At 43.2% G+C, this 115,343-nt stretch carries 115 protein-coding genes and 1 other annotated feature (2 of these 116 running past the window's edge); of the genes, 17 read left to right on the forward strand and 98 right to left on the reverse strand.

Features of this window, described 5'->3' with window-relative positions; all coding sequences use genetic code 11:
* Together arcC and pdaA are read left to right on the forward strand one after the other, a co-directional pair.
* Window positions 1-341 carry the final stretch of a carbamate kinase gene (gene arcC, locus FAY33_RS03870; protein ID WP_143319424.1) on the forward strand. 595 nt of this gene lie to the left of the window's left edge, so the window shows 341 of its 936 coding nt (coding positions 596-936); its start codon lies off the left edge, out of view; its stop codon occupies window positions 339-341.
* 134 nt (window positions 342-475) lie between these two features.
* Complete coding sequence (gene pdaA, locus FAY33_RS03875) at window positions 476-1,339, forward strand: delta-lactam-biosynthetic de-N-acetylase (protein ID WP_143319425.1); 864 nt, start codon at window positions 476-478, stop codon at window positions 1,337-1,339.
* A 40-nt stretch (window positions 1,340-1,379) separates the two neighbouring features.
* Here pdaA and FAY33_RS03880 read toward each other — a convergent pair whose 3' ends face one another.
* Window positions 1,380-2,678, reverse strand: a complete 1,299-nt coding sequence (locus FAY33_RS03880) for an SLC13 family permease (protein WP_143319426.1) — start codon at window positions 2,676-2,678, stop codon at window positions 1,380-1,382.
* Between the two features lie 36 nt (window positions 2,679-2,714).
* A complete protein-coding gene (locus FAY33_RS03885; RefSeq protein ID WP_143319427.1) occupies window positions 2,715-4,040 on the reverse strand; it encodes an enolase C-terminal domain-like protein in 1,326 nt (441 codons plus the stop codon).
* Between the two features lie 158 nt (window positions 4,041-4,198).
* Between FAY33_RS03885 and FAY33_RS03890 the strand changes: the two genes are divergently transcribed.
* Window positions 4,199-5,104, forward strand: a complete 906-nt coding sequence (locus FAY33_RS03890) for a LysR family transcriptional regulator (protein WP_143319428.1) — start codon at window positions 4,199-4,201, stop codon at window positions 5,102-5,104.
* Window positions 5,105-5,109: 5 nt separating this feature from the next.
* Here FAY33_RS03890 and FAY33_RS03895 read toward each other — a convergent pair whose 3' ends face one another.
* From FAY33_RS03895 to FAY33_RS03970, 16 genes are all read right to left on the reverse strand, one after another.
* Window positions 5,110-5,865, reverse strand: coding sequence for an amino acid ABC transporter ATP-binding protein (locus FAY33_RS03895; RefSeq protein ID WP_143319429.1), 756 nt, complete (start codon window positions 5,863-5,865; stop codon window positions 5,110-5,112).
* On the reverse strand, window positions 5,858-6,568 hold the full coding sequence (locus FAY33_RS03900; RefSeq protein ID WP_143319430.1) for an amino acid ABC transporter permease: 711 nt from the start codon (window positions 6,566-6,568) through the stop codon (window positions 5,858-5,860). Before FAY33_RS03900 ends, FAY33_RS03895 begins: the two co-directional genes overlap by 8 nt.
* A complete protein-coding gene (locus FAY33_RS03905) occupies window positions 6,565-7,266 on the reverse strand; it encodes an amino acid ABC transporter permease (protein ID WP_143319431.1) in 702 nt (233 codons plus the stop codon). The genes FAY33_RS03900 and FAY33_RS03905 overlap by 4 nt, the downstream gene beginning before the upstream one ends.
* Before the next feature lie 5 nt (window positions 7,267-7,271).
* A complete protein-coding gene (locus FAY33_RS03910) occupies window positions 7,272-8,099 on the reverse strand; it encodes a transporter substrate-binding domain-containing protein (RefSeq protein WP_185967473.1) in 828 nt (275 codons plus the stop codon).
* 18 nt (window positions 8,100-8,117) lie between these two features.
* The gene (locus FAY33_RS03915) at window positions 8,118-8,546 is read right to left on the reverse strand and encodes a NifB/NifX family molybdenum-iron cluster-binding protein (RefSeq protein ID WP_143319433.1); all 429 of its coding nucleotides are present in this window, start codon (window positions 8,544-8,546) and stop codon (window positions 8,118-8,120) included.
* A 26-nt stretch (window positions 8,547-8,572) separates the two neighbouring features.
* Window positions 8,573-9,871 carry a nitrogenase component 1 gene (locus FAY33_RS03920; RefSeq protein ID WP_143319434.1) on the reverse strand — a complete coding sequence of 433 codons (1,299 nt, stop codon included), beginning with the start codon at window positions 9,869-9,871 and terminating at the stop codon, window positions 8,573-8,575.
* Window positions 9,871-11,334, reverse strand: a complete 1,464-nt coding sequence (locus FAY33_RS03925) for a nitrogenase component 1 (RefSeq protein WP_143319435.1) — start codon at window positions 11,332-11,334, stop codon at window positions 9,871-9,873. The genes FAY33_RS03920 and FAY33_RS03925 overlap by 1 nt, the downstream gene beginning before the upstream one ends.
* A gap of 20 nt (window positions 11,335-11,354) precedes the next feature.
* On the reverse strand, window positions 11,355-12,344 hold the full coding sequence (locus FAY33_RS03930) for a PLP-dependent cysteine synthase family protein (protein WP_143319436.1): 990 nt from the start codon (window positions 12,342-12,344) through the stop codon (window positions 11,355-11,357).
* A 32-nt stretch (window positions 12,345-12,376) separates the two neighbouring features.
* Window positions 12,377-13,225 (reverse strand): nitrogenase iron protein, encoded by an 849-nt coding sequence (nifH, locus tag FAY33_RS03935; RefSeq protein ID WP_143319437.1) that lies wholly within the window; start codon window positions 13,223-13,225, stop codon window positions 12,377-12,379.
* A gap of 23 nt (window positions 13,226-13,248) precedes the next feature.
* A complete protein-coding gene (locus tag FAY33_RS03940; protein WP_143319438.1) occupies window positions 13,249-14,535 on the reverse strand; it encodes a nitrogenase component 1 in 1,287 nt (428 codons plus the stop codon).
* A 1-nt stretch (window position 14,536) separates the two neighbouring features.
* Complete coding sequence (locus FAY33_RS03945; protein WP_207705992.1) at window positions 14,537-16,009, reverse strand: nitrogenase component 1; 1,473 nt, start codon at window positions 16,007-16,009, stop codon at window positions 14,537-14,539.
* A complete protein-coding gene (locus tag FAY33_RS03950) occupies window positions 15,999-16,358 on the reverse strand; it encodes a NifB/NifX family molybdenum-iron cluster-binding protein (protein WP_143319439.1) in 360 nt (119 codons plus the stop codon). The genes FAY33_RS03945 and FAY33_RS03950 overlap by 11 nt, the downstream gene beginning before the upstream one ends.
* A gap of 17 nt (window positions 16,359-16,375) precedes the next feature.
* Window positions 16,376-17,248 (reverse strand): radical SAM protein, encoded by an 873-nt coding sequence (locus tag FAY33_RS03955; RefSeq protein WP_143319440.1) that lies wholly within the window; start codon window positions 17,246-17,248, stop codon window positions 16,376-16,378.
* A 90-nt stretch (window positions 17,249-17,338) separates the two neighbouring features.
* Window positions 17,339-17,494: a YezD family protein gene (locus tag FAY33_RS19860; protein WP_243126575.1), complete on the reverse strand. Its 156-nt coding sequence runs from the start codon at window positions 17,492-17,494 to the stop codon at window positions 17,339-17,341.
* A gap of 422 nt (window positions 17,495-17,916) precedes the next feature.
* A complete protein-coding gene (gene sulP / locus FAY33_RS03965) occupies window positions 17,917-19,554 on the reverse strand; it encodes a sulfate permease (protein ID WP_143319441.1) in 1,638 nt (545 codons plus the stop codon).
* Window positions 19,555-19,651: 97 nt separating this feature from the next.
* Complete coding sequence (locus FAY33_RS03970; protein ID WP_143319442.1) at window positions 19,652-21,376, reverse strand: restriction endonuclease FokI C-terminal domain-containing protein; 1,725 nt, start codon at window positions 21,374-21,376, stop codon at window positions 19,652-19,654.
* 134 nt (window positions 21,377-21,510) lie between these two features.
* Between FAY33_RS03970 and FAY33_RS03975 the strand changes: the two genes are divergently transcribed.
* On the forward strand, window positions 21,511-22,656 hold the full coding sequence (locus FAY33_RS03975; RefSeq protein WP_143319443.1) for an acyltransferase: 1,146 nt from the start codon (window positions 21,511-21,513) through the stop codon (window positions 22,654-22,656).
* Here the strand turns inward: FAY33_RS03975 and FAY33_RS03980 are convergent.
* The 24 genes from FAY33_RS03980 to FAY33_RS04095 form a co-directional block, all read right to left on the reverse strand.
* Window positions 22,653-23,804, reverse strand: coding sequence for a DUF4317 domain-containing protein (locus FAY33_RS03980; RefSeq protein WP_143319444.1), 1,152 nt, complete (start codon window positions 23,802-23,804; stop codon window positions 22,653-22,655). The two genes, FAY33_RS03975 and FAY33_RS03980, sit on opposite strands and share 4 nt — an antisense overlap.
* Window positions 23,805-23,913: 109 nt before the next feature.
* Complete coding sequence (locus FAY33_RS03985) at window positions 23,914-24,288, reverse strand: desulfoferrodoxin family protein (protein WP_143319445.1); 375 nt, start codon at window positions 24,286-24,288, stop codon at window positions 23,914-23,916.
* A 136-nt stretch (window positions 24,289-24,424) separates the two neighbouring features.
* Window positions 24,425-26,170, reverse strand: a complete 1,746-nt coding sequence (locus FAY33_RS03990; protein ID WP_143319446.1) for an ABC transporter ATP-binding protein — start codon at window positions 26,168-26,170, stop codon at window positions 24,425-24,427.
* On the reverse strand, window positions 26,163-27,977 hold the full coding sequence (locus FAY33_RS03995) for an ABC transporter ATP-binding protein (RefSeq protein WP_347562650.1): 1,815 nt from the start codon (window positions 27,975-27,977) through the stop codon (window positions 26,163-26,165). The genes FAY33_RS03990 and FAY33_RS03995 overlap by 8 nt, the downstream gene beginning before the upstream one ends.
* 46 nt (window positions 27,978-28,023) lie before the next feature.
* Window positions 28,024-28,641 carry a TetR/AcrR family transcriptional regulator gene (locus tag FAY33_RS04000; RefSeq protein ID WP_143319447.1) on the reverse strand — a complete coding sequence of 206 codons (618 nt, stop codon included), beginning with the start codon at window positions 28,639-28,641 and terminating at the stop codon, window positions 28,024-28,026.
* A gap of 115 nt (window positions 28,642-28,756) precedes the next feature.
* A complete protein-coding gene (locus FAY33_RS04005) occupies window positions 28,757-29,635 on the reverse strand; it encodes a cysteine ABC transporter substrate-binding protein (protein WP_143319448.1) in 879 nt (292 codons plus the stop codon).
* Between the two features lie 17 nt (window positions 29,636-29,652).
* On the reverse strand, window positions 29,653-30,405 hold the full coding sequence (locus FAY33_RS04010; protein ID WP_143319449.1) for an amino acid ABC transporter ATP-binding protein: 753 nt from the start codon (window positions 30,403-30,405) through the stop codon (window positions 29,653-29,655).
* 5 nt (window positions 30,406-30,410) lie between these two features.
* The gene (locus FAY33_RS04015) at window positions 30,411-31,088 is read right to left on the reverse strand and encodes an amino acid ABC transporter permease (protein ID WP_143319450.1); all 678 of its coding nucleotides are present in this window, start codon (window positions 31,086-31,088) and stop codon (window positions 30,411-30,413) included.
* Window positions 31,048-31,728 (reverse strand): amino acid ABC transporter permease, encoded by a 681-nt coding sequence (locus FAY33_RS04020; protein WP_143319451.1) that lies wholly within the window; start codon window positions 31,726-31,728, stop codon window positions 31,048-31,050. Before FAY33_RS04020 ends, FAY33_RS04015 begins: the two co-directional genes overlap by 41 nt.
* 327 nt (window positions 31,729-32,055) lie before the next feature.
* Entirely contained in the window at window positions 32,056-34,014 is a 1,959-nt protein-coding gene (locus tag FAY33_RS04025; protein WP_143319452.1) for a methyl-accepting chemotaxis protein, read from the reverse strand.
* Between the two features lie 211 nt (window positions 34,015-34,225).
* A complete protein-coding gene (locus FAY33_RS04030; protein ID WP_143319453.1) occupies window positions 34,226-36,250 on the reverse strand; it encodes a methyl-accepting chemotaxis protein in 2,025 nt (674 codons plus the stop codon).
* Between the two features lie 250 nt (window positions 36,251-36,500).
* Window positions 36,501-37,064: an NAD(P)H-dependent oxidoreductase gene (locus FAY33_RS04035; protein WP_143319454.1), complete on the reverse strand. Its 564-nt coding sequence runs from the start codon at window positions 37,062-37,064 to the stop codon at window positions 36,501-36,503.
* Between the two features lie 150 nt (window positions 37,065-37,214).
* The gene (gene cysK, locus FAY33_RS04040; protein WP_143319455.1) at window positions 37,215-38,147 is read right to left on the reverse strand and encodes a cysteine synthase A; all 933 of its coding nucleotides are present in this window, start codon (window positions 38,145-38,147) and stop codon (window positions 37,215-37,217) included.
* Window positions 38,148-38,326: 179 nt separating this feature from the next.
* Window positions 38,327-39,076, reverse strand: a complete 750-nt coding sequence (locus FAY33_RS19250) for a CAP domain-containing protein (protein ID WP_243126549.1) — start codon at window positions 39,074-39,076, stop codon at window positions 38,327-38,329.
* Window positions 39,077-39,449: 373 nt separating this feature from the next.
* Window positions 39,450-39,881 carry an Rrf2 family transcriptional regulator gene (locus tag FAY33_RS04050; protein WP_143319457.1) on the reverse strand — a complete coding sequence of 144 codons (432 nt, stop codon included), beginning with the start codon at window positions 39,879-39,881 and terminating at the stop codon, window positions 39,450-39,452.
* A gap of 79 nt (window positions 39,882-39,960) precedes the next feature.
* Window positions 39,961-41,139 carry an ATP-binding protein gene (locus FAY33_RS04055; RefSeq protein ID WP_143319458.1) on the reverse strand — a complete coding sequence of 393 codons (1,179 nt, stop codon included), beginning with the start codon at window positions 41,137-41,139 and terminating at the stop codon, window positions 39,961-39,963.
* Window positions 41,129-41,920 carry a tRNA threonylcarbamoyladenosine dehydratase gene (locus FAY33_RS04060; RefSeq protein WP_143319459.1) on the reverse strand — a complete coding sequence of 264 codons (792 nt, stop codon included), beginning with the start codon at window positions 41,918-41,920 and terminating at the stop codon, window positions 41,129-41,131. The genes FAY33_RS04055 and FAY33_RS04060 overlap by 11 nt, the downstream gene beginning before the upstream one ends.
* Window positions 41,921-42,020: 100 nt before the next feature.
* On the reverse strand, window positions 42,021-42,365 hold the full coding sequence (locus FAY33_RS04065; RefSeq protein ID WP_143319460.1) for a metal-sensing transcriptional repressor: 345 nt from the start codon (window positions 42,363-42,365) through the stop codon (window positions 42,021-42,023).
* Window positions 42,366-42,485: 120 nt separating this feature from the next.
* Window positions 42,486-42,893, reverse strand: a complete 408-nt coding sequence (locus tag FAY33_RS04070) for a hemerythrin domain-containing protein (protein WP_143319461.1) — start codon at window positions 42,891-42,893, stop codon at window positions 42,486-42,488.
* Window positions 42,894-42,943: 50 nt separating this feature from the next.
* The gene (locus tag FAY33_RS04075; protein ID WP_143319462.1) at window positions 42,944-43,492 is read right to left on the reverse strand and encodes a hemerythrin domain-containing protein; all 549 of its coding nucleotides are present in this window, start codon (window positions 43,490-43,492) and stop codon (window positions 42,944-42,946) included.
* Window positions 43,493-43,496: 4 nt separating this feature from the next.
* Window positions 43,497-44,102, reverse strand: a complete 606-nt coding sequence (locus FAY33_RS04080) for a hypothetical protein (protein ID WP_143319463.1) — start codon at window positions 44,100-44,102, stop codon at window positions 43,497-43,499.
* A gap of 26 nt (window positions 44,103-44,128) precedes the next feature.
* Entirely contained in the window at window positions 44,129-44,314 is a 186-nt protein-coding gene (locus FAY33_RS04085; protein ID WP_143319464.1) for a DUF1858 domain-containing protein, read from the reverse strand.
* 41 nt (window positions 44,315-44,355) lie between these two features.
* Complete coding sequence (locus tag FAY33_RS04090) at window positions 44,356-44,883, reverse strand: hypothetical protein (protein WP_143319465.1); 528 nt, start codon at window positions 44,881-44,883, stop codon at window positions 44,356-44,358.
* A 42-nt stretch (window positions 44,884-44,925) separates the two neighbouring features.
* The gene (locus FAY33_RS04095) at window positions 44,926-45,261 is read right to left on the reverse strand and encodes a cupin domain-containing protein (protein ID WP_143319466.1); all 336 of its coding nucleotides are present in this window, start codon (window positions 45,259-45,261) and stop codon (window positions 44,926-44,928) included.
* Window positions 45,262-45,374: 113 nt separating this feature from the next.
* Between FAY33_RS04095 and FAY33_RS04100 the strand changes: the two genes are divergently transcribed.
* Window positions 45,375-46,052, forward strand: a complete 678-nt coding sequence (locus tag FAY33_RS04100; protein WP_143319467.1) for a Crp/Fnr family transcriptional regulator — start codon at window positions 45,375-45,377, stop codon at window positions 46,050-46,052.
* Between the two features lie 81 nt (window positions 46,053-46,133).
* Here FAY33_RS04100 and FAY33_RS04105 read toward each other — a convergent pair whose 3' ends face one another.
* From FAY33_RS04105 to FAY33_RS04125, 5 genes are all read right to left on the reverse strand, one after another.
* The gene (locus FAY33_RS04105) at window positions 46,134-47,522 is read right to left on the reverse strand and encodes a HAMP domain-containing sensor histidine kinase (protein WP_143319468.1); all 1,389 of its coding nucleotides are present in this window, start codon (window positions 47,520-47,522) and stop codon (window positions 46,134-46,136) included.
* Window positions 47,523-47,526: 4 nt separating this feature from the next.
* A complete protein-coding gene (locus FAY33_RS04110; protein WP_143319469.1) occupies window positions 47,527-48,225 on the reverse strand; it encodes a response regulator transcription factor in 699 nt (232 codons plus the stop codon).
* A gap of 70 nt (window positions 48,226-48,295) precedes the next feature.
* A complete protein-coding gene (gene copZ, locus FAY33_RS04115; protein ID WP_143319470.1) occupies window positions 48,296-48,505 on the reverse strand; it encodes a copper chaperone CopZ in 210 nt (69 codons plus the stop codon).
* 24 nt (window positions 48,506-48,529) lie between these two features.
* Window positions 48,530-49,249 (reverse strand): hypothetical protein, encoded by a 720-nt coding sequence (locus FAY33_RS04120; RefSeq protein ID WP_143319471.1) that lies wholly within the window; start codon window positions 49,247-49,249, stop codon window positions 48,530-48,532.
* A gap of 6 nt (window positions 49,250-49,255) precedes the next feature.
* Window positions 49,256-51,736, reverse strand: coding sequence for a heavy metal translocating P-type ATPase (locus tag FAY33_RS04125; protein WP_347562651.1), 2,481 nt, complete (start codon window positions 51,734-51,736; stop codon window positions 49,256-49,258).
* Between the two features lie 145 nt (window positions 51,737-51,881).
* Between FAY33_RS04125 and FAY33_RS04130 the strand changes: the two genes are divergently transcribed.
* A complete protein-coding gene (locus tag FAY33_RS04130; protein ID WP_143319472.1) occupies window positions 51,882-52,241 on the forward strand; it encodes a helix-turn-helix domain-containing protein in 360 nt (119 codons plus the stop codon).
* Window positions 52,242-52,326: 85 nt separating this feature from the next.
* Here FAY33_RS04130 and FAY33_RS04135 read toward each other — a convergent pair whose 3' ends face one another.
* The gene (locus tag FAY33_RS04135) at window positions 52,327-53,061 is read right to left on the reverse strand and encodes a hypothetical protein (RefSeq protein WP_185967474.1); all 735 of its coding nucleotides are present in this window, start codon (window positions 53,059-53,061) and stop codon (window positions 52,327-52,329) included.
* Between the two features lie 216 nt (window positions 53,062-53,277).
* On the opposite strand from FAY33_RS04135, the gene FAY33_RS04140 reads away from it, so the two are divergent.
* Complete coding sequence (locus FAY33_RS04140) at window positions 53,278-54,630, forward strand: APC family permease (protein ID WP_143319474.1); 1,353 nt, start codon at window positions 53,278-53,280, stop codon at window positions 54,628-54,630.
* Between the two features lie 64 nt (window positions 54,631-54,694).
* On the opposite strand, the gene FAY33_RS04145 is transcribed toward FAY33_RS04140, so the two are convergent.
* The 5 genes from FAY33_RS04145 to FAY33_RS04165 form a co-directional block, all read right to left on the reverse strand.
* Complete coding sequence (locus tag FAY33_RS04145) at window positions 54,695-56,098, reverse strand: FAD-linked oxidase C-terminal domain-containing protein (protein ID WP_143319475.1); 1,404 nt, start codon at window positions 56,096-56,098, stop codon at window positions 54,695-54,697.
* A gap of 65 nt (window positions 56,099-56,163) precedes the next feature.
* The gene (locus tag FAY33_RS04150) at window positions 56,164-57,360 is read right to left on the reverse strand and encodes an electron transfer flavoprotein subunit alpha/FixB family protein (protein ID WP_143319476.1); all 1,197 of its coding nucleotides are present in this window, start codon (window positions 57,358-57,360) and stop codon (window positions 56,164-56,166) included.
* A gap of 13 nt (window positions 57,361-57,373) precedes the next feature.
* Window positions 57,374-58,162 carry an electron transfer flavoprotein subunit beta/FixA family protein gene (locus FAY33_RS04155; protein ID WP_143319477.1) on the reverse strand — a complete coding sequence of 263 codons (789 nt, stop codon included), beginning with the start codon at window positions 58,160-58,162 and terminating at the stop codon, window positions 57,374-57,376.
* A gap of 247 nt (window positions 58,163-58,409) precedes the next feature.
* Window positions 58,410-59,126, reverse strand: a complete 717-nt coding sequence (locus FAY33_RS04160) for a FadR/GntR family transcriptional regulator (RefSeq protein WP_143319478.1) — start codon at window positions 59,124-59,126, stop codon at window positions 58,410-58,412.
* A gap of 16 nt (window positions 59,127-59,142) precedes the next feature.
* The gene (locus tag FAY33_RS04165) at window positions 59,143-59,361 is read right to left on the reverse strand and encodes a DUF6485 family protein (RefSeq protein WP_143319479.1); all 219 of its coding nucleotides are present in this window, start codon (window positions 59,359-59,361) and stop codon (window positions 59,143-59,145) included.
* A 219-nt stretch (window positions 59,362-59,580) separates the two neighbouring features.
* On the opposite strand from FAY33_RS04165, the gene FAY33_RS04170 reads away from it, so the two are divergent.
* On the forward strand, window positions 59,581-60,081 hold the full coding sequence (locus tag FAY33_RS04170) for a hypothetical protein (RefSeq protein ID WP_143319480.1): 501 nt from the start codon (window positions 59,581-59,583) through the stop codon (window positions 60,079-60,081).
* Between the two features lie 133 nt (window positions 60,082-60,214).
* On the opposite strand, the gene FAY33_RS04175 is transcribed toward FAY33_RS04170, so the two are convergent.
* From FAY33_RS04175 to FAY33_RS04195, 5 genes are all read right to left on the reverse strand, one after another.
* Window positions 60,215-60,784 (reverse strand): UbiX family flavin prenyltransferase, encoded by a 570-nt coding sequence (locus tag FAY33_RS04175; protein ID WP_143319481.1) that lies wholly within the window; start codon window positions 60,782-60,784, stop codon window positions 60,215-60,217.
* Window positions 60,785-60,879: 95 nt separating this feature from the next.
* The gene (locus FAY33_RS04180; protein WP_143319482.1) at window positions 60,880-61,392 is read right to left on the reverse strand and encodes a DUF2318 domain-containing protein; all 513 of its coding nucleotides are present in this window, start codon (window positions 61,390-61,392) and stop codon (window positions 60,880-60,882) included.
* A gap of 159 nt (window positions 61,393-61,551) precedes the next feature.
* Window positions 61,552-63,414 (reverse strand): sulfite exporter TauE/SafE family protein, encoded by a 1,863-nt coding sequence (locus FAY33_RS04185; RefSeq protein ID WP_143319483.1) that lies wholly within the window; start codon window positions 63,412-63,414, stop codon window positions 61,552-61,554.
* 114 nt (window positions 63,415-63,528) lie between these two features.
* On the reverse strand, window positions 63,529-64,077 hold the full coding sequence (locus FAY33_RS04190; RefSeq protein ID WP_143319484.1) for a shikimate kinase: 549 nt from the start codon (window positions 64,075-64,077) through the stop codon (window positions 63,529-63,531).
* Between the two features lie 17 nt (window positions 64,078-64,094).
* The gene (locus FAY33_RS04195) at window positions 64,095-64,442 is read right to left on the reverse strand and encodes a helix-turn-helix domain-containing protein (RefSeq protein ID WP_143319485.1); all 348 of its coding nucleotides are present in this window, start codon (window positions 64,440-64,442) and stop codon (window positions 64,095-64,097) included.
* Window positions 64,443-64,560: 118 nt separating this feature from the next.
* Here FAY33_RS04195 and FAY33_RS04200 point away from each other — a divergent pair, with 118 nt between their 5' ends.
* Window positions 64,561-64,956, forward strand: coding sequence for a pyridoxamine 5'-phosphate oxidase family protein (locus FAY33_RS04200; RefSeq protein WP_143319486.1), 396 nt, complete (start codon window positions 64,561-64,563; stop codon window positions 64,954-64,956).
* 65 nt (window positions 64,957-65,021) lie between these two features.
* Here FAY33_RS04200 and FAY33_RS04205 read toward each other — a convergent pair whose 3' ends face one another.
* From FAY33_RS04205 to aroE, 5 genes are all read right to left on the reverse strand, one after another.
* Window positions 65,022-66,236 (reverse strand): DUF438 domain-containing protein, encoded by a 1,215-nt coding sequence (locus FAY33_RS04205; protein WP_143319487.1) that lies wholly within the window; start codon window positions 66,234-66,236, stop codon window positions 65,022-65,024.
* A 65-nt stretch (window positions 66,237-66,301) separates the two neighbouring features.
* Entirely contained in the window at window positions 66,302-66,490 is a 189-nt protein-coding gene (locus FAY33_RS04210) for a ferredoxin (RefSeq protein WP_143319488.1), read from the reverse strand.
* 318 nt (window positions 66,491-66,808) lie between these two features.
* Window positions 66,809-67,909, reverse strand: coding sequence for a glycerol dehydrogenase (locus FAY33_RS04215; RefSeq protein WP_143319489.1), 1,101 nt, complete (start codon window positions 67,907-67,909; stop codon window positions 66,809-66,811).
* Window positions 67,910-68,014: 105 nt separating this feature from the next.
* Window positions 68,015-69,433 (reverse strand): 6-phospho-beta-glucosidase, encoded by a 1,419-nt coding sequence (locus tag FAY33_RS04220; protein WP_143319490.1) that lies wholly within the window; start codon window positions 69,431-69,433, stop codon window positions 68,015-68,017.
* An 18-nt stretch (window positions 69,434-69,451) separates the two neighbouring features.
* Window positions 69,452-70,321, reverse strand: a complete 870-nt coding sequence (gene aroE / locus FAY33_RS04225; protein ID WP_143319491.1) for a shikimate dehydrogenase — start codon at window positions 70,319-70,321, stop codon at window positions 69,452-69,454.
* Between the two features lie 145 nt (window positions 70,322-70,466).
* Here aroE and FAY33_RS04230 point away from each other — a divergent pair, with 145 nt between their 5' ends.
* Window positions 70,467-71,432, forward strand: coding sequence for an aromatic acid exporter family protein (locus FAY33_RS04230; RefSeq protein ID WP_143319492.1), 966 nt, complete (start codon window positions 70,467-70,469; stop codon window positions 71,430-71,432).
* A gap of 16 nt (window positions 71,433-71,448) precedes the next feature.
* On the opposite strand, the gene FAY33_RS04235 is transcribed toward FAY33_RS04230, so the two are convergent.
* The gene (locus FAY33_RS04235) at window positions 71,449-72,018 is read right to left on the reverse strand and encodes an N-acetylmuramoyl-L-alanine amidase (protein ID WP_143319493.1); all 570 of its coding nucleotides are present in this window, start codon (window positions 72,016-72,018) and stop codon (window positions 71,449-71,451) included.
* Between the two features lie 160 nt (window positions 72,019-72,178).
* On the opposite strand from FAY33_RS04235, the gene FAY33_RS19255 reads away from it, so the two are divergent.
* On the forward strand, window positions 72,179-72,352 hold the full coding sequence (locus tag FAY33_RS19255) for a hypothetical protein (protein WP_185967475.1): 174 nt from the start codon (window positions 72,179-72,181) through the stop codon (window positions 72,350-72,352).
* On the opposite strand, the gene FAY33_RS04240 is transcribed toward FAY33_RS19255, so the two are convergent.
* The 3 genes from FAY33_RS04240 to msrB all read right to left on the reverse strand — a co-directional run bounded on the left by FAY33_RS04240 (window position 72,337) and on the right by msrB (window position 76,330).
* A complete protein-coding gene (locus FAY33_RS04240; protein WP_143319494.1) occupies window positions 72,337-73,554 on the reverse strand; it encodes an aminotransferase class I/II-fold pyridoxal phosphate-dependent enzyme in 1,218 nt (405 codons plus the stop codon). The genes FAY33_RS19255 and FAY33_RS04240 overlap by 16 nt on opposite strands.
* Before the next feature lie 62 nt (window positions 73,555-73,616).
* Window positions 73,617-73,871 (reverse strand) — a binding site (T-box leader).
* A 72-nt stretch (window positions 73,872-73,943) separates the two neighbouring features.
* A complete protein-coding gene (locus FAY33_RS04245; RefSeq protein ID WP_143319495.1) occupies window positions 73,944-75,320 on the reverse strand; it encodes a hypothetical protein in 1,377 nt (458 codons plus the stop codon).
* Window positions 75,321-75,379: 59 nt separating this feature from the next.
* The gene (msrB, locus tag FAY33_RS04250) at window positions 75,380-76,330 is read right to left on the reverse strand and encodes a peptide-methionine (R)-S-oxide reductase MsrB (protein WP_143319496.1); all 951 of its coding nucleotides are present in this window, start codon (window positions 76,328-76,330) and stop codon (window positions 75,380-75,382) included.
* Between the two features lie 163 nt (window positions 76,331-76,493).
* Between msrB and FAY33_RS04255 the strand changes: the two genes are divergently transcribed.
* The gene (locus tag FAY33_RS04255; RefSeq protein WP_143319497.1) at window positions 76,494-77,378 is read left to right on the forward strand and encodes a DUF2935 domain-containing protein; all 885 of its coding nucleotides are present in this window, start codon (window positions 76,494-76,496) and stop codon (window positions 77,376-77,378) included.
* A 181-nt stretch (window positions 77,379-77,559) separates the two neighbouring features.
* Here the strand turns inward: FAY33_RS04255 and FAY33_RS04260 are convergent, their stop codons facing one another.
* The 6 genes from FAY33_RS04260 to FAY33_RS04285 all read right to left on the reverse strand — a co-directional run bounded on the left by FAY33_RS04260 (window position 77,560) and on the right by FAY33_RS04285 (window position 81,497).
* The gene (locus FAY33_RS04260) at window positions 77,560-77,763 is read right to left on the reverse strand and encodes a hypothetical protein (RefSeq protein ID WP_143319498.1); all 204 of its coding nucleotides are present in this window, start codon (window positions 77,761-77,763) and stop codon (window positions 77,560-77,562) included.
* A gap of 2 nt (window positions 77,764-77,765) precedes the next feature.
* Entirely contained in the window at window positions 77,766-78,026 is a 261-nt protein-coding gene (locus tag FAY33_RS04265) for a TfoX/Sxy family protein (protein WP_143319499.1), read from the reverse strand.
* Between the two features lies 1 nt (window position 78,027).
* The gene (locus FAY33_RS04270; RefSeq protein ID WP_143319500.1) at window positions 78,028-78,282 is read right to left on the reverse strand and encodes a zinc ribbon domain-containing protein; all 255 of its coding nucleotides are present in this window, start codon (window positions 78,280-78,282) and stop codon (window positions 78,028-78,030) included.
* A 15-nt stretch (window positions 78,283-78,297) separates the two neighbouring features.
* Entirely contained in the window at window positions 78,298-78,873 is a 576-nt protein-coding gene (locus tag FAY33_RS04275) for a TetR/AcrR family transcriptional regulator (protein WP_143319501.1), read from the reverse strand.
* Window positions 78,874-79,130: 257 nt separating this feature from the next.
* Window positions 79,131-80,843 (reverse strand): GMC family oxidoreductase N-terminal domain-containing protein, encoded by a 1,713-nt coding sequence (locus FAY33_RS04280; protein WP_143319502.1) that lies wholly within the window; start codon window positions 80,841-80,843, stop codon window positions 79,131-79,133.
* A gap of 30 nt (window positions 80,844-80,873) precedes the next feature.
* On the reverse strand, window positions 80,874-81,497 hold the full coding sequence (locus FAY33_RS04285; RefSeq protein ID WP_143319503.1) for a hypothetical protein: 624 nt from the start codon (window positions 81,495-81,497) through the stop codon (window positions 80,874-80,876).
* A 324-nt stretch (window positions 81,498-81,821) separates the two neighbouring features.
* Here FAY33_RS04285 and FAY33_RS04290 point away from each other — a divergent pair, with 324 nt between their 5' ends.
* From FAY33_RS04290 to FAY33_RS04305, 4 genes are all read left to right on the forward strand, one after another.
* Window positions 81,822-84,488 carry a cation-translocating P-type ATPase gene (locus FAY33_RS04290; protein ID WP_143319504.1) on the forward strand — a complete coding sequence of 889 codons (2,667 nt, stop codon included), beginning with the start codon at window positions 81,822-81,824 and terminating at the stop codon, window positions 84,486-84,488.
* Window positions 84,489-84,604: 116 nt separating this feature from the next.
* The gene (locus tag FAY33_RS04295) at window positions 84,605-84,877 is read left to right on the forward strand and encodes a GNAT family N-acetyltransferase (RefSeq protein ID WP_143319505.1); all 273 of its coding nucleotides are present in this window, start codon (window positions 84,605-84,607) and stop codon (window positions 84,875-84,877) included.
* Window positions 84,874-86,043, forward strand: coding sequence for a M50 family metallopeptidase (locus FAY33_RS04300; protein WP_143319506.1), 1,170 nt, complete (start codon window positions 84,874-84,876; stop codon window positions 86,041-86,043). The genes FAY33_RS04295 and FAY33_RS04300 overlap by 4 nt, the downstream gene beginning before the upstream one ends.
* A 300-nt stretch (window positions 86,044-86,343) precedes the next feature.
* Window positions 86,344-88,026 carry a pectate lyase gene (locus tag FAY33_RS04305; protein ID WP_243126551.1) on the forward strand — a complete coding sequence of 561 codons (1,683 nt, stop codon included), beginning with the start codon at window positions 86,344-86,346 and terminating at the stop codon, window positions 88,024-88,026.
* A gap of 73 nt (window positions 88,027-88,099) precedes the next feature.
* Here the strand turns inward: FAY33_RS04305 and FAY33_RS04310 are convergent, their stop codons facing one another.
* The 19 genes from FAY33_RS04310 to FAY33_RS04400 all read right to left on the reverse strand — a co-directional run bounded on the left by FAY33_RS04310 (window position 88,100) and on the right by FAY33_RS04400 (window position 108,978).
* Window positions 88,100-89,893 carry a collagen-binding domain-containing protein gene (locus FAY33_RS04310; protein ID WP_143319507.1) on the reverse strand — a complete coding sequence of 598 codons (1,794 nt, stop codon included), beginning with the start codon at window positions 89,891-89,893 and terminating at the stop codon, window positions 88,100-88,102.
* Window positions 89,894-90,039: 146 nt separating this feature from the next.
* Window positions 90,040-91,443, reverse strand: a complete 1,404-nt coding sequence (locus FAY33_RS04315) for an FAD-binding oxidoreductase (protein WP_143319508.1) — start codon at window positions 91,441-91,443, stop codon at window positions 90,040-90,042.
* 2 nt (window positions 91,444-91,445) lie between these two features.
* Entirely contained in the window at window positions 91,446-92,639 is a 1,194-nt protein-coding gene (locus tag FAY33_RS04320; protein ID WP_143319509.1) for an electron transfer flavoprotein subunit alpha/FixB family protein, read from the reverse strand.
* An 11-nt stretch (window positions 92,640-92,650) separates the two neighbouring features.
* Window positions 92,651-93,439 carry an electron transfer flavoprotein subunit beta/FixA family protein gene (locus FAY33_RS04325; RefSeq protein ID WP_143319510.1) on the reverse strand — a complete coding sequence of 263 codons (789 nt, stop codon included), beginning with the start codon at window positions 93,437-93,439 and terminating at the stop codon, window positions 92,651-92,653.
* A gap of 15 nt (window positions 93,440-93,454) precedes the next feature.
* On the reverse strand, window positions 93,455-94,996 hold the full coding sequence (locus FAY33_RS04330; protein WP_143319511.1) for an L-lactate permease: 1,542 nt from the start codon (window positions 94,994-94,996) through the stop codon (window positions 93,455-93,457).
* Window positions 94,997-95,029: 33 nt separating this feature from the next.
* Window positions 95,030-96,013, reverse strand: coding sequence for an electron transfer flavoprotein subunit alpha/FixB family protein (locus tag FAY33_RS04335; protein ID WP_143319512.1), 984 nt, complete (start codon window positions 96,011-96,013; stop codon window positions 95,030-95,032).
* A gap of 12 nt (window positions 96,014-96,025) precedes the next feature.
* Window positions 96,026-96,802 carry an electron transfer flavoprotein subunit beta/FixA family protein gene (locus FAY33_RS04340; RefSeq protein WP_143319513.1) on the reverse strand — a complete coding sequence of 259 codons (777 nt, stop codon included), beginning with the start codon at window positions 96,800-96,802 and terminating at the stop codon, window positions 96,026-96,028.
* Window positions 96,803-96,817: 15 nt separating this feature from the next.
* Window positions 96,818-97,954 (reverse strand): acyl-CoA dehydrogenase family protein, encoded by a 1,137-nt coding sequence (locus FAY33_RS04345; RefSeq protein ID WP_143319514.1) that lies wholly within the window; start codon window positions 97,952-97,954, stop codon window positions 96,818-96,820.
* Between the two features lie 34 nt (window positions 97,955-97,988).
* Window positions 97,989-99,416 carry an FAD-binding oxidoreductase gene (locus tag FAY33_RS04350; RefSeq protein WP_143319515.1) on the reverse strand — a complete coding sequence of 476 codons (1,428 nt, stop codon included), beginning with the start codon at window positions 99,414-99,416 and terminating at the stop codon, window positions 97,989-97,991.
* 23 nt (window positions 99,417-99,439) lie between these two features.
* On the reverse strand, window positions 99,440-100,735 hold the full coding sequence (larA, locus tag FAY33_RS04355; RefSeq protein WP_143319516.1) for a nickel-dependent lactate racemase: 1,296 nt from the start codon (window positions 100,733-100,735) through the stop codon (window positions 99,440-99,442).
* 19 nt (window positions 100,736-100,754) lie between these two features.
* Window positions 100,755-101,594 carry a 3-hydroxyacyl-CoA dehydrogenase NAD-binding domain-containing protein gene (locus FAY33_RS04360; protein ID WP_143319517.1) on the reverse strand — a complete coding sequence of 280 codons (840 nt, stop codon included), beginning with the start codon at window positions 101,592-101,594 and terminating at the stop codon, window positions 100,755-100,757.
* Window positions 101,595-101,619: 25 nt separating this feature from the next.
* The gene (locus FAY33_RS04365; RefSeq protein WP_143319518.1) at window positions 101,620-102,396 is read right to left on the reverse strand and encodes an enoyl-CoA hydratase-related protein; all 777 of its coding nucleotides are present in this window, start codon (window positions 102,394-102,396) and stop codon (window positions 101,620-101,622) included.
* Between the two features lie 38 nt (window positions 102,397-102,434).
* The gene (locus FAY33_RS04370) at window positions 102,435-103,616 is read right to left on the reverse strand and encodes an acetyl-CoA C-acetyltransferase (protein WP_143319607.1); all 1,182 of its coding nucleotides are present in this window, start codon (window positions 103,614-103,616) and stop codon (window positions 102,435-102,437) included.
* A 14-nt stretch (window positions 103,617-103,630) separates the two neighbouring features.
* A complete protein-coding gene (locus tag FAY33_RS04375) occupies window positions 103,631-105,043 on the reverse strand; it encodes an AMP-binding protein (protein ID WP_143319519.1) in 1,413 nt (470 codons plus the stop codon).
* A 1-nt stretch (window position 105,044) separates the two neighbouring features.
* Window positions 105,045-106,235 (reverse strand): acyl-CoA reductase, encoded by a 1,191-nt coding sequence (locus FAY33_RS04380; RefSeq protein ID WP_243126577.1) that lies wholly within the window; start codon window positions 106,233-106,235, stop codon window positions 105,045-105,047.
* On the reverse strand, window positions 106,225-107,301 hold the full coding sequence (locus FAY33_RS04385) for an acyl-protein synthetase (RefSeq protein WP_207705993.1): 1,077 nt from the start codon (window positions 107,299-107,301) through the stop codon (window positions 106,225-106,227). Before FAY33_RS04385 ends, FAY33_RS04380 begins: the two co-directional genes overlap by 11 nt.
* Window positions 107,302-107,317: 16 nt before the next feature.
* On the reverse strand, window positions 107,318-107,554 hold the full coding sequence (locus FAY33_RS04390) for an acyl carrier protein (RefSeq protein WP_143319521.1): 237 nt from the start codon (window positions 107,552-107,554) through the stop codon (window positions 107,318-107,320).
* Window positions 107,555-107,559: 5 nt separating this feature from the next.
* Window positions 107,560-108,042, reverse strand: coding sequence for a MaoC/PaaZ C-terminal domain-containing protein (locus FAY33_RS04395; protein ID WP_243126579.1), 483 nt, complete (start codon window positions 108,040-108,042; stop codon window positions 107,560-107,562).
* Window positions 108,043-108,045: 3 nt separating this feature from the next.
* Window positions 108,046-108,978, reverse strand: a complete 933-nt coding sequence (locus FAY33_RS04400) for a LysR family transcriptional regulator (protein WP_207705994.1) — start codon at window positions 108,976-108,978, stop codon at window positions 108,046-108,048.
* 42 nt (window positions 108,979-109,020) lie between these two features.
* On the opposite strand from FAY33_RS04400, the gene FAY33_RS04405 reads away from it, so the two are divergent.
* Window positions 109,021-109,308 carry a NifU family protein gene (locus FAY33_RS04405; protein WP_143319524.1) on the forward strand — a complete coding sequence of 96 codons (288 nt, stop codon included), beginning with the start codon at window positions 109,021-109,023 and terminating at the stop codon, window positions 109,306-109,308.
* A 57-nt stretch (window positions 109,309-109,365) separates the two neighbouring features.
* Here the strand turns inward: FAY33_RS04405 and FAY33_RS04410 are convergent, their stop codons facing one another.
* The 6 genes from FAY33_RS04410 to FAY33_RS04435 form a co-directional block, all read right to left on the reverse strand.
* Entirely contained in the window at window positions 109,366-109,698 is a 333-nt protein-coding gene (locus FAY33_RS04410) for a hypothetical protein (RefSeq protein ID WP_243126553.1), read from the reverse strand.
* Window positions 109,699-109,725: 27 nt separating this feature from the next.
* Complete coding sequence (locus tag FAY33_RS04415; protein WP_143319525.1) at window positions 109,726-111,033, reverse strand: acetyl-CoA hydrolase/transferase C-terminal domain-containing protein; 1,308 nt, start codon at window positions 111,031-111,033, stop codon at window positions 109,726-109,728.
* Window positions 111,034-111,037: 4 nt separating this feature from the next.
* Window positions 111,038-112,354 (reverse strand): acetyl-CoA hydrolase/transferase C-terminal domain-containing protein, encoded by a 1,317-nt coding sequence (locus FAY33_RS04420; RefSeq protein ID WP_143319526.1) that lies wholly within the window; start codon window positions 112,352-112,354, stop codon window positions 111,038-111,040.
* A 26-nt stretch (window positions 112,355-112,380) separates the two neighbouring features.
* On the reverse strand, window positions 112,381-113,829 hold the full coding sequence (locus FAY33_RS04425) for a 4-hydroxyphenylacetate 3-hydroxylase family protein (protein ID WP_143319527.1): 1,449 nt from the start codon (window positions 113,827-113,829) through the stop codon (window positions 112,381-112,383).
* A gap of 68 nt (window positions 113,830-113,897) precedes the next feature.
* On the reverse strand, window positions 113,898-115,013 hold the full coding sequence (locus FAY33_RS04430) for a 4-hydroxybutyrate dehydrogenase (protein WP_143319528.1): 1,116 nt from the start codon (window positions 115,011-115,013) through the stop codon (window positions 113,898-113,900).
* A gap of 11 nt (window positions 115,014-115,024) precedes the next feature.
* On the reverse strand, window positions 115,025-115,343 hold the 3' end of the coding sequence (locus FAY33_RS04435) for an aldehyde dehydrogenase family protein (RefSeq protein WP_143319529.1). 1,040 nt of this gene lie beyond the right edge of the window; the window shows 319 of its 1,359 coding nt (coding positions 1,041-1,359); the start codon falls outside the window, past its right edge; it ends in the stop codon at window positions 115,025-115,027.

Raw genomic sequence — 115,343 nt, forward strand, 5'->3', positions numbered from 1 at the left:
GCTACGTGCTCAAAGGCGCCAGCGCTGTCATTGAAAAAGACCGGGCTGCAGGACTTCTGGCAAAAGAAATTGATGCAGATGTGCTCATGATCTTAACCAGTGTTGACAACGTAGAATTAAATTATGGAAAACCGGAGGAGAAGCCCATTGCCCACATGAATATAAAAGAGGCAGGCGCTTATATCCAGGACGGACAGTTTGAATCCTCTTCCATGCTTCCAAAGATCGAAGCTTCTGTGGATTTTATTGAACACGGAAGAAACAGAAAAGCAATTATCACCTCCATGGAAAAAGCAAGGCAGAGCCTGGAGGGAAAAGCAGGAACCATTATCAGCGAGTAATCATTACAGGTTTGCCATGGACGGATTAATTTCTCCTGGCAAGCCCTTTTTTTGCCCTTTTACAATCGGACCGAATAAGGACAGGCTAAACATTCATATATTAAAACAAACATACATAACGGAGCTTAATAACTATGAAATTTTTCCCCAACGGAAAAATAGCAGAAAAGATCCGGGGAATTCACGTTCCTCCCGAATCAGGGAAACGGGCTGCAAAAATTTTTCTCCTCTTCCTCTGCGCATTTCTTGCTGGACGGTTAGGTGCCATGTTTACAGATAGTCATAACAAAGCAGTGACAACAGCAGCCGATGGAAACTGGGGACTGAGTTTCCAGCAGGAAGGCCAGCCTCCCGTTGCCAATGCCACTATGGATTACCTGAAACAGTTCGACTCTTATTATGCCCAGAAAACCCCTGATAAAGTTCTGTACCTGACCTTTGACGCCGGATTTGAAAACGGCAATACACCTGCAATCTTAGATGCACTGAAAAAACACAATGCACCTGCAACTTTTTTTGTGGTAGGCAATTACATTGAGACTGCACCGGATCTGGTGAAACGTATGGCGGCGGAAGGACACACCGTTGGAAATCACACCTTCCATCATCCGGATATGTCTAAAATGGGCTCAAAGGAAGCATTTGAAAAGGAATTAAAGGATTTGGAAACTCTTTATGAACAGACTACCGGACAGCCCATGAAGAAATATTACCGCCCACCTCAGGGAAAATACAGCGAAAGCAATTTGCAGATGGCAAAAGACATGGGATATAAGACGTTTTTCTGGAGTCTTGCCTATGTGGACTGGTACCAGGATAAACAGCCTTCCAAAGAAGAAGCATTTAAAAAACTATTAGGCAGAATCCATCCGGGAGCCATCGTATTATTACATAGCACTTCCACCACCAATGCCCAGATTCTTGACGAACTGTTAACTAAATGGGAAGAAATGGGGTATCAGTTCCACTCCCTTGACGAACTTGTTGCAAAACAATAGAGAAACAGCCATTCCTTTATTTTGGAATGGCTGTTTTCTTTTATCGGAATACGCCAAGAATAAGACCTGCAGCAATCCATAGAATATTTAAAATCCATAAAGGCTTAAAAGAAAACTTCACATAATCTGCCAGTTTTTCATCTGCCAGATCACATGCCAGATAAAGCTGGGGCTGTGCCACTGGTGATACCATAGCACCCATGTTCATTAATAAGGTGAGTACCACCACATCATTGGGAATTCCATAATTTGCACTGATACCTGCTACTATCGGAATAAAAGCATACTGCCAGATATCATTGGTAAAAATTAACATCATCGGCATACTGAGCACTGCAATAATCAGATACATCCAAGGTCCAAGAGCAGATGGAATAACACTAACCAGAAAGCTTACCATGGCATCCATCATTCCGCTTTCTGACAGAACGCCTACAACAACACCAGAAAGAAATACCGCACACGCTACAGGGTACATCTGCTTTCCGTAGGATTTAAGCAGTTCTCCCTGTTGTTTTAAATCCGGATAATTTACTGCAAGGGCAATTACAAGACCAATGGCAAATACAAAATAATTTTCACATGGTGCAAAAGCAAGTGCAAGAATAATTCCAAGTGTTAAAAGCAGATTAAAAAGAAACAGCTTTGGTCTTGCCAGTTCCGTATATTCCATTTCTGTATCTTTTTTTTCTCCGGCAATACTTGCTAATGCACCTTTTTTCACCTGTATCTTCGCCATGATAACAGCAGCGCCAATACATAATATTATGTAAATAATCATCAGCGGAAGCATCTTTGCAAATATATAATTATTGGGATTATCAATTCCAGCAAGTAAAGTAGATGCCCGCAGGTTTCTAGGATTCCATGGTGTTACAAACAAGGCACACATGGAGGCGGAACACAGAAACATGAGTAATTTAGGATCCACTTTTAATTTTTTATAAAGCGGAAGCATCATTGGTATGGTAATCAGATAAGTTGCCGTAACACTCCCATCTATTTCTGCAATAAGAGATACAAATACGGTAATAACACATATGGTGACCACACTGAGTTTTGTATGCTTTAACAGAATTTCTACAATCCGGTTAAACATACCCGCATCTGATACCACAGAAAAATATGGAAGGGAAAAGAATACAATCAGCAAAAGCCCCTTCGTCTTATCTAGCCCTACCTCCACATACTGGCTTACCTCTTCCACGCTGGCACCAATAAGAAATGCTGCTGCTATTGGTATGATGGTAAATGCAAAAATTGGACTGACCTTTTTCTTTAACAGCAGTGTTGTAATTAAAATCATGGTTAAAAAGCCAACAATCGCAGTAAAATTCATAATAACCCTCCTCCTTGATTCTTTGTTTCTACCCCATTAACGAATCATACATGGCCTTTTTGATTCAAATTTCCAGCCTGGGATCAGATACTGCATTCCCACGGAATCATCTCTTCCCCCCAGACAATGCTTTTTATACCGTTCATTGGCTTTTAAAACCTGGTCCATATCCACCTCAATTCCAAGTCCCGGTTTTCTCGGCACCTCTATACAGCCATCTTTAATGACCAAAGGTTCTTTGGTCAGCCGTTCCAGTCCCTCCTGCCAGATCCAGTGGGTATCCAAAGCATTATAATTTCCAGGCGCGGCTGCACCAACCTGCGTAAACATGGCAAGAGAAATGTCAAAGTGATTATTGGAATGGGACCCCCAGGTATATCCAAAATCATGACACATCTGTGCGACTCTTACAGATCCGTTCATGGTCCAGAAATGAGGATCAGCCAAGATAATATCCACTGCCTGAGACTCCAGCGCATGCCCCACTTCTCTCCAGTCTGTGGCAATCATATTGGTGGCAGTAGGAAAACCAGTTCTTCTGCGGAATTCACTCATAATCTCTCTTCCCGAATAAACCCCTTCCCTGCCGCAGGGATCTTCGCAGTAGGTCAGAATTCCTTCCATTCCCTTTACATACTCAACTGCCTGTAAAAGAGTCCAGCCTCCATTGGGATCTAAGTCAATGCGGGCATCGGGAAAGGCTTTTTTCAGTTCCCGGACCACTTCCATTTCCTCATTTCCTTCCAATACTCCACCCTTTAATTTAAAATCAAGAAATCCGTACTTTTCATGAACTGCCTTTGCCATTGCCACAATCTTATCTGCTGACAACGCTTCTTCATGCCGTAACCGGTACCATTCACACTTTGAATCCTTCTCCCGTTCATAAGGAAGATCGGTTTTGTCTGGATCTCCCACAAAGAACAGATATCCCAGCATCCGCACCCGATCCCGCTGCTTTCCCTCTCCCAGCAGACTGCAGACCGGAACATTTAAATTCTTCCCAAGCAAATCCAGACATGGTGCTTCAATTGCTGTTAATACATGAACTCCAGTCCGCTGATCAAAGGTCTGATTGCCACGGACATCGGTATCTCCCTTTGATTCTAACACATGTTTAATCTTTAACAGGGTATTCTTATATTCCGCAACCCGGGTGCCTTCTACCATGGGAATACACTCATAAAGAGTGTTGGTTATCTTTTCTCCTCCTGGAACCTCTCCTACTCCCGTATTTCCGTCATCCGCATGTAAAACAACTACATTTCTGGTAAAGTAGGGGGCATGAGCCCCGCTTAAATTTAATTCCATGCAGTCTTTTCCTGCGACCGGATAAACTTCCATTTTCGTAATCACTGACATCTGATTCCCTCCATACGTCTTATTTTCCTTAGTTATTTTCAATATAACACTTGATTTTCTAACGCTTTTATTGTACAAAATATATATAAATAAGTCTAATTACTTATGATTCTTATATGACTAAGAAAAACTTAGTATAAGAGAAGGGGGATTTTTAGATGGATTTACGTCAAATAGAATATATTGTGAAAATAGCAGATGAGCGCAGCATCACACGGGCTGCCGAACAGCTTTACATTTCCCAATCCGGTTTAAACCAGCAGCTTTTAAAACTGGAAAAGGAACTGGGACAGCCTCTGTTTCACCGCAGTAAATATGACATGCGGCTAACAGAGGCTGGAAAAATATATGTTGAATGCGGGAGAAAAATCATACAGCAGAAGAAAGAAGCCTACGATAAGATTTATGACATTGCAGGCAATAACCAGGGAACTCTGCGCATCGGTCTGACACCAGAACGAGGCACCACCATGCTGATACATATTTACTCTGCTTTTCATAAAGCCTTCCCAGGTATTGTGATTGAACCGACTGAAATTCCTGTAAAAAAACAACTGTCCATGCTTACAAAAGATTATCTGGATCTGGGCTTTTCCACTTTGACAGAAACAGATAAAGTACCAAACATTGAATTTATTCATGTGAAAGATGAAACCATACTCCTTGGAATTCCAAGGGTGCATCCTCTTGCCAGGTATGCAAACCCTCCATACGAACCTTATGCCACCATGGACCTGTCTTTGCTTAAAAACGAGAGTTTTGTTTTGATGTGGAAAAATTCCACCATGCGTACCATCATTGACCCATTGTTTCGGAAAGCCGGATTTACTCCTAAGATCTTATTTGAGACAGCCAGCAACCGTACCTTATATACAATGGTAAAAACCAACATTGGCTGTACTCTGATTCCTGAATCCTATGCTTTGGAGCAGCAGGATGTGGCTTATTTCCGTCTTCCAGAAAATCCACATTGGGAAATAACCATTGCATACCATAAAGGGCATTATATTTCAAGACCTACCCAGTGTTTTATGGAACTGATTAAAAAATATTGGTGCGGGTAACAGGTCTAAATGGAATAACTGGGTTCCAGAGATATGATTCTGGATAAAAACTGTCTGGTACGTTCTTCTTTGGGATTGGAAAAAATGTCTTTCGGTTTTCCTTCCTCTACCACAACGCCGCCATCCATAAAAATGACTTTATCCGCCACATCCTGGGCAAAGGACATCTCATGAGTCACTACGATCATGGTGATTCCTTTTCCTGCTACTTTTTTTATGATTTCAAGCGTCTCCCCCACCAGTTCGGGATCCAGTGCGGAGGTTGGTTCGTCAAACAATATGACTTCCGGATTTAATACAAAGGCCCTGGCGATTCCCACCCTCTGCTGCTGTCCGCCGGATAGCTGACAGGGGTAATAATCATACCGGTCCGATAACCCGACCCAGTTTAATGCCTCTTCTCCCCGTTTTCTTGCTTCCGCTTTTGGTACATGCCTAGCTGTTACCAGTCCCTCCATGACATTTTCTATGGCTGTTTTATTGGCGAAGAGATTATAATTCTGAAATACAAAGGCTGTTTTTCTCCTGATACCCAGAATTTCCTTTTTGGAGGCTTTCTTTAGATCCACCTGGGACTCTCCAATGGTAAGTCTGCCGCTGTCCGCATTCTCAAGAAAATTGATGCAGCGAAGCAGGGTGGTTTTCCCGGAACCGCTGGGCCCTAAGATGACCACAACCTGACCGTCCTCCACTTTGACCGAAACATCTTTTAACACCTGATGTCTGCCAAAATCCTTTTTGATATTTTTAACTTCAATCATACAGATTCCTCCTGAATTTTCCGGTATACTGCCTTAATCTCTGGGCCAGGTATTCAATCACTATGGTAAATACCCAGTATATAATCGCTGCTGCCACATACCCCTCAAAAAAGGAATAGGTTCTGGAACTGGGAATGGTGGCACCTGCTACAATTTCCACAATGCCGATGGCCATAACCACAGAAGACCCTTTGATCAGACCTACCACATTGTTGATCAGCATGGGAATGGCCACCGGAACCATCTGAGGAAGAATGATTCTTTTTATGGTCTGGATCTTTGTCAGCCCTACGGAATATCCCGCCTCGTTCTGGCCATTATCAATAGAAAGTAACGCTCCCCGGACCGCTTCTGATATGGAACAGACTGCCATCAGGCTCAAAGCAAAGATGCCCACCCAGATATTATCCACATCTGAAATGCTTTTCTTTAGATGGAGCAGGCTTGCCAGATCGTTGAATTTAAGCATAAAGACCAGATTGTAAATCATAAGGGCGACCACAATTGGGACTCCCTGATAAACGGTAACAAACACGGCCAGAAGCTTGCAGATCACAGGTACCTTATACACACGCACCAAGGCAATCATCGTTCCCAGAATCAGCCCAAATGCCAATGGAATAAAAACAAGTCTCACCGTATTGGGCAGATATTTAAGTCCATATATAAGACTTTCATTAAAATGAGCCAGGTTAAAATTCATCCCATTTCCTCTTTTCCATAATTCATTTTGCTATTTAGCCGATAGAACAAAAGCCGGACTGCCAGACTGATGATTACATAGATGATGACCACAAACACGTAGGCTTCCAGAACATGTTTTGTGGCAGTTCCGATGGTTTTAGCTCTCCCCATGATATCTGTAACCCCGATAAGAAAAACAAGAGAGGAGTTTTGAAATAAACCAACCAGATCCGATCCAAAAGGCGGCATGGCGGTCTTGACCATCTGAGGAAGAATGATTCTTCGAAATGTCTGGAATTCCGTCAGCCCGGCACTTAAGCCTGCCTCCGTCTGCCCATAGGGAATGGAGGTGATGGCACTGTAGAAGATGGCGGAGAGAAATGCACCCTGGTTGAGCAAAAAGGTCACATACGCAAAACTAACAGCACTCCATTCCCTGTTTAAATTGGTTCCAAAAACCGGATCCAAAAGAGCGGGAATTCCATAATACACCAGCATCAGCTGAACCAGCATGGGAGTTCCTCTCATAAAGGATACATAGACTTTAACAAGCGGATACAATACCGGTATTTTCTTTATCTGAACCAGTACGATTAAAATCCCAAGAAGTACTCCAAAAATGGTTGCGTAGATCACAATGGAAAAGGTGACGCATAGATACGGAAGAATTTTCGGAATGTTTTCAAAAAACCGATCCCAGACAAACAGCTTCTCCATATGAATTACTCACTTTCTGTATAATCACCGCCGATGACATCCACTGAAATCTGTGCCAGTTTTCCATTTTCCTTCAGCTGTTTTAAGGCTCCATCCACAGCCTCCTGTAATTTGGTATTGTCTTTTGCAAATACAAAGTAGGTGGAGGAGGTCTGAATTGGTTCACCGGCTATTTTAATGGCTTCTTTTCCGTTTCCATAATTCTTATTCAGCTTTTGGGTATCCCGGGAGGTCATAATGGTGGCGTCCCATACTCCGTTTAAAAGGCCGGTTACCGTTTCTTCATCGGTGGAATTATTCACATAATCAATTTTGATGGGATTATCCGCATGCTCCTTATTATAGTTTTCCAGAATATAAACGGAATTGGACCCGGAGGAACTTTTTACCTTTTTTCCTTTCAGATCATCAAGTGTCTTTATATCATCTCTGTCCCCAGCAACCGTAAGGTAGGTGATATACGTGGTATAGGGTTCTTTTCCAAACAGGTATTTTTCGTCCCGCTCCTTGTTCCATTCATATTGATGGGCTCCGATATCGATTTTCCCTGCGTCAAGTGAAATGAGTACATTGGCAAAATCAGAGGTCTTGAATTCAAATTCATATTCCGGAAGCAGTTCATCCACTGCCTTTAATACTTCATACTCATACCCGGCAAGGTTTCCTTTGTCATCCAGATAGCAATAAGGCTCATACGCATTTCCAGTTCCAACCACCACCTTTGTTGCTCCGCTTCCTGCCGCTGCCTCTTTTTTCCCGCATCCGGTTAAAATAATTCCCCCATAAGCCGCCAATAATGCGGCTAAAACCAGTCGCCTGATCCCTTTTTTCATGTTTTTTCTCCTCATCCTTTATATCACCGATCCATTGGCGATTCCCCTAAGTGAATGATGATGATCCACCCGGTAAAAATATAACACGATTTTATGTATAGCTTCCTCAATCTCCCCATCCACATCAAAAGAGCTGATTGCTTTCCGGTCCAGCTGCTTTTGTATGGGATTTCCGGTCTTTTTGCAAAGCAGGCACCTGCAGTCGGATATTAAGTCCACTCTGGGGTTATGAGGGCCGCTGCCGTGACAGCCGCCTCCTTTGCATTCCCCTTTATCTCCACAGGAGGAACGTTCTCCCTCTTGCAGTGTTTCAGAAATTTCCCTTCTCTCTATCAGTCCAAATTCTCCATTTTCCCAGACCTCATAGATCAAAAATTCCGATGCTGCCCCAAAATTTAAATCAATCGTTCTCTGGTCCGAAGATGCAACTGCTATTTTATATGACATGGTATTCCCTCCATGAAACAGATTTCTTAATTGAACCTTGTTTTCGCAACGGAGTAAATATCTTCGATCAGCTTTAACCCTCCGTCATAACCTGCATAGTAACTGTTCATGATCAAACGCTCATTGACCGGCCAGGAAACATTTAAAAAATGGCCGTCGGTCTGCTTTGCCACTTCCTTTTCCCAGTACCCTCCAAGGATCAGAGGGTATCCATGATAGTCGTGATCCTTGATCTCATTATGAATCTTGTATCCATCGGTTTCAAAACTGACTTCTGCCTCAATTCCAAAATTCAGATCTTTAAAGTAAGAACGGATGGCTTCCCGGTGTTCTCTCGGCGTATCGTCCACAATAAACTGCTTTGCCGGAAAAAGTCCCAGATCATTGACCAGGAATTTGGTAATTCCAAGGGCATAATGCGCATCCGATACTACGGTAAACTGCTTTGACATAACCCGGGTTTCCAAAAACAGATCTGCATAACGCTCTATGTAATAGTAGTAATAAGCCTCTTCCTCTGTAATGATTTTTTCCACCTTTTCTTTTGGCACTCCAGCATATTCTCCCACTGTGCGAAGGAATTTACTGGTTTCAAATGCACCAATGGGCAGTGTGGGGTAATGAAGGTAGGGGATTTTCAGCTTCTGTTCCATTTTCTTCATATTGCCAAGCCCTACCCAGGGAGAGATCAAAAGATTAAATTCAGCTGCCGGAATCTTTTTCACATTGGCAATCCCCCGGTTATACCCAAAAATAATGTTTGGAATCAGTCCCAGTTTTTCAATCAGCTTTTCAAGCTCCTTAAAATTTCCATGCCAGAACTCATCCTGATAAGGCACATCTGCCCAGATGTTCACCAGATTTTTTACACGGATATCTGATTTTTCCAGCAGCTGATCTATGATTGCGTCTACCACCTGTTCATGCCCTTTGTAGTTATTTCCCTTAAAGCCTGCCGTGGAGGCATAGATTACCGGCTTTCTTGCATCCTTAAAGCCATCTACCACTTCCTCCGTATTATCTCCCACGATTTCAGGTATGCACCCGGTCAAAACCACATATAAATCCGCATCAATTACATCCAAAGAATGCCTGATGGTGGATTCCAGCTTTTTCACCCCGCCAAATACCACATCCCTTTCATTAATGCTGGTACAGGGATAAATATTGGGAGAAAAATAGCCGGAACTTCCAGAGGAATTGGAAAGCTTTTGGGCACATCCCGGGCCGGAATGCAGCACCGGAATGGCACGGTCGATTGCCTGAACGGTCTGCATGGCACTCATTGCACATTTGTATCTTTGTTTGTCTAATATTTTTGCCATTAACTGATCGCCTCCTCTAAGAAACTTCCTACCTCCTGCTTATACCACCAGTCGGTATAGGGAAGCTTCACTCTTTTTGCCAGATTCTGTTCAAAGCTCCGGTTGCGTACCGTATCCAGGACTGTATGAGCGAATTCAAGGGTGTGCTTATAGCCGAATATCATATATTCATCGGCTACATAAACGGCTGGTATTCCCTGTTTAATTGCCCATACCGTAGAGCCTGGGTGTCTGGAAAGATATAAATCGGGCTGGTATTTATTTAAAATATTCATTACCTCAAAATTCTGCTGATCTGCCACGCTGGCTTCAAAGTTAATGTCATTGTCAAGGAGGTAACTCATGGCTGGGGGAACTTCTCCATTTTCATATTTCTTATCGTAATGCCAGGCAAGCGCCCAAACCACTTCAATGCCCAGTTCATCTAAGACTCTGGTCACCTCAAAGGTGTAGCCAGGTCCCATGCCAAGAACTGCTTTTAACCCTTTCAATTCCTTCTTTACTTCTTCGATCTGCGGTATGTAGATCTTTCTCTGTTCCTCGATATAGCGTTCCACCTGAGAGCACTTTCCTGCCACTCTTCCGATTTCCCGAAGCCAGGTCTCAAAACCGGTGATTCCAAGAGGGTTTATGGTTCGGATATAAGGCACTCCATAGGTTTCTTCCAAGCCATTGCCAAGGTAGTTTCCCAAGGTTCCGCAGATACAGGTAGTTGCAACGGATTCTGATAAATGTTCCAGTTCCTCTATGGTGGCGTTTGCATAGAGAAAAATAGGATCTAAGTCAAAGTTTTTAAAGATCTCTATGATTTCACTTCTGGCGCTTTCATAGAAATTCTTAAAATTAATGGTATTCCTCTTCTCCTTTGGCGGCTTTACGATTCCGCTGAGCACGGCGTGGTCGGAAATATCAAAGCCAGTGGCCCATATCCGGGATTTAAACCCTTCGCAGTGAACCGGAATGACCGGTACGTCGATCTGGTCCTTCACCTCATCCACCACACTGTCAATGTCTTCACCAATGATTCCGGTGGCACAGGAGCTGCTGACAAAGATGGTCTTTGGGTGATATCGTCTGTTCACCTCCAAAATAATATCGGTCAGTGCATCTGTGGAACCAAAGATGGTATCGTTCTCATTCATATCCGTACCGATATAGACCGATTTGTTCACAACACCTCGTTTGGCAGCGACCTGATTGGTAACGATGTACTGAGAGCTGGCAGTGGCAGAACAACCGGAGGGTCCGTGATGGATGACTGCCACATCCCGTATGCCTCCCAGCTGGCTTAAGGCACAGCCGGAAAGACAGGTGCTGGACTGGGAAAAACACCGTCCGCAGCCCTTTAAGGTTCCGCATTTGCTCTGGCTTGCAAGATCGTGCAAATCTCCTACATATCCAGTTATGGAACCAAGACGATTCTCTCTGGTTGCCAGATTAGAACTTGATAAATTAATCCCCATTTTTAACCTCCAAATCTCCTTTAAGCTTCTTCAAACAGTTTTGTTGATAAGTACCGAAGGCCGGTATCCGCCAGCACAACCACAATGTTCTTTCCTTTATTCTCCGGTCTCTTTGCAATCTGGCCTGCCGCATAAATGGCCGCTCCGGAAGAAGTTCCTACAAGGATTCCATCTGATTTTGCAACTTCTCTTGCCGCTTCATATGCCTGACTGGTTTCTACCTCGATTTTTTCATCGTATATACCCAAATCCATGGTAAGCGGAATCCGTTCAATGGGCACTCCTTCAAAGGGATGAACACCTGTGATATCCGGCGGAAGGGGATCTGTCTCATTAGGCAGAGAGCCCGGTCCCGGCTGTATGGCCACGATCTTTATATTTTCATTTTTACTCTTTAAATACTTTCCGGCTCCCGATACGGTTCCTCCGGTTCCTACACAGGCAACCAGGATATCCACAGTCCCTTCCGTATCTTCCCAAATTTCCGGTCCGGTGGTCCTCTCATGAATCGCAGGATTTGAGGCGTTTTCAATCTGGTTCACAAAGAAGATGTTCTCTTCTTTTGACAAAACATGCTTCTCCAGCGCTTTTATGGCTGCCACAAAATCTCCTCCCGTTTCATCGAGTACTTTTTTCACCTCCGGCACCTGGGGCAGCTTTATAACTTCTCCTCCAAACGCCCGGATATTTTTAAAACGTTCTTCGCTGACATTCTCCTGAATATATACCCGAAACGGATATCCCTTTGTTGCGGCAATCGCTGCAAGACCTATTCCCGTATTTCCGCTGGTGGTTTCCACAATGGTATACCCGGGCTTTAACAGTCCTTTTTTTTCTGCGTCTTCAATCATTGCACTGGCAATCCGGTCTTTTACGCTTTGATTGGGATTAAAATATTCCAGCTTTGCTATAATTCTCGCTTCCAGACCATGCTTCTTTCCATAGTTTTCAAGCGCAAGCAAGGGTGTCTTACCGATTAATTCGGTAATTGATTGATGTATTCCTGCCATCTGCATTCCTCCTTAAACTGGTATCCAGTTGATTAAATCTTATAATCATCATTGATATTCATAAGTCCAAACTCCAGAAGAATCTCTTCCAGTCTATCCTGTTCCATGGGCGTGGGAATGGCAAAATCCTTGTTGTCAATCACTGCCTGAGCCAGATTGCGGTACTCTGTTGCCTGGCTGGAATCCGGCCTATATTCGATCACAGTCTTACGGTTGATCTCCGCATGCTGTACGATATTGTCTCTGGGTACAAAATAAAGGAGTTTGGTTCCCAGTTCTTTTGAAAAGGCACGAAGCAGATCCAGTTCCCGGTCCACATTCCTGCTGTTGCAGATGATTCCGCCCAGTCTTACTCCGCCTGATTTCGCATATCGTTTGACGCCTTTTGCAATGTTATTTGCCGCATACAGCGCCATCATCTCCCCGCTTGCTACAATGTATATTTCTTTTGCTTTTCCTTCTCTTATGGGCATGGCAAACCCACCGCAGACAACATCGCCAAGTACGTCATAGAACACGTAATCCAGATCCTCTGTATATGCGCCCAGATTTTCAAGGAGTCCAATGGAGGTAATAATTCCCCTGCCGGCACAGCCTACTCCAGGTTCCGGGCCGCCGGATTCCACACAACGGGTTCCTCCGTATCCCTCTTTTAAAATACGGTCAAGTTCCACCCCGTCGCCTTCTTCCCGCAATGTATCAAGAACGGTTTTCTGTGCCAATCCTCCTAATAAAAGCCTTGTGGAATCGGCTTTCGGATCGCATCCCACAACCATTACTTTTTTCCCTTTTTCCACCAGTCCTGCTGTCAGATTCTGTGTGGTGGTGGACTTTCCGATTCCTCCTTTCCCATATATGGCAATCTGTCTGATCTCTCCCATTGTTGTGACCTCTCTTTCTTTCCCTATAAATTGTCGTATAAATCTTCTATTAATGTCAGGCTTCCTCTGTATCCGGCATAGGCTCTGTTAAATATCAGCCGGTCTTTGATGGGAAAAGCGGCTGCGATAAACTGTACCTCTTTTAACGAGCTGATCTCTTCCTCATTGCTGCTGCCGATGATGAGTGTCAAATCTTCCTCTTCCATAAGTGTTTTGTTAATCTCATACTGATCTGCACTGAATACTACCTTCGGCGGTTTTGCATATTCCAAATTGGTAAGCTCGGATATAATCCGTTCCTTGTCTTCCTTCCTGAATATGGGCTCGGAAATCACCACCAGAACCGGTGTAAAACTGTAATCATTGGCCAAATACCGGGTGATTCCAATTGCCGTACTGGCATCTGCCACCACTCCGAATTTCTTCCAGCTTAAAGTGCCGATTGCCTGGGCCAGATAGTGATACACATAATCATCTTCCTCCCCGATGACCTGATTGACCCGTTTGTCATCCAGCTTCAGCGCATCCGCCACCGTAAGAAGAAAACGTCTCGTATCACTGGCCCCGATAGGGAGTCCAGGATAACGGATGGAAGGCACACCGAATTTTTCTTCGAACTTTCGTGCCGGCCCTTTGAATATCCATGGGTGAATGATGATATTCAGTGCGGCACTGGAAGCGTTCCTGATGGTTTCGATGCTCTGGTGCCCGGTGAAAAATGTATTGACGCGAAGACCAAGCTTTTTAAGAAGTCTGGCGATTTCCTCCAGATTACCGCTCCAGAAAGGATCGTGGTAAGGAATGATGCCGAACAGATTGACAAGATTTTCATCTGTCTGATCCGATTTTTCAATCACCTGATCGATCATGGTGTTCCAGATCACCTCGTATCCCAAATTGCTGTCTCCTGCAAATCCAGGAATATCAATGGGATATACACAAAAACCCTTTTCTTTAAATTCCTCTGTTACACTCTCAATATCATCTCCGATAATACCGGCGGTACAGCCCGTGAGGACAAAGTAGGCATCTGCGTCAATGATGTCAATGGCTCCCTGAATGGTAGTTTGAAGCTTTTTGGTTCCTCCGAATACCACTTCCCGCTCCAGCATGTTGGTGGACGGAATGGAGACACTGCTTACAAAACAGGAATTTTTATTTCCTGACTGCCCCTGATCCGAAGCTGTGGATTGCATACAGCATCCAGGACCCGCATGGTAAATGGGGCATACCCGGTCAATGGCTCCCAATACGGAATTGATTCCGGCCAGCACACATCCTCCTCTTGGATTTTCTATTACTTCAGACATTTCATTCACCTCCGATTATGTACTTAAATGCATCTTCCTGATACCAGCTGTCTCTGTAGGGAAGCTTGATATGCTGGGAGAGTTTGACGTTAAATCCCGGATTCTCCAGCTGATCGGCGATTTTATTTCCAAGGAACAAAAGTCCGTCATACCCCATGGTGGGCCGTTTCATATCCAGAACATGAGTGGTTGGAATCCCCAGCTTTGCGGCCCATTCCGGGACTCCGATAAACACATCCGGCTTTAGCTTCTTTACCAGATTCACCTGTTCAAAGGGTTGCATGTTGGCAATATCAATCACATAATCCGAATGAATGGTATTTAAATATTCAATATCCACCTGTGCATCCTCGTCATAAGTCGGAGTCTCAAGACCTACCAGCTTCATGCCAAAATCGTCAATCAGGGCTGCGGCTGCAAAGGAACGTCCTGTTCCACCGCAGATAAATACCCGTTTTCCTATGAGCCGTTTTTTTATGGATTCCACCAGTGGAAGGATCCGTTCATGTTCCCTTTGAATGATTTCCTCCGCTTCTTTCTCCTTTCCCACCACACCGGCGATTCCCCGAAACCAGATATCCGTATTGCGAACCCCGATAGGCATCACCGTATGGGAGTAGGGAATGTCGTAATCTTCATAAAGGGTTTTCATGAATTCGTCTGCAAACACTTTACAGATGGAAGTGGAGGCCTGGGCGGCAGGAATCTCTTTTATTTTTTCCAGAGTACTGTAAAAAGGAATATAATTTACATTCAGTCCCAGAAGGGAAAGCATACGTTCCATCTCCACCTGATCCGCATAACTGATGGAAACGGGTGCGAACAAGTTGATCAGCCCCTCCCTTTTTTCCAGCCGTTCCTGCTTTAATATGTATTTGTTAATGGATATAAAGGCGGCGTCAAAACCGGAAGCACAAATTTTTGATTTAAAGCCTTCGCAGTGTATGGGGATAACAAGAGCGTCCGTATCCTGTTGAATATCTTTTACAATTGCGTCAATGTCATCTCCAATAATTCCGGAGGCGCAGGAGGCAAATACAAAAATAAGTCTGGGGTGATACCGTTCCACCGCTTCTTCCACCGCTTTTTTAAGCTTGCTTTCACCACCGAAAATAACGTTGTTCTGATCCAGATTGGATACGATGATCCGGGGGTTTTTAATATGCTTTACCCCTCTGTGGGCCTGCCCGACCCGGTACTGATCCACTGCCAGTGACGTACAGCCTACACAGCCCTGGGGCGAATGGGCGATGAAAACCGAGTCTTCCAGCGACATAAGCGCTGCCATACTGTTGATCTGCTGGCACTGCAGCCCCTGTGCAAAACTCCGGTCTGCCTTCTTTAAACAACCATTTTTAAAATCCTCCTCTGCCAAAGCCCCGGTGGATCCCAGATCGTTATACCGGTTTTGCCGGCTTTCCCTGATTCCCGAATAAGTTTCGCTCATGATACTCATTCCTCTCCTATCTGTCATTCAATAATTTCTCCACTTCCACATATGAAAGAAGTCTTTTTACGGAATCCTCAATAAATCCCGGCAATTCAAAGGCCAAGGTACTGTTTCCTGCCAGAGCCGCCCTTGCGCCTTCTCCGATCTTGCTGACCAGAACATAATCGCAGTCTTTTAAAATATCTGCCAGCGCGAGAAGCTTATCATTGTCATGCTCCTGTCCCTGGCATACGGGGATTGTCTGCCGGCTTTCCCCGTATCGGAATGTCATATCTTCACTGTCCGCCTCCACAATATAGAAGACATCCGCTCTTCCAAAATGCAGATTTATCACTTTCCCGTCTGATGATGCAATTCCGATTTTATATTTCATAACAATCTCCCTTTTCCTTATCCATGAGAAAAGGTATCACTGCCTGCCACTCTTCTCTCATAGATCATATCTCCATAATCTTTTCCTCCAAGAAGCCCTACTGCATCTGCACGGCAATGCTGGCAATGTCTGAATACATCAATATGTTTTCCTGCTGCTGTCCTGGCTTCATCAATTTCTGCGCACACCGGAGCGGCTTCACCGGAAAGGTCGGACTGCGGAATCAGCGGTATGATGTTATAAATACTGGCACCTGCTTCCTTTACCGCTTTTGCAATTGCTTCAATATGCCCCCCGTTGATGCTGGGAACCAGAACGGAGTTGACCTTTACCGTAATGCCTGCATCTGCAATTTTACGAATCCCTTTCAGTTGATTTTCAATTAAAATTGCAGCGCCCTCCATGCCTATGTACACATTCTCATGATAAACAATAAAGCGGTTCAGCTTTGCTTCAATCTCAGGATCAACTGCATTGACGGTGACTGTTACAGACTCCACCCCAATCTCTATGATTTCCTCCGCCCGTTCATTGAGAAGAAGACCATTGGTGCTCATACATTTGATTAACTGAGGGTAATGCTCCTTTATGAGGCGGAAGGTCTCAAGTGCATAGTCCGTCGCCAGCGTATCGCCCGGACCTGCAATTCCTGCAACCGTGATTTCCGGGCAAAGCTTTAATGCTTTTTCCAAAACCTTGAGTGCCTCCTCCGGTGTGAGCACCTTGGAAGTGACTCCAGGCCGATCCTCGTGATCATTGATCTTTCTGTCACAGAACTTGCAGGATATGTTGCAGCCGGGGCTGACCGGAAGGTGAATTCTGCCTGTGTTGTTACGATTTCCCCCAAAACAGGGGTGGGAGTTTTGAAGTTTTTGATATGTATTTGCCATTTTTCTCTCACTTTCTTAAATTTGGATAACAAAAAAGACAACCATCGCCTGATATGCTCTTATCGCCTATCAGAACCTCCGGTTGTCCAGTCAGTCCTTTAATCTGATTTTTTCTATTTTTTCGATCTGTACGATCCTGCCATCCTGAATGGTGATGGTGATGGAACCATACTTTACATCTTTTGCCATCTCATCAATGAGCCTGATGTATTCATTCTCAGGTTGGGAAGCATTGGAATAAGATATATGAATCACCTTCTCTCACATTAAGATTCATTCTCAAACTGATTATCTGTAAAAATAACCGTTTTCATTCTAAGGTGGTTCCCTAATGCCATGTATATGGTTCTGGTGTATCCCTGAATGGATTCAGGCAATTCATACACAGTCATCAATACGCTTTATTCATACACATGCACACAGTTCCACAACAACCGTTTATCTGATCCGTATGGATACATAAAATCTCTCTGGTTACACAGACTGTGTTTTTCATATGTAATTCTTCCTTTCCCTATTAGCATACTAATTTAATATGTTTATATGTATAGTATTATAGTATCATCTTTTTTCGTTGTCAATATTTATTTTCATTTTATTGATTATTTTTTACAATACAAAAAAGGCTGACGCAGGATTCCCTTCGCATCAGCCTATTTTGTTTCGCTTTATAACCCTTCTGCATGAATCAATGCTTCATCAATACAGTCTGCAATATTCTCTCTCCCGATGATATCTGCAAATCCTGCCTTTTCCATAATGGACATCGGCTGTTCATTCACGTGGGATAAAACCAGAGTAACCTTTTTCTTATTGAGGCTATGATAAAGTTGCTGAAGCGTTCTCAGCGCGGTGGCATCCATCGCCGGCACACTGCGCATCCGGAGAATGAGCACTCTTTTTCCTTCTTCCAGAACAACCTTGGATATCTTATGCGCCGCTCCGAAAAATAAAGGACCATCGACCTCAAACACAGCCACATGTTTTGGAACAGGCTTTAGGTCAAGAGCACTTTCTTCTCCTTCTTCATGATCCTCTAAATACTTCCAGCCGCTCACATCCGTCACATCAGCCATTCGTTTCATGAAAAGCAGGCAGGCTAATGCCAGCCCAACGCCAATGGCAACTACAAGATCAAATACCACGGTCAGACCAAAGGTAATCAGAAGAACAAACCAGTCACTTTTTGGTGCGGTTTTTACAATTGATACAAATTCCCGCCATTCGCTCATATTATAAGCAACCATAAAGAGAATGGCTGCAATCGCAGGCATGGGGATTAATGCTGCATAAGGCATGAGAAGAATCAGAACCAAAAATAAAAGCACTGCATGAACCATACCGGAAACAGGGGTTTTTCCGCCATTTTTAATGTTGGCAGCGGTTCGGGCAATCGCTCCCGTCGCTGGAATTCCTCCAAATAATGCGGAACATGTATTTCCCACACCCTGAGCAACCAGTTCCATATTAGAATTATGCCTGGTTCCTGCCATTCCATCTGCAACCACACAGGAGAGCAAAGATTCTACGGCGGCAAGCACAGCGATGGTCATTGCATCTGGAAATACATTCTTCATCATGTCAATAGAAAAGACCGGAAGGTGAAACACTGGAGGTTTGGGAGATATGGTGTAGAGATCTCCAATTGTGTTCACAGGCAGATCCAGTATCTTCACAGCCAGAGCCGTTACGATAACCGCAATGAGAGACGGCGGAATCTTTTTGAAAAATTTCGGCCAGATAATGAGAATCAGAAGTGCTGTCATACCCACAACAAAAGCCATGGGATTCAAGGTTCCAAAACTGTGGAAGACTTCTTTTAACTTGTCCATTGTCTCTACCGGTGACTCCTGAAATGTAAGCCCAAGGAAATCCTTAATCTGACCGATTAATATGGTCACTGCAATTCCGGTGGTAAAGCCGGTGGTAAGCGTGTAAGGAATAAAACGAATCAGACTGCCCAGACGAAGCAGTCCCATAATGATTAAAATCACTCCTGCCATGATTGTAGCCATCGCCAGCCCGTCCATGCCGTTTCTTATGACAATTCCTGCCACAATGGAGGCAAAAGCCGCTGTTGGTCCTGCAATCTGTACTTTACTGCCTCCCAGAAAGGAAATCACAAAACCTGCTACAATTGCAGTATAAAGTCCCTGTTCCGGAGTAACTCCCGAAGCCAGCGCAAGAGCGATGGAAAGGGGAAGGGCAATGATTGCCACGATGATCCCGGATATGAGATCTTTCACAAACTGGTCTTTGGTGTAATGCTTCATTGATAAAAAAAACTGGGGTACCATATCTTTCATTTTTTCCGATCCTTTGTATAATATAAAATTTTCATAAACATGTAACAATATAATCAGCCTGGGCATAGAATGCAAGCGTTTTTTACATGTTTCTTAATTAGAACAATCCCTCTGGTAAACCCGGACAGGAAATCTCATCGTTGCAATCAAACAAAAGGAAGAAGTCTTCGTACTTTAATCTTCCGGATTTCAACTCTTCCGCAAGCAAAAGGAGAGTCACAGAACTGACTGCCGCCCCTTTCAATCCATTTCGGACGGATATCAGATTGAGCCTGTCCCGGAATCCTCCGATAAATGCGCCTGAAAGAAATGCAAACCGGAAATGAGTGACGGATTCATCAAAAATCTCCCACCACCGGTTGGGATTTAACAAATCGCTTCTTTCCCTGTTCTCTTCCAGGTAGCGGTTCATCTCATCCGCCTGTTTAATCGGGAGGGAGTACCCCTTTCCATATGCCTTATTGTCAATAATCAGTCCTTTGTCTCCGTAGAACACACAGACATCAGGCTTTCTGGTGTCCCCAAGTCTGGCACCCTGAAAGGAAAGCTCTTTTGTCAAAAGTTCCGCGGTCTGAATCTCGTAATCCCGGTCAGAGTTCCCGTCAAATCCCAGATCAACTAAAATCAGATACCTGTGATCAATCCTTGTAAGCCGGCTTCTTAGATAATCCTTATAGACAGAAACTTCCGACTTGACAGGAATTGCAAACTCTTGCTGGTCCGGCAGTTCCAGACCATGAATCTCATCCATGATCCGGTAAGTGTCCCCGGTCTTTTTCACCTGCAATCCAATATTTTCGAAACTCCGGATATCATCGAGAATTGTCTCCGGCTCTTCATAAAGCCCTTTCCGGATTAGATATTCCCTGATCTGATAGAGACTGCGGTAACTGCCTTCCAGATGCTTGATAATATGGGTTCTTCTGTTTCTTAGATAATCCCGGTCCGCCGCTTTTGTTGCCAGCATGTCCCACATGACCCGCTTAGATATCTTAAAAGCTCTGGAAACACCTGTAATATGCTTGATCACCGTTCTGCCCCTGAGCGTAAGCTTATAGGACTGGGGAATTACCGCGTCTGATATGGTTTTTGGTTCCCGGATAATCCAGCCTGTCTGTAAAAGCCAGCTGCATATGGTGCGGACATATTTGTCACTGGTGCCCTCCGTATCCTGCAATAGTTTTGTTCGCTCTTCCTTTGTATCCGCCTCCATAAGCCCTTGTAAAATCATAGACTGGGGAATGGAGGTGAAACCGGCTTCTCCTATAAATCCAAGCCTTGCCCCGATTTCAAACTTCGTTAAATGCCCTTCCTTTTCCAGAAGAGACAAGACTCTGCAAACAGGGGGATAAGATAACAATGCAGTTTTGAGCACCTCTGCTTCTTCCTGGCTTCCTTCTTCTGAACCGGCATAGAGACTGCCCAGTTCGGAAAGAGAACAGACATCGTCTCTCCTGTCATAATTGAGAAATCCCACACTCACTGCCCAGCGTAAAAAGGAATCGGCAGGCCAGTCACTCTGGTATTCCTTCCTCTGCCCGGGAAGAACCGCCTGAATAATTCCGGAACAAGGTGCATTGCTTCTGCTGTAACCGGCAGGAGTTCCCTTTCCTTTCAGGTGGGTATAGGGAATACAGACAGGTTTTGCCTCCAGCTCTTTGATGAACGTATCTCTTCCATCTTTTTCCAATATCAGTCTGGGAATCTTGTCTGTGCGAAGGATTCGATTAATGGGAGATCCTGGTACAAAAACGGATACCACATTTTTCAAATTCTTCAGGGTATATGCCTCCTGTACCCAGCCAAATGTTCTGTCTGCCACGTTTTTTCTTCCCTTTCTTTTTTTTAGTATAGCATACATTGGAGGTTTCGCAAAATGATTTGCTTTGTTCTCTTTGTTCTCCTGTGATATAATAACAAAGATCGGGAACCTCCAGGAGAAAGGAACAAAGGATAATGGGAAAACTACAGCTTATGATTCTGTTTTTTATTGCTTTTTCCCTCTGCCTTCACATAAAAAAAGGGCGGGGAGACAAGGCGTATTTGAAAAAACTTATTATGGGAAATGTCAACAGCAAAAACAGAATTGTCTATCTGGATTATATCCGGCTCATTGCAACTCTTTTCGTTTTGCTGGTTCATTGTCTGGATGGAACAGGCACCATCTCCCCAACAGATCGAACTGCATTCATCGTCCGTCAGTCACTGATCAGCATTTTATTTGTCTGCAACACCCTGTTCATTATGAACAGCGGTGCTTTGATTCTCAATCAGACAGCAGACTCCCTTAAAACGTTTTACTATAAACGCTTTTTTCATGTTGCCATCCCTTTTTTCTGTTACTACGGTATTTATATTCTTTTAGCTTCCCGGTATTTTACTTCCGGTTTCTTTAAAGGACTTCTTCACGCAGCCAGAGATATGGCGGCTGGTCCCATCGACTGGACCCCTCATCTGTGGGTGATCTATGTGATTTTGTCTCTGTATATTCTTGCGCCCTTTTTTTCTATTTTGCTGAAACATCTGTCCCCTGCCATGCTCCATGGACTTGCAGTACTCATTCTGCTCTTCCAGTGTGTTGCCGTTTACCTGCCTGTCTTTGGTCTGCCTGTTAATGTTCAGCTCATGATAAGCCCCTGGCTGGGTGTATTTTTGCTTGGATATTACTTTTCCCATCCGGTGTCATTATCCAGGCGACGCCTGTACGGAATCCTTGGTCTGGTTTCACTGGCAGGAACTGTGCTTTGCGTGGCTTACCGCCAGGACTATAGCGCCATCCTGCTGGCAGAAGGAGCGCCCATGATGATTCTTATTGCAGGAGCCATCTTCCTGCTGCTTCGTTCCATAGAAACGATTCTTCCAAAGCCTAAAACCCTGATGAGGATTGTTGTCCGTTACAGTTATTCCATCCTGCTGGTCCACTGGGCAGTCCTTTATTTTGTCCGTGAACCCATGGGAATGGGACAAAATCCATGGCTGGCTTTTGTTCTGGTTCTGGTATTTTCAACGGCTGCTGCCATCTTATTCGACCAGACTGTGGTTTTTTGTATCCAAAGTCTGGTTAAAATTCCTGCCCGGCTTCTTCGAAACAAGAACACTTAATCTTCTTCCGGCTGTTCTGCTGCAATGGGGCGGACCGTGATTCCATTGATCTCCACATGCTCGCTGATTCCGATCACAATACAGGGACGGCCGTCGATCATCCGGTTTTCCACCAGATAAGTCTTATCAGGAGCCACTTTAATACTTACATCGGTAGTCTTTATCTCAAAGCTTCTGGTATTGACCACATTGGAAGCGATAAATTCCGGGCCTTTTCCTTCCTCGCCAGCATCAAATCTCTGTTCAAACTCTTCCAGCTTCTCCTGACTTGCACCGTTATTTTCAAGCAGCTTTTTCATCTGATACTTGTCCAGAGTAAATGGTGCCGGTTCATCCTTTGTATCTTCCAAAATTTCATGAATGCTCTCATGAATATTCTTTACCGTCTCAAAATCACAATTCTCCCCTAAGGTTTCTTCCACAATTGCCTGAAAGGTCTCTTTCTGATCTTTGGCGGTCAAAGGAATCACACAGCCTAATAATTCATCAATCAGACGTTCTGGTATCTGCTCCGGATTCTTTGAATAGTACAGCAGTCCATGAATATCCGTATTGCGGTCTGTAAATGCAGGAAAGAGAAAACCGGTATCAGGGGCTTCCACAATCCAGTCCCTGCTTCTGTTTTCAATCACATTGGCTTCTGAGTTATAGCAAAGTCCCGCTTTGGAAAGCTTGACCGGACAGATGCAGCACTGAATAAATTCATAGACAAAATCAGAAGCATCGTACATCTCCAGTCCATCTGAAGATTTTGCCGGAATATCATAGGCACAATGAATGAGGATTATGTAATAGTTTTCACCGTAATCATAACTTGCAATTACTTTGTCATAGAACTCTTCTAAAAGCCCATCATCTTTTAACTGGCTGTCCCGAAGTTTTAAAAGGAAGTTCTGGGTCCCTCCCTCCTCTTCCGTCTGGAGAGGGAATTCCATGTTCACCAGATTTTTACCGACGGAACCGGAAAGTCCTCCTTTAAATATGGTAAAATACTTAAACGCTTCTTCCTCCGGCAAAGATAAAAATGCTTCTTTTAATTCTGTTCTTTTATTTTTTTCCGCATCTACATAGCAGCCGCAGATTCTGCTGATTGCACAGTTTGCCGGGGTGAACAGCTTCTTGATTTCATTGGTTTCCTTTTTGTTCATATATGCGATCTCTCCTGTCTGAATGGGAGGCAAAAAGCCTTAGTACCCAAAACCTGCCTCTCAAAAAAAGCCCACAGACCATGGGTCAGTGAGCTTTTCACTCGTTTCGTTATTTTTCTGCTTTCCATAAACCATGAAGGTTACAGTATTCATATGCTGCGATCACCTCATCGCCTTCTGTCAAGACAAATTGAGCAACTGGTTTCTCTCCTGGACTTAATGTCTTTTGCTGGCTGCCCTGTCTGGTCTCTAATACAATAAAACTGATGAAATGTTCAGGAAGCATGGGATGTTCTACGGAACCTACCGTAACTTTCACATTCTGTCCATCAATCTCAATAACTGGAACATGTTTTTCTGTTGCCGCATCTGTGGTATTGGCTTTTAACTCCTGCATCTTATCTCCACAGCAGGTGATGGTGCCGCCTCTTTTTTCAACTACAGCTACAATGTTTCCGCAATGATTACACTTTAAAAACTCCATGTGAATATCCTCCTCTATATGTACTGGCTCCCTAAAATCAACAAAGCCAGTATACCATAATTTTGACACTTTTACAATATATGCCATGGTGCAAAAATCAGACCTTTATTCCCTTTTATAAGCCCCTGAAATGCAGTTACGGCAAAGTCCAGTTCTGACTCTGATTCTGTAACTCCACCATATGGCGGTAAATGCCGTCATTTTCATAAAGAGCGGAAGGGCTTCCCTGTTCTGCTACCAGTCCATCCTTTAATACCACAATCCAGTCCGCCTTTGCAACCGTTCTCATGCGGTGAGCAATAATCAGTACCGTCTTATTCTTCACCAGACTTGAGATGGCTGCCTGCACCATGGATTCATTCTCCACATCGAGGGAAGCGGTCGCTTCATCCAGTAAGATAACAGGTGCATCCTTTAAAAGTGCTCTTGCAATGGATAACCGCTGCCGTTCCCCTCCGGAAAGCACCGAACCATTTTCACCGATTCTGGTTTGAAACCCATCAGGAAGGCGGTTAATAAAATCCATACACCGGGCAGCTTTTGCAGCTTCCATTACTTCCTGATCCGTGGCATCTTTTCTTCCAAGGCGGATATTCTCCATAATGGTATTATTAAACAGCACTACATCCTGGAAAACAACAGCGAAATTCTCAAGTAGCCGCTCCGGGTCCACCTTAGACACATCAACGCCTCCAATGGTAATTCTTCCCTTATCCCCATCCCAGAAACGGGCGGCAAGTTTTGCAGCGGTGCTCTTTCCTCCCCCGGAAGGGCCAACAAGTGCAGTTACTTTTCCCTGTTTTGCCACAAATGACACATCCTTTAAGACCGGTTCCCCGTGATCATAGGAAAATCCCACATGGCTAAACTCTACGTCATACCCATCATAGGTGACCTGCTCTTCCCCCTTCTGAATGGGCTGTTCTTCAATGTTCTTCATGCGCTCCACCCGGAGTACGGTGGAAAATACTGCCGACAGATTCATAAGACAACCGCTTAAAGGACCATAGATTCGGGTTGCCGCAATCATAAAGATTAAGAAAACCATAAAATCTATTTTATTTTGTGATAACAGCACTGCACCGCAAAGAACGGTACTTGCCATTCCTATCTTTAAAATCATCTGGGACGCAGTCACAAGCATTCCATTGATTACCTCAATCCTGGCAGTAATATTTTCGATGTCTACTAATTTGCTGCTGAGCGCATATAGATAGCTTTCCCGTTGGTTATTTGCTTTAATATCCTGAATATTTTCAATACATTCCTGAATCCCGTCTGAAGCCGCCAGAATCTTTTTTCTCTGCTTTTCCTCCATCCGGTCAATCACTGGTCTGACTCCTGCAGAGAGAAGAAATGCAGCCGGAACCACCCACAGTATGGAGATTCCCATCTTCCAGTTGAGAGATAGCAAACCAATCCCAATCAGGCAGGTAGAAAGAACAGCACCAATCAGTTCCGGGATAAAATGAGACAGCGCCGTTTCCATCCAGGCACAGTCCCCCATAATGGTAGTTGTCAGATCAGCAAGATCCCTTTTTCCAAAGAAGGACAGCGGAATCTTACGCAGCTTCTCCGCCAGTTGAATTCTCAGATTAGCACTTTCTTCATAAGAGGAAAGAAAAGTGGCATTGTATTGGCGGTATTCAAAAATAAAAATAAGAATAAGGAACAAAATACTAAATCCTATATAGGCCGGAAGTCCCATACCCGATCCTTCTCTCCCCAAATAAGGAGAAAGGATCTGTTCCAGATACAGTGCAAGAAGCCCCATGGGCAGCATAATTCCTATGTTCGTCAGCCCGCAGGCAACCACTGCTTTTTGTAAATCTTTTGCCCCCTGATCGCTTAATGCAAAAATTCTCTTCAAGTAACTAGTCATGCTTTTCACCAACTTTCCAGGAAACTGATCTCTTGTAATCTTCCCACATTGCCGCATATAGTCCATGATTTTGGACCAGCTCATCATGGGTACCGCTTTCTTTGATCTCACCATGATTCATTACCAGAATCTTATCCGCTCCGGCAACCGTTGACAGGCGGTGTGCAATCATGAGAACGGTCTTTCCCTTTACCAGGATTTCAAAGGCTTTCTGAATCTGGTGTTCGTTATCCGGATCTGCAAATGCAGTTGCCTCATCAAGCACGATTATGGGAGAATCTTTTAAAATCGCCCTTGCCAGTGCAATTCTCTGGCATTCCCCTCCAGATAAGTAAACCCCGTTTGTGCCTACTACGGTGTGAATTCCTTCCGGAAATTTCTCTATAATATCCTCACAGCACGCAGCTTTTAATGCGTTACCAACTTCTATTTCGGTTGCTTCGGGTCTTGCTGCTCTTACATTGTCCAAAAGGCTGGCTTTAAACAGCCGGCTATCCTGAAATACAAAGCTGACCTGACGCATTAATTCTTCGGTTCCAATCTCTCTTACATCTACGCCGCCAACCAGTATAGCTCCCTCATCCACGTCATAAAATCTGGAGATTAAATTGGCTACGGTTGTCTTTCCGCCACCCGATGGACCCACAATTGCAAAAGTTTTTCCTTCCGGAATACAGAAAGAAACGTTAGAAACTGCAGGTTTCTTATTCTTTTCATAAGAAAACGTTACTCCTTTTAGTTCTACGGAACTGTTATCTGGAACTTTTTTATGCTCCGGCTCTGTAAAAGGCTTCTGATTCATGATTTCCATAATTCTTGCCAACGCTTCCTTTGCCTGTAACGTATTTTCACTGGTCCACATAATCTTATCCATCATGGACACACAGACAGGAGTAAAAAGCACATAAAAGATGAAATCAAGAATTATGTTCATACCAGAAGCTCCTGTTGCTGCATTTCCTATAAGTAAAATTCCTGCCGGAATTAAAAAAGCAAAGATTCCGTTAATGCTCATAGTGTAACCACACATGGGAATCCGAAGGGACAAGGCATACTTGACTGCCCAGTCTCTGTAACGGAGAATGGACCCATGAAAATTTTTAAAGGAAAAAATACTCTGCTGAAATGTTTTTACAACCGGAATCCCCCTTATATACTCTACCGCCTCATTATTCATATCCTCAAGTGCATCCTGGTACTGTCTCATAGACTCTGCCATTCCCGGTCCCATCATACGGAACAAAAAAATCACTCCAACTGCCATAGGCAAAAGACTGATCAGACCAAAACGCCAGTCAAAGAAGAACAAAAGAAACAACACCGCAACCGGTGTCACCAGTGCCCCGGAAAGATCCGGAAGCTGATGGGCAAGAAATGTCTCTGTCTGTCCTGCTCCGTCATCAATGATTCTCCGTATCTTTCCGCTTCCCAATCCCTTGATATACCCAACTGGAAGTTTTGCCAGGTGGTATAGGGCAACGGTTTTCAAATTCCTTGCCGTGCGGAATGCGGATAAATGGGTGCAAAGTAAGGCAACAAGGTAAATTGCCATAGAAAGAACCGAGGTTCCTACTGCCATAATTCCATACCAGACCAGTTTCTCTGTCTGGTTTCCAGCCGTCCATACAAGAAGGGCTTCTTTTACTGCCAGCCACATAAAAATATAAGGCAGCAGTCCCACAACTGCACTGACTCCTGATAAGATACAGCCAATTACAGTCATATGCCTGTAATTTCCTGCAAAAGTCATCAGTGTGACCTTTTTGTTATCCGGCAGCACTTTCATAATTTTTCTTTTTTCGTTCACCTTTTTCCTCCTCTATGTTGATAATCCGCTTTTCTGTTACCTTTTCTTAGATCCCCATGATCTTTTTCCAGCCCGCATGCTGGAACTGTCCTAATACCAGGGAGTAAGAGACTGCCTTTTCCCTTGGAACCTGATGTTCCACAAACTCCCATAGCTGTCTTAAAAAAGAACGGGAAATAATGTGAATAAGGGTCTCATCAACATCCATCACTTCATGCCCCAGTCCCTTCATGGCATTAATAAACTCCCAACTGGACTGCTCCTCTATCTCTGTTAACTGATTCAGAAAATCGTCACAGTACCCGGGACCGCTTTTCAAAAACAGAAGCTGGAACAGATCAAACCGGTCGTAAACATAATCAACCATTTCCGGAACCGACTCATCGGTAATCCATTCCAGTGCTTCTGCCTGTTTTTCGGGAGAAAGTTCTGCAAATTCTGAATGAACCCTCCGGTACATATCCAGAAGTCCGTCAGCCGCATCACCCACCAGGGCATCAAATAACGCCTCCTTCCCTGGAAAATATCCGTAGATGGCTCCCGTAGTCACAGAAGCTTCTTTTGCAATTCTCCGCAGAGAAGCTCCCTCATAGCCATATTTCATAAACTCATTCTTTCCCGCATCTAAAATAGCCTGTCGGGTCCCATTGACCTGTGTGTTCATATTCTCTCCTCATAATTATAACAGCGTTATATAACACTGTTATAATAAGACAAAAAAAGCAGGACGTCAACACGTCCTGCCAATGATTTTTTCTCAATTATTCTCTTTTTCTGGATTATTCTACTTTTCCGCCTTCTACAACCAGATTCTCCGGATGAATCTCGTCTCCATAAACAGGTTTTAAAGTCTCTTCAAAATCTTTATGGAAGAACTGTTCTTCCCCAAGTGTCTCGATCTCTGTATTAATCCATTCCAGCAGTTCTGTATTGCCCTTCTGAACAGCCGGTGCGATGGTATCTGTGTTACCAATGGATTCAATTCCAACAGTAAAGCCTTTGTTCTGAAGTGCCCATGCAAGAACTTCGGTATTATCTGTAGAGAACGCATCCCCTCTTCCGTCTAACAGTGCATCATATGCCTCCTGGTACTCGTCAAACTTTAACAGCTTGATCTCTGGGTGTTCTTTGGAGAAATAAGTCTCTGCTGTGGTTCCCTTTACCACGATTAATGTCTTGCCATTTAAATCTGCCGGATCTGTAATCAGTTTGTCATCAGGAGAAACAACTCCAAGTGCCACTTTCATATAAGGCAGTGCAAAATCCACCTGCTCTTTTCTGTCATCTGTTACTGTGAAGTTTGCTAAAATCACATCAACTTTTGCAGATTTTAAGTATTCCACACGGCTGGCTGCTTCTACATATACAAACTCTACTTTATCTTCGCTGCCTAATAAATCCTTTGCAAGACGTTTTGCAAAATAAATATCATATCCCTGAACTTCTCCGTTGGAATCTACATAACCAAATGGATTCTTGTCGCTGAATACACCGATTTTAATAGTTCCTGATTCCTTAATCTCGGAAAGAGTTCTTGCTGTCGCTGTTGCTCCCTGTTTTGGGCCTTCAGCCTGATCCTTTGCTGGAGAACCGCAGCCTGTAAGCAGACCTGCTGCCATGGAAATCCCTAATAATGCACCTAATAACTTCTTTTTCATAATAATGCCTCCTTTATTTAGATCGCTTCATAATGAAACGTATTTAAAAACTGTTTTGCTCGGTCAGTCTTAGGAGAAGAGAAGAACTCCTCCGGCTGGCTTTCTTCTACCACCAGCCCCTGATCCATGAACAGGACCCGGTCGGATACCGCTTTGGCAAATTCCATCTCATGGGTTACAATCACCATGGTCATTCCATCCTTTGCCAGTTCCAGCACTACCTGTAAAACCTCTCTTACCATCTCCGGGTCTAATGCCGCTGTGATCTCATCAAGCAGTAAAATCTCCGGATGCATGATTAAGGCTCTTACAATGGCTACCCTCTGCTTCTGACCGCCAGAGAGCTGTCTTGGATATGCATCCCGCTTATCCAGCAGACCAACCCTTTCTAATAACTGTTCCGCCTCTTTTATAACTTCCTGTTTTTCTCTTTTCTGAACCTTACAGGGTGCTAAAAGAATATTGCCTAATATGGTCATATGGGGAAACAGATCATAACTCTGGAAGACCATACCGATCTTCTGTCTGATTTCATAAGCATCTTTTCTATCTCGCTCAATCACCTGGTCTTTAAACCGTATGGTTCCGGAATCAATAGGCTCCAGCATATTAAGACATCGTAAAAAGGTACTTTTTCCACAACCGGAGGGACCAACAATAACAACAACTTCGCCTTTTTCCAATGTGAACGAAATATCTTTTAAAACCAAATGCCCGTTTTCATAGGATTTCTTTAAATTTTCTGTTTTTAGAATGATTTCCTGCTTCATTTTTCTCAATCCTTTAATTTTTTATCTAGCAGAGCGGCTGCTCTGGAAAACGGAAAACAGATTGCAAAATACAAGATAAATATAACCCCATATACCCAAAGGGCAGCATCCGGAACCGTATATCTGGATGCATCAATCACCTGTTTTCCCACCTTAACAACTTCAATGACACCAATAAGCACAACCAGAGAGGTTGTTTTAATCATTCTCGTTAAAAGGTTCATCACCGAGGGAAGAAGTCTCCGCACAGTCTGGGGAATGATAATATACCGGTACACCTGTATCTTTGTCATTCCCAGCCCGAAACCGCTTTGATACTGGTGGACCGGAATGGATTGAAGCGCACTTCGTACCAGATCCCCCATCTCTGCAGTTCCCCAGAAAGTGAAGACAATGACAGCGGCGGCTGAGCCGGAAAGATTCACATTCCAATGCTTGGCAACACCAAAATACACCAAAAACAACAGTACCAGCTGAGGCATAATCCGGACTACCTCCAGATAGATGCGGCAGATGAAACGAATGGGTTTTTTGGGACTTGTCATGACCATTCCCATAAGGAGTCCTAATAGAATGGATAAGACCATGGAAATCACTGCAATCCGGAGAGACACCCACAGTCCCCCAAGAAGCCGGAGAAAGTTATTTCCCTGGAACAGCACTTGAATTCCCAAATTCTGCATAACGGACCCTCCTTTCTATCCAGGAACAAAGCAACGAAATAGGAAGCAAAATAATCAAATATGCAGTTACCAGCATAAAGAGGGCTTCATCTGTCTTATAATAAATTCCAATCAGATCCTTTGCCACAAACATTAAATCCGCCAACGCTACAGCGCTGAATACGGAAGTTTCTTTGATAAGAAAAATGATATTGGCGCAAAATACAGGCACCGAAGTTCCGATTGCCTGAGGCAGTATAATATGCCAGAACACCTGCCCATTGGTAAGACCCAGACTCAGTCCGGTTTCTGACTGAATGGAAGGCACCTGGTCAATTCCCGTCCGGAAAGCTTCTGCCATATAGCTTCCTCCCAAAAATGCCAGACCTGTTATGGCACAGCCTTCTGAGCTTAAAACAATTCCAAGCTTGGGAAGACCAAAATACAAAAAAAACAACTGGATCAGCAGCGGGGTGTTCCTTGATATCTCTATGTAAACACTTACCACATGCTTGAGTACCGGAACTTTAAATACTTTAATCAGACTGCATAAAAGTCCGATTACGGTTGAAAGCACAATTCCAAATAAAGAGATGCGAAGTGTAATGCCTGCTGCTTCCACATAAAGCGGCGCATTCTCACGAATAAATTCAAAATCCATGATTTCTTCCCCTCTCCCCTTCCTTAACATTCTGACTCATAAAACCATTCCTCCCTCGGTATTCATAGAAAAGAAGCAGGTAAACGAACATACCTGCTTCTTCCATTGATTCTCTCTATTACAAGATAAAGTCTGGATCTCAGATATTAGAACGCGTACATAAATAAGCTGTATTTCTTCCATGGAAGCATCTACAGCAGCAACAGCACTTCATGATAAGATTCATGTCTTGCATGCAGCTCGTCTTCATATCTTTAATCTCCCTATTCATACTAATTATATATGTTTACTATACTGTGACCTCATTCATTTGTCAATGCTTTTTTATCAAACTCCCTGTTCCTCTCCAGACTCTTCCATGTGAAATTCCATGATCAGATCTTTTAAATTCTGCATCTGATTTAATAAATCTTCGCTGGTTGCCGCACTTTCCTCCGCTGTAGCTGAGTTTGCCTGAGTGACCATGGATATCTTTTCCATTCCCTGTTCCACTTCCTCCACACTGCGGGACTGGCTTTCCAGAGAGCTGGAAATTTTTGACACAAGATCATTGATGGAATTGGTCTGCGCTACAATCGTCTGGAATACGGCTGCTGTCTGTTCCGTATTCTGCTTGCCCTGTGCTACAGATTCTATGGTACTGTGAATTAAATCTGTGGTCTGTTTTGCTGCATCTGCACTCTTTGATGCCAACTGGCGCACTTCATCTGCAACGACTGAGAATCCTTTTCCGGCATCTCCTGCACGTGCCGCTTCTACTGCCGCATTCAGTGCCAGGATGTTAGTCTGGAATGCAATATCATCAATTATTTTCACAATGCTCTGAATCTTCTTGGAGAACTCATCAATGCTTGCCATGGATTCAAGCAGACGCTCCATCTCTTCATTGCCCCGCCGGGTCTCCAAAAGCGCTGCTTCTGTCATATCTTTCATGGAAAGAGAATGATCCGCATTCTCCTTAATGTATCCGGAAACCTTATCAAGGGAACTGGTTAAAGCTTCTGTTGTTGATGCCTGCTCAGAGGAATTCTCTGCCAGATTCCGTCCGGTTACAGCCACTTGTTCGGAACTTAAACGGACCTGATCTGTGGATTGGGCAATATGAAGCAGTGTGCCGTTTAATGATGCAAGTATCTGTTCTAAAGCCGTCTGGATCGGAAGAAAATCTCCCTTATACTCTACAGAACTCTTTACAGACAGATCCTTTGATGCAACTTTGCTCAGCACCCTGGAAATGTCGGAAATATAAGTCCGCAGCCCATAGATGGTATTCTCCAGAGCCATGATAAGCCGGGCACCCTCATCTTTTCCTTTCGTCTGCTGAATCTCGCCAAGAATATCCCCCTCTGCCAGCCGTTCAATCCGCCTGGTAGCCGTTATAATCGGCTGTGTAACCCTGAGAGCAAATATACGGGTCACACCAATCGCTGCCGCCAGAAGCAATATTCCTGTCACAGCACACATGGCAATGGTAAATCTCACGGCACTTTCAATCTGAGTCAGAGGCGTTGTAACTGCAACGGACCAGCCTTCCGGTCCGGCAAGGGGAGTAAATCCCACCAGACGCCGGTGTCCATTGTAAAAACTGAATCCCGTTCCTGTCTCCCCAGTCATCATCCTCTGGAATATCCTGGCTGTAGGAGCATAAGAAGAATTCTCTTTTGCAAGCTTCACATAATCTTTGGGATTAGAAACGTTCTCCGGATCCGGATGAATCACGGTAATTCCATTTCCATTCACCACAAAGGCATAACCGCTTTCCCCAATCTTAATCTTTGTCAGATCATCGCTGATGGTCTGATAAGGCAAAACTCCATATAACACGTTACCAGTACTGCCAATAGGAGCACCTACATAAAAGGCAAGCTGCTTGTCCCGGTTTAAAAATGGATCTGAAATACTGGCTTTGCCGCTTTTTGCTGTCTGAAAGAATGTAAGATCTGCGATCTGATCTCCCCTGTCATTCCCTCCCTGGGCATCCGCTACGGTTATGTAAGCAAAACCTGATGCAGTGGCTTGTTCCTGCAGCAGCAAAGACCGCTCAGACGGTGTTGTTTTGTTGGTAAGGAAACTCCCTGATGCCGTAATACTCAATTGGTTCCGGTAAATGTTGAGAACAGAATCTATTCCCTGTTGATATGCCGCAGCAAGATAAGAGGAATTCTTTTTTGATTCCTTCATAGAGCTGTTATAATAAAGAATGGAAGAAATTGTTGTTAAGAAAATCACAGTAAATCCCAACAGCAATGAGACAAATAGTAATAATTTGTTTTTCAAATATTTCATGGCTCTGCGCCTCCTGATTATAATCACTGAGAATTTGTATATTATACCATATATGGGTAAAACCGACAACTCTTCTTTTCTATAATTCGACAATTTTCTCCTGTGTATTTGTGCCTGTTGACAAAAAAATTATATTACAAAAGAAAAGCACCTGTTTTTTTATCACAGGTGCTTTTCTTGATCTTCTCATGATTTCCTTATGGCTGCTCCATTACTTTTTTTCTTCCTTTAAAGTGAATCTGCCGGCTTCTTCCTGTAAGGTCTGTGCCTGAGCTGCAAGTTCCTCACTGGAGGCAGAACTTTCTTCTGCTGTGGCAGCATTGGTCTGAACCACAGAAGAAACCTGGAACAGCCCCTGATTAATCTGTTCTATGGATTGTGCCTGTTCATAAGAGGCTGCTTCAATCCTGCGGATAGACTGTTCTGCCAGCCTTGCCTTTTCTGTTACATCTTTTAAAATCTGGTCTGCTTCTATTGCCAGTTTTTCCCCATTAGAAACAGTCTCCACCGAATGTCCAATCAGCTCTGCTGTCTGCTTGGCAGCCTCTGCAGACTTTGCCGCGAGATTACGCACTTCGTCGGCTACAACTGCAAAACCTTTTCCCACATCTCCTGCCCGGGCTGCCTCAATTGCCGCATTCAATGCAAGAATATTAGTCTGAAAAGCAATATCTTCAATTACCTTTGTAATGGAAGATATCTTCTCAGAGGACTGGCTGATCTCCCCCATCGCCTGGTTTAAGTTCTTCATATGACTGTTACTTTCTTTGATTCCTGCATCTGCCTGTGCCACATATTCGGTCGCCTTCTTTACATTGGCAACATTCTCTTCTGCCTGTTGTGTAACTCCCGTAACTGCAGCGTTCAGTTCTTCGATTGTAGATGCCTGTTCTGTAGCTCCCGATGCCAGTGCCTGAGCTGCACTGGATACCTGGTCCGCCCCACCTGCAACCTGGTCAGAAGCATCTTTTATATTGGAAAAAACAGAATTTAAGTTCCATATAATCTTGTCCAGAGCCACTTTTATGGCTGTAAAGTCCCCTTTATACTGCCTGGCAGTCTCCACTGTACAGTTTCCCTGCTCCAGACTGCTAAGAACCAGCGTTATCTCTTCAATATATTCTTTCAGCCCTTCCACTGTAATGGTAAAGGCTCTTGACAGATTACCAATCTCATCACCGGACTGAACCTGAGGCACCTGGGAATGTAAATCTCCTTCGGAAAGATCCTCGATTCTCTTCACCAGGGCAATGATGGGATTCACAATAGGATTGGCTATCCGGAAAGCAACAAACACCGAAAACAGAACAAAGATGAACATAAGCAGCAAGGTTACTCCTACAGAAGTATAAAAACTTCCCAGCATCTCAGAGGTTTTGGCAGTCACTGCAATGGACCAGCCATCAGTATCCGGAATGCTCATATAGCTGACAACCTGCTTTGCTCCCTTATATAAAACTGTTTCTGTTCCGGTCTTCCCCTCCGTCATATTCTTTATCATCGCTGCCAAATGGGCAAAGGATGAATCCTCTTTTGCCTTTTCTATATAATTCAGTTCCTTGGTTACGCTGGAGGAATCCGGATGAGCAAGATACTTTCCATCTTTGTCCACAACGAAACCATATCCGGATGCACCGATTGCCACATCTTCAATCAACTCAGTAAATGTATCACTGTCCAGCTTTGCATAAACAATGCCTTCTCCTTTACCGCTGTTAACTGGTGTGGCTACAACCATAATAATTTTATTATCAATAGAACTGGCAAATGTAGAACTGAGATAGGTCTTACCGGACATGGATTCCTTAAAATAATCTCTCTGGCTTATCTGCGCCCCTGTAGTGGTTGATCCATTGGAATCAGCAACCGCCACCTCCATAAATCCATTCTTTTGAGCCAGATCTGCCATAATCCTGTTCCGGTCTTCCAGCGGTCTGGATGGATCAGTGATAAATTCATTCTGAGCCAGCAGCTCAATCTTACTATAGTATCCGTCTATCGCATTCCTGATTGCCAGACAATAAGCGTTCCTGTTCTCAATCAACCGGGTTTCCATATGAGTCCCTGCATCATTGTAGAGAACAATGCCATTGGCAATTCCATAGAATACAGAAATCAGAACTGCCAGACCAATAATTTTTCCCAGGAGTGTTTTTTTAATTGATTGTTCTCCCTTATGTAGTTTCAGGCTGTATAAAAATCCCGATGTGCTTCCTTGCTTTTTTTGCTTTTTCACTTCTGTATGCCCCCATTATTCTTCCAAAATGGAGCATAAGCATGCAGGGGTTGACTTTGTAAAGTAGAATACGGGATCACGCTTATACTCCATATATGGATAATACTTTTTTAATATAGCATTAAACCTGGAACAAGTCAACATGGTCAGGAAAATTATTTTTATCTGCACAAAACTGCCATGAAACAAAAAATACCACAGTCTCAATAAAGAAACTGTGGTATGACAGGCGTTTTCTTTTCTGTTCTGATTAAGAAGCAGAAACTCGGTTCACCCACTGGGAGAACGCTTCCATATATTCTTTCAGATGACCAAGCTTTCTCTCATTTACAAATGTACCCTTTTCATCAACGTAATCTGCTACATCGCTGATATACGCTTCTGGCTGCTGCATCATGAAAACATTTAAGAAAGCCATAGGCTGGCGCAGATGGTGATTGGCTCCGAACGCTCCAAGACCTCCTGGTGTCACACTGATAATGCCGCCCGCTTTGGAATCCCATACATTGCTTCCATAAGGTCTTGAAGCAACATCAATTGCATTTTTTAAAACAGCAGGAACCGAACGGTTATATTCCGGTGTAATAAAAATAACTCCATCCAGTTCTTTAATTTCATTTCTGAATCTGGTCCATGATTCAGGAGCATTCCCGTCATCGTCATAATCCTGATTAAACATAGGTAAATCACCGATCTCAATCACACGCAGGGATAAATCCTGGGGAGCCACTGAGATAACTGCATTTGCAACGGAACGGCAGAAAGAATCTCTTCGAAGGCTGCCAACAATAACACCAATTTGCTTTGTACTCATAATAACATCTCCTATTCTTCATTTTCTATTTATTTAAAACACTGAATATAAAACCGGATACACAACCTTTTACTGCTAAAGGTGTTGTAACCATTATAAGAATTCTATTCTAATCTTGTCAAGTATCCTGTTTGATCGTAGGCAGATACATTAGTCGGTAAAGAGGTTCGTGGACAAATACCGGTCACCCGTATCCGGCAAAAGAACCACAATGGTCTTGCCTTCATATTCCGGTCTTTTTGCAAGCTCAATGGCAGCCCATACGGCAGCACCGGAAGAGATTCCTACCAGGACTCCTTCCATCTTACTGATCTTTTTACCGGTTTCGAAAGCATCTGCATCCTGAACAGAAATTACCTCATCATAAATCTTCGTATTCAGCACATTGGGCACAAAACCGGCTCCCAGTCCCTGAATCTTATGAGGTCCTGCCGTTCCCCTGGATAATACAGGAGAAGACGCAGGCTCTACTGCCACTATTTTAATATCCGGATTTTTAGATTTTAAATACTCTCCTGTTCCCGTCACAGTTCCGCCTGTTCCAACACCAGCTACAAACACGTCCACATTCCCATCCGTGTCTTCGTAAATCTCCGGACCAGTGGTTTCTCTGTGAACTTTTGGATTGGAAGCATTGTTAAACTGGCTTGGAATAAAACTGCCCGGAATCTCTTTCGATAATTCCTCTGCCTTTGCGATAGCACCTTTCATGCCCTTCGCCCCTTCTGTAAGAACCAGTTCTGCTCCATATGCCTTCATTAGGGTTCTACGCTCTAAAGACATGGTCTCCGGCATCACAATCATGACCCGGTATCCTCTGGCTGCTGCCACGGAAGAAAGCCCTATACCAGTATTTCCCGATGTAGGCTCAATAATCACAGAATCCGGTTTCAATATTCCTGCCGCTTCTGCGTCATCAATCATCGCTTTGGCAATTCTGTCTTTCACAGATCCTGCCGGATTGAAATACTCAAGTTTGCCTAAAATCCTGGCTTTTAACCCCATTGCTTTTTCTATATTTGATAATTCAAGAAGAGGTGTTCTTCCAATAAGCTGATCGGCTGATGTATATATTTTTCCCATATGTTTATCTCCTTTTCCAGACTTCATTCGGTCTTGCATGTGGTACTTTAATATTACTTTGTAAAACATACTTTGTCAACGGGTTAATATGCACACACCATTTCTACAATGCAGAAAATCCCGGATTCACTGCCTGTGCACTGAACCGGGATTAAGCTTTTATAAATTTTATATGTATATTAATATGTGAATAACTGTACCCAGTACTGTGTTCCGCTGCCGTTCTGAGTGTTGCCTACTCCGATATGTGTAAAGTTTCTGTTCATGATGTTTGCACGGTGTCCGGCACTGTTCATCCAGGCATTTACCACTTCCTGAGGACTTCTCTGACCCCAGGCAATGTTCTCTCCTGCTCCCCGGTAATTCACTCCCTGCTCTTTTAAAGCACTTGAAAATGAACTTCCGTTTGGACGTGTATGGTCAAACTGGGTCTGAATTTCATTAGCTCTTACAGTTGCAGCCTTTTCAACACTTGGATCAATGGTAAGAGGGGACAGACCTTCTTTGGCTCTCTCTGTATTTACCAGATCAACCACCTGCTGTGTATAGGTCTTATTCGAAGTGTCGGTTCCGGTATTGTTATTGTCGTTGTTATTATTATTACCGTTGTTGTTATTGCCATTGTTATTATTGTTGCCGTTGTTATTATTGTTATTGCCCTTATTATTACCATTATTGTAATAATTATTGCCGCCCTGGTTTTTACAGTTGTTTAAAAACTGGTTCAGATCAGAAATATTTGCAAAATTACCATTTACACCATACTGCTTCATTTTTGCTAATAAATCATCAGGGTTACCATATCCGCTGATTGTTACTACATTTCCGCCGAAGGACGGGGTATTGCACCTTACTGCTGCATTTGCCGTTAAGGGAATCATACTTGTTAAAGTCAGTGTCATTAAGCCCAGTGCTGTTAATTTTCTCAATTCATTTTCCTCCTTGGAATTATTACGTTAATGTTAATTTTGTGTTTCTTTTGTATTTCTTTTTTGTTACATTTATATGATAGCACCCTTATTCCCATTTTACCAGTGGAAAGAAATGGAATTTTCCTTTTCAGTCAAATTCTTCTAAGTTTCTGGTAAAAACAAGGCTTGCTTCTGTAATTTAACATTTTCTTACCGTAATTCTCCAAAAAACAAACAATTAATTAAAACTATACCACTAAATACCAGTCAGGACGCATCCATTTTCTTACATTGTTCTCAAAACCGGGAAATTATCCTGGAAATACATTTGTAACATAAAAACAGGACCGGCTAATATCATCCGATCCTGTTTTGCTTTCACATTCCCATTTTATATGATGTAATTGTCAGCGTAACCACTTTTTTGAACCAGATCAGCAATGGTGATCCCGTCAAAGTAATCATTAATCAGTTTGTTTAAACCTTCCCACATCTCAAGTGTCTGGCACTGGGATGCCCGGTTGCAGCTATTGTTTTCTCCTTCGACACAGACAACAGGAGCAAGAGATCCTTCTGTCAGCCGTAAAATACTGCCCACGGTATAGAGTTCGGGAGCTTTCGCCAGCTTATACCCGCCTCCTTTTCCCCTAAGGGAATTTAACAGACCGTTCTTACTGAGAATGGAAACAATGGATTCCAGATACTTCTCTGAAATCTCCTGTCTCTCTGCAATGTCCATCAAAGTAATATATTCCCCATTATTGTGTTCTGCAAGGTCTATCATTAGTCTGATCGCATAGCGTCCTTTGGTTGAAATTTTCATAAGACATAACCTCCATAATCATACTTTACCACAAGGTTAGTATGTATATCAAGGGTAAATTACAGGAACTTCCTGCTAATTACCTGTTTAAATCATATTCATCAAGAAAATGATGAGTAATCCCATCCTTTTTATACGCGATGACCGTATTTAAATTTACATTTTCTACACTTTTAAATAAATTTCCTTCAATATAAGGGTTGACCTCTTTTAGCTGTTTTATCAGATCTTTTATCTCTACCCGCTTTGATCCGGTGCTGCCATCGGTTCTGCAGGTGGTACAGGTATCGGTAAACCGGCAGGCACACTGAATAAAACGAAGCTGGTTATAATCTCTCCACGCCTTAATATCATCTTCCCGGATCAGATACATGGGACGAATCAGTTCCATACCTTCAAAGTTGGTGCTGTGAAGCTTTGGCATCATGGTCTGAATCTGTCCTCCGTACATCATTCCCATCAAAATGGTCTCAATCACATCGTCATAATGATGTCCAAGCGCAATCTTATTACAGCCAAGTTCTTTTGCCTTACTGTACAAATACCCTCTCCGCATTCTGGCACACAAATAGCAGGGAGACTTTTCCACGTCATAAACCGCATCAAAAATCTCCGTCTCAAATACGGTAATTGGAATGTTAAGAAGTCTGGCATTGCTCTCAATGACCTGCCGGTTCATCTCATTGTAACCAGGGTCCATGACAAGAAAGACCAGTTCAAAGGGAAACTTGTTGTGCCGTCTCAGTTCCTGAAACAGCTTCGCCATGAGCATGGAATCCTTTCCGCCTGAAATACAGACCGCAATCTTATCATTTTCCTTTACGAGCTGGTATTGGTTGACCGCCTTTGCAAAACGGCTGAAAATATTCTTATGGAATTTCTTACGAAGGCTTTTTTCAATCTCAGCAAGCCGCTGGTCATTGCCCGCTTTCTTCTCTTCTTCCATGGAATGAATCAGCCATGCTCCATAACCGCCTTCCAGACTGTATGCAGAAAATCCCTGCTCTGTCAGGTATCTGGCCGCATCCACGCTGACAATCCCTTTTAAACAGTATAAAACCACAGTCTGGCCTTCTGCGGGAGTATAATCTCCTTTTAATATGGAATCCATATCTACCCGGATAGCACCTGGAATGAATCCGTGGTTATAAGAAGTCTGATCCCTGACATCAATGAGTACATACTGAGTCTTGTCCAACTGGTTCAGCCGATCCAGGGACAGGATTACATCGTTGTTCTCTGTATTCTCATAAGGCATGGGATGTCCTCCTGTTAAGACCGTTGTCTTCCCTCGCCAGATCTTTAATTACCTCTCCTGCAATAATAAGTCCTGCCACAGAAGGAACGAATGCCACACTGCCGGGAATATCCCTTCGTTCTGTACACTTATGCTTTGCCCCTGGCGGACAGATACAGTTGGTCCTGCAGCTAATTGACATATCCTCAATCGGCCTTGTAGGCTTTTCCTTGGAATACACCACTTTCAGCTTTTTGACCCCTCTTTTTTTCAGTTCTCTTCTCATCACTTTTGCAAGAGGACACATGGTCGTCTTATAAATATCGGCAACTTCAAAACTGGCAGGGTCCAGCTTATTACCTGCTCCCATACAACTGATAACAGGAACACCGGCTTCTTTTGCCCTCATGATCAGTTCCAGTTTTGCCGTTACGGTATCTACCGCATCTACCACATAATCATATTCTTTAAAATCAAAATCACCGGCATTCTCCGGCAGATAAAAGCACTTGTGCATCTCCACCTGTGCATCCGGGTTAATCTCTAAAATTCTGTCTCTCATGACTTCTACTTTATATTTACCCACTGTCTTTCTTGTGGCGATGATCTGGCGGTTAATGTTGGTTAAACATACCTTATCGTCATCAACAAGCACAAAGGAGTGGATTCCGCTTCTTACCAGCGCCTCCACCACATATCCGCCAACTCCCCCAATACCAAAGACAGCAACTTTTGCCCCCATCAATTGACCCATGGCGTCTTCACCAAGAAGAAGTTGGGTTCTTGAAAACTGATTCAACAATTGATTTACCTCTTTCTTAAAATATTATATCTTTTTAGCAGGAATAAAAAACACACTTCGAATAATTATACTTCGAAATACAAATTTGGGCAATTGGTTTTTATTTCATAAAACGGTCAATCGCCCGGTTCAAGTCTTCAATTGCCTTCTTATCGCCGGATTCAACCGCATCCACAATACAATTTTCAATGTGATCCTTTATAATAACCTTGCCCGTGTTGTTAAGAGCTGATATGACGGCTGACAATTGTATCAGCACTTCGCTGCAGTCCCTTCCGTCATCTACCATCCGCTTTACCGATTCCAAGTGTCCGATGGCACGGGACAGCCGGTTTAACACAACCTTTGTATTCTTATGTGTATGGGCATGTCCATCTCCATGACGATGGGAAAGTTCTGTGCCATCTGCCGATATATGGGTATGATATCCTTCTTCTTTCTTCATATTCTTCCCTCACTCCTGTCCTTTTTCTATTGTACTCTACTTCTTGTTTTTACACAAGAACAGGTAGGAAGAAACGGAAAAAAAGCCCCTGCAAAGGGACTTTCCTTCATGTCAACACCTTTATTTCACCTGACGGTACAGCCCGCTTTCTTCTTTTTGCATGCGGGTTTCAATACTGCGGATGATTACCTCTATTCTCCCATGAAAGGTGCCTTTCTCAGACAAAATCTTTCCTTTGGTATTGTACTTTTCCTTAAATTCCGTAAATACAGTCATTAAGCCACCCATTTCTTTCTGGTAATCATTTGCCATTGTCGTAAGTTTTATATCACCAGACCGACGAAAAAAGGGGTAAAGGTATTGGTCTTCCGAAGACAGATGAATCTTTAGCTTTCCAGCCAGACTGTTGATATGAAAAGCAAGATCAGATGCCTCCTGCTCCAGTTCTGGTTTTCTTAAAAGCAGTTTCAACTGCTCCAGTTCTTCTTTGATTCTTTCGTGCTGTTCCATATAATGTTTCAGTTCCATATTCCCGGCTTCCTTCTTTCGTATGATCCTGGGATGTATCTAAGATCCTGTTATTTTACCTTTTCCTGTAACCAGGACAGATAATGATCCTGAACCCCTTGTTCTGTTGCCTGCCGTTCAAAAGATTCGGTTTCCGCATTCACTGCCTTTTTATGGTCTTCGGTTAAGGCACGCTCTGCAAAGGTATATACAACTTCATCTTCTTTCTCAATATGACGCTTTAACAAAGCACCATATCCAACTCCGTTGGCAATAATATCCAGCTTATGATCATCAATGGGATCTTTTTCATATTCTTCTACTGCCTTTTCCAGATCAGAAAGATATAATCTGCCAAGATCATGTTCCACAAGCATGCCGTTTCGGATCAGCTTTTCTGCTACAGGTCCCATATTATCAAGCATAAACTGAAACAGAATCTTTTCTTCTTTGCCATGATGATGTTTATCCGCATAATTTCTTCCGAATTCCACACATTCCCTCAAAAGCTTTCCATCTACAGGTTCTCCGTTTAAAATACCGGAACAGATCTTTCTTAAAAAAGCGGTAAATGTCAGTATATTTTCATGCTCTTTCATTAACAGTTCAATTCCGAACATACGCTCATCTCCTTATTTCGTATACCTGATCCTCAATCTGATTAAATTCTATTCCGGAACCATCAAGCATTCCCTTAATCATTGATTCACGTAAGGTATTATAGTGATTCACGTCTCCGTGAATGATGGACCAGTAAGCTTCATGAATATCCTGCGCCTGTCTGTATACAAGCCGTTCTTCTGTATTCTCAATTACTTCATTCACATGATCGCAAGGCATTCCGTTTAACAGCTTACTGTCTAAAAATTCAAAAGCCGCCTTGGCTGTGGTAATATTTTCAATTGAATTTTCTTTTCCAAGCTGATAGACAGCTTCTTCCATAAGATCAAGACTGCCGGGATCAGACTCCAAAAGACTTGTCACCACATAGGCAAGCCGATTCTCCACCAGACTTACCCGTTCCTGAAGCCAGCCGTGAATGTTGCCGGTATCCACAAGATCCTCTAAATTACCTTCCGGCAATGTGCCATACCTGCTGTCAGTCTTCTGTCTTAATCCTTCTCCAATGCCTTTTTCCTGTGCCAAATCAAGAATCACATCAACCATGGCATCCTGAAATTTAATTTTATTATATAACCAAACGTGAATGGGTCCTAAAAACGCGCTCATGCTGTTCCTCTTTTCTGTTGTTTTTATTACTGATTTAACTGCTCAAGAATTCCTGTCACATCAATTCCATGTACCATACATGCCTCTTCTAAGGATTCCATCTGAGAAGACGGACAGCCAAGGCAGTGCATACCACTTGCCATTAAAATCTCTGCGTATGCAGGGTTTATTCTTAAAATCTCTCCAATATACATTTCTTTCGTTATCATCATTCATTCTCCTTTTCTTTGTTTGCCGTTACTATGTTTTCCTATTATAAAGCTGGTGCTTTCTCAGTATCTGCCTTATGATACAGCTCCATGCACTTTAAATACAATTCGTCTGCTTCCTCACAAACCGGGGCAAGCTGTGACGGGGTTAAGTCAAAACTGATGATGGACAGAGCCTTGTAAAAAAAGTAATTCAAGTCCTCATCTTCATAGCCAAGGTTCATGGCATGATATACATAGGCTGCCATACTTCTGGCTCCAGACAAAATCTTTGACTTTAAGGAACGAATCTCCTCATCCGCCTCCCAGATCTCCCGCATATCAAAATCAGAAGTGTTCCCGCAGACGGAGAGACAGGAACTGCAGCCTGGCGCAACCCGACTTTTTTCTTCCTGTACCTTTTTGATCATTTGATGGATAGACTCCTCATCGAAATTTTCATTGGGTATGGTGGTAAATAATCCTTCCACAATTACTTTTGTGGTGGTTGGAAGTTTGGGATGAGTACTGCAGGTCCTTGCAAGGCCAATCAGCACTCCCGTCAGTTCATCCTGTAACTTTTTGCTGGTCATCTTTTTCGAACCTTTCTTTACTTTTTAATGATTCCGACCCCATTAAAAAGCCACAACCAATAACATCTTAAAACATTCTTCTGCGTATACTGCATGTGGTTTTTTCGCAGGCATAACAAGGGTCTCTCCTTTATTTAAAAGGTATTCTTTTCCGTCTACGGTAAATTTCCCTTTCCCTTCCAGGACAGATACCATGGCATCGCCATTGGATTCGTGGGTACTGATCTCTTCTCCCTTATCAAAGGCAAAAAGAGTGATGCTTACATAACTGTTCTGAGAAAGAGTTTTACTTACAATCTGCCCTTCCTGAACACTGACTAAATCAGATAATGTCACTACTTCTTCATGAGCGATATTTTTTAATATTTTCTCTGCCATCTGTCTTCCTCCTTATCTTTCCCTTGCTTTTGTATGTTGATTATAATATAATATTTACATCAATTCAGTTGTTATTACAACATTTTCAAAAATAATTAAAAGGGGTGGAACCAATGAAGGAGTATCTTCCAATTTTAAAAAAATCAAATTTGTTTCAAGGGGTAACGCCTGAAGAAATCGAATCCATGTTAAAATGCCTGTCCGCCCATATGAAACATTATAAAAAAGATGAATTTGTCATTCGAAGCGGTGATTACATTCGTTCAGTAGGAATGCTTGTTTCTGGTGCCGCACTGATTATACAGGAAGATTTCTGGGGAAAGAGAAGCATTATATCCGAAGTTCTTCCTGGCAATCTCTTTGCTGAAACCTATGCCTGTATCTCCTCTCTTCCGATTGAGATGAGCGTAATATGCGATTCAGAATGTGACGTGATCTTTTTGGATTTTAACAAGATCATGACCGTATGCAGCTCCGCCTGTTCCTTTCACACCCGGCTGATCCAGAACTTTTTATCTTCCATTGCCAGAAAAAACATGGTTTTAACAAAAAAGATGCAGCATATGTCTAAAAAAACCATCCGGGAAAAACTTCTGTCTTATTTGTCCGCAGAATCTTTAAAAAGTAATTCTTCCACTTTTTATATTCCATTTAACAGACAGCAGCTTGCTGATTACCTTTCCATTGACCGGAGCGCTCTTTCTAATGAATTAAGCAAATTACAGGTGGAAGGAATCCTTACATATAATAAAAGCAAGTTTACTTTGATTGATAACGTTCCCAATCATTAGGATATGCAGATGAAAGCAATGAACGTTCAGACACGCTACAGACCAAAGAAAGAGGCAGGGGATTCGCTCCCGCCTCTTTTTTTAATGGTCTCCTTTCGGAATCTTAACCGTAAAACAGCTTCCCTTATCTCCTCCGCTTTTGGCTTCTACCGTTCCTCCATGGGCCGTTACAATGGATTTGACAATGGCAAGTCCGATTCCCGCACCGCCGGTCTTACGGTCTCTGGATTTATCAGAACGGTAAAACCGCTCAAATACAAGGGGTAATTCTCTTTCTGGAATACCGATTCCAGTATCTATTACTTCAATCACTCCAAATCCACCTTGTTCTGACACATGAACAATTACATCTCCTCTAACGGGTGTGTATTTCACGGCATTGGATAAAAGGTTGGTAACCACCTGACTGATTCTGGCTCCATCCGCTTCCACAAAAGCAGATGTTCCCTCCATCTGAAATGTAAGGTCTTTTTTTCGAATCTCTCCATTCATGGTTTCTGACACGATCTGGACAATCTCTAACAGATCAATTCTGGATTTTTTCAGAACCAGATTCTCACTTTCCATTCTGGCAAGCTGTTCCAGATCTGCCACTAAAGTTCCCAGCCGTTTTACTTCTTCAAAACAACTGTGCAGACGTTTTGGAGTCGGTTCCCACAGCCCTTCCATCATGGCTTCTAAATGGGAACTTAAAGAGGTTAAAGGCGTACGAAGTTCATGTGCCACATCAGCGGTCAGCCGCTTTCTGAGACTCTCCTGTTTGCCCAGAGCATCGGAAAGCTGGTTGATGGCTGTTGCAAGATCGTCCAGTTCCCTGATTCTGGTCCCCGGTTCAAACCGGATATCATAATTCCCCTCTGAAATCTGCTTGGCAATATAAACGGTCTTTGTCACAGGTCTTGAAATCCTCCGTGCAAGAAAACATCCCACAATCACAGAACAGATTCCAGAAAATACTCCAATTACAGCAAGGACCTTGTTCATTACGTTAATAAAATCAAAATCTGCTTCATTCATAAAGAAGGGACCATAATATTTGATGGATACCGTACCTGTCTTTTTCCCGCTCTGACTGAGATCATAACGGTTATCAACAAAACCGCCCCTTGATCCTCTTTCTTCCATACGGATGGAGATTTCATTCATAATCTGTCCGCAAAGACTCATATCGTGATTTTCTGCATCCCAGACCACATTTCCGCCCAGATCATAAAGTTTTATAATATAGCCGTCATATAAGGCATTCATACCGATTGCATGAACATAATCAAGCTTCCAGTTTCTTTTTAAGCTATCATACTGCCTGCCCAATTCTTCCACCACATTTTCCCTTCGTTCCTTACCAAGCTGGGTCATATACTTTTCAAATTCCCGGTTGATAAACCAGTTTGATAAAATACCGATTAATGTGATTGTGAGAAAAAGAACCAAAAATATGGTAAGTGATAACTGCTTTCTCAGACTTTTCAAAGGGTTATCCTCCAAACTTATAGCCAAGCCCTGGAATTGTAAGAATATAGACAGGAGACTTTGGATCGTCTTCCACCTTTTTTCTGATATTTTTTATGTGGCTGTCAATGGCTCTGTCATACCCTGCAAATCCTTTGTCAAGAGCTGCTTCAATGAGTTCTTCTCTGGTAAATACTTTTCCAGGATATTTGATAAGAGCAGATAAGATATTGCGCTCACTTGGGGTTAAGGTTACTGCAAGCCCTTTTTTGCGTACTTCATTCTTCTCAAAATCAACCACAAGATCTCCTTCTCTCCACGAGTTACGCCTGGTAAGGGGCACCAGATCCGGTTCTGTACGTCGCAGAACTGCTTCTACCCTTGCGTAAAGCTCTTTTAATCCAAAGGGTTTCATCACATAATCATCGGCCCCCAGTTCCAGACCTTCCACCACATCATTTTCCTCTACTTTGGCGGTCAGCATGATAATGGGAACCCTGGATTTCTGGCGGATGGCGGTGCATACCTCTTCTCCTGAAAGATCGGGAAGCATCAGGTCCAGCAAAACCAGGGAAATATTCTCTGCATCAAATATCTCCAAAGCCCTTTTTCCATTCTCTGCAGGAATCGGATGAAGTCCTCTGCTTTCCAGGAGAGCACAGACTACCTCCATAATCTTTGGTTCGTCATCTACAACCAGTATATTCTTTTTATTCTTACTCATCCTGACACCTCAATTTCTTTCAAAATAAACAGGAAAAGCGGGAACCGCCAAAAGGCAGTTCCCGATCTTTTTATTCCACTACATCATAGCCCTGATCTTCAATTTCAAACTTGATCTTTTCTACCGGTGCTTTCTCCGGGTCATGATCAACGGCTACTGTCTTTGCCCCTAAATCAACGGATACATTTGATACACCGTCTACGGCTCCTACTGCATTTGTAATTGCTTTAACACAATGTTCACAGGACATTCCTTCTACTTTAATAATTGTCTTTGACATCTGTATTACCTCCATTATCATATTTTATTTTAAATCAAAGGGTTTTAAAAATTTATATACATCCACATTTTTTCCGTCTTCTTCAACTGGAACTGTGGCATACACCCAGCCATCTACTTTTTCAGGGTCAGCCCCTGCCTCTATCAGAGGCTCTGGATTGAGAACAAAAACAATGTCCTTATCCTGGTTTTCACTTGTTACTGTATTCTTCTCCATATTCTTTGCCCACTCAAACATATTGCCGTCTCCCAGCTTTACGCCGTAATGATCCATGGCAGTATGATAGTTAATGGAACTGCGGGCTTTCTTTACGATCTTTTCATATGCCAGCAATGGAGAAAGTTCTTCTTTCTCTGCTGCCGGTTTATTGGAAAGTCTGGTTCCTACGGTAATCAGTCCATCGGAGAACTGATAGTTTTCGGGAAGCTTTTCTGTATCCAGACCCGCTTCCAGGAACGGAGCGGCATCAAACTCAAGCATTACGTCATAGACCGGGCTGCGGCTGTAATCCTCACTCCAGATAAAACGTACGGCTTTGTCTGGCGCATTCAAAGCCCAGCCTGCATGATCCTCCTCTGCTTCTACAAGCTCTGGATCTGCATCTAAAACAGCTCCAAAGGCAGAAGCAGAATCTTTGCCCACCACATCAAGACCTCCTGCTTTATTAATGGCTGCTGTGGCAATACCGGCTACCACGATTACGGCTATGGCTGCGGCTGCAATTAACTGTCCATTCTTCTTCATGCCTGATCACCTCTTTCCTGTTACTGGTTTGAATCTCTTAAGTCTCAAGGCATTGGTCAGCACAGAAACAGAGCTTAAACTCATGGCTGCCGCTGCGAAAATCGGGTTTAACAGCGGACCGTTAAAGAGAAGATGTAAAAGACCTGCTGCAATGGGAATGCCAATTACGTTATAGCCAAATGCCCAGAAAAGATTCTGTTTGATATTTCGAATAGTCTGTTTACTCAAATGTATGGCCGTAGGCACATCCATTAAATCAGACCGCATCAGTACAATGTCAGCGGATTCCATGGCAACATCTGTTCCTGAACCAATGGCAATTCCGATATCTGCCTGGGCAAGTGCCGGAGCATCGTTGATTCCGTCTCCTACCATGGCAACTTTTCTTCCATCGTTTTGCAGCTTCTTCACTTCACTGGATTTGTCCTGGGGAAGAACTTCTGAGAGAACACGGTCAATTCCAACCTGTTTTGCAATGGCTGCGGCTGTCTTTTTATTATCACCTGTAATCATGGCTACTTCAATGCCCATCTGATGAAGGCTTTCAATGGCTGCACGGCTGGATTCTTTCACAACGTCCGCCACGGCAACAATACCAGCCAGTTTCCCGTTAAGAGCTACATACATTGGAGTCTTTCCTTCTTCTGCCAGCCGGTCGGAACTTTCCTCCATTCCTGCTAAAGAAATCTCTCTTTCATCCATCAGTTTCCGGTTCCCTGCAAGAACAGTTTCTCCGTTTATTATGGCTTCAATTCCTCTTCCTGTCAGAGATTCAAACTGCTCTGTGGCAAGAATCTCAAGTCCCGCTTCTCCAGCACCCCTTACAATTGCCTGACCCAGAGGGTGTTCTGAACCTTTTTCTGCGGAAGCAGTGAGCTTAAGCAGATGATCTTTTGATATGCCTTCGGTCGGGAGAACATCTGTTACCGTTGGTTTTCCTTCTGTAATGGTTCCTGTCTTATCAAATACAATGGTATTAATCCTGTGGGCGGTCTCAAGTGCTTCTCCGCCTTTAATTAAAATTCCGTTCTCTGCTCCTTTTCCCGTTCCTACCATAATCGCAGTAGGTGTTGCAAGACCAAGAGCACAGGGACAGGCAATCACTAATACCGAGATAAAAATAGTCAGTGCAAACTTTAAATCTCCTCCGGTACCAAAGTACCATGCAATTCCGGCTACGAGTGCAATCGCACAAACCACCGGAACAAAATACCCGGATACAATATCTGCCATCTGGGCAATGGGGGCTTTGGATCCCTGGGCATCCTCCACCAGCTTGATGATCTGAGCCAGTGCAGTATCGCTGCCGATCTTCTCTGCCTTAAACTGCACCGCACCTGTGGTATTTAAGGAAGCCGCATAAACCGGATCTCCGTCTTTTTTGTCCACCGGCATACTCTCTCCAGTCAGCATGGATTCATCAATGGCAGTATGACCGCTGATTACGGTTCCGTCAACAGGAATCTTTTCTCCTGGCTTTACTAAAATTATATCTCCGATTTCCACTTCGTCAATAGGAATTTCTTTTTCTGTTCCATCGACCAGAATGGTAGCCGTCTTCGGAGCCAGACCCATAAGTTTTTTAATGGCTTCACTGGTTCTTCCTTTGGAAACAGCTTCTAAAGATTTCCCAAGAAGAATCAGGGTGATAATCACGCCTGCCGTTTCAAAATACAGGGAATCCACTGCCATAAAATGACCGTCTGCAATCTGAAATGTATTATAAATACTATATAGAACTGCTGCGGTTGTTCCCACCGCAATTAATGAGTCCATGTTAGGGCTTCTCTGAATCAGTGCCTTAAATCCAACGGTATAAAACCGATATCCCACTGCAAGAACCGGAACCACAAGAAACAGTTCAATTAATGCGTAAAGAAGAGGAAACTGCATGGGATCAATTCCTGCCGGGAAAGGCAGACGAACGATCTTAATCATGGGCACCATGGCGATATAGAGAAGGGGAATTGAAAATACGGCTGAAACAATAAACTTTGTCCAGAGAATCTTAATCTCCCGCTGTTTTCTCGCCCGGTCTTCATCTGCTGCATCTGCCTTATTGGCTTCCAGCGCTTCATAACCTGCCTTTTCAATGGCTCCACGGATTGCAGAAAGTCTTACTGACTGTGGATCGTAAGTAACCACTGCTTTTTCTGTTGCAAAATTGACGGAAGTCTCTTCTACCCCTTCCAGTTTTCCAATCGCCTTTTCCACTCTTCTTGCACAGGCGGCACAGGTCATGCCTCCGATGGGAATGGTAACCTTGGAGTTGGGGGATTTTTCCGCTACTTCATATCCGATTTTTGTGACTGCTGCTTTGATCGCAGACAGTTCAAGCTGATTACTGTCGTATTCTACAAACAGCTTCTCACTTGCCAGATTGACTGTTGCCTGGTTGATTCCTGACAATTTGCGCACCGTTTTTTCAATTCTCTGTGCACAGGCGGCACAGGTCATGCCCCTTATATTTAACATTTCACTTGTCACTTTTATCCACCTCACCTTTTTTTATAAGTTTCGCCTTGAAGTTTCTCATTACTCATGCTATTATTATGACAGTTATTGTGATATTTGCAAGTATGCACTTTATTGTAATATAGTACCCAAAAAGATACTAAAGGAGGTTCTATCTATGGATTGTAATTGTACTACTTATCATTGCCCAGTTGACACCACTTTAACAATGATCGGCGGAAAATATAAGGCACTCATTCTGTGGCATCTGATTGACAAGACCTTACGTTTTGGTGAACTGCGCAAACTCATTCCTCAGGCAACCCCTAAGATGCTGACCCAGCAGCTTAGAGAGCTGGAAGAGGATCATCTGATTAACCGGACGGTATATCCTGTGGTTCCTCCTAAAGTGGAATATTCTCTCTCTGAATTAGGAACCAGCATTCGCCCTATTCTTGGGTCCATCTATACCTGGGGAACCGAATATCTGGAAAAGAACGGCATGGCAGCAAGCTGTTCCATGAAATTCCCCATATAATGGTGCATCCGTATAAAAAAAGTGTGCTTTCTTTCCCGGAAAACACACTTTTTTGCTGCTATGATATAATTTAAGAAGGAATTTCTTACTCTTCCATCCCTTCCACCAGTTCTTTTGCCTCTCCAAGAGAAAGATCCGTATGATTGCGCACCAGTTTTATTGCTTTGATCAGTTCCTGATTTCTCTTTAACGTCAGCACAGATGCTCTGACCTCCTCAGGAAGGATGTGCCGCTGTTCAAGTGCTTGTGCTCTTCTCCTTTTTTCCGCCTCTATCTTTTCCGTCATCTCAAAGGATAACTCTTCTTTTTTTACTGGCAGCGTGACCTGCCGGCCGGACAATAATTTTACAACAGGCTGAAATAAAACAGATACCGCCGAATAAAATATGAGATACTGGAAAAAACGGTACAGGTATAAAAATACCGTATGAAGCTCCATAATCTTTCCGTCACTTTTTATAATTCTCAGTTGATCCGTAATGCTGTATTCCCCAGGAGCATAATTATAAACACTGGTATTAATCTGCATCTGTCCGACAGAGGATACAAGCCACTCCAAAGGCTTATTAAAAAATGGATTGCCTGCAGAATCCATAAAGGTTCCTATAATTGTAACAACCGCAATGGGAATCATAATATAGTTGTTCCAGGTAAACCGCCCCCGGAAAACCACAATGGCAAAAATGACAAAAAGCACAATACTCTTAACATAAGGCTCATATAAAAAGGCTTTTATCAGAATCGGAAACACAAATCCGGCTAAAAGAATGATTCCTGCAAGAATAAATAACACAAATAAGATAGTCAGATTTTTCTTCAATGTTTCTTTCCTCCTTTCCCAGAGTCTCTTTCTATTATAACGCATATTGGAAAAGATTGTCACCCCCTGCTTTTTATGTTTCATAAAAAATATTTTTACAAAAAGGTAAAATATAGCTGAATCATGTAAGATTCTGTGATAAAATGAGAGGAGTTTTGCAAATACTGATAGAATCATAAGAAAGAAATTCTATTGAAGAAAAAGGACGTTTTAACGATGGAACCAAAATTAGAAAAAAAATATGGACTTTTTACAGCCATTGCAATGGTTGTAGGCATTGTAATCGGAAGCGGTGTGTTTTTTAAAGCGGAAAAGATTTTGACCGCCACGGGTGGGAATCTGAAACAGGGAATTCTTGCATGGGTGATCGGAGGAATTATTATGATCTCCTGCGCTTATACATTTTCCGTGATGGCTACAAAATACCAGTATGTAAACGGAGTTGTGGATTATGCGGAATCCACCATGGGCAGTACCTATGCTTATTATGTAGGCTGGTTTATGGCAATTATTTATTATCCCACCATTACCTCAGTACTAGCATGGGTTTCTGCCCGTTACACCAGCGTTGTCTTCGGTTTTTCCATTACCGGAGGAGAATGTATGACCATTGCCTGCCTGTATCTGGTGGCAAGTTTTGCGCTGAATGCGTTATCGCCTGTATTTGCAGGTAAATTTCAGGTGAGTACCACCATTATTAAACTGATCCCTCTTTTTTTGATGGCAGTTGTAGGAACCATTACCGGAATCCGCAACGGGATGACTGTTTATAATTTTACCCATTATGTATCCCAAAGCACCTCCCGCGGGCTTTTCACTGCCATTGTTGCGGCATGTTTTGCCTACGAAGGCTGGATTATTGCCACCAGCATCAATGCGGAACTGAAAAATGCAAAAAAGAATCTTCCGCTGGCTTTGATTGCAGGTACTTTTATTACCATGTCCGTATATATTCTTTATTATATCGGGCTGGCAGGAACGATTAAAAATGAAGTCATGATGGCAGGCGGCGAGACTGGAGCAAAACTTGCATTTGAAACAATATTTTCTTCTGCCGGAGGTTCCCTGCTGTTTATCTTTGTCATTATTTCCTGTCTTGGCACTTTAAACGGGCTGATGTTAGGATGTACCAGAGGAATCTATTCCCTTGCAGCAAGAGGACTCGGTCCCAAACCCCAGATTTTCAGCCAGGTTGACCCAGTTACCAATATGCCTGTGAACTCTGCGGTCTTAGGAGTCCTTTTATGCGGCATCTGGCTGGTGTATTTTTACGGGGCAAACCTGACCGCCAACTGGTTTGGATTCTTTAGTTTTGACTCTTCGGAGCTGCCGATTGTTACAATCTATGCCCTTTATATTCCGATTTTTCTTATGTTCATGGTAAAGGGGAAAGAACTTGGCTTCTTTAACAGATTCCTGATGCCCTCCCTCTCTCTTTTGGGCTGTGTTTTTATGATGATTGCCGCATGGTTTGCACATGGAACTGCAGTAATTGCATATCTGATTGTGTTTTTTGTCATTATGATATTAGGCGGTCTGCTTTTAAAAAGATCAAAAAAGGTTATATAAATATAAAAACAGGAATCTCAAAAGCTTGTTAGAGCCTTTGAGATTCCTGTTTTATTTATACGGATTATACCTGACAAACCTTATGAGGATTCAAGATATTTTTCGGATCAAATGCTTTTTTGATTCCTTTCATAATTTCTACCGTAGCAGGGTCCAATGCCTTCATCAAATAAGATTTCTTGGCATAGCCGATTCCATGTTCTCCGGATACCTGGCCACTTAGTTCCCTTGCTTTGCCATAAATCTTATCCATGGCTGCTTTCATCTTTTCTTCCCACTCTTTTTCACTTAAATCATCTTTCAGAATATAGGCATGTAAATTGCCATCTCCTGCATGACCAAAGCTTTTAATTCTCACATCAACTTCTTTATATAGGCTGTGAATATACTCTACCATTTCATTGACAGAACTCCTTGGGACGACAACATCCACTTCATCCATATAAGAAGTAGAGCCTTTGATTGCCTCTAAAAATGCTCCGCGGGCTTTCCAGATGGACTCTTCCCTTTCATTGGTATCAGAAATCAGAATATCAACAGCCCCCTGTTCCAGGCAGATACGGGCTACACTTTCATAATCTTTTTCAATCTCTTCTGAGGAATTCCCATCGAATTTCAAAAGAAGATATGCGTCTGCGCTGCTGTCAGGGAATTTTTTACCCAGATACTGCTCTGCATCTATAATAACTTCTCTCTGCATAAATTCAATGGCTGTTGGAATGGCTCTGGATTTAATAATGAGAGGAACTGTTCCGATGGCTTTCTCCAGAGTTTTAAACGGCACCAGAAGGCTGATGGCTTTCTTTGGCAGAGGAAGGACTTTTAAGATTGCCTTTGTAATAATCCCAAGGGTTCCTTCGGAGCCGACCATTAAGTCTTTCATGGCATATCCAGTACTGTTTTTTACTACCTTTCCGCCAAACTCCACCACTTTTCCATCAGGAAGGACCACTTCCAGACCTCTGACATAATCTCTGGTAACACCATATTTTACGGCACGCATTCCACCTGCATTGGTGCTGATATTTCCTCCTATCGTAGCAGACTTTTCTCCCGGATCAGGAGGATAGAACAGCCCCCGTTCTTCTACATAGGCAGAAAGTTCCATGAGAAGCACTCCTGGCTCCACCGTTATGGTTAAGTTATCCTCATCCAGTTCAAGAACATGATTCATGAGACTGGTATCCAGCAAAATACCATGCTCTATGGCGACGGAAGAACCTACCAGACCGGTTCCTGCTCCTCTTGGAGTTACTGGTATTGCCTTTTCAAACGCATATTTCATAATAGAAGAGACTTCATCCGTAGATGTGACTTTTATCACCACATCCGGATAACTGACCGTATCCCCTAATTCATCATGGCTGTATTCTTCGTTGATCTCCGATCCGCATAAGATCCGTTCCTTATCTTTTATCACACTCTGTATGTAATTCATATCCTCTGCATCCAGCTTCTTATATTCCATATTCACTCACTCCTGTCTGTGTGGTTTGACCTGCTAATAAATTCCTTCAGCTTTACTCATTTTCCTTATGCGCTTACTGTTTTTCCCTGTTTGATCTGATTAATCAGGCCGGGAATAATCTCATATAAGTCTCCCACAAGGCAGTAGTTAGCAGTTTTAAATATGGGAGCTGTCTCATCTTTGTTAATGGCAATGATGTGATCTGAATGATTCATGCCGGCAGTAAACTGAACTGTACCGGATACGCCGCAGGCAATCATAAGCTTTGGTCTTACGGTCCGCCCGCTCAGTCCTACCTGACACTTGGCGTCCATCCAGCCGGCTTCCACAACGGGTCTGGTGCAGGCAATCTGACCTCCCAACAGGTCAGCCAGCTCTTTTAACAGACTTAAATCCTCCTGCTTTTTCACGCCTCTTCCTGCTACCACAAGAACTTCTGCGCCTTCAATAAACTGCTCTTTTTCCTTTGGAATAATATCACGTACGGTTACCTGGCTTTCCAGCTTTTCCCTGCCTAGTTTACAGGATATCACCTCTCCATGTGTGGTCTTTAAACGCTCAGGTGCATCCATAACTTTATAGCGGACGGTTGCCATCTGAGGTCTGTGATTGGGAGTGAGAATCTGTGCCATGATATTTCCACCAAATGCAGGTCTGATCTGCACCAGATCCGTATTCTCATTCATATCAAGGATGGTGCAGTCAGCCGTCAGACCCGTCTTTAACCTGGCCGCAAGTCTTGGTGCAAGCTGTCTGCCTACAGGAGTTGCGCCCATTAAGATGGCAGAAGGTTTCTGGTTCTTAACGAAATCTTCAAAGGCATTGGTGTAAGGCTCCATCTTAAAACGATCCAGTTCTTTTTCATCATAGGCAAATACTTTATCCACATCGTAATGAAGAAGTTCTTCACACTGTGCCTGTATGTTATGACCTATCATCACAGCATAAACCGGGTGATGAACCTTTCCAGCCAGTTGTTTTGCCTTTCCAATCAGTTCAAATGTAACGGGGTGAATCACTCCGTCAATATGATCCACATAGACCGCAATTCCCTTCCACTGGGACTTATCTATGGATTCCACCGCTTCTTCTATGTATTCCACTGCTCCTTTGGGACCTTTTTTTACACAAAGCTTACACATCTTGCAGGCTGCGTTGATCTGGAGACGGTTATTTTCTTCCTCCAGTGCTCCAAACGGGCAGATACTGATCAGCTTTTTGATGTCTCCTACCTTATCCTGATTAATGACTAATTTCCCCATGTTTTTTCCCTCCTCAGGCGAATTTCAGTTCTTTTAGTTTGTGAAATAACCGGTCTGTCAGTTCTTTTCCATCTCCACTCCATGTCTCCTGTTCTAAGTTGACCTGGGGCGGGAAAATTCTTTCTACCTGGGTGGGAGAACCATTTAAACCGTAATGCTTTTCTTCCTGATCTTCCATATCAGAAAGAGTAATCACCTGAATGTCACGGTCTTTTGTCTCCTGCTTTTTCACATAAGAGGGGAGTCTTGGAACAAAAATATCTTTATCCACGGACAGTACACAGGGATACTTAATCTCTGCCACTTCAAGATCATGAGTCATATCCATCTCCACAACAAGGGAATGAGGATTCATCTCCACAATCTTTGACACATTAGAAAGGCTTGGAAGCTGAAGCCATTCTGCAACCTCTGGTCCCACCTGCGCAGTATCACCATCAGTTGTCTGCTTTCCGCAAAGGATCAGGTCAAAGTTCCCGGATTTTTTAATTCCCTGAGATATGGTATAGCTGGTTGCAAGAACATCTGCCCCGCCAAATTTACGGTCTGAGATTAAAACACCTCTGTCTGCACCCATGGCATATGCCTCTTTGATTACTCCTGCTGCCTGACCAGGACCCATGGTTAATGCAGTGATGGTACCTCCGCATTTTTCCCTGATTCGCAGTGCCGCTTCAAGAGCAAATAAATCGTATGGATTCATCTTGGATTCCACACCATTTCTTTTTAATACTCCTGTTACCGGGTCCACTTCTACTTTATTGCTGTCCGGCACCTGCTTTAAGCATACTAAAATATTCATGTCACGACTCCCTTTCTTCCTTTACTCAGGATAACGGTATGAACATCATACCTGTCATTGATGAAACTTTACATGTAATTGGTAGTACCACTTTGAGGAAAAGAATGGCTGCGAAATTCTTTTTCACAGCTCTTTTCCTACCGCAGCTAATTGGTACTACCACTTTTCTATGTCATTATACTTCTTTGTATCACATCTGTCAATAAATGTCATTTTTTTAACATACCATTTGTATACTATTGCCAAATCACTGGATCTGATGTATGTTTCTTCCCTCTCCTCTCAGTTTTTCATCAATAATATCAAAATGTTTATTGACGGCTTCATAAGCCAGACGCTTATCTTTGGTAATGAGGCTCTTTATCATCTCATTATGTGCCTCCATCATTCCTCTTTTGCTGTCTTCCTGACTTAATATTTCCCGTCTTAAATCCACAATAAATTTATCCAGAACCTCGGAAAGTGCCTGTAGTATGCTGACAATCAACGTATTTTTTGATGCCAGGGCAATGGTATAGTGAAGTTTTTTATCCAGAATCACATTATTGGCTTCTGTATCCGTTTCTAATTGGCATATAATCTGGTTTAAAATGCCGATCTCCTCTTCTCCAATATTTTCAATTGCCAGAACCAGCGCCTCCATCTCCAAGGCTCTTCGCAGCTGGCTGATCTGATTATAATCAATCTGATTGAGCAAAAACAGCATGGACAGGGATTCCACCAGGCTGTTTTCCAGTCTTCCTGTGAGAAAATTGCCAGCTCCGTGCTGGCTTTCAATAATTCCCATATTATCTAAGGTACGGATGGCTTCCCTTACGGAGTTCCTGCTGATTCCCAGGATCTCCGACAATTCCCGTTCAGCCGGAAGTTTTCCGCCTATTGATAATTCCCCATTACGGATCTGCATTTTGATATAGTTTATAACCTTCATATAGGATTTTTCCTGATTCCCAAGTTCTTCCATGATTTTCCCCTTTTCTTTAAGAGCTTTTTGTATCCAGATAAAACTTAACAAATCCATCTATGGTAAAATCCTTAACATGAGATGTATCATCAGCAATCAGATGAAAAAAACAGCCTGGAATCTCTCCTTTGTTTAAGTTTTTCCGTATACATGGGTCACAGCCTGAATCGTGATTGCATGGATTTAATTTACAGGTGGTCTGGGTGCAGGTACAAAAATGCTTTTCATTGGTCATGTCTTTTTCCTCCGGACTGCTTTGCAGTTATTTGATAAATAATTCTTTAACGGATATTATAACAGGCTTATGAAATGATGTAAATCAACTTGTAAAGGGACATTTAATCCTTATATAAAGTGTATGGAAAACCATAGCCGCATATGGTATGATAAGAATCTAGCGAAATCAAAAAATCGTCCCCCATACCCCCTTATAACTTTGAAGGAGATCAATCATATGGAAAATAAACTAAGCAGCTACATTTCTGTTTATAAAGAGCATTTAGAAACCGGATACATCCAGACCGCTTATGAGGCACTGCTTAAATACGTCATGTCTTTAAAGGCTCATTTTGAAAAAGTACTTTCCTCTCAGTATTCTTTTGGAAATGTGTCTCCTGGATATATGGATTTTACCTATTTTCCTTTTTTTAATGACTATTTACGCAGTAAAAAACTGCGGTTTGGTATTGTGCTGAATCATAGAGAAATGCGGTTTGAACTTTGGCTCATGGGGCAGAATGCAGAAACCCAAAAGAAATATTGGGAATTACTAAAAAACAGCCAATGGAACAGGAATCGAACCACTATGCCAAAATATTCAGTACTTGAAGCCGTATTGATTGAGTTTCCTGATTTTGATGATTTAAAAGATTTAACTGTAAAAATCGAGCAGGCATCATCTTCTGTTTCAAATAAAATTTTAGAATATATCAAAACGATGGAACCTCTTGCATAGCAAAGCGTTTGTTGGACTTACCGTCAACTTACATCCCAAAAGAACGGGCGAAGCCTCTACTGATCTCCGCCCGTTCTACATTTATTCTTCTATACCAGCCAGTTTTTTCCAAAAAAGTGCAGATATCCATCACCTATTGCCATCTCTGAAATTCTGGCAGATCAATGCCCATCTGATCCAGTATCTTACCGGCAATATGAACATTAATGTCCTCGATGGACTGAGGGTTGTTGTAATAAGAGATCACAGGAGGCAGTATTACCACATTGGAAAGTGTGGACAAATACTCCATATTCCTTAAGTGAATGGGACTAAAGGGGGTCTCGCGCGCTACCAGAATCAGCTTGCGCCTCTCCTTAATGGTCACATCGGCTGCCCGCAGAAGGAGGTTGTCGGAATAACCGCTGTGGATTCCCGCCACGGTTTTCATGCTGCAGGGGACTACAATCATTCCCTCGGTCCGAAAGGTTCCGCTTGCTATGCTGGCTCCAATGTTGTGAATGTCATAACAGACGTGAGCCAGTTTCTTAAATTCTTCTACATCCAGGCCGGTTTCCTGCTGTATGGTTAATTCTCCGCCTTTGCTTATTACCAGATGAATCTCATATTCCGGAAGCTGGCGGAGCTGCTTTAAACAGGTTTGAGCTAAAGGTGCTCCGCTGGCTCCGCTTACAGCCACTATAATTCTCTTTTTTTCCATCATTTGTTATAAACTCCATATATTTATCGAATTTCTATCTTTCATACTACTACAAATAGAGGAGTATTTCTATAAAGGAGTCTAAAAATATACAAAAATTAATATGTGGTCTTCCAGTTAGCAAATATCTGCTCCGATTCTTTTAAGAAATCAGAAGGGATGGTAATGGATTCATCGGTTGCTGTTTTGTCCTTATCAAAGATCGGCCATGGATTACAGCCACCGGATTCCACTTCTACCAGATCCATGGAGAAACGATTGCCGCAGTTTTGACATACCAGAAGATCTCCCTGCTGTTTATAGTATCCTCTGCCTGATGAATAACAGATCTGGCAGGTATTAAATGCCGTCCGGATGGTTCCGTCGGGAGCCTTTACTGCAAGCACTTCCATATCCTTTCCGTCTACATTTACGGGATAAAAATTTGCTGTCTCACTGATTTCACTAACCGGAATAACAAGGTCACCTGCTTCATTCAGATTTTTGCTGGTCTGATTGTCTGTTTTAGACTCTGTCTTCTTGGAACAGGCAGTCAGTGCTGCTGATATTCCAATGATAACAACAGCGGATAACAGAATTCTGTACGCTTTTTTCTTTAATTGCTGATTCATCTAAAATCCTCCTGAATATAACTTTATTTTTCGTTCTTTGATTTATCCCGCATAAAAAACATGGCTGCTCCAATGAAGACTGCCGGGAGAATGCAATGCCAGTGGCTTAACAACAATTCCATTATCAAACTCCTTTCCTGTCCGTTTCAAGAAGACTCTTTACTGACAGCAGGAACCGCCTGCTCCCTGGAAGGTATCTTCCGGCCAGATCTGTGTCTTAAAATTCTTTACTTCTTCTTTTACTGCATTTAAATCCATGCTTTCCAGATTATCCACAACTTTAATATAACCGTAGAATGAATTGTCTCCTGTAGAAAAATCAAAACTATCTGCTGGTGTAAAGTAAAGAGGATTCTCTCCTTTTTCAAGAGGAAGCTGGGTTGCAAAATCAGGCACAAGAAGTGTGGTTCCATAACTGTCTTCCGAAGTCTGATCCACAATGGTCCATTGTACATCCATTCCGGATTCTACCGCTGCCACTGCAGGCTGAAACCCTTTATCCGTCAGTGTCATGGTTATCTTCTGAATAGGACTGCCATATTCATCCGTGGATTTTTCTGCAACGGCAATGTCATCCGTAGGAATCTCATAGCCGGCAGGAACCGGTTTATCCGTCGGATCTTTTAATAAGCCATCAGAACCAGAATCTCCTAAATCCCCTTCTATTGGTTCATCAGTAATGGAAATGGTTCCCCGGATCATCCCCATCCAACAGGTATAGGATACTTTTCCGGTCTTTTCCGGTGTAAATTCGATGATATTTTCTCCCGTCTGAAAGGTATGTTCCATTCCAAAATCCCGTATGATCATCCGGTTATTGCAGCCGTTTATGCTGCCCTTTGGTGCATCAATAATCCATTTTACCGGAATTCCCGCCTGTACTTTAATGTTGGGATATCTGCCGGGAGTCAGGGTGCTTTTCACCACCTGAACCCCATCCTCCATCTTCCTCTCTGTGCCGGCTCCCTGTCCTGCATTCCCACTTTCCTCATTGGAAACCAGATCAGGAACAGAAACACCCGAAAGGCTGAGGCCTTGTGAAACCATTGACATTCCAAGTACCACAACCAAAACTGCTCCTGCCGTCATGATTTTTCCTGCAAACTTCTTCCCAAGAACGGTTGAAATAGCACCAAGTCCAAACATAAGCGGAACGGTTCCCAGACTGAATATAAACATGGATAGTGCACCTGAAAATGGATTTCCGGTTGACAGAGCATAGATCTGCATTGCCTGGAGAGGGCCACACGGCATGAAACCATTTAACAATCCTACAATCAAGGGGCTGTTGCTTTTTGATTTCTGTTTTTGAATCCCTCTGGCAAAAATGGCAGGCATCCTTGGATTAAATCTGCGAAGCCATGGAAATATTCCAAGCATATTAACGCCCATAATGACCATGAAAAAACCCGCTGCCAGTTTTAAAATGCCCTGGAGAGTCGTGGAGAAGGTGATGGCGGAACCAAGGGCACCTACCAGAAAGCCTACGGCTGTGTAAGAAATCACCCTGCCAAGATTATAGAGAAAAGTGGGCCGAAGGGAAGAAAAACGTCCTCCTTCGCCAGGTTCACTTCCAGGTTTAATACACTGAGACAGGTTAATTCCGCCGCACATTGCCACACAGTGAACCGACGTAACAAGACCGATTACAAAAAGCATTCCATAGCTCATATTTTCGTCTGCCAACTGTTTTGGAGACAAAAGATTCAATAATCCTGTCTGCTGGAGAATGATATAAAGCGCCGCAATGATCAGAAGGATGCCGGTGATCCGGCTGCCATCCAATCCCTGCTTTTCCTGATCCGTAAGAACTTTGTAATCTAAATGTTCTATGATTCCTGTAATCGCCTGGTACGAAATAATATCCGTATCGTAAGTAATGCTGGCTGTTCCTTTGTTATAGCTTACTTCTGCGTTTACTATGCCAGCCGTATTCCGCAGTTTTTTTTCAATTTTATTCTGGCAGCTAATACAGGTCATGCCGCCGATACGCAATACCCTGGTTTTCACCGTAGATCCCATCACGCATCCTCCTTTTTCATTTCTGATAAAAAGAATAGCAGGAGAATTTGTAGAAGTTGTGTAGATGAGATTTTTTTTCAGTGCAAAAAAAGAAGGACCATTCTCGTCCTTCTCTTATGCTTTCTTATTCTGTTGTTTCAGTGCCCCGATCAGTTCTTCCCCGATCTGCTCCACCGATTTACCATCCGTCTCTATAATCAGATCAGCAGCCTTTCGGTAAATATCTGACCGCTTCTTCATCAGCTCTCTGATGAATTCCACATTCATATTGCCGTTTAAAATGGGACGTTCATCACTGTCCTTAACCCGTTCCAGCACTGTCTCCGGTGATGCAGTTAATAAAACAATACGGCTGGTCTTTTTTAAATTCTTCACATTCTCTTCCTTGACCACAGCCCCGCCGCCGCAGGAGATAATGATCTGTCTGCGGGATTGGAGATCCACAATAGCTTTGCTTTCGCAACTGCGGAAATATGCTTCCCCGTGCTTTTCAAAAATATCCTTAATCGCCATTCCCTGCTGCTCAACAATGAGAGCATCTATATCCACTTCCTCCATAGAAAGCCTGTCCCTTAAAAAGTGGGATATTGTGCTTTTGCCTGCTCCCATAAAACCGATTAAAGCAATATTAAAGTCAAAAAGATTCTCATATCCTTGTCTCATCTGATCTCTCCGTTATCTTATGCCATCTTATTCTTGTTTTTCACAAAATCAATGTACTCATTCCCCCACTCGCCCAGAGCCTCTAAGACCGTTTCAAACTTCATTCCGATCTCACTAAGGGAATATTCTACTTTTGGAGGAATCTGAGAGTATTGGTGACGGATGATCAGACCTTCCTCTTCCAGAGTCTTTAACTGTCTTGATAAGGTGGTGTGGGTAATGTCTTCCGGCATCTTGCGCTGTAACTCATTAAAACGGACAGGTCCTTCCTGCAGTAAATACAATAAATATATGGACCATTTGCCTGCTAATACTTTTTGAGAAGTTACATAAGGGCAGAGACCGAACAATACTTTTTTCTCCATATAAGTATCCTCCTTGATACTAGGTATCATTAAATATCGTAGTTTACAAAAATATTCTATGATATATAATAATCTCGTGAGCACATTATAACACATAATATGGAGAGGAGCAATCATAATGAAAGAAGTTCTTGATTATCTAAAGGCATGCGGTACCTTTTACCTTGCAACAACAGAGGGAGACCAGCCTCGTGTACGTCCTTTCGGCGCTGTATGCGAATTTGAGGGAAATATTTACATTACAACGAATCATACAAAAGCAGTTTCTGCACAGATGAAGAAAAACCCAAAAATCGAGATTTCCGGCATGAACAAGGGCACCTGGATCCGTCTGGAGGCAGAGGCATATGCAGACGAACGCAGGGAAGCAAAAGAAGCCATGATGGAAGACAACCGTGCAGCACTCAGCAAGATGTACTCTGTTGATGACGGAATATTTGAAGTATTATATCTAAAGAATGCCACAGCAACGATCTACTCTTTTGCTGGTGATCCAAAAGTTATCAAATTCTAATTCTTTCACTGGCAGAATAAGATACGTTCTGCCAGTAAAAATGGCTGAGATAACCGATATTATACTTATAACAGCCGTTTTTCCCCTGTTATTTCCTGAATAGGTTTGATATCCTGGGTCACTTCTAAGACTCCAAGATACTCTCCATCCTCACCTCTTACTGCATAATAGCGGATTAAAATATATTTATCTTTCATCTGAATCCAGAAGTCTTCCTGATCTTTTACTCCATTTTTAAAATCTTCCACAATCTTTTCTACAATATGAACACTGGCAGGCGGATGACAGTTGGAAACATTTCTGCCCAGAATAGTTCTGGTTCTTGGAAATGCCCGTTCCTTTCCCTCAGAGAAATATTTTACTTCATCATCTTTATTCACAAATGTCAGATCAAAAGGAAGAGCATTGAGAGCGGCAGCCAGTTCTTTGTCACGCCATGTTCCGGACGGAAGAGTTATGGTTCCTTCCTGATTTTTTTGTTCTTCTGGCTTTGATCCTTTCTGTTCTTCTTTTGGTTCCGGGTTCCAAACCGGAATGTGGTCGATCATAAATCCAATCTCTCCGCTTCCATCGGCAATCTCTTTCCATTCTTCTTCTGTAAGCTGCTCTGTCAGCATGGGAATCATGATATTTTCTTCTTTAAAAATCATTTCCAGAACTTTTTCAAGCACTGCTTCTGTTTTTTCAAGTAAACTCTCATTGCTTTCTGTTTTTTCTTCCATCAGGGCGGTGACTTCTTTTACCTGATTTCTGATTTCATCATCCACACCCCACATCACTTTCGGAGGTGCTGTCATACCGTACCTTTCCATAAAGGGAAACAGGAGGTTCTCTTTTTTCTGATAATGAATGGATAAATCCTTTAACTTTCTCATTCCCTCAACAAGCTTTTTCAGTTCTTCTTTTTCATCAAATTTGGTAAGGGACAAAAAGGGTCTGATCTCTTCTTCTATTATATGAGTAATCTTTTTATTTTCCCGTACCAGAACATTAACCGGGTGACCGGGAATCAGGGACAGGTCTTTTTGCTGGTGAATCTCCTCAATGGAACCTTTAAAAACTGCGGCATGAACATCACAAAGTTTTTGCACCTCTTCCACTGGAAGTCCGTCTGCAATCAGGGCTGATTCAGCGGCAGAAATCTCAGACGCGGAAACACCTTGAAATGCTTTTTCAAATTGTCCCTTTACTTCGTCTACGGTCTTTCCTTCATGGAGTTTTCTGATAATCTCCTGAATGGTCTTTTGTCTCATCTCACGGTTGTTAATTAGCTCGCTCATTATTCCTCCTAAAAACGCCTCTCTCTGGTATCAGGTTCATTCAGAAAGAGGCGCTGGTGTCATATTTATTCCACGGTTATTACCGCAACAGGACAGCCGTCCTGTGCTTCTACTGCTGTCTGCTCAGCCAAAGCAGGCACTTCATCCACATAAACTTCTGCTGGTCCGTCATCTCCCATACGAAATACCTCCGGACAAGTGGAAGCACATAATCCACATTCAATACAACCATCTCTATCAACTACTGCCTTCATATCATTAACTCCTTTCTTATTCCGGGACAAAATAAAGTTCTGTTCCCATGACCCAATATCCATACTTATTGTTGGTAAGTTTCTGACAATTTATCCATACTTTTTTACAGAGTAAAGAGAAATATCACTCCAACAACTTGCTGACACTTAAAGAATAACACCGTATAATCAGTAAGTCCGTTGTTATGACAACAAATTTCCCGAATATTTCCAGATAAGATCCGTTTTTTTCCTTTCGTTTTCTGATAGAAATAAAACAGCCATTCTTTCGCATTGCATCAATCTGCAATACGAAAGAATGGCTGTTCTCCGGTCTGATTATTTGTGTGACTGATTTAAGATTTCCTGTCCGTAAACATCGGCTGCTATAAGAGCGTTATATAACTGCTCCGGTGTCACATCTCCGATCATATTATGGATGCTCTCTCCCTCTGCGCAGGCATGTTTCGCCGCAATGTGAACCCGCTCCTTATCTGTAACACCAAGTTCTTTTAAGGTTACAGGAAGACCTACGCTGACACAGAATTCCAACACTTTATGAAGTTCTTCCTTTGGTGCATTCTCAAGAACGAGCTGTGCAATGGTTCCAAAGGCTACCACACAACCGTGCATGGTACTTTCGCACTCTTCCAGGGAAGTGAATCCATTGTATACAGAATGGGAAACAGCAAGTCCGCCGTTATCAGCACCTACACCGCTTAAATATGTGTTGGCTTCAATAATGGCCTCCAGTGCAGGTGTAACGATCTTATTCTCACAGGCTTTTAAAGCCTTGTAACCATCTTCTAATAAAGTCTCATAACACAGTTTGCACAGTGCCATGGCTGACTTTGTAATTCCGCCGTTCTCCAGACTTGGTGCTTTTGCTTTCTCGCATGCTCTTGCTTCGAAATAAGTACCAAGAGCATCTCCCATTCCTGCTACCAGGAATTTGACCGGAGCATTAGCAATCACATCGGAATCCACAATGACTGCGTCTGGATTCTTAGGATAAAAAATGTAGTTTGAAAAACTTCCGTCATCATGGTAAATAACCGATAATCCCGTGCATGGTGCATCGGTGGCAACCACGGTCGGAATAACTAAAACAGGCAGATTCTCATAATAAGCGGTTGCCTTTGCCGTATCAATGGCAGAACCTCCGCCAATTGCTGCAACACAGTCAATATGATGCTCTTTTACCAGCGCCCGCATCTTTTCCACTTCACTGACAGAACTGATTCCCCCGAAAATCTCAAAACGAATGGAAGTATCGGATCCTTCAAAACTCTTCTCAATCTTTTCATGACAGTTTTTATAACCGCTGTTGCTGCAGATAAACAGAAATGATTTTCCCATATTTCTGGTTTCTTCATAAACCTGCAGAAGTGCTCCCTGACCCTGAACATATTTAAGCGGTGATCTCATTAGTTTAAGCATGATATATTCCTCTCCATTTGATAAAAATATTCTTATTCTTCCTAAAATATACTCTTTTTGCGGAAAAATGTCAATATTTTAACAAAGTACTAAATTAAGTACAACTTAAACCGTTCCATTTGATTTGATCACGCCTTTATACCAGTCAAAAGATTTCTTTCTGCTCCGTTTTAAACTGCCATGTCCTGCATCGTCTTTATCCACATAGATAAAACCATACCGCTTACTCATCTCTCCGGTAGAAGCACTGACTAAATCAATACAGCCCCATGGAGTATAGCCCAGCAGATCAACACCGTCCTGTTCCACCGCATCTGTCATGGCTTTTATATGTTCTTTTAAATACTCAATACGGTCATCATCATCAATGCTTCCATCTTCGTTGACCTGGTCCACGGCACCAAGTCCGTTCTCCACGATAAAGAGAGGTTTTTCATATCGGTCATAAATGGAATTTAACGTAATACGAAGCCCGAGAGGATCAATTGCCCAGCCCCACTGGGATTCCTTTAAATATGGATTTTTCACCCCTGCCATGGCATTTCCGGCAGTTGACTTCTGAATCAGCTTCTGATCCGTACTGATGCAGCGGGAGGAATAATAACTGAATGTAATATAATCCACGGTATGCTCTTTTAAAATCTGCTCATCTTCCGGTTCTGTTTCAAGAACAATTCCTTCTCTTTCAAACATCTTTTTCGCATATGCCGGGTATTCTCCTCTTGCCTGAACATCAATAAAGAAGTAATTCTCCCGGTCTTTCTTTAACGCTTCCCATACATCTTGCGGGTTGCAGCTATAAGGATAGTAATTCCCTGCTGCAAGCATACAGCCCACTTTAAAATCTGGATTGATCTGATGAGCCAGCCTGGTTGCCATAGCAGAAGCGACCAATTCATTGTGAGCCGCCTGATATTTCACCTGCTCCCGGTTCTCCCCTTCCTTAAAACGGATTCCTGCACCCATAAAAGGCAGATGAAGCAGCATATTGATTTCATTAAAGGTAATCCAGTATTTCACAGTGTCTTTAAAACGGCGGAATATGGCATCGCAGTATCTGACATAGAGATCAATCATCTTACGGCTTTTCCAGGAACCATATTTGTCCACAAGAGCCAGGGGCACATCAAAATGGCAGATGGTAACAACCGGCTCTATGTTATATTTCAACAGCTCATTTATGAAATCTTCATAGAATTGCAGCCCTTCTTCATTCGGCTCCTTCTCCTCTCCTGTTGGAAATATTCTGGACCAGGAAAAGGAAAACCGGTAACAGCGAAATCCCATTTCCGCAAAAAGTGCAATGTCCTCTTTGTAATGATGATACAGGTCAATGGCTTCTCTCGATGGATAATAAGAATCCTCCGGCAGATCTTTATAGTCCATGTCTCCAAGCATAACCGGATAGCGATTCTCGCCCCAGGGAATTACATCCACAGTTCCCAGTCCTCTTTTTCCTTCGTTAAATCCACCTTCACACTGGTTGGCAGCCGTAGCTCCACCCCATAAAAAATCACTTCTCATCGCATTCCCCTCTTTCTATCAGCGAAAAAACAGTTCCTTTACCTCCTGCACCGGCATCTCCTGTCCGGTATAAAGCCTAAATGCAGCAGCTCCCTGCCACAACAGCATTCCCTCTCCGTTAATGCAGGTGCAGCCTGCCTCCCTGGCTTCCCGCAACATGCGGGTTTCCTTGGGATCATAGACAATGTCGACCACCACAAGCCCCGGGCGGAACATGGATACATCCTTTACCACACTTTCCCCATCCATAGGCTTCATTCCAACGATGGTGGCATTGGTAAAAACATCACTGGTTTCCATCTCTTTTTTCATAGTCTCCATATCTGTAATATCAAAGACATTGACCACGCATTCCGGTTTTTCCTTTTTGATCTTTTCCGCTGTCATAACTGTCCGTTCAAAAAACTCATCCTTAATATTGAAAATGGAGATCTCTCTTGCCCCTTCCAAAGCGCACTGTACCTGAATGGCTGTTGCAGCACCGCCGCCGCCGCAGACAATGATCTTCTTTCCCCTTATTTCCACACCATAGTCCCTTAAATTATCCACAAACCCCTCTCCGTCAGTCATATGGCCAATCAGCTTCCCATCTTCGCTTACAATGGTATTGACTGCACCAACAATACGGGCGGCCTGGGATAATTCATCCATGTACTTTACTGCTTCATTCTTGCAGGGCATGGTTACGTTGCAGCCCTTCATACGGAAGGTCTTCATTGCCTCAATTGCCTGTTTTACTTCATCCACTTTAATATCAAAAGCAAGATACGCATAATCAAGTCCTAATTTATTAAAACTGTAATTATACATGGCTGGTGAACCAGAATGTCCTACCGGTGATCCAATCAGCCCTAAAAGGCCTGTCTTTCCTGTAATTCTTCTTTCCATCGCGATCTCCTCTTTCCTTTGATGTTTCATCACCGCTAACATACACTTCTTTTGACGGCTTGTCAACAATTTCTCCGGCAAAAACCCTTTGCTGAAAAAAGCATTTATGTTATGATAATAGAAAACGGGAAGAAAGGCAAGTTCCATGCGATATGAAACCATTATTAAAAGTTTTAAGATAGCCCTGGCTGCTGTACTTGCCATTACCATAGCCGGGGAACTGGGTTTAAAATACTCTGCTACTGCCGGAATTATAACGGTTTTAAGTATACAAAATACAAAGCGTGAAACCTTAAAAAGTGCCTGCAACCGGACCCTTGCATTCCTGGGCGCTCTTTTTTTATCTGCTGTAATATTTTATTTTCTCGGATTTACTTTATCCGGGTTCGCCCTGTATCTGTTTTTATTTGCTCTGATGTGCCTCTATGCAGGCTGGGGGGAAGCCATTGCCATGGATTCCGTTCTCATCACCCATTTTCTTACAGAGAAGTCCATGGCACTTCCTCTGGTTGGGAATGAGATCGCCTTGTTTTTTATCGGCACTTCCATTGGAGTTTTAGTGAATATGAATCTCAGGAAAAAAGAGGGAGAATTTCAGAGACTTTCTGCAGAGGTGGATCAAAGGGTAAAGAACACCCTGAAATATATGTCCGATCTTTTGCTTCATAAGGAAGAAAAAAGCAGATTTGATACCAGACACATTCACCTGCTTCAGGAAAGCTTAAAAAAAGCGAAAGAATGTGCATTTAACAATTACAACAATGCCCTGTGGAAAAAGGACACTTATGAAATTGACTATATTGAAATGCGCCAGCAGCAAAGCGTAGTTCTTCAGGAAATATACGAAAACATCAAAAGCATTACCCTGCTTCCAAAGCAGGCCGAACAGGTGGCAGAGCTGCTGGAGAATATTCAAAGAGATTATCACCGAACGAATACGGTGGAAGGGTTACTAAAGGATCTAAACACTCTGCTTTCCCAGTTAAAGGGTCAGAAACTGCCTTTAAACCGGGAAGAATTTGAGGCAAGAGCCTTGCTATTTTATATTTTAAAACAGTTAGAGCGTCTTCTCATGCTCAAACGGTCTTTTGTGCTCTCTCACCGGGAATAGGACTTATTAAAACTGCCTAAGCGAATCCAAAATACCTCATAAATCCCAGATAGATTCCATATGCAAATCCATACTGGTCTTCTCTTAACTTCTGGGCATCGGAATAGTTTGTTAGATAGCCCAGTTCAATCAGATTGGAGGGCATGTTGGTATTTCTTAACACATAAAGAGACTGGTTCTCCCTGATTCCGTTATTTCTAGTTCCCACCATCTGGGTAATACCGGTCATGATCTGTTCTGCCAGCCACTGGGACTGAGTGTAATACTGGTAAATATAAATCTCTGTGCCATTAATCGCCGGGTTTGGATTGGAATTACAGTGAATACTGATAAAATAATCTGCCGGCCATTCATTGGCTAATGCTACTCTCCTGGCTAAACTGGTGGTATTATTTACCCCCAATACTGTGTCTGGTTCCGGCCTTGATACACGGGCTTCGAATCTGGGATCAGCGTTTAAAAGATTGCGCAGATAGATTCCTACCTGGTAATTAATCTCCGATTCATAAAGCCCGTTGGCTTCTGCTCCGCTGTTAAAGTATCCGCTTGGATTATGTCCCTGATCAATAAATATTTTAATAGCCATGTAAGTATTTCCTTTCCTGCTTCACTCTATTAAATATATTCATATTATCAGTAAAAGGCTACACTTTTGGGAGATTTTCCCTAATTTACTTTCCTTTCGGTCTGTGTTATTCTATATCAAGCCTGAATTCAATGACGGAAAGGAGATACGATGTTAGCAAATGGTACCAATGAATGCAATTGTAAAAAAACAAACTGCCCCAGGCATGGGAAGTGCCAGGAATGTATGGAACACCACAGCCACAGCACCCGATACCCGAAACCGTACTGCATGCAGAATCACCGAAAAACTTCCAAGTCTTGAGATTCAGAGATTTTATTATTTCTGTATGTAGTAAGTGAGAAAATCAGAAAGCTTTTCACAAGCGGTCTTTAACTGGTTCAGTTCCGGCAGATATACCACCCGGAAGTGGTCTGGCCTTTCCCAGTGGAAACCGCCTCCATGCGTCAGAAGAATCTTTTTATCTTTTAAGAAGTCAAGGACAAATTTTTCATCATCCTCTATGTGGAATTTCTTCGTATCAATCTTTGGAAACATATAAAAGGCTGCTTTGGGCTTTACTACGGATATTCCTGGTATCTCATTGAGGGCTTTGTAAATATATTCTCTCTGCTCGTAGATTCTTCCTCCCGGCACCAGAAGTGACTTTGTCTCTTCTTCCATGCCAAGAGCCATGCTGATGACAGACTGAGCGGGAACATTGGAACAGAGTCTCATGGAGGACAGCAGGTTAATGCCTTCTACATATCCCTTCGCAAAGGATTTATCTCCGCAAAGGCTCATCCAGCCGCAGCGGTATCCTGCGATCAAATGGGATTTTGATAAGCCGTTAAATGTAATGGTGAGTAAATCCGGTGCTAAAGAAGCGATGGATACATGGTCGTGATCATCTAATACCAGACGGTCATAGATCTCATCAGCAAAGATGATCAGTCCGTTTTTCCTGCACAGGGAAACGATCTCTTCTAAAATCTCTCTGGGGTATAAAGCACCGGTAGGATTATTGGGGTTAATAATAACGATGCCTTTTGTTTTGTCTGTAATCTTTTTCTTTATGTCCTGAATATCAGGATACCATTCTGCCTGTTCATCACAGTAATAATGAACGGCTGTTCCTCCTGCAAGAGTCACCGATGCGGTCCACAACGGATAATCCGGAGATGGAACCAGAATCTCGTCTCCATGATCTAACAATCCCTGCATGGATAACGTAATCAGCTCACTGACTCCATTTCCCGTATATACATCATCGGTTGTAACCTGCTCAATTCCCTTTTTTCTGTTATACTCCACAATAGCTTTTCTTGCGGATAAAAGCCCTTTGGAATCGGAATATCCTTCTGTATTTATCAGATTTTCATTCATCTGTTTTAACAATTCTTCCGGCGCACGGAATCCAAAAGGAGCTGGATTGCCGATATTTAACTTTAATATATCAATTCCCTGGTCAATCATGCGGTTTGCTTCATCCATAACTGGCCCTCTGATGTCGTAACAAACGTGGTCAAGTTTTGCTGATTTTTCAAATTTTTTCATTATTTTATCCTTCTTTCTTAAATAATTCCGTGAAAATACAAAAAAGCCCTAAGCGTCGAAACGCTTAGGGCGAATATACAATCCGTGTTACCACCTAAATTCAGAGAAATCTCTGCACTCTCTACAGTACTATCATACTGCGCCCCTATAACGTGGGGAATCCGTTGAAGCCTACTGGATTATCTTTTAAAATCAAAAGATTCTTCGTTCGGTTCAAAGCTCCGAGACTGCTTCGATATCCTGGAATAAAGATTTGCACCAACCATCTTTTCTCTGAAATTCCGCGTATATGTACTATTTCTCTTCATTGCCTTTTCACTATTTCCGCAATCATAGCACAGGCTTTATGAAATGTCAATAACCATTCTTGTCCAATCAGCTTTAATCCCTTAAAAGGCTTCTGACGTGCGGTATACTCTCCATATCACTCCTGTACCAGGATAAAATACTGCCGGATCTCCAGATATATTATATCCCATATCCACGATGTACATGGCACCATCCGGTCCAAAAGAAATGTTCACAGGCCGTTCAAATCCGCCTCCTCTGGATATGGATGAAGGAAATCCATTTTTGTTAATTGCAAAGGTGCTGATGGTTCTGGATTTCATATCAATCCTTGAAACTCTGTGTCCTGCCCCTGCGTAAGGTATTTCCTCTCCCAGGGTTCCCCGAATCGTGCTTCCGAATTCTGCAATATACACATCTCCATAAGGTCCAAAAGACTGGTTATAATTAAACTCAAATCCGGCCAGTGTGGAATTAGGAGGAAATCTCACATAAGGTCTGGGGGGGACATTGGGCTGGTTTTTAAATATTAACGTAGGCTCTAATCCCCCAGCCGGAGTAAACCGGGGAGAATTTACCGCCTCCCCGCCAGAATAATCGGGCCAGCCATACCACAGATCCGGTGTAACGAGATAGAAATCCTCTCCTGCGTTCTCAATCGGTCTGCTTCCTACCGGGTTGAATCCATTATTGATGGAAAAGAGCTGACCGCTGATGTCAAACTTCATAAAAGCAGGGTCACGAAATCCCCATGCGACCTGTTCCAGATTGGATCCATCTAAATTGGAACGCAGAATGCTTCCTGATGCTTTTATATATCGTTTTCTGGTTTCATATTCAATATTGGGTATTCCATAGGGAGAAAATGCACCAGTAAAAGCGGCATCAACAACCACTGGATCCGTAAGAATATTATCTGTCACGAAATTCTGCCCATAAAGCATGACATAGTCCCCTGTATAATCACATAGTAAAGGAGATGCTGTCACCCACTTATTGTCATTGCCTACCACACCGCTGTTGGTTACTGTCCCCTGTCCGAAATACATCTTATGATCCGGGGAAAATGCAACTGCACTGTTGACATGATCCCCATTGCTTGGAAGCCCCATAACCACATTCTGTCTTGTACCATCTTTATAAATTCTGGTAACATATCCCCTGTGAGATACATAGAGAACACCGTTTAAATAATTAATTCCTGATATGGGAGCAATAAAATCTTCAGCGATTATCTGCATTTCTCCTTCTGAAAATTTTAGAATACAGGGATTCCCGGTTGCCATACCGGAATCAGCGATATAAATATTTCCCTTTTCATCAAAAATTATGCTGATTGGTGAATTAAGATTATTCAAAAAAACTTCAATTCCATAACCTCTTATAATATAGATATCAGACGGATTGACGAACCGTTCCATCTGGACTTCGCTGTCATTGCAGGAATGAATCTGTTCTCCATTACTTCTTTGAGTCATTCACTTCACCTGGAAATATTTTACTATATTATATTCTGATGTCTATAAATTATACAAACTTATAATAAGGAAAGATAAGCTCCGTACCCTTCCTCCTCCATTTTTTCTTTGGGTATAAATCTTAATGCGGCACTGTTAATACAGTAACGGAGACCGCCCAGTTCTTCCGGACCGTCTTCAAACACATGACCCAGATGAGCATCTCCATGGCTGCTTCTCACTTCTGTCCTCTGCCTTGCCAGAGTATTATCAACTGCTTCTTTTAAAAGATTCTTTTCAATGGGCTTCGAAAAACTGGGCCAGCCGCATCCGGAATCAAATTTATCCGCAGATTGAAACAATGGCTCCCCTGTAGTAATATCAACATAGATTCCTTCTCTGAATTCGTCGTAATATTCATTCTGGAACGGTGGTTCTGTTGCGCTGTTCTGGGTCACTTCAAACTGCTTTTGTGTCAGCTTTTCTTTTAACTCTTCCGGAGATTTTTTGACATATTTAAGGCTTTTATCCACAGCCTTTTCTGCCTTTTTAAATTTATCTGCTCCAATATGACAATATCCCCCGGGGTTCTTATCCAGATATTTCTGGTGATACTCTTCTGCCCTGCTGTAATTGTCCAAAGGAAGCCTTTCTATGGCAATCTTCTTTTCATGCTGCTTTTGCAGCTCTGAAATAGACGCCTCAATGACCTGCACATCCTGCTTGTCCGTATAATAAATTCCTGTCCTGTACTGGGAACCTGTATCTCCTCCCTGACGGTTGATGCTTACGGGATTAATTACGTCATAATACAGTTCCAATATATAAGGAAGACCAATGATGGTATCTTCGTATTCTACCCTGACGGTTTCTGCATGTCCTGTGTTATTATGACACACTTCTTCATAGGTTGGATGTTCTGTATTGCCATTGGCATAGCCCACTTCTGTATTGACAATGCCGGGTATATTCTGTAAATACTTTTCCGTTCCCCAAAAGCAGCCGCCTGCCAGATATATCTCTTTTTTCATAAAGTCACCTCACAAAATCTGCCGGTGCTGTTACACCAGTCTGTTATAGGGCAATCATATCAGATACATAAATGAAAAACAAGCACCGCCTGCCTGTTTATTTCCGAATACTTGTGTTTTTTCAGCATAAGATTTAATAATACAAAAAACAGGAGTCAAGCACATGATATCAAAAGAAATGTATGTAAGATGGTCTCTTCAATACCAGCTTTTCTGGCTTCGCATTCTGAAAGAACATGCAATCTTTATTGAGGCAACCATGCCGCCGCCTGGAAAATCCCTCGCCCTTACAGCCGATGCTTACAAACAAAATTATGACCTTTTTCTTCTTACTGCCATCGGCCTTGCAGACGGTGTAATTCCTGCCGGGGCTCTTGAGGCGGGACAATACTATACCCAGTATACCGAAGAAGCAGAACGGGCGGCACAGCAATACACCGGAATTCAGATCAATACAGACATGACGATTATGGAATACGATATTACCCCCTGCTCCCCTTCCTTTCAGAGTTCAAGCAGTTTAGAGCAGGAAGTTTCTCTTCTCAACCACAATGTTATGTCACTGACCGACTCTTTTATCCGTTTTCAGACTCAGCTTTTAAATAACCGGTCCTCCTGCAAATTATTTACCCTGATGTATACCGGCGATATCTTACATATTCTAATGGAAGCCAAACAGTTCCATCTGTTGTTGTCAGACCTTGTTAAAGGAGACGAACATGCACTCGATCACTACAAAAATTTCTGGACCAATAACATGGCGGATCATGCCAAGGTGATGCGGGGACAGTTCGATCCTACGGAAACAGCCTATTTTAACCGTGCCAACCAGTTCTCCGACTTATTTGACACACTTTCCAGAGAAGAGATGACCCCTGCCACATATCCTTCTGATGCCGCCCTTTTAAGGAGCACAACGGAAATCCGGGATTTTAAAGCAGACACCACGGAAGCCATCCTAAAATGCCAGGTTCAGTCCATTATGCTGTCTCTCTATACGGATCACCTGCTGCGGGAAGCAAACCATTTCATCTTTCTTATGAATTAGGCGGCAATAGCCAGCGCAACAGGTTTGTTACAGATTCTCTTAACATAACAGGCGGTTGATCTTTATGACTTCGGGCCAATCTGGTCCGAAGTTTAAGAAGGATTCTACGCTTCATTTTATCGGCTCTGCTTCTTTGCGTCTGACTCTTTGACGAATGTCAATTCCAGTGATTTAACACTTATTAATTATCACCATCATATGCTTCTATTGCTAAGGGCAATCCGTCTTCAATACGAGCTACCGCCAGTGCAGTTATATAACAAAGTTCCTTTGTCTTCTTATCCATTCCTATGGCATGATCTAAACCAAACACCATATTAATCCATTGTTGGTACGCTTGTGGAGCTTCAATTTCAAATGCCTGATACGCTTTACTCATTTTCATAATCATCTTCCTTCTAAACTTTTATAATATTTTTGTAAGTCGTTTTTTGTATCATTCGAGAGTTCTGTATACCTCTTATTCTCAATCGCTCCCTGTAAGGCATAAAGCAAATGTAAGCATGCAGAATTATCAGATAGTTTAAGGTAATAAAATGCTTCTTTACTTCCTGTTTTGGCAAGTTCTTCTGGAGTACAAATTCCAATACTATGTAATTGTTTTTCAATTACACTGCCTATATTTGGTAACGATTTTAAACTCATCATATTACCCTTCCTCGCTGAAATATTTTTTCCATGCCGGCAATTTCTTCATGTTGTTTTCAACGATTGCTTTGGAAGCTTCCTGATCAAACCCTTGTGTTTTGATGATGAAATCAATCCAATTCTCTCGTTTTTCTTCAAAGCTCTGCATGGAACCATCAGCCCTTGCACAATAATTGCAATAATCGTTACGGTTGTCCTGACCGGGGAAATCAGACAGTTCTTTCATAGGCATACCACATGCAATACATCGTTTCATTTAAAGCACCTCCAGTTACGTTCTTATTAACTCTAAAAATGTTGAGATAAGTTCTGATCTATATCTGTTCAATAAAGGTTCATTGGGTGAGAATAGTTCTTTATGAAGCAAGTAATAATGAACCATACCTATCCAAGTATTAAACATCATATGGGTAGGCACTTTTTTAACATGATTTCTGTTTTTCTCTAATGTCTCAGAGAAATGGAAGGCAATATTCGATTGAATATTCGCAAATATCAACCTTACTTCTTTTGGAAGAATGCTTTTATCGCTAATTAATCGAATGTAGAAGTTCTCATGATTGCTCAAAATATCAAGATAAGTAGATAAAAAACCGTTTAAATCTCTGTTATCACGTACCATGTTACTGGTCTCTACAGCCAGCGTATCTCCAAAATCTTCGATTAAGCAAATAAGCAGTTCATCCACTGATGCAAAATGAGCAAAAATTGTTCCATGAGATACATTCGCCTTTTTAGCAATTAAAGAGGTTGAAGCAGTAAAGCCGTTTTCGGCATAAACTTCAAAGGCTGCTTCCATAATTTTCCGTTTGGTATTTTCTTTTTGAAGTTGTCGTTTTGTTTTCACTCTTAATCTCCTGAACTCATAGTGAGTATTTACTCATTGAGTATATACTCACTATAATACAAAAGAGCAATTATTTCAATACCTAAAATTCAGTGCGAATCATCTTCTAGATATTATCTCTCTTTTCAAGCATTACTTCTGAACCACATTGAACCTCTTCTTGATTGGATGGGCAATGAATTGATTGGAATTTGATCCCAAAAAAGGACAGGGTTTGAATCATTCCAAACACCTGTCCTTATAAGGAAATGCTGACATCATGAAAAATACTTTTCCGCAATCTTTTCTGCCGTTCTTGTTGCCAGTGCCTGGGTGGTCAAAGTGGGATTAGGACCTCCAAGTCCATTGCCAAGGACACTGTTATCTGCAATAAAAAGCCGGCTGACCTGTTTTGCTTCGCAGTTATTATCGGTTACCTGACCCATCCGCATGGTGCTCATAATATGGATTCCGGAATCCGGCTGCCAGTTGGCGCGGGTGATCGTTTTTGCTCCTGCACTTCTAAGGACATTACAGGCAACCCGTACCAACTGTTCTCTTTTTTCCGTGTCAGCATCATTTAAGCGATACGAAATAACGGGAATAAATCCGTTTTCATCTCTTCTTACAGGGTCCAGTGAAATTCCATTGCTCTGCTGCACACTATCATCTGCCAGAATGATAATGCTCAGTGTTCTCTGGTAATCTTTCATGTTTTCCTTTAAAAGTTCGCCTGCAATGATTCCTTCCCTGTCCCATGGGCTGTCTTCTCCGACTTCATTCTGAAAGTAATACCCTTTCTGGCTCACTCCATAAGACATAAAAGAATAGAGCCCCGGACTGAGTCCAAATGGTTCAAACGTACCAAGTCCCGGATAATCAAGCCTTGCTGCTGAATTCTGACCGATAAATGGCTTCACATCTGACATTCCAAGTGCATTCATGAGATCTTCTTCCTCAAATATGCCAGAGACACAATCCATCATGTGAGTCGTAAGACCTTTTCCAACCCATTCATTTTCCGGAAGTTGCGAATTCAACCAGAGCCTTGGTGTTTCAATTGCTCCGGCTGCCATGACAATAACCCTGGCTTTTAATTCACGAACCTCGCCGGTCCAGGTGTTCCTTACCGTTACACTCTGTGCGGAAAGACCCTGAGTGCCCTCCTGTGCCGTATTAATCTTCACTGCAAAGGTATTAGGCATAACCTCCACATTGCCGGTTCTCAGCGCCATTGGAATATAGCTGACCATGGTAGACCTTTTGGCAACCGTATCCACGCTGGGACCCATATTGCACCCATTGACACAATGCCCCCGTAAGGTGCAGCCAACCGCCTGATTGGTTTCTATGTCAAAATCAGGATTATTCAACATGGAATTGACGGGGAAAATGCAATTCGGCTGTACTCTGTACCCCGGTTCTGTCACATCTTTTACTTCAATATAAGAAAAACCTGCTTTTTTTGCACCATAATAAAATAAATTTTCCTTAGAAGTTCCAGTTGCCGGACTAACCGGAAGTGTATTTTCTACTTTTTCATAATAAGGAACCAGTTCTTCATATGAGATAGGCCATTCGTTCTGAAAGGATACGGGATAGGCACGGGGACAATTGGAAAAGTAAACCAGGGTAGTTCCTCCTACTCCGGCAGTCTGCCATAAAAACCCTCCGCCCTCCACAATTCTGACCCAGGGCGCCATGTCTCTGTTTGCAGGTCCCCAGCGCAATTTTCCGGAAACAGGATCATTCATATCATCTTCCAGATCTGTAAAATCTCTTTTTAGCAGATTTATATCAAGATCATCAACACTCCGACTGCTTCCCGCACCTGCATCTTCATTAGGTCTTTGCCATTTGCTATTACCGTACCAGGGACCAGCCTCTACAACAAGCACCTTGATCCCCTTCTCTCCCAGCTCTTTGGCAACGACTCCGCCCCCTCCGCCGGCTCCTATTACAATTACATCTGCATCATAACCATTGTTCATATGTTTTAGTTTCCTCCAAATTATAGTGTTTTATGGCTGCCTGGTATAGTCATAGGATTGTGCCACCCGATATCCCCTAGAAGGTCCAGGATAGCCAATCTGCTCCCAGCTTCCCGGGAAAAACTCCAGTACACGCTGATTGGGCTGCAGAGTTCTAGTAGTGCCATATCCCCACCACTCCGAATAATACCCCATATAACTCAACCGGTTCATAAGAGGGAAAACAGGAATGATTTCATCAACCCCTACGTCATCAAGTACCGGATAATAATTGACTGCTTCCGAACCTGTTAAAATCTGCATCGCTGCAAAACGTTCAAACGGAGTAAGCCTTAAAAAATATTTCCCATCAGACGAAGCATCCTCATTTCTCTCATCATCTGATTCATAAAGAAACTGTTTTGCCGCTGCATTTAATAACTCCGCTGCTACCACCGTCATAGGAGTATATAAGCGGTCCAGAGACATCACAAGATACTCATCCGTATCAAAATCCATGGCTCCATAATACTGAACAGCACCATACATCTCTGCCAGATCCGGTGACCTGGGAATCAAGGTATCCACAAATGCCTTTATCGTATCTGTCACATAATCATAGATGGTTTCCTCTTCCAGCATGCTGATGTCTGAATCACGATTTGTCCTATCCAATGAATCACCTTTTATTTTCTTCATGTTTTATTTCTATAATCCTATGACAGAACAGATCCATCTAGCACCAACATATTTTAAATAAAATATATTGACTAATTGAGATTTTCCCGCTATAATGGTTCAAAATAATCAATTTAACATTAGGAGAGTATGTTTTTCCATGGACGATAGTGACAGTAGCGACACTGAACAATATTTTTTTCATCTTATAAATAAGATTCAAAAATCAGGAAAGGTGTGCCTTACTTTTTAAGTAAGGTGTGCCTTTTTGTGCATTTTTGACTTATATTATATTAAATAAAAAAGGAGAGAAACAAATTAATGGATGACCACTTAGGAAAGCCTTGGCACTCGTTGACTGTAAAGGAGGTAGAAGAAGCACTTCATACTTCTGAGGATGGGTTAAGCGATGCTGAGGCTGCCACAAGGCTAAAGAAAAACGGATACAATGAATTACGACAGAAAAATCAGAAAAGTATTTTAGAAATGTTGAAAGAGCAATTAACCGATGTTATGATTTTAATCCTCATCGGTGCCGCCGTATTATCCGCCGTTCTTCACGAATGGACCGAAGCCATTGTTATTGTTGTTATCGTAGCACTTAACGCTACTGTCAGTATTATCCAGGAAAAGAAAGCTGCCAACGCACTGGAAGCACTAAAGAATATGGGTGCTCCCACTGCCCGCGTGCTCCGGGAGGGGGACGAAAGTAAGATCCCTGCAAGCGAGCTGGTTCCAGGGGATATTGTATACCTGGAAGACGGGTGCATTGTCCCAGCGGACATACGCCTTTTTGATACCAATCATTTAAACATTCAGGAAGCATCTCTCACTGGTGAATCTGTTCCGGTTGAAAAAACCGATGATACCAGATTTGAAAAAGACACGCCGTTAGGCGACCGGACCAATATGGCTTACAGTTCCTCCATCGTCATGTATGGAAACGGAACCGGAATTGTGGTTGGAACCGGTATGAATACCGAAGTGGGACAGATCGCCGGGCTGTTAGACCAGCAGGATGATTTTGATACTCCTTTAAAACAGAAGCTCAATTCTGTAGGGAAAATCTTAAGCATTGCAGGGCTGTTTATCTGCATCATCATCTTTGTCATTGGTTCCTTATACGGGCGCCCCTGGATTCCTTTACTCATGACAGCCATCTCCCTGGCAATCTCTGTAATTCCAGAAGGACTGCCTGCCACTGCCACCATTGTTATGGCACTGGGTGTTCAGAGAATGGCTGAGAAAAATGCGCTGGTACGAAGTCTCCCTGCCGTGGAAACCCTTGGTGGTGCCACAGTAATCTGCAGCGATAAGACCGGAACACTGACACAAAATAAGATGACTGTAACAAAAGTTGCCATGAACGGGGACTTCCTGGAAGGGAAAACCACCTCGGTTAATGAAGCATTTGAAAAACACAGTGTTTATCTTGATATGGTTCTCGCCGCTGCTCTCTGCAACAATGCAAGCCTTGATCCTGACCGGCCAGGAGAGATTTTAGGTGATCCTACAGAAGGCGCTCTCATCTTCCTTACCGATGCCTATGGGCTGAACCAGGATGATTTAAAAGAAAAATACGAACAGCTTTTCGAACAGCCATTTGATTCTGTCCGGAAGCGAATGACCACTGTCCATTCCATGGAGGATGGCATTACCGCATATACCAAAGGGGCTGTTGATGAAATGCTTCCTCTTTGTACTCATATTTTAACGTCTCACGGAGTCCGTCCCATTACTGATGAGGACAAATCACAGATTAAAGATTTATGTTCCGGAATGTCGGAAGAAGCCCTGCGTGTTCTTGGGTTTGCAAAACGGATTCTGTCAGAAGTTCCCACCGAAGATGATGAAGATCTGGAATATGATATGACTTTCCTGGGTGCTGTAGGCATGATTGATCCGCCAAGAAAAGAAGTAATCCAGGCAGTCGAAACCTGTCACGAAGCAGGAATCCGTACTGTTATGATAACCGGTGACCACAAGATCACTGCGGTTGCAATAGCAAAACAGTTGAGCATCTTCCGTCCGGGCAATACCGTAATATCCGGAGATGAACTGCAAAAGATGACTGATGACCAGTTGGATCAGGCAATGAAGACTACCACTGTATTCGCCAGAGTATCGCCAAGCGATAAGTTAAGAATTATAAAATCTCTCCAGAGAATCGGAGAAATCGCCGCCATGACCGGAGACGGAGTCAACGATGCGCCTGCTTTAAAAGCAGCCAACATTGGTGTTGCCATGGGAAAAAGCGGTACGGATGTTGCCAAAGAAGCTGCCCACATGCTTCTTCTTGATGATAACTTTACTACGATTGAATACGCAATCAGAGAAGGGCGCCGTATCTACCGCAACATACAAAAAGTAATCCAGTTTTTACTGGCAGGTAATATTGCTGAAATACTTACACTGTTTATCGCAACCCTTCTTAACTGGGAAGCGCCGATTTTAGCAGTCCATATCCTGCTCATCAATCTGGTTACCGACTCTCTTCCTGCGATTGCCCTTGGCGTTGATCCGGCAAGTAAAAATATCATGAAACACAAACCGGTTAAATCAGGAAGTCTGTTTGAACGGGGACTGGTCGCCAGAGTTGTTGCACACGGTCTGTTTATTACCATTGCAACCGTAAGCGCCTACCAGATCGGCTTTAAAACCGACAATCACGGTGTTGGTATGACCATGGCATTTTTAGTTCTTGCCATATCCCAGACCTTCCATGCCTTAAACCAGCGTTCCAACACGGATTCCATATTCGCAAAAGGGCATCAGCTTAATAAGGCACTTTTCGGAACCATGATCTTATCACTGCTTATTATCGGCATCATCATGGTTACTCCGGGATTAAGAAGCTTTTTCAGCCTTACCGTTCTTTCTGTAAGAGAATGGATTATTGCACTCCTTCTCTCACTTCTTCCCCTGGTTCTGGTTGAAGTCACCAAACTTGGAGCAAGGCTGATGAAAAAAAGCAAAAAAGGCTTCTAACCATATTTTACTCAACTAAAAAACAGGACCCCGGAATCAAAACCGGGGTCTTATTTCTTGAAATCAAAGAAGATCAATGCTATAATTCACTTACAAAGAAAAAGGAGATAATACCTATGAATTTTACCTATAACCCCAATCAGATTGCATATTTTCATTCCGACCAGAACCTTCTGGCTGAAGTTACGTTTCCCGATGTGGATTCTGAAACCGTAGACATCAATCATACCTTTGTAGACGATTCTTTAAGAGGTCAGGGCATTGCTGGAAAGCTGATGGAAGCTGCTGCCATTCATCTCCGCTCTCAGGGCAAAAAAGCGATTCTCACCTGCCCTTATGCCATTAGCTGGTTTGAAAAACATCCGGAGTTTCAGGATATTTTAAAATGAATGTGAAAAAGAAAAAGCGCAGACCTCTCAGCGCCCATCTTCTGCCAATTCTGTTTATGCTTCCGTTTGGAGCCATATTTGGTTTTTTCCTTGGCAGGTATACAGAAGAGTTCTTTGATCAGGGAAGACCTTTTCACGAAATTATATTTGCAGCCGCTTTACTGTTTTTCATTCTTTATTTTATCATCCTGATTCAGATAATCCTGCATGAGGGCGGTCATCTTATCTTCGGTCTTTTGACGGGTTACCGCTTCTCTTCCTTCCGAATCGGCAGTTTTATGTGGATAAAGGAAGAAGATTCTATAAAGCTCAAGAGATTTGCCCTTGCAGGAACCGGAGGGCAATGTCTCATGGCACCACCGGATTACAACAACGGCAATTTTCCATATTTACTCTATAACATGGGCGGTCCCATTATGAATTTAATTGTTTTTGTCCTGTTTGGCGGAATCTCATTTTACACAAAAGATTATATTCCTGTATCTGCCTTCTTTTTTGTTTCTGCGATTATGTCTCTGATGATCTCCCTGATGAATGGCCTCCCTCTGAAACTGGATCTGGTCAATAACGATGGTTATAACGCGTTATCTCTTGGGAAAAACAAGGAAAACCTGCGTTCTTTCTGGATTCAGATGAAATTAGGAGAGCTCAGCACAAAAGGCGTTCCTGCGAAAGATATGCCAGAGGAATGGTTTGTCATGCCGTCACCAGAATCCTTAAAGAATGGTATGAATGCTTTTTTAGCGGTCATCTGCTGCAGCAAAATGATAGAAGAGAAAAAGTTTGATGAAGCAGAAGAAACCATAAGCCGGCTTCTTCTTATGGATACTGCCATTGCCGGACTGCACCGGAGCATGATGGCTGCTGATGGGATTTATTGCAGACTGGTAGGAACTGACATAACGAAAGATCCTCTTGAACTGATGGATAAACAGCAGAAAAAAATGATGAAAATCATGCGCCATTCACTTTCCATTCAGAGAACCGAATACGCTCTGGCACTTCTTTTGGAACAAAACGAGGAAAAGGCTGGGAAGATTGAAAAAACATTTGAAAAAACTGTCAAAAATTATCCCTATCAAGCAGACATTATCATCGAAAGGGAGCTTCTTGAATTTGCAAAGCAACGATATGAAGGAAAAAAGAATGAAGCCTCCCGGCATTAAATTATGTCGGAGGCTTTTTGTTTGTTTTATACACTTATTCCCATTTTTAACACCACAGCCTCACAATCTTTCACAATATTTTACAAAGCATTACCAATTTCCGAACTAAACATGTATAATTTTGGAACTTGACTTGAAAATAATCTAGTAAAAATATATACTAAATTTACAAAAACTTTTCGGCATAATAATTGATATATTTTACCAATTAATTAAAATTCCATATGAGAAAGGGGTGATTCCATTGGTTTGCTTCTTATTTTACTCATTGTGATTCAATCTTATGGAGGGGAAAACTATATGATGAAGAAATGGAAAGTAATTGCTAAAAGAATTTTTGCATTTTCATTAACAGCCATTCTGGTTTCAGGAACTTCTTCCTTACCCGCTTTTGCAAAAGATGTTGCTATAGAAGAAAGCGGGGGCTGGCTGGAAACAGCCTACACCACGTGGAGACCGGTTCCAGGTGCCACAGCCTACCATGTATATGTCAAATCAGCGAACGCCAATGACTCCGCTTATACCCAGATTGATGATGAATTAATAAGAGAGTATCCTTCCTATTGGAGAGCTGATGCGGTTGGTCTTCCAGCCGGAAACTATGTTATGAAAGTAGAAGCGGTCCATTCCAACGGAACAAAAGAAGACACGGTTACAAACTCTCTTAACGTAAACGCCCACGACCGGAGCGGCTTTGCCTTTTCCTCTGACTCCCCCTTTAAAACAGGGTCCGGGGCTTATGAAGAAAACGGCGCATTAAAAGAAGGTGCTCAGGTCATCTATGTCACTTCTGATACTGCAAAGACTGTAACTTTAGATGTGATTGTAAATAAATCCGGTAAAAAACAGACAGCAACCGGAATTGGAGAAATCCTCAAGCTGCGTGAAAAAGGATATGACAAAACTCCGCTTGCCATCCGTTTTGTCGGACAGGTTACAAAACAGGATGTATCCGGTCAGCTTAACAGCAATGGATATCTCCAGGTAAAAGGAAAAGGAAGTTATGCAGAGATGAACATGACCTTAGAAGGCATTGGCGAAGATGCAACCGCTTATGGCTGGGGAATCTTAGTCCGTAACTGCGGCAATACAGAGATTCGGAATTTAGGTCTTATGATGTTTCCTGACGACGGAGTTTCCCTGGATACTTCAAACTGCAACGTCTGGGTTCATAATAATGATTTCTTTTACGGTACAGCCGGGTCTGATGCAGATCAGGCAAAAGGAGATGGTTCTGCTGACGTGAAAAAAGGGTCAACCTATATCACATTATCATTCAATCATTTCTGGGATTCCGGGAAAAGTTCTTTATGCGGTCTGAGCGAAACCAGTGAATTCTTTGTAACTTACCACCATAACTGGTTTGATCATTCTGATTCCCGTCATCCAAGAATCAGGACAGGATCTGTCCATATCTATAACAATTATTATGATGGCAATGCAAAATATGGAGTTGGCATCACCAGCGGCGGATCCGCATTTGTGGAAGCCAATGATTTCAGAAACTGCAAATATCCTATGATGATTTCCCTGCAGGGTACCGATGCTCTTGGAAAAGGGACTTTTTCCAAAGAAGATGGTGGTATGATTAAGGCTTTCCAGAATAAGGTCGAGGGTGCAAACAGCCTGATTTATGCCAACTCAGATTCCGGAACAACAACTGCAGATGCAGTTCAGTTTGATGCTTACTTATCTTCTTCCAGAAATGAAACTGTTCCTGATTCATACAAAGCTTTTAAAGGTAATACCGCTTACAATAACTTTGATACGAAAAAAGATATTGGCGTCAGCGCTTCTGATGTTGATGACGTAAATGAGGTAAGGGATGTTGTAACAGAAAAGGCTGGCCGTCTGAATAAAGGAGATTTCACCTGGGAATTTGATAATGCAGTAGATGATACTTCCTACAACATGAACGATGGACTGATGGCTAAAATAAGAAGTTATCATACAGAGCTTGTATCAATCGGAGGAATAAAATAACAGATACAGTGTTTGAATGAAAACAGCGGGGACTTTTTTAAGTTCCCGCCATTTCATTCTCCATAGCCTTTGATCAGTCTAGCATAAATTCTGCTACTCCAACATTATTGAAGGTGATAATTGGTTTACAGGATAAGGTACTGTAGGAATTATCGCAAAGTCTTACTTCCAAAATATAGCAGGCTTCATAAGGCACTGTAAACTCAAAGCCGCCGCATCCATTGATCTGCTCCCAGAACAACAGCGTATCAATTCCCTGATACCTTTTGTATAACTTCACATCCCACTGATGATAATTGCAACAATGGCAGCCCCAGATGCAGCCTTTGATCAATCCTGCTTTTACAAGGCATTCTTCGCACACTGGACATGGTTTTGGTGCAGGCGGGACCGGGCATACCGGACACGGTTCCAGTACGGGGCAGGCAGGGCAGGTCGGGCATACGGGACATGGCTCCGGTACGGGGCAGGCAGGGCAGGTCGGGCATACGGGACATGGCTCCGGTACGGGGCAGGCAGGGCAGGTCGGGCATACGGGGCATGGTTCCGGCACGGGACAGGTCGGGCAGGTCGGACATGGCTCCTGTGCAGGACAGGTCGGGCAAGTCGGACATGGCTCCTGTGCAGGACAGGTCGGGCAAGTCGGACATGGCACAGATGGCTGCACTTCGGGCTGTACCGGTGGTTTTACTTCCGGACGTACCGGCGGCTGCACTTCGGGCTGTACCGGTGGTTTTACTTCCGGACGTACCGGCGGCTGCACTGGCGGCTGTACCGGTGGTTTCACTTCCGGACGTACCGGCGGCTGCACTGGCGGCTGCACTTCGGGCTGTGTCTGACCCTGACATACTACAGTTCCAATAAACGGATAATAGTGAAACTCAAACCCGCTGGCTTCATTGACAGCAAACCCTCTGAGAGCAGCATTGCCGCTTACATGACCTCCGGTTGGATGCCCGTGAAACATTGCCTGCGGAGCCAGAATGCTTCCCCATATGTCTGATGATTTTTCCATATGAATGTCTTTTGCATCCTCAAACACATACAGCGTGTTATTGGCTTTCTCCTGCTCTCCATATAAGCCGTACTGGAGATGTGCATGATCTCCTGTTATCAATTTCACAATAATCGTACTGCCCTCCGGAACCTCTGCCCGGATTCCTTTTGTTATTAAACCATTTGGTCTGACATCAATGAGGAACACGTTCTGTGCCGGATCATTTCCTCTTAAAATCCATTCAAAACTGTTATCTACTACACTTCCATTGGGTTCTAAGGCTTCTATACAGCTTTTGTAATCTCCGATACTTTTTCTGGCATCCTGAAAAAAGCCTGATATGTTCGCATGGATCCTTTCTGCAGGAATATATCTTGGCACATCATAGCTGGGGATCACATAGTGGTCTCCTTTATCAGACGGAGTCCAATAAGGACTGCCTTCCTTTGCCTCATATAAATCTTTCAATTCCTGTAACTGATCATCCATGCCATCTTTTCCAATAAGGTAGGTACTTCCCTTGGCGGCGCGGAATCCACCCTGGCTGACCACATGACCTTTTACGACCAGCGGACCAGACATTGCCACGCTTCCTCCGGTTAAAAACCTCACCAGATCAGGAGAATAGGGAATCTCCCCATATCCCCTGTCTCTGGCAAATCCTGCACTAAACCCTCTTGGGCTGTAAAAACTTCCTCCTATTGCAACAGGCCCTTCCACGTCCACAATATTGTTAGCATCGTCAAACACGATGACATTGAATCTGGACGCCACGCCAAAAGGCTGCCCATCAATGGAGTGCCAGGTTAAATCATCATAAGGTAATCCGGCATGTTTCATTGCCTCATTCCTATTCTTGATACGATCCATATAAACTCCTGCATGTTGCTAAAATTACAACGCATTTTTATTCTTAATAGAAGTTTATTCGTTTAAAAATGCTCTTGTGCAGGTTTCTATGCAATTGAAAGAAACTTTATGCTGATTTAAGGAAATAAATAATGGGACTTCTTTGTCTACAACTGGGCAATCTTATGAGGATTTAAGATGTTATTTGGATCGAATACCTGTTTAATTCCATTCATCAGATTAAGGTTTACCTCAGGAAGAGACTCTCTTAAATATGGTTTTTTGGCAAATCCGATTCCATGTTCTCCGGAAACCTGACCTCCTAACGTCATGGCTTTATTATATACCTTTTCCATGGCGGCTTTCATGCGTTTCTCCCATTCTTCCTGGCTCAAATCATCTTTCAGCATATAAGCGTGGAGATTCCCGTCCCCTGCATGACCGAAACTTTTAATTCGGAGTCCGCACTCATCCTGAAGGCTGTGGAGATAGGTAACCATTTCATTGACGGAACTTCTGGGAACTACCATATCAACCTCATCCATATAGGTAGTTGAGCCTTTGATGGCTTCCAAAAATGCCCCTCTTGCTTTCCAGATTGAATCTTCCCGTTCCTCTGTATCAGAAATCAAAACGTCCAGTGCTCCCTGTTCCAGGCAAAGTTTTGCAACTCCGTCATAGGCTTTCTCGATCTCTTCTAAAGAGTTTCCGTCAAATTTCAATAACAGATAAGCATCCGATTGTTTATCTGGAAATGCTTTTCCCAGATATTTTTCAGCATCAATGATAACTTCCCTCTGCATAAATTCAATGGCAGTTGGCACTGTTTTTGATTTAACAATGAGAGGAACGGTATTAATGGCATGTTCCAGAGTCGGAAATGGAATCAGCAGGCTGACCACCAGTTTGGGACGGGGAATCAGCTTTAAGATTGCTTTCGTAATAAAACCAAGAGTTCCCTCTGATCCGATCATCAGATCTTTTAAAGCATATCCGGAACTGTTCTTAACCACTTTACCTCCAAACTCTGTGATATCCCCATTTGGAAGCACCACTTCAAGACCTCTTACATAATCCCTTGTAACTCCATATTTTACGGCACGCATACCGCCTGCATTGGTGCTTATATTTCCTCCAATGGTAGCAGACTTTTCGCCAGGATCAGGGGGATAGAACAGATCATGGTCTTCCACATATGCCGCCAGTTCCATTAATAACACCCCTGGCTCCACAGTGATTGTCAGATTGTCTTCATCCAGTTCCAGCACCTGGTTCATCAAGGTAGTATCAACCATAATCCCGTGTTCCACTGCTACAGAGGAACCTACAAGACCGGTTCCAGCCCCTCTTGGAGTTACAGGAATCAATTTTTCATTGGCATATTTCATGACTTTTGAGATTTCCTCGGCGGTTTTCACTTTCACCACCAGGTCCGGGTAACTGTTCGCATCCCCCAATTCATCATGACTATACTCTTCGTTGATCAAATCACCGGTTAAAATACGCTCCTCATCCGGGATCAGATTTTTTATCGCTGCAATATCTTCTTTATTTAATTTCTTATATTCCATGATCATGCTCCTCTCTTCTCTTTTATCTTTGCAATCAGTTTCGGGAGAATTTCATAGAGATTGCCAATGAGACAGTAGTGTGCGGATTTAAAAATCGGCGCTTTGGGATCATTGTTGATTGCAAATATTGTATCAGAATGGTTCATGCCCGCTACAAACTGAATAGCACCGGATACCCCACAGGTAATAATTAGTTTTGGTCTTACGGTTCTCCCGCTTAAACCGATCTGGTATTTTGCTTCCAGCCAGCCTGATTCTGCCATTGGTCTGGTACATGCCACCTGACCTCCTAAGAGATCTGCCAGCTCTTTTAACAGTTTTAAATCTTCCTCTTTTTTTACCCCTCTTCCTGCTACTATCAGTACATCGGAGTTTTCAATGAAGGTCTCTTTTTCTTTGGGCAGAATGTCAAGAACTTCCACATGACTGGTAAGCTTTTTCCTGTCTATGTCACAGGAAATGATCTCCCCGGTTTCTTTTTCTGATCTTTTGGGAGCATTCATGATCTTATAGCGGACTGTAGCAATCTGGGGGCGATGGTTCGGCGTCTTGATATGAGCCATAATATTGCCGCCAAATGCTGGACGAATCTGGGATAAGTCTGTATTTTCATTCATTTGCAGAATGGTACAGTCAGCCGTAAGCCCTGTTTTCATTCTTGCAGCCACTCTTGGAGCAAGCTGTCGTCCAACGGTTGTAGCTCCCACTAAGATGGAGGAAGGTTTCACCGTCTTAATGAAATCTTCAAAGACTGCAGTATAAGGTTCAATCTGAAATCTTGCCAGTTCTTCCTTGTCATAGACAAATACTTTATCGGCACCGTAATGAAGAATTTCCCGGCTTTTTTCCTGAATATTCTTTCCCATGAACAAAACGTATACTTCCTGTTTTGTCACGGCTGCCATTTCCTTTGCTTTTCCAATCAGCTCATAGGTAACCGGATGAATATTGCCGTCCACATGATCGGCATAAACAGCAATTCCTTTCCATGCAGATTTGTCAATCTCCGGCTTTTTCTTATCCTCTACATACTCCACCGCACCTTTTGGTCCTTTTTTTACACAAAGCCGGCACATCTTACAGGCGGCATTGATCACAACAGCCCCATCCTGCACTTCCATTGCCCCAAAAGGACATATCTTTATCAGTTCATTTTTATCAGGAATACACTCCTGATGTACAATTAACTTTGCCATGATTTTCCCTCCTAAACAAATTTCAGTTCCTCAATCTTGTCAAACAGTTTATCTGCCAGCACTTGTGCAGATTCTTCCCATATCTCTTTCTTATCATTTGTCTCGGGAGGAAAGATCTTCTGTACCTGGGTGGGAGAGCCATTGAGACCATAATTCATCTCTTCCCGGTCCTTCATATCATCAAGCGTCAGTATTTTCACCTGTCTGTCTTTTGTTTCCTGCTTTTTTACAAAAGAAGGAAGCCTTGGCTGAAAGATGTCTTTATCCACTGCCAGAAGACAGGGGAATTTTACTTTTGCCACTTCTACTTCATCAGGTAAATCCATGTCTATGGTAATGCAATCTTCCTCTAAGGAACGGATTCGAACCACATTGGATACGCTGGGAATCTCTAACCATTCTGCAATTTCAGGACCTACCTGCGCCGTATCGCCATCGGTAGTCTGCTTCCCGCAGAGAATCAGATCATATTCTCCCATTGCCTTTATTCCCTGCGCCAGAGTATAGCTGGTTGCAAGCACATCTGCTCCTCCAAAGCGGCGGTCTGAAATCAGAGTTCCATGGTCGGCTCCCAGACTAAACGCTTCTTTGATTACCTGACCTGCCTGAGGGGGCCCCATGGAAATTACATCAACCACTCCTCCCTTTTTCTCCTTAATTCGGAGCGCAGTTTCAATGGCATATAAATCATATGGATTCATCTTTGAAGCTGCTCCGTCTCTTTTCAATACTCCTGTAACAGGATCTACCTCAACTTTATTGCTGTCAGGTACCTGTTTGATACAAACAAGAATTTTCATTTCCATTTTCCTTTCTTAATAGATGAGGCTTCCAAAATACGCCATACAGCCAGCAATAAGAATGAAAGCTCCGCTGTACTTTACCGCATGATTGAGTACTTTACTTTCAAATCCAAGGAGACCTGCAGCTCCTGCACCAATGGCAATGCTCTGAGGGGATATGATTTTGCCGATGGTTGCACCTACGGTGCTGGCAGAAGCGAGCCAGACCGGACTGACGCCGATACTTGCTGCGGTCTGTGCCTGAAGACTTCCAAATAATACGCTGGAGGAGGTCCCGCTTCCCGTTACAAACGCTCCCAAAGCACCCACCAGAGGAGCGACCAGAGGATAAAAACTTCCGGTTAAGGCAAGCATGGTTCCTGCAATGGCTGCAATCATTCCGCTGTATCCCATGATTTTTGACATTGCCAATATGGTAACAATGGTGACAATGGTTTTCCACATCTGCTTTACAGTCCCAAGGAACACCTTTGCCATCTGCTTAAAACCTGCTCCCTGTATTCTTCCGCCAATAATAGCGGCTATTAAAATTAATACACCTGGTGTCGCAAGCCAGGTAAAGGTATAAGGTGAAGCCCCTTCTCCTGTATAAATGAGAACAGAGGTTTTAACCGCTGAGAGCATTTTATTAACCGGAGGAACCATGTTGGAAGTCAGAAGCAGAAAAACAAAAATAAGGAGAAATGGCATCCAGGCTTTTACTGCTTTTTTGCCTGTAATTTTATTTTCCCCTGCTGGTTTCCTCTCTTCAATGGCATATTCCGGGTCCAGATCTTTATAAAATTTTTTCACCATACCGATGGTAACTGCCATGGAACAGATGGAACCTATGATAACTGGAAGTTCTGCACCAAGAAACCAGGCTGCAAGCAGTTCTGGTATGGCAAAGGACAGACCAGCAACAAGAGCAACCGGCCAGACTCCTTTTAACGCTTTTACAGACCCTCCAATAATACAGACCATAAGAAACGGGGTGAGTATTATAAAGGGCAGCAATTGAAGAACCGTTGCAAACGCTACGTTACCGCTGGAAAGTCCTGCAACTTTTGCCAGGGTAACCGTGGGAATCCCAACAGAACCAAAGGCTGTGGGGGAGGAATTTGCCACCAGACAGGCTACCGTTACTGCAATGGGGGAAAATCCCATGCCGCATAACATGCTTGCCGGAATGGCAATTGCAGTTCCAAACCCTGCCATTCCTTCCATAAATCCTCCAAAACACCAACCAATAATTAAGACAAGAATCCGCTTATCTTTTGATACACCGGAAAGCATTTCTTTGATACAATCCATACTTCCGGTTTCCGTGCAAAGATTATAGGTAAATATAGCCGCAACAATCACCAGGCAAATAGGCCAGAGAGCAAGAGCCACCCCTTCCAGTCCTCCAGTTAAGCACTCTGTTGCCGGCAGCTTAAAGATTATTACGGATAGAACGGCTGCAATTACCAGTGCAATGGGACAGGCTTTAAACGCCGGAAGCTTTAAAAGACTCAATGCAATCATAAGCCACAAAATAGGTGCTAATGCCAGAAGAAAGATAACCATATCCATAATGAACCCCTCCATACATCTCAAACGTTCTCCCTACAGTGCCCGAATCTTTTTGATTTCCTCAATCATAAGAGGAATCACCTTCCCTGCGTCTCCCACAATGCCTACATCTGCAATATCAAAAATAGGTGCATCTTCATCTTTATTGACTGCTACAATATACCCCGACCCAATCATACCTGATACATGCTGGGTCGCCCCTGAGATACCGCAGGCAATGTAAAGCTTTGGTGCCACAATTTTTCCCGACTGCCCTACCTGATGGGAACGGGGTACCCACTCTGCTTCAATCGCAGGTCTTGTTGCCCCCACAACACCATGACAGACAGATGCCAGTTCTTCCAGAAGTCTGAAGTTTTCCTTATTTCCCATCCCTCTGCCGCCGGCAACAATTACGTCAGCCTCTTCCAGATTCACAGTTTCTGCTATCTCTTTTACCACATCAAGGATCTTTGTTTTAAGAAGTCCTTGTGTTTCTACCTGTTCCTCTGTCACTTCACCCGTCCGCTCTTTTTTCAGGTTCTTTGAAAATGCGCCGGACCGCACGGCTGCAACTGCCGGTGTTTGTGTGATAATAAGATCGTGAAGAACCGTTCCCCCATACACGGGGCAGGTAAATACAAAACTCTGTCCCCGGTCAGAGATATCCATTACATCTGCAACACCGCCTGTGTGAAGACCTCCAGCTACCATGGGGAGCAGATCTTTTCCATCTAAGGTTCCCGCCATAAGAATCAGAGCAGGCTGAAACTTTTTTGCCAGTTCTGTCAGGACTTCCCCATAAACCTCCACCTGAAAATCCTCTTTTTTTACAATGACTGCCTTGTCAGCGCCGGCAAGAATGGCAGTTGAAGCTGCTGTTTCCAACTCTTTTCCGATTAAAACAGCAATTACTTCCACCCCTCTTGCCACTGCCATCTTTCTTGCCTTTGCCAGTATTTCCAGTGCTCCGTTTACAGGAGTGCCGGATATGGTTTCCACATAAACCATAATATTCTTTGCTTCTGAAACACTCATCTCTTTCCCCTCCTATAAAACTCTGGCTTCTGTTATGGCTGACATCGCCTGGGCAACTGCTTCCTGCGGACTATCGGCTTTGATCTTTATTCCTGCCGAACGTTTTTTCGGTGCAAATACCCGTAAAACCTTTATTAAGCTGTCCGTTTCCCCAAAAGGTTCCAACTCCCCAATCTCTTTTTTCCTCGCAGCCATTTTACTTTTAATGGTTGGATATCTGGGATCGTAATCTGGTTTCTGAATGGTTGCCACACAGGGAACTGCCGCTTCCAGAAGACGGTAGCCATCTTCGGTTTCCTGTGTGAGTTTTACCGCTTCATCCTCCGGCTCTATCCCAATGACATTGGCAGCTACTGGCATGGCAAGTTCCTTTGCCAGTAAAATCCCCACCTGACTGGAGGCATAGTCCGTGGACTCTTTGCCGCAAAAGATCAGATCAAAGGAACGATCCAGTTCATTTTCTATCTCATGGACTGCATGGCTTAATTCCTTTGCAATGTTTAAAGGGTCCAAAGAATCTGCTTTTTCATTCCTTACCAGATAAGCCCGGTCGGCCCCTACTGACAGACAGTTTTTCAGAGAATTTTTTACGTTTTCCCCCCCAATGGATACTACCGTAACTTCTCCTCCAAATTTTTCTTTTAACCGGACTGCCATTTCAAGTCCATAGGTATCAAAGGCATTTACCACCGAGGTAACCCCTTTTAAATCCGGCGTTTTTGTAGCCGGGTCCAGAGAGATTTCTACGGAATCATCGGGTACCTGTTTGATGCAGACTAATAGTTCCATGATTGTCAACCTCCCTTATTTGCCAATAACATTGCCGGCGATAACGATTCTCTGAATCTCATTGGTTCCTTCAAAAATCTGGAATATCTTCGCGTCTCTTAACAATTTTTCTACCGGATATTCTCTGCTGTAACCATAACCGCCGAATGTCTGGATTGCTTCTGATGCCACTTCCATGGCAATGTCTGAGGCGTAGCATTTAGCAATGGCTGATTCCATGGTAAAAGTCAGGCCTGAATCCATTCTGGTCAGAGCATGTGCCACCATCTGGCGGGCAGTCTCGGTTTTAATCTGCATATCTGCGATTTTAAACTGCATTGCCTGGTTTTTAATAACTGGCTTTCCGAACTGGATTCGTTCTTTTCCATACCGGACGGCTTCCTCAATGCCTCTCTGGGCAATTCCTGCTGCAATGCAGCCCATCCAGGTTCTTGCCTGATCCAGGGTTTTCATGGCAATGGAAAATCCTCTCCCCTCTTCTCCAATTAAATAAGAAGCCGGAATTCTCACATCTTCCAGGACAACGTCACAGGTGTTAGAGGTTCTGATTCCCATTTTATTCTCTTCTTTTCCCGTACTCAGTCCAGGTGTTCCCGCTTCCACCAGGAACATGGAGATTCCTTTTACCCCTTTTGTTTTATCCGTCATGGCTGTAACACAATAAAATGAGGCAACTCCGCCATTTGTAATAAAGCACTTTCTTCCATTTAATATGTACTCATCCCCGTCTTTTACTGCCGTTGTTTTTCCTGCTCCTGCATCCGATCCTGCCCCAGGCTCTGTCAGACAGAAAGCTCCAAAGCCACCGTCTAATATTTTGTTGCACACAAGCTCTTTTAACTCTTTGCTTCCTGCAATAAGAACCGGTTTTAATGCAAGCCCGCTGGCTGAAATGGTGGTTGCAAAACCTGCGTCAGCAATTGCCATCTGCTCAATTAAAGCTGCCACATCCACCCGGCTCAGTCCCGGACCTCCGAATTCTTCCGGCACCTCCAGAGCCTGATATCCCTGTTCGATTGCCTTATCATAAATTTCTTTTGGCCATTCACCGGAAACATCGTATTCCTTACATGCCTCCACCACTTCTTTTTCGCAGAAATTTTTCACATCCTGTAATAAGTCCTGTGCCTCATCTGATATTAAATATGCCATTTCTTCCTCCTCCTGAATGGTTTTATGTTGTTATTTACAGCTTACAGCAGATTTTACCGGGATTCAAAATCATCTTAGGGTCAAACACTTCCTTAATCCCCTTCATCAGACGCATGCTTGTTTCCCCGGAAAAAGCTGCCAGATACTCCATCTTCCCATAGCCGATTCCGTGTTCTCCTGAAATAAGACCTCCGCATTCTGAGGCTTTTTTATAGATTGTCTCCATAAATTCTCCTACCTGCTGTTTAAACGCCTCTTCTTCCATGTCATTGGCACAGGCATAGATATGAAGGTTTCCATCTCCTGCATGCCCAAAACTTTTAATGGAAAAATCATAGTTGTCTTCCAGAGATTTGACAAAAGAGAGATAGGCGGGAATCTGATTGACCGGCACCACCACATCACACTCATCAAGCAGTTTTGTCTCCGCATTAATTGCTTCCAAAAAGGTGCTTCTGGCTTCCCAGGCATCTTTTTTCTTCACCGGAGTATCTGCCACAAGAACATCAACTGCCCCTTCTTCCAGAACAACCTCTGCCGCCTGTTCGGATAGTTCCTCTAACAGTTCCTGTCTGTCTCCGTCAAAAGTCATGAGTAAGTAAGCTCCAATCTCCACTCCATCCACTTCTTTTGGAAATACACTTTTCCCAAGGTAACGTTCTGAAGATAAAACAATTTCCTTCTCCATGAATTCCAGTGCCTGTGGTTTTAAGCCTGCCATAAATATCTTGGGAACCGTTCCAATGCAGTCCTTTAACGTTTCAAAGGGTACAATCAGGCTGATGGTCTCTTTGGGAGCGGGAATTACCTTTAATGTGAGTTCCGTAATAATCCCAAGGGTCCCCTCGGAACCGATCATCAGATGAATCAGGCTGTAACCTGTGGAACTTTTGGAAACCGGTGCTCCCATCTTGACAATCTCGCCGGTTGGCAGCACCACCGTCATGGCACGCACATAGTCTCTGGTACAGCCATATTTAACAGCCCGCATTCCTCCTGCATTGGTTGCTACGTTGCCGCCCAGTGTGGCAAATTTTTCACCTGGATCCGGGGGATACAAAAGTCCCTGGCGTCCTGCGTCCTCAGAAAGATCATTTAAAAGCACTCCTGGCTCCACCCGCACAACAAAGTTTTCTTTATCATATTCCACAATCCGATTCATTTTACTCATGTCAAGAAGCACTCCTCCATGAAGTGCCACTGCTGCTCCAGTCAGCCCGGTTCCTGCTCCTCTTGGAATCACTGGAATATTATTTAAAAAACATAGCTTTACAATGGCTGCAATGTCTTCGGTGTTTGTGGCTTCAATGATTACCTCTGGGATTCCATTTCCATAAATGGGCATTTCATCATGAAAATAATCCTCATTCATCTCTTCTTTCTCACGGACCTTACCTGGAACAATCTTTTTAAATTCCTCTATGAGTTCCGGAGTGACTTTGTTATAAGTAACTTCTCCCACCTTAACTTCTCCTTTCCGGCTCTTTATGAAAGATGCCTGTTCCTGACAATGACGGAAACCCCATCAGGAATAACCGTGATTTTCTCATCCCGTCTGCCTAAATACCGGTCTGCCATCTCAATTGCTTCTTCTACGCTTTCTGCATAATCCATCTGCATCTTTGTGACCATTTCTTTTGGCGCCTGAGTTACCATAATGACATGATACTTCAAAAGAATTCTGCATAAAATCTGGGCTTCCCACTGGTCCGGCATGGTCTGATCTCTTGGAGTTTCAAGAAAACGTTTCATAATCTGATTCTTATCTTCCCCTCCCGCAAAGGTATCATAAAGAGACTGCCCGCCATGACCATCACTGCAACTGGATACCATAATAATTACACCTCCAGGCCGGCAGGTGGCTTCTGCCGCCGTCATACCTTTTACCGCCTGATAGATATTTTGATCCAGCGGATATCCGCCGTTGGTGGATATCACAATGTCAGCGGGAATGGCATCAACACCGGAAAGCTGATCTACAAATTCGCAGCCTTTTTTATGGGCTTCATCAAAATCTCCTGCGTATGCCTTTATCACCTTTTTGTTTTCATCGAGAACCACATTGACAATGAATGCCAGCTTTGCCCTTTTTCCAGCATAGATCATATCTTTTTGAATGGGATTGCCTTCTAAGATTCCGGTTCTGGCAAAAGGACTGTCAATAAATTCAGAACAGTGGTTTGCCATAACCGTCACACCGCTTGACACTCCCGGCAGAACGCTTTTTCTTCCTCCGGAAAATCCGGCAAAGAAGTGAGGCTCAATAAAGCCTTCGGAAATAAGCAGATCTGCTTCTGCTGCAATCCGGTTAATCAAAAGCTTTCCGCCGGAAGGCAGGGTATCTAAAAAAACCATATCCTCGTCTTTAAAGCTTTCATGGATCACAAAGCGAAGGTCTTTTCGATCAACAATTTCCTGACCAAACTTATCAATTAATTCTTCCCTTGTGGTAGCTCTGTGAAATCCCGTGGCAATCAAAATGGTGATTTCCGCCTCTGGATTGCCTTCTTTGATTTCCTCGATGATTGAAGGAGCAATCACCCGGCTTGGAACTGGTCTGGTATGATCGCTTGCAATCATGACAACATTTTTCTTTCCCTTTACCAGCTCTCTCAGCCTTTTGGAAGCAATGGGATGTTCCATTGCTTCCTTTACCAGTTCTTCCTCTGGTTTTTCTGCGTGATAGCTGTGGGCGCCTGACATAAGAAGTCCGTTTAACCTGCTGTCAGGAATCGTTACACTTATTTTTTCCCTTCCAAAGGGTAATTGCACAACCGCCATCTCTCTTCTCTCCTATCCATCAGCCCTGGTACTGATAAAAACCACACCCTGTTTTTCTTCCTAATTTGCCTCCCCGCACCATTTTCTTTAACAGTGGATGAGGGCGGTATTTGGTATCTCCTGTTTCCTGATAGAGAACTTCCATAATGGCAAGAACCACATCAAGACCGATTAAATCTCCCAGTTCCAGGGGACCCATGGGATGATTGGCTCCCAGCTTCATGGCATTGTCAATTCCGGATGCTTCCGCAACTCCCTCCGCATAGACCCCGATTCCTTCATTGATCATAGGAACCAGAATCCGGTTTACCACAAATCCGGCTGCTTCCTTTACTTCTACCGGAACTTTGCCAATGTCTTCGGCAATTCTTTTGATTTCTTTTATGGTTTCTTCCGGAGTATTTAAGCCTGCAATCACTTCCACCAGCTTCATTACCGGAGCCGGATTAAAAAAGTGCATTCCGGCAACCGGTCTGTCAAGCTCCGATCCAAGCTCTGTAATAGAAAGAGAGGAAGTATTGGTTGCAAAGATACAGTCTTTTTTGCATAACTGCTGAAGATCTTTGAAGGTTTTTTTCTTCACTGCCATGTCTTCAATTGCCGCTTCAATAACCAGGTCACAGTCTTTGCAGATGGGAGCCAGACCTGTCTGGATCTTAGATACGATCTGATCTGCGCTGTCTTTTGTCATTTTCCCTTTTTCAACTCTGCGATTTAATCCTTTTGCAATCTTTTTCTTTCCGTTTGCTGCCAGTTCTTCACTGATATCGCATAAATAAACTTCATATCCATCTGCCTGGGCAAATGCCTGGGCGATTCCTGCACCCATGGTTCCTGCCCCTATAATTCCTACTTTCATTCCCACTACCTCCTTATTCCTTTCTCTAATTCATGGTAAACCGTTTTTCTTTCCGCTTCTCAAGAAACGCCTCCATGCCCTCTTTCTGATCATGGGTTTCAAAACAATCCCCAAAAAGCCGTTCTTCAATGGCAACTGCCTGATCAATATCTACCTGTAACCCGTCATGAATGGCTTTTTTACAGTTTCTGACGGCTATGGGGGCATTTCTGGCAATTCCTTCTGCCATTTTTTTTGCCTGTAACAGCAGATCCTCCTGGGAGTAAACCGCATTAACAAGACCGATCCGGTAAGCTTCCTGGGCTTTGATATTTCTTGCTGTAAAAATCATCTCTTTTGCCATTCCAGGTCCAACGATTCTTGCCAATCGCTGGGTTCCTCCAAAACCAGGCGTAATCCCAAGCCCTGTCTCCGGCTGCCCAAAGACCGCATTCTCCGAGCAGATCCGTATGTCACAGCTTAGGCACAATTCACATCCTCCACCCAGAGCAAATCCATTCACGGCTGCAATCACAGGAACAGGGAAAGTCTCCAGACGGTGGAAGATATCGTTTCCCATCTTGCCGAATTGCTCTCCTTCTTTCTTGGTAAAGCCACTCATTTCTGCAATGTCTGCTCCTGCAACAAAGGATTTGTTTCCCGCTCCCGTTAAAATCAGTGCACGGACGGTTCTGGTGTCAATCTCATCAAGTATCTGATTTAATTCTTTTAATACCTGGCTGTTTAAGGCATTTAAAGCACCTGGACGATTGATGGTAATAATCCCGGTCTGCCCTCCTGCCTCATATGTAACAAACTCCATATCAAACACCTCATTTCCCATTTATAAGGTTCTTTGTTTTATTCCCGTTCTACAATGGTTGCACAGCCCATGCCGCCTCCGATACAGAGAGTTGCAAGCCCTTTTTTCGCATCCTGTTTTTCCATTTCATGAAGCAGGGTAACAAGAATCCTGCACCCGGATGCTCCCACCGGATGACCAAGTGCAATGGCTCCTCCGTTTACGTTTACCTTTGCCATATCCAATTTCAAATCTTTTGCCACTGCCAGGGACTGGGCGGCAAATGCTTCATTTGCCTCAATCAGATCAAACTCATCAATGGTCATATTTGTTTTTTCTAACACTTTTCTTGTTGCTGCCACCGGACCGATTCCCATGATCTCCGGTGCCACTCCTGCCAATGTTCCTGCTTCCCAATATGCCATTGGCTTTACTCCAAGCTCTTTTGCCTTTTTCTCACTCATCACCACAATGGCGGCTGCTCCGTCATTGATCCCGGAGGAGTTGGCTGCCGTTACCACTCCGTCTTTTTGAAACGCAGGGCGGAGTTTGGAGATTCCTTCTGCGGTTGTACCAGGTCTGGGTCCTTCATCCCGGTCAAAAACAACCGTCTCTTTTTTCTTTTTAATCTCAATTGGCACAATCTCATCCTTAAATCTGCCGGATTCGATTGCCGCACATGCTTTCAACTGACTGGCTGCTGCAAAACGGTCAAGTTCTTCTCTTGTAAGTCCCCATTGTCTTGCAACATTTTCAGCAGTTATTCCCATGTGATAGTCATTGGATGCGTCCCAAAGAGCATCGTTTACCATGGAATCTACAATGGAGTTGTTATTCATCCGGTATCCGAAACGTGCCTGTTTTAACAGGTAGGGTGCCATGGACATGTTTTCTGCTCCTCCTGCCACTACCACGTCGGCTTCTCCACACTGAATCATCTGAGCCGCCAGATTAACACAGTTTAATCCAGAACCGCAGACCACATTGACCGTTACTGCCGGAGTTTCTACTGGAATGTTTGCTTTTAAGGATGCCTGACGTGCCACATTCTGCCCCAGACCTGCCTGGATCACACACCCCATGTATACAAAATCCACCTGTTCAGGCTTTACCCCTGCCCGTTTCAGGGCTTCTCCGATAACGGCTGCTCCCAGGTCCTGAGGCGGCACTGTACTTAAAGCACCTCCCATAGTTCCAATCGCCGTTCTGCATGCTCCTGCTAAAATAATTCTATCCCTCATCATAAGACCTCCTGTTATTTCAGTTCCTTATAAAGGGTTTTCCCTGACTCATTTTTGGGAATTTTCTCCACCTGCCTGATCTGCACTGCCCTGGGATGAATGCCTGTCATCTGCTCAAGCCAGGAAATAATTTCTTCACCTGAGGCCAGCATGGTTCTCTCCGCATACAGGACCAGATGATCATCCGTTCCCGTGCAGGCAAAATCAATTCCTTCAAAGTGTTCCTTTAATAACCGCTCTGTTTCATCAAGGTTCACCCGGTTACCATACATTTTTATAAATCGTTTCTTTCTTCCCGTGATAAAGTAATACCCATCTAAATCCCGTTTCGCCATATCACCGGTATGTAATATTCCTTTCCATTCATCTCCCCGTTTTAAATCTTCCATGCACTGGGAATATCCAAGGGCTACATTCTTTCCCTGATACACCAGTTCCCCTTCCTGATCTGGTTCTTTGATCGGTGTTCCTGTCTCATCCTCCAGCCAGAACCTGCCGCCTGGTATGGCTATTCCCATACTGCCGCAACGCTCAAGCGCTTTCTCCGGCGGAAGATACCCCATCCTTGCAGTCGCTTCTGTCTGTCCATACATGACTACGAACCGTTTTCTCTTCTCCTGCGCATATGAGGCAAACTCCATATGGAGATTCGAGGAAAGCTTTCCTCCTGCCTGAGTCATGATGTTTAGATCCGGAAGATCCATAGAGAAAAATCCGATTCGTTTTAATAGCTGATAGGTATAAGGAACTCCGGCAAAAGAAGTTGCTTTCTTTTCTTTCACAAAATCCCAGAATGAGCGTTCCATCACACTGCGGCCTGTCAGAAGCAGAGTTGCTCCCACCTTTACATGACTGTTAATAATGGATAATCCATAAGTATAATTCATGGGCAAGGTGGTAACCGGTCTTTCATTTTCTTCTATTGAAAGATAGCTGCATATGGAGCTGGCATTGGCATCAATATTTTCCCCGCTCTGTCTGACCAGTTTGGGGCTTCCTGTGCTTCCTGATGTGGTCAAAAGCAGAGACAATTCATGATATAAAGCAGGAGTAAGACTGTCTTTTCTCTTACACAGGCAGTAGCCGTAACCGCTCCATATTGTTTCACAGTCCTTTGCTTTTTCCATCTGGTCTTTTGGCAGGTATAAAAAGGATGGGTGATATTCCTGGTTAAGCCTGGATAAAAGTTCTGCATTGATATCTTTTGAAAGCATCAGGGGAACCACTCCAGTCTTTAAACAGCTTAGATAGCCAAGGAGAGAACCAACCGTGTTCTGGCATAAGATAACAATCAGCTTTTTTCCTCCAATAAGCCTTTTTAATTGCTCTGAAAAAAGAGTGAAGGCTCCATAGGTTACTGTCTCACCGCCCTCTTCTTCTGCTAACAGCCGGTTTTCATATTCCTGCTCCCTTTGAAATAGCTCCATGTTATTCCTCCCAGAATAGTTCCCTTGACAACATCTGCAAAAGATCCTGCCCATCCCATATAAAATCCAGATTCAGCGCTTCTCCTACCGGCACAATTCTGTGCACTCCAAGAAGTCCGTGATCCACAACATAATCCGTTAAATCCTTCCGGCTGATTCCATAATAAGTCACCGTCTGAAGCTTTCGGACTGCCAATGAATGAATTGCATTCCGCCAGTCTCCCGCATACTCAAAGAACAGTCCCCATTTTCCCCGCAGCTTCTGGGGATTATCAGGAATCTCTGACAGCAAAACCGTATAAATCAGATTTTTGTATTGCCAGATTTTTTCAATTCCCCTGACTTCCATTGCATATCTGGATAAAGTTTCATATTTTTTAACCGCTTTGTGTGCATCTATTTCATAAGCAGAAGCCTCTTCCGCCACAGCCAGCCACCAGCTTTTTCGAATCTGTTCCTGGTCTGCGGTTTCTCTGCTCTGATGCCAAAGGATAAACTGGGGACTGGAACAGGCGTTTTGATCCATTGCATAAGTGTCATTGACAAATCGCCTTGCAAGTTCTTTTCTTTCCTTTTGATCCATGGCTTTTATCTGTTCCAAATCCAGAATACAGATGGAATAACGGTCTGGAAACATGACCTGCACTCCTTCCGGCATTAGATCCATCTTCCGGATTGACTTAATTGCTCCATCCCCTCCCCACACCACAAGACCCTCGCACTGGCTCAGCCAGTTCTTCACAACAACATGTTCCCGGTCACAGGAAAATATACTGATCCGTTTTTTCATGAAAGCAAATTCCGGCTGATTCAGAAGCTCGTTTATTATTTCACATAGTCTTTGTTCCACTTCTCCGCTTTTGGAAGAAATCCGTACCACACAGCTATTGCCTGACAGCAGACCAAATACCATACTATAGGCGAACAGCCCGGGAACATTAGAAGATACCATATGAAAGACCACGCCTCTTCCCAGACGGACAGACCTTCCTTCATATCTTCGGGCAAACGCTTCTAAGTGAGTCTTCCGAATCCAGAATCCAAAGGCTTTTATCTCCGGGTATGACCCGTTGTATTTCCGGATTGCTGCTGAAAGTCCGGTTAAAAAATCCATGACAGGCTGTGCAAAAGGCTTTAGGGGTTCTGCTGCCGGCTGCGAGACTCCTGCCAGATAAGTGATCTCATCCTTCATAGGTATCACTGCACCCCCTTATTTCTGCCTGCCGGATTCTTCCTGTTATATGAAAATATTTCCCGGGGCGGCCGCAGGGACAATCATCTTCTCCTAACACAACGCCTTCGTCCTCTGTTAATAAAGAATGACCCGGATACGAACGGGCAAGGGGAGACAGAACCTGCACAATGCCCTTTTCCCCGTAAGAACAGGCACTAAAGTCTTCGGGCCGTCTGATTATAATATCTGAATAAATGCTTGCATGCAGGTGTCCGCAAGAACATTCCACATAGATACTGCCTGTCTGTTCTGCCATTCCATAGTAATTGTGAATATCTTTGATTCCTGATACTTCATAAAGCCTTTCATTGAATTCCTGCCGGGAAACAGACTCCGATTCAAGCTTTTTAAATCCGCCTCCGTGAAATAATATTCCATTGGAAAGATCCAGCTTAATTCCTGACGCTTTTAACGGGTAATAAAAATATTTCCACAAAATATAGGTAAAACCAAATACTAAGATCTTCTTTCCTTTATACCGTTCCAGAAAACTCCTGATTCCCTCTAAATCCAGATCCATATTCCGGTCAAACCCATAACAGATTCTGGAGGAAAAGATGGAAAATCCAAGGATTCCCGCTCCTCTGGCAGAGAACAACGCTCTGTCTCTTAGAACCTGCGGACTGTCCATAATAAGAAAAGGAAGTCTCTCTTCTCCAAAAAAGTCCGCTCCGATTTTAGCCAGTGCTCTCTGCTGGTAGTCTGCCGTATTCTGATCCAGATAAATCTTTGAAACGTTCTGGCCTTTTGTGCCGGAGGAAGTTATGGTCTTAAAAATCCGGCTGTCTGGTATGCTCTTTAAATCCATATCCTTAAAAAGCCCTACAGGAACCATGGGAATCTCTTCTTCCTCCATGTTTCCGCCATCTCCAACCATGAAGTGCTTTAAAAATCGTCCATACTTATAACAGTGCTGTCTGTGATAATCCGTCAGTTCCGTGAGCCATTGTCCGTAGAGACGTCTTTTTTCCTCTTTTGCCATGGAAAATGGCTTCCTGTTTAAAATGTCTTCATAGTCAAACACAAATGGCTCCCTTCGTTTAGATCACAACACCATATTTTTTCAGAACCTCTTTCCCTTTTTCATAGGAAGAAAAGTCCATAACATCGGAAGTACTGATGTGAATATCAAAAGTCTCTTCCATGTCCGACATCAAATCCATATGCCCCAGAGAATCCCAGGTTCTGATTCCCCGATACCGAAGTCCTTGCAGATCTTCCTCTTTTACTCTTAAATCCCGGATAAACAGCCGGTTATAACGCTCTAAATTGGTCATACGCTTCACTTCCTTTCCCCCTCGACCACAAACAGAGATTTCATCAGCTTCTGACTGCTGTTTCCTGTCAGTACCCGCTCTCCATACTGATTTCTGCCTGCCGCCTTAAAAAGTCCCAGATAGGAGTCTGTCTGCTCTTCAAAGGATACAAACCAGACCGTAATCTCTATAGTGTCACCAACATAAACCGGACGTATGAATCTGGTATCATGTTCCACATATATGGTGCCATCTCCCGGAAGACTGGTTCCCATGAGAGCGGAAACCATGGAATCAAGAAACATTCCGTGAACCAGTGGTCTGTCATACCCGGCACATAAAGCAATCTTATTCTCTTTATGAAGCCTGTTTTTATCTCCGGTCAGCCTGGCAAACCCATCTACTTCTTCTTTTGTGATGGTCCTTTTTGCTGCTGCAGTTTCACCAGGGACTAACAGCCGTCTGCTTCCCCTGTATCTCCTTCCCATGATCCTGTCTCCTTCTTCCATCACTTATGCCTCCAGCATGTTCTGGAATTCTTTGGCAGCGGTGCCAAGAGGTCTGTTGTTATCACTGACAATGCAGATCTGCCGTTTGGGAATCTGCTCATGAAGTTTAATCTCCAAAATATCCTTGTCTTTTAAAAACGGTATGGCAAATTCCTCCGGTACAAAACCAATTCCAAGGTTCTTACGGACAACGGGAATAATAAGGTCCATGGTTGCCACTTCAATGGCAGGCTGCATGGTAAGCCCGCAGGAGCGGTAAAATTCCTGAAGAAACCCAAAGGTCGTACTGGTACTGGACATTGTGATCAAAGGAAGCTTCACCACCTCAGAGAGAAACAGCTTCCTCCCCTCGTATTCCTGGTACCTTGGTCCGCCTACTAAAATGCTTTTAAAGGATTTCACCTCAACCACTTTTAATTTCTGTTCATGGTCAATGGGGCTTGTAATAATTGCAAGGTCAATTTTCCCGGCTTTTAACTCGCTTAAAGTCTGTTCCGTATTATAATTAAAAATATTTAATTTCACCTGCGGATACTGTTCCTGAAAGATCTTTAACTTTTCTACCAGATAAGTCCGCATCGCTACCTGGGTTACTCCTACATTGATGTGGTCATGCTGTTCCCCCATCAGTTCCCTTAACTTCTCCTCCCCCTGCATCAACTGCCTGCACGCAGGAGCCACATAGCTGTATAACAGTTCCCCTTCGGCAGTCAGTGTCACGCCTTTTCTGGAACGGATAAACAGCTTGCACCCCAGCATACTCTCAAGATTCTGCATGCAATAAGTCACGGATGGCTGGCTCGTTACCAAGGCATTCGCCGCACGGGTGAAATTTTTGTATTTCGCTACATAGTAAAAAACTTTATAATGCTCAAAATTAGCAGTCATACCATCACTTCTTTCATAAAATATTCGTATCGTAATATCAATTGACAAGCCCTCCCTATATTGATAGACTACTATGCAAAGGAGGTTTCTATGAATACTACAATAAAACAAATCGAATCTGTTCTTGATGCAAAGGTAAGGCCGTCTCTGGCAGCCCATGGAGGCGATGTCATTGTTCTTGGCCTGGAACAGGATGTTTTAAAGGTGCGGTTCACCGGTCAATGTTCCGGCTGCCCCGCCGCTCACAGTACCAATGAAGAACTCATTTCCCTTGAAATACGGGAAGCGTTCCCATGGATACGAGACATTATTTTAGTCGAAGAAACCAATCCCGAATTACTGGACATGGCTCATAAAATACTGAACCACCAGCTTTAAGTCTGAAACAGCAGAACAAACCTGTTGTCTGGCCCGGATTTACTCCGGGCCTTTTTCTTATGCTTCTTTGTCTTCCTGTTCCCTTTTTTTGTCTAAGTTCACATTTCTCCGGTACAGCCACATATCAAAGGAGATTTCAATGAAATTAAGGAAATAAAAGAACCAGGACAAATAAAACAGCCAGTCATTTCCAGCGGGTGAAGCATCAAATAAAAGAAACTTTCTTACAATTCCAAATATGTAACCCAGCCAGATGAAGAATTCAAACGAAAGACTTTTGCCTTTTGCTGTTCTGGACACATACGACTTATGAATAGAAAACGGCCAGGATATGCCAAAACATACAATCATGAGCGTTTCCAGCAAATTAGAGATCATAACAACGTTCATATAAACCCTCCCTTAATGGTACTACAATTATAGTGCCTGCCCAAAACGCTTCTCATATTCTTTCGATAACTCTTCCCGAAAGGCAGGTGCCGCAATGGAAATCAGTTCTTTTGCCCTCTCCCTTAAGCTCTTTCCTCTTAAATGGGCAATTCCATATTCTGTTACAATATAATCAACATCGTTCCTGCTTGTTGTAACTGCCGCACCTTCTGTTAAATACGGAACGATCTTTGAGATGGTTCCTCCTTTTGTAGTGGCGCCAAATGCGATGATGGAACGACCTCCCTTTGAGGCGGAAGCCCCTCTGACAAAATCCATCTGTCCTCCTACGGCAGAATACTGCTTTAATCCAATGGCTTCTGCACAGACCTGACCCATAAGGTCCACCTGCAAAGCGGAATTGATGGATACTACATTGTCATTCTGGCTTATCACAAAGGGGTCATTGACATAGCTGACAGGCATCATGCAGATAGCCGGATTGTTGTTTACAAAATCATAGAGATTCCTGGTTCCCATCATAAAGGTAACCACCATCTTTTCCCTGTCAATATTCTTCTTTTTCCCTGTAATTGCCCCTTTTTCGTATAAATCAATGATTCCGTCGGAAATCATCTCTGAATGGATACCAAGATCTTTTTTATCTCCCAGGAATTTTAGTACCGCGTCAGGGATTGCACCAATTCCAAGCTGAAGACAATCCCCATCCCTTACAAGCCCTGCAATATGCGCTCCGATTTTTTCCTCAACAGGTCCAATCACCGGACGGGCATGTTCATGGATTGGTTCCTCACTCTCTACAATGGCATCTATATTGTTCACATGAATGAAGTTATCTCCCATAACCCTTGGCATATTGGGATTGATGGCTGCAATCACCTTTGTACCACGCCTTTCTCCCACTTCTTTTGCAAAATCACAGGACAGCCCGTAACTGCAGAATCCATGTTCATCCGGCTTTGATAAGGTTACTAAAAATACATCTGCGGAATCAATCTCAGTTACATAATTGGGTATCCGGTTAAAGAAACAAGGAGTAAAATCTCCTTTTCCAGATGCAATATAGTTTCTGCTTCTGGCTCCTACAAACAGGGACGTATAGCTGAAATGCCGTTCCATTCCAGGTTCAAAAAACCTGCATGCCCCCATATCATGCTGCTGAACAATGTGAATATTCTTTAAATCCTGTTCCGTAACATGATCCACCATTGCACTCACCAGTCCATCTGGTTCTGCGGCAGCATGGGCGATTAATACCGTATCTCCGGAATGGATGATTTTTACTGCCTCTTTTGGGGATGTCAATTTTGAAGTATAGATTTTTTTCCAGTCCAACCGACTACACCTCCTGATATTTCTGGGCAAAACGCCGTTCAAATTCCTCTGCTAATTCCTCCCGAAACTTAGGCGCTGCAATCTGAATTAACTGACGTGCCCGTTCTCTTAATGTGTGACCCTTCATTTTTGCAATTCCATATTCTGTTACGATATAATCAACATCATTTCTTGATGTTGTTACAGGTGCTCCCTGGGTTAAACAGGGGACAATTCTTGACACGGCTCCTTTTTTCGCGGTGGCAGGAAAAGCCAGTATAGACCTTCCGCCCTTTGAAAATGCCGCACCTCTTATAAAGTCAACCTGACCACCAACTCCGGAAAACTGTTTTAATCCCATAGCTTCCGAACATGCTTCTCCCATAAGGTCTACCTGTACGGAAGAATTTATGGAAACCATATGATCGTTCTTTCCTACAATGACCGGATGATTGACGTAACTGACCGGTGCCATAAAGAGACCAGGATTGTCATCGGCAAAGTCATAAAGTCTTCTGGTCCCCATTAGAAATGATACCACCATTTTATCCCGATTGAAATTCTTTGCGGCACAATTAATGACACCCTGTTCATAAAGATCAACCACTCCATCGGAAATCATTTCTGAATGAATACCCAGATCCTTTTTATCTCCCAGGAATTTTAACACCGCATCAGGGATTGCACCGATTCCAAGCTGCAGACAGTCTCCGTCATGAACCAGAGAAGCAATCCGTTCTCCGATTTCCATCTCCACCTCACCGATATGGGGAGGATCAAGTTCCGGAACCGGGGAATCGTCCTCAACAATCACATCAAGGTCACTGACATGGATGAAACTGTCTCCCAGAGTTCTTGGCATATTGGGATTAACTACAGCAATTACTTTTGCCCCTTCTGCCTCTGCTGCCGGTTTTGTATAATCGCAGGACACACCGAAACTGCAGTAGCCATGCTCATCAGGCAGAGACAGGGTCACTAAAACCACATCCGGCTTCTTCACATTCTGAAAAAAATCCGGTGTCTGGTAGAAATAACACGGTGTGAAATCCCCCCGTCCGCTGTTTACACATGCTCTTGTTCCTGCTCCTAAAAACAGACTGTTTTCCTTAAAATGAGTTTCCATACCAGGTCTTGCATAAAGAGAATGCCCCATATCTACCAGATGCAGCAGCTCAATATCTTTTAAATCAGCCTTCGTAGCGTAATCCACCATGGTATCCACCAGTTTGATGGGTTCTCCCACTGCATGCCCTATGACCACCCGGTTACCAGATTTTATTAACTCTGCGGCTTGCTCCATGGTTTTCAGTTTTGATACATAAATCTCTTTCCAGTTCATATATTCTCAAACCTCCCAGATCTGCCTTAGTCCTTAATTTTAGCAATTGCCTTTGCAAGCTCTTTCTTACGGCCGATGTTGCCCTGACGGGAAATCATGATTCTCTGAGCCTGGGGAGAGCCTGCACCGTGGAGAGATTCGGTTCTGTAGCCAACTGCTGCAGTACCAAGGGTCAGGTTTTCAATCAGTCGAAGAATCCTTAACCGGTTCTCGGTAGAAACTCCTTCTGCCGCTTTTAGGTATTTCTCCACATAACCGCCGACAACCGGATCTTTTAAGTCCTTTTCAGAAGGTGCCGTTACCATAAGTCCACCTGCAATATCTTCTGCAAGCCGGGCAATCTCATAAGGAAATCTGGTGACATTCTGCTTACATACATTGGCAAGCAGCAGGTCGATGATATAATTACCTGACTCCGTTGGTGTCCCTTCTGCAGAACAGGCAATCCCACAGCAATAAAGCGTTTCATTTAAGTGGGTCATTTCAATGAGTTTATCTTTAATATGAGAAGCTTTTGGAACTCCGTTATAGTCAGCGGCAAGCGCACTTGCGCCGATTAAAACATCTCCCACTCCTACTTTGCAGCCGCCATAAGACTGCCTGTGATACCCGGCAAACCGTTCTACCAGCACACCGGCAAATTCATATTCTCCATCCATGAAGATCCGGTCATTGGGTACAAACACATCGTCAAATACCACCAGTGCTTCCACGCCGCCAAACTCGCTGTTTCCCACATCAATCTCACTGCCTTCCACCTTCCTGGTGTCACAGGACTGCCTTCCGATGATCATTGTGATTCCTTCTGCATCGGTTGGAACAGCAAAGGATACCGCATAATCCTTGTCATCGGGACCCATAGCAATGGTAGGCATGACAATCACTTCCTGGGAATTGATAATTCCAGTCTGATGTGCCTTTGCTCCTCTTACCACAATACCGTCTTCTCTTCTCTCCACCACTCTTAAATACATATCCAGATCCGGCTGTTCATGAGGAGCCAGCCCCCGGTCCCCCTTGGGGTCCGTCATGGCACCATCTACCGTTAAATCCTGATCCTGAACCATACGCAGATATTTTTTGAAATTTTCATGATAGTGGGTTCCATACTTTTTATCTGTCTCATAGGTTGTGGACCACTCCGCATTAAATGCATCCATACCTACACATCTCTGGAAACACGATGCTGTTTTCTGGCCGCACAGACGCTGCATCTTCACTTTCTTTATTAAGTCATCCGTATTTCTGTGAATATTGGAAAAACGGTTGATTTTCCTTCCATCTTCTAAGGTCACTGTCATCAGATCTTCGTATTCAGGCATCTGCGCCAGGTCATAAGTGGCCTTTACCGAATTAAGCGATGGTCTTAAAATCGGATTGTCAATGGGATTTTCAACCTTTTCACCAAACATGTAAACATTCAGTTTCATTTTACGCATGCTTTCCACATACGCTTCCCCTGTCATCAAAGCCATAATCATCTTCTCCTTTTTTCGCTTTCCAGACTCCAGTTTCTTCTGAAAGCGTGACTGCAATCAACGGATTAATATAACTCCTGATAAATCTTTAACACCCTTTTTTCATCCAAAGGCACAAAGTTATTTGCCATCAGCCGTTTCTGCTGTTCCATGACACTCTTTGTAAAGACTTCCAGTTCCTCTGGTTTCACGCCGTATTCATGAAGAGCTTTTTTCGGAAGAATGGTTCCAAGCAGTTCATCTAACTGATCATAAACTTCCCCGGTTCCACAGCCTAAAAGGGTTGCCAGCCGGCGGTTTAAAAGAGCGATCTCTCCATCCTGACGAATCTCCATATAATTTTTCAGCACTCCGGTAAACATGGCATAATTGCTTTCCCCATGTGGAACATGGTAGGTGCCTCCAAGGGGATAGCTGGTGGCATGAACCGCCGCACAACCGGCTGTGCCAAATGCAATTCCCGCATAATTGCTTGCAATCAGAAAATCCTTCATGATGGGAATTCTGGCTTCTTTTCCCTCTGCCTTGATCTTTTGATACCCCCGGATAATCATCTCAATTGCCTTATAGCCAAACAGTCTGGTATAAGGAGTGGCTTTGGGGGAAAGGCTTGATTCCACTGCATGAACCAGGGCATCAATGGAACTGGTGGCAAATACCCCAAAAGGCAGTCCTTTTAAGAGTTCCGGCACAAGTACCGCATCATCTGCATACATGTGGGGAGAAACCAAACCAACTTTTGTTCCCAGTCTGGTCCGGTTAATAATGGAGATATTGGTTACTTCACTTCCTGTTCCGCAGGTAGTTGGAAGAATCACCAGATCCCGTTTCTTTTTGATCTGATCCGGTGCCTCATAGAGAGAATCCAAAGAATCTCCTGCTGATACAGCCACTATTTTGGCAATGTCAATCACTGTGCCTCCACCTATGGCAATAATGCGTGTGCAGTCTGTTCTGGCTGCTGCCTCTAAGATTGCATCCACCATTACGTCTGTAGGTTCTCCGGTTCCGTAATTTTCCTGAAATATGGTATGGACATTTAAGTGCAACTCCCCAAAATACGGCGTATATATGTATTCGTTGGTCAATACCAGATCATTACTGCCCAGTTTAAAATCCCTGGCAAATTCCTCACAGGTCTCATAAGAAGAGATCTGGGTTTTTAAAATAACTTCTTTCATAAACGGCTCTCCTATGCAAAAACTTCATTGTCAGACGGCTGCTTCCAATTTTTCTTAACAAAGGCAATACGGCTCTTATTCATGAGATGGGTGTAGAAAAGATTTTCACTGATTGCATTATTTCCCCAGCTTCCGCATCCAAGGGTTGTGGTGGGATTGAGAGAGTTGGCAAATGCTCCGCCTGCCATGCTGGAACAGGTCTGATTCACAACCACACGGCTTACCGGAAGTTTTACCCCGGCATACTCAATATGGGCTTCATTGTCAGACTGGATATCTGCGGAATGTCCTTCTCCTTCTACTAAAAGATTGTCATACGCAATCTCCACT

Origin of the sequence: Clostridium sp. HBUAS56010 (genome assembly GCF_007115105.1) — a bacterium.
Lineage (GTDB): Bacteria > Bacillota > Clostridia > Lachnospirales > Lachnospiraceae > Lacrimispora.

Excerpts from the sequence above, each read along its gene's own strand:
- FAY33_RS04340 (WP_143319513.1), bottom strand. The coding sequence starts at position 96,802 with ATGGAACTATTAGTCTGCATCAAACAGGTACCCGATGATTCCGTAGAA.
- FAY33_RS04245 (WP_143319495.1), bottom strand. The coding sequence starts at position 75,320 with ATGACTCAAAGAAGTAATGGAGAACAGATTCATTCCTGCAATGACAGC.
- FAY33_RS04075 (WP_143319462.1), bottom strand. The coding sequence starts at position 43,492 with ATGTTCGGAATTGAACTGTTAATGAAAGAGCATGAAAATATACTGACA.
- FAY33_RS04265 (WP_143319499.1), bottom strand. The coding sequence starts at position 78,026 with ATGATGAGTTTAAAATCGTTACCAAATATAGGCAGTGTAATTGAAAAA.
- FAY33_RS03895 (WP_143319429.1), bottom strand. The coding sequence starts at position 5,865 with ATGATTGAAGTTAAAAATATCAAAAAGGATTTTGGCAGACATCAGGTG.
- FAY33_RS04375 (WP_143319519.1), bottom strand. The coding sequence starts at position 105,043 with ATGGAGCTATTTCAAAGGGAGCAGGAATATGAAAACCGGCTGTTAGCA.
- FAY33_RS04295 (WP_143319505.1), top strand. The coding sequence starts at position 84,605 with ATGAATTTTACCTATAACCCCAATCAGATTGCATATTTTCATTCCGAC.
- FAY33_RS03905 (WP_143319431.1), bottom strand. The coding sequence starts at position 7,266 with ATGGAGAAGCTGTTTGTCTGGGATCGGTTTTTTGAAAACATTCCGAAA.
- FAY33_RS04315 (WP_143319508.1), bottom strand. The coding sequence starts at position 91,443 with ATGGAATATAAGAAATTAAATAAAGAAGATATTGCAGCGATAAAAAAT.
- FAY33_RS03945 (WP_207705992.1), bottom strand. The coding sequence starts at position 16,009 with ATGACAGATAGGAGAGGAATGAGTATCATGAGCGAAACTTATTCGGGA.
- FAY33_RS04320 (WP_143319509.1), bottom strand. The coding sequence starts at position 92,639 with ATGGCAAAGTTAATTGTACATCAGGAGTGTATTCCTGATAAAAATGAA.
- FAY33_RS03985 (WP_143319445.1), bottom strand. The coding sequence starts at position 24,288 with ATGGAGTTTTTAAAGTGTAATCATTGCGGAAACATTGTAGCTGTAGTT.
- FAY33_RS04180 (WP_143319482.1), bottom strand. The coding sequence starts at position 61,392 with ATGAATCAGCAATTAAAGAAAAAAGCGTACAGAATTCTGTTATCCGCT.
- FAY33_RS04015 (WP_143319450.1), bottom strand. The coding sequence starts at position 31,088 with ATGCAGAATTTGGGAATTCAAGTGCTGTTCCAGGGAAATAACTTTCTC.
- FAY33_RS04090 (WP_143319465.1), bottom strand. The coding sequence starts at position 44,883 with ATGACCAGCAAAAAGTTACAGGATGAACTGACGGGAGTGCTGATTGGC.
- sulP (WP_143319441.1), bottom strand. The coding sequence starts at position 19,554 with ATGAAAGATATGGTACCCCAGTTTTTTTTATCAATGAAGCATTACACC.
- FAY33_RS03920 (WP_143319434.1), bottom strand. The coding sequence starts at position 9,871 with ATGGCAAAAATATTAGACAAACAAAGATACAAATGTGCAATGAGTGCC.
- FAY33_RS04240 (WP_143319494.1), bottom strand. The coding sequence starts at position 73,554 with ATGAAAAAATTTGAAAAATCAGCAAAACTTGACCACGTTTGTTACGAC.
- FAY33_RS04110 (WP_143319469.1), bottom strand. The coding sequence starts at position 48,225 with ATGAGTAAGAATAAAAAGAATATACTGGTTGTAGATGACGAACCAAAG.
- FAY33_RS04140 (WP_143319474.1), top strand. The coding sequence starts at position 53,278 with ATGGAACCAAAATTAGAAAAAAAATATGGACTTTTTACAGCCATTGCA.
- FAY33_RS04195 (WP_143319485.1), bottom strand. The coding sequence starts at position 64,442 with ATGGAGAAAAAAGTATTGTTCGGTCTCTGCCCTTATGTAACTTCTCAA.
- FAY33_RS04185 (WP_143319483.1), bottom strand. The coding sequence starts at position 63,414 with ATGGGATCTACGGTGAAAACCAGGGTATTGCGTATCGGCGGCATGACC.
- FAY33_RS04330 (WP_143319511.1), bottom strand. The coding sequence starts at position 94,996 with ATGGATATGGTTATCTTTCTTCTGGCATTAGCACCTATTTTGTGGCTT.
- FAY33_RS04370 (WP_143319607.1), bottom strand. The coding sequence starts at position 103,616 with ATGAGGGATAGAATTATTTTAGCAGGAGCATGCAGAACGGCGATTGGA.
- FAY33_RS04035 (WP_143319454.1), bottom strand. The coding sequence starts at position 37,064 with ATGAGTACAAAGCAAATTGGTGTTATTGTTGGCAGCCTTCGAAGAGAT.
- FAY33_RS03885 (WP_143319427.1), bottom strand. The coding sequence starts at position 4,040 with ATGTCAGTGATTACGAAAATGGAAGTTTATCCGGTCGCAGGAAAAGAC.
- FAY33_RS03990 (WP_143319446.1), bottom strand. The coding sequence starts at position 26,170 with ATGACTAGTTACTTGAAGAGAATTTTTGCATTAAGCGATCAGGGGGCA.
- FAY33_RS04050 (WP_143319457.1), bottom strand. The coding sequence starts at position 39,881 with ATGAAAATTTCAACCAAAGGACGCTATGCGATCAGACTAATGATAGAC.
- FAY33_RS03930 (WP_143319436.1), bottom strand. The coding sequence starts at position 12,344 with ATGGCAGGAATACATCAATCAATTACCGAATTAATCGGTAAGACACCC.
- FAY33_RS04235 (WP_143319493.1), bottom strand. The coding sequence starts at position 72,018 with ATGGCTATTAAAATATTTATTGATCAGGGACATAATCCAAGCGGATAC.
- FAY33_RS04220 (WP_143319490.1), bottom strand. The coding sequence starts at position 69,433 with ATGAGAAGTGATTTTTTATGGGGTGGAGCTACGGCTGCCAACCAGTGT.
- FAY33_RS04310 (WP_143319507.1), bottom strand. The coding sequence starts at position 89,893 with ATGGATCGTATCAAGAATAGGAATGAGGCAATGAAACATGCCGGATTA.
- FAY33_RS19255 (WP_185967475.1), top strand. The coding sequence starts at position 72,179 with ATGGTACCAATGAATGCAATTGTAAAAAAACAAACTGCCCCAGGCATG.
- FAY33_RS04390 (WP_143319521.1), bottom strand. The coding sequence starts at position 107,554 with ATGACCAATTTAGAGCGTTATAACCGGCTGTTTATCCGGGATTTAAGA.
- FAY33_RS04405 (WP_143319524.1), top strand. The coding sequence starts at position 109,021 with ATGAATACTACAATAAAACAAATCGAATCTGTTCTTGATGCAAAGGTA.
- FAY33_RS04120 (WP_143319471.1), bottom strand. The coding sequence starts at position 49,249 with ATGAAGAAGAATGGACAGTTAATTGCAGCCGCAGCCATAGCCGTAATC.
- FAY33_RS04325 (WP_143319510.1), bottom strand. The coding sequence starts at position 93,439 with ATGAAAATTCTTGTTTGTATCAAACAGGTACCTGACAGCAATAAAGTT.
- FAY33_RS04200 (WP_143319486.1), top strand. The coding sequence starts at position 64,561 with ATGAAAGAAGTTCTTGATTATCTAAAGGCATGCGGTACCTTTTACCTT.
- FAY33_RS04425 (WP_143319527.1), bottom strand. The coding sequence starts at position 113,829 with ATGGCTTTGATGACAGGGGAAGCGTATGTGGAAAGCATGCGTAAAATG.
- FAY33_RS04100 (WP_143319467.1), top strand. The coding sequence starts at position 45,375 with ATGAAGGAGTATCTTCCAATTTTAAAAAAATCAAATTTGTTTCAAGGG.
- FAY33_RS04380 (WP_243126577.1), bottom strand. The coding sequence starts at position 106,235 with ATGAAGGATGAGATCACTTATCTGGCAGGAGTCTCGCAGCCGGCAGCA.
- pdaA (WP_143319425.1), top strand. The coding sequence starts at position 476 with ATGAAATTTTTCCCCAACGGAAAAATAGCAGAAAAGATCCGGGGAATT.
- FAY33_RS04095 (WP_143319466.1), bottom strand. The coding sequence starts at position 45,261 with ATGGCAGAGAAAATATTAAAAAATATCGCTCATGAAGAAGTAGTGACA.
- FAY33_RS03950 (WP_143319439.1), bottom strand. The coding sequence starts at position 16,358 with ATGAAATATAAAATCGGAATTGCATCATCAGACGGGAAAGTGATAAAT.
- FAY33_RS04205 (WP_143319487.1), bottom strand. The coding sequence starts at position 66,236 with ATGAGCGAGCTAATTAACAACCGTGAGATGAGACAAAAGACCATTCAG.
- FAY33_RS03900 (WP_143319430.1), bottom strand. The coding sequence starts at position 6,568 with ATGAATTTTAACCTGGCTCATTTTAATGAAAGTCTTATATATGGACTT.
- FAY33_RS03890 (WP_143319428.1), top strand. The coding sequence starts at position 4,199 with ATGGATTTACGTCAAATAGAATATATTGTGAAAATAGCAGATGAGCGC.
- FAY33_RS04005 (WP_143319448.1), bottom strand. The coding sequence starts at position 29,635 with ATGAAAAAGAAGTTATTAGGTGCATTATTAGGGATTTCCATGGCAGCA.
- FAY33_RS04365 (WP_143319518.1), bottom strand. The coding sequence starts at position 102,396 with ATGGAGTTTGTTACATATGAGGCAGGAGGGCAGACCGGGATTATTACC.
- FAY33_RS04290 (WP_143319504.1), top strand. The coding sequence starts at position 81,822 with ATGGATGACCACTTAGGAAAGCCTTGGCACTCGTTGACTGTAAAGGAG.
- FAY33_RS04150 (WP_143319476.1), bottom strand. The coding sequence starts at position 57,360 with ATGGGGAAATTAGTCATTAATCAGGATAAGGTAGGAGACATCAAAAAG.
- nifH (WP_143319437.1), bottom strand. The coding sequence starts at position 13,225 with ATGGGAGAGATCAGACAGATTGCCATATATGGGAAAGGAGGAATCGGA.
- FAY33_RS04395 (WP_243126579.1), bottom strand. The coding sequence starts at position 108,042 with ATGGAAGAAGGAGACAGGATCATGGGAAGGAGATACAGGGGAAGCAGA.
- FAY33_RS03955 (WP_143319440.1), bottom strand. The coding sequence starts at position 17,248 with ATGGCAAATACATATCAAAAACTTCAAAACTCCCACCCCTGTTTTGGG.
- FAY33_RS04360 (WP_143319517.1), bottom strand. The coding sequence starts at position 101,594 with ATGAAAGTAGGAATTATAGGGGCAGGAACCATGGGTGCAGGAATCGCC.
- FAY33_RS04335 (WP_143319512.1), bottom strand. The coding sequence starts at position 96,013 with ATGAGTGTTTCAGAAGCAAAGAATATTATGGTTTATGTGGAAACCATA.
- FAY33_RS04055 (WP_143319458.1), bottom strand. The coding sequence starts at position 41,139 with ATGCCTTATGAGAATACAGAGAACAACGATGTAATCCTGTCCCTGGAT.
- FAY33_RS04020 (WP_143319451.1), bottom strand. The coding sequence starts at position 31,728 with ATGGATTTTGAATTTATTCGTGAGAATGCGCCGCTTTATGTGGAAGCA.
- FAY33_RS04260 (WP_143319498.1), bottom strand. The coding sequence starts at position 77,763 with ATGAAAATGAGTAAAGCGTATCAGGCATTTGAAATTGAAGCTCCACAA.
- FAY33_RS04155 (WP_143319477.1), bottom strand. The coding sequence starts at position 58,162 with ATGAATATTTTAGTATGCTTAAAGCAGGTGCCGGACAGCAATAAAGTA.
- FAY33_RS03925 (WP_143319435.1), bottom strand. The coding sequence starts at position 11,334 with ATGGGGATTAATTTATCAAGTTCTAATCTGGCAACCAGAGAGAATCGT.
- FAY33_RS03975 (WP_143319443.1), top strand. The coding sequence starts at position 21,511 with ATGGGAAAACTACAGCTTATGATTCTGTTTTTTATTGCTTTTTCCCTC.
- FAY33_RS04280 (WP_143319502.1), bottom strand. The coding sequence starts at position 80,843 with ATGAACAATGGTTATGATGCAGATGTAATTGTAATAGGAGCCGGCGGA.
- FAY33_RS04010 (WP_143319449.1), bottom strand. The coding sequence starts at position 30,405 with ATGAAGCAGGAAATCATTCTAAAAACAGAAAATTTAAAGAAATCCTAT.
- FAY33_RS03915 (WP_143319433.1), bottom strand. The coding sequence starts at position 8,546 with ATGTCATATAAAATAGCAGTTGCATCTTCGGACCAGAGAACGATTGAT.
- FAY33_RS04305 (WP_243126551.1), top strand. The coding sequence starts at position 86,344 with ATGATGAAGAAATGGAAAGTAATTGCTAAAAGAATTTTTGCATTTTCA.
- FAY33_RS04345 (WP_143319514.1), bottom strand. The coding sequence starts at position 97,954 with ATGGCATATTTAATATCAGATGAGGCACAGGACTTATTACAGGATGTG.
- FAY33_RS04270 (WP_143319500.1), bottom strand. The coding sequence starts at position 78,282 with ATGAAACGATGTATTGCATGTGGTATGCCTATGAAAGAACTGTCTGAT.
- FAY33_RS04410 (WP_243126553.1), bottom strand. The coding sequence starts at position 109,698 with ATGAACGTTGTTATGATCTCTAATTTGCTGGAAACGCTCATGATTGTA.
- FAY33_RS04070 (WP_143319461.1), bottom strand. The coding sequence starts at position 42,893 with ATGGAACTGAAACATTATATGGAACAGCACGAAAGAATCAAAGAAGAA.
- FAY33_RS03940 (WP_143319438.1), bottom strand. The coding sequence starts at position 14,535 with ATGTCTGAAGTAATAGAAAATCCAAGAGGAGGATGTGTGCTGGCCGGA.
- FAY33_RS04230 (WP_143319492.1), top strand. The coding sequence starts at position 70,467 with ATGCGATATGAAACCATTATTAAAAGTTTTAAGATAGCCCTGGCTGCT.
- FAY33_RS04145 (WP_143319475.1), bottom strand. The coding sequence starts at position 56,098 with ATGGAATATAAGAAGCTGGATGCAGAGGATATGAATTACATACAGAGT.
- FAY33_RS04170 (WP_143319480.1), top strand. The coding sequence starts at position 59,581 with ATGGAAAATAAACTAAGCAGCTACATTTCTGTTTATAAAGAGCATTTA.
- FAY33_RS03880 (WP_143319426.1), bottom strand. The coding sequence starts at position 2,678 with ATGAATTTTACTGCGATTGTTGGCTTTTTAACCATGATTTTAATTACA.
- FAY33_RS04420 (WP_143319526.1), bottom strand. The coding sequence starts at position 112,354 with ATGAACTGGAAAGAGATTTATGTATCAAAACTGAAAACCATGGAGCAA.
- FAY33_RS04210 (WP_143319488.1), bottom strand. The coding sequence starts at position 66,490 with ATGAAGGCAGTAGTTGATAGAGATGGTTGTATTGAATGTGGATTATGT.
- FAY33_RS04130 (WP_143319472.1), top strand. The coding sequence starts at position 51,882 with ATGGATTGTAATTGTACTACTTATCATTGCCCAGTTGACACCACTTTA.
- FAY33_RS04085 (WP_143319464.1), bottom strand. The coding sequence starts at position 44,314 with ATGATGATAACGAAAGAAATGTATATTGGAGAGATTTTAAGAATAAAC.
- FAY33_RS04255 (WP_143319497.1), top strand. The coding sequence starts at position 76,494 with ATGATATCAAAAGAAATGTATGTAAGATGGTCTCTTCAATACCAGCTT.
- msrB (WP_143319496.1), bottom strand. The coding sequence starts at position 76,330 with ATGAAAAAAGAGATATATCTGGCAGGCGGCTGCTTTTGGGGAACGGAA.
- FAY33_RS04215 (WP_143319489.1), bottom strand. The coding sequence starts at position 67,909 with ATGCTTAAACTAATGAGATCACCGCTTAAATATGTTCAGGGTCAGGGA.
- FAY33_RS04175 (WP_143319481.1), bottom strand. The coding sequence starts at position 60,784 with ATGATGGAAAAAAAGAGAATTATAGTGGCTGTAAGCGGAGCCAGCGGA.
- cysK (WP_143319455.1), bottom strand. The coding sequence starts at position 38,147 with ATGGGAAAAATATATACATCAGCCGATCAGCTTATTGGAAGAACACCT.
- FAY33_RS04300 (WP_143319506.1), top strand. The coding sequence starts at position 84,874 with ATGAATGTGAAAAAGAAAAAGCGCAGACCTCTCAGCGCCCATCTTCTG.
- FAY33_RS03980 (WP_143319444.1), bottom strand. The coding sequence starts at position 23,804 with ATGAACAAAAAGGAAACCAATGAAATCAAGAAGCTGTTCACCCCGGCA.
- larA (WP_143319516.1), bottom strand. The coding sequence starts at position 100,735 with ATGGCGGTTGTGCAATTACCCTTTGGAAGGGAAAAAATAAGTGTAACG.
- FAY33_RS04025 (WP_143319452.1), bottom strand. The coding sequence starts at position 34,014 with ATGAAATATTTGAAAAACAAATTATTACTATTTGTCTCATTGCTGTTG.
- FAY33_RS04065 (WP_143319460.1), bottom strand. The coding sequence starts at position 42,365 with ATGAAGAAAGAAGAAGGATATCATACCCATATATCGGCAGATGGCACA.
- FAY33_RS03910 (WP_185967473.1), bottom strand. The coding sequence starts at position 8,099 with ATGAAAAAAGGGATCAGGCGACTGGTTTTAGCCGCATTATTGGCGGCT.
- FAY33_RS04165 (WP_143319479.1), bottom strand. The coding sequence starts at position 59,361 with ATGACCAATGAAAAGCATTTTTGTACCTGCACCCAGACCACCTGTAAA.
- FAY33_RS04000 (WP_143319447.1), bottom strand. The coding sequence starts at position 28,641 with ATGAACACACAGGTCAATGGGACCCGACAGGCTATTTTAGATGCGGGA.
- copZ (WP_143319470.1), bottom strand. The coding sequence starts at position 48,505 with ATGTCAAAGACAATTATTAAAGTAGAAGGAATGTCCTGTGAACATTGT.
- FAY33_RS04080 (WP_143319463.1), bottom strand. The coding sequence starts at position 44,102 with ATGAGCGCGTTTTTAGGACCCATTCACGTTTGGTTATATAATAAAATT.
- FAY33_RS04430 (WP_143319528.1), bottom strand. The coding sequence starts at position 115,013 with ATGAAAGAAGTTATTTTAAAAACCCAGATCTCTTCTTATGAGACCTGT.
- FAY33_RS04160 (WP_143319478.1), bottom strand. The coding sequence starts at position 59,126 with ATGGAAGAACTTGGGAATCAGGAAAAATCCTATATGAAGGTTATAAAC.
- aroE (WP_143319491.1), bottom strand. The coding sequence starts at position 70,321 with ATGGAAAGAAGAATTACAGGAAAGACAGGCCTTTTAGGGCTGATTGGA.
- FAY33_RS04190 (WP_143319484.1), bottom strand. The coding sequence starts at position 64,077 with ATGAGACAAGGATATGAGAATCTTTTTGACTTTAATATTGCTTTAATC.